Source organism: Micromonospora sp. DT48, assembly GCF_049844495.1.
Taxonomy (GTDB): Bacteria; Actinomycetota; Actinomycetes; order Mycobacteriales; family Micromonosporaceae; genus Micromonospora.
This window is the reverse complement of the sequence record NZ_JBNCLE010000018.1, coordinates 57,672-152,806: the sequence shown is the minus strand read 5'-3', so window position 1 is coordinate 152,806 and position 95,135 is coordinate 57,672. Positions and strand designations below refer to the sequence as shown.

Annotated in this window: 75 protein-coding genes and 1 riboswitch (1 of these 76 only partly in view); of the genes, 44 read left to right on the top strand and 31 right to left on the bottom strand. The window is 71.2% G+C overall.

The window, feature by feature from the left end; genetic code table 11:
• From ACLQ2S_RS21620 to ACLQ2S_RS21590, 7 genes are all read left to right on the top strand, one after another.
• The coding region (locus ACLQ2S_RS21620) for a carbohydrate ABC transporter permease (RefSeq protein ID WP_425702503.1) at positions 1-956 on the top strand (956 nt) is incomplete at its 5' end.
• Complete coding sequence (locus tag ACLQ2S_RS21615) at positions 956-1,783, top strand: carbohydrate ABC transporter permease (RefSeq protein ID WP_155221654.1); 828 nt, start codon at positions 956-958, stop codon at positions 1,781-1,783. The genes ACLQ2S_RS21620 and ACLQ2S_RS21615, both read left to right, overlap by 1 nt.
• Position 1,784: 1 nt before the next feature.
• On the top strand, positions 1,785-3,008 hold the full coding sequence (locus tag ACLQ2S_RS21610; protein ID WP_155221653.1) for a mandelate racemase/muconate lactonizing enzyme family protein: 1,224 nt from the start codon (positions 1,785-1,787) through the stop codon (positions 3,006-3,008).
• A 55-nt stretch (positions 3,009-3,063) separates the two neighbouring features.
• Positions 3,064-4,089 (top strand): zinc-dependent alcohol dehydrogenase, encoded by a 1,026-nt coding sequence (locus ACLQ2S_RS21605; RefSeq protein WP_155221652.1) that lies wholly within the window; start codon positions 3,064-3,066, stop codon positions 4,087-4,089.
• Complete coding sequence (gene kduD, locus ACLQ2S_RS21600) at positions 4,086-4,847, top strand: 2-dehydro-3-deoxy-D-gluconate 5-dehydrogenase KduD (protein ID WP_309223809.1); 762 nt, start codon at positions 4,086-4,088, stop codon at positions 4,845-4,847. Before ACLQ2S_RS21605 ends, kduD begins: the two co-directional genes overlap by 4 nt.
• Positions 4,844-5,710, top strand: a complete 867-nt coding sequence (locus ACLQ2S_RS21595; RefSeq protein WP_155221650.1) for an amidohydrolase family protein — start codon at positions 4,844-4,846, stop codon at positions 5,708-5,710. The genes kduD and ACLQ2S_RS21595 overlap by 4 nt, the downstream gene beginning before the upstream one ends.
• On the top strand, positions 5,707-6,687 hold the full coding sequence (locus ACLQ2S_RS21590; RefSeq protein WP_309223808.1) for an aldo/keto reductase: 981 nt from the start codon (positions 5,707-5,709) through the stop codon (positions 6,685-6,687). The genes ACLQ2S_RS21595 and ACLQ2S_RS21590 overlap by 4 nt, the downstream gene beginning before the upstream one ends.
• Positions 6,688-6,831: 144 nt before the next feature.
• Here the strand turns inward: ACLQ2S_RS21590 and ACLQ2S_RS21585 are convergent, their stop codons facing one another.
• On the bottom strand, positions 6,832-10,380 hold the full coding sequence (locus ACLQ2S_RS21585; RefSeq protein ID WP_155221649.1) for a ThuA domain-containing protein: 3,549 nt from the start codon (positions 10,378-10,380) through the stop codon (positions 6,832-6,834).
• Between the two features lie 525 nt (positions 10,381-10,905).
• On the opposite strand from ACLQ2S_RS21585, the gene ACLQ2S_RS21580 reads away from it, so the two are divergent.
• The 8 genes from ACLQ2S_RS21580 to ACLQ2S_RS21545 all read left to right on the top strand — a co-directional run bounded on the left by ACLQ2S_RS21580 (position 10,906) and on the right by ACLQ2S_RS21545 (position 21,704).
• A complete protein-coding gene (locus ACLQ2S_RS21580) occupies positions 10,906-12,417 on the top strand; it encodes a sugar ABC transporter ATP-binding protein (RefSeq protein ID WP_155221648.1) in 1,512 nt (503 codons plus the stop codon).
• Positions 12,414-13,427, top strand: a complete 1,014-nt coding sequence (locus tag ACLQ2S_RS21575; protein ID WP_309223807.1) for an ABC transporter permease — start codon at positions 12,414-12,416, stop codon at positions 13,425-13,427. The genes ACLQ2S_RS21580 and ACLQ2S_RS21575 overlap by 4 nt, the downstream gene beginning before the upstream one ends.
• 1 nt (position 13,428) lies before the next feature.
• Positions 13,429-14,412 (top strand): ABC transporter permease, encoded by a 984-nt coding sequence (locus ACLQ2S_RS21570; protein WP_425702497.1) that lies wholly within the window; start codon positions 13,429-13,431, stop codon positions 14,410-14,412.
• Positions 14,413-14,425: 13 nt separating this feature from the next.
• Positions 14,426-15,607: a substrate-binding domain-containing protein gene (locus tag ACLQ2S_RS21565; protein WP_309223806.1), complete on the top strand. Its 1,182-nt coding sequence runs from the start codon at positions 14,426-14,428 to the stop codon at positions 15,605-15,607.
• Positions 15,608-15,641: 34 nt separating this feature from the next.
• The gene (locus ACLQ2S_RS21560) at positions 15,642-16,466 is read left to right on the top strand and encodes a sugar phosphate isomerase/epimerase family protein (protein ID WP_309223805.1); all 825 of its coding nucleotides are present in this window, start codon (positions 15,642-15,644) and stop codon (positions 16,464-16,466) included.
• Between the two features lie 169 nt (positions 16,467-16,635).
• Positions 16,636-19,029: an RICIN domain-containing protein gene (locus tag ACLQ2S_RS21555; RefSeq protein WP_309223804.1), complete on the top strand. Its 2,394-nt coding sequence runs from the start codon at positions 16,636-16,638 to the stop codon at positions 19,027-19,029.
• Between the two features lie 322 nt (positions 19,030-19,351).
• A complete protein-coding gene (locus ACLQ2S_RS21550; protein ID WP_425702494.1) occupies positions 19,352-20,944 on the top strand; it encodes a diguanylate cyclase in 1,593 nt (530 codons plus the stop codon).
• A gap of 13 nt (positions 20,945-20,957) precedes the next feature.
• Entirely contained in the window at positions 20,958-21,704 is a 747-nt protein-coding gene (locus tag ACLQ2S_RS21545) for a YqjF family protein (protein ID WP_155221644.1), read from the top strand.
• On the opposite strand, the gene ACLQ2S_RS21540 is transcribed toward ACLQ2S_RS21545, so the two are convergent.
• From ACLQ2S_RS21540 to ACLQ2S_RS21525, 4 genes are all read right to left on the bottom strand, one after another.
• Complete coding sequence (locus ACLQ2S_RS21540; protein WP_425702492.1) at positions 21,691-23,142, bottom strand: permease prefix domain 1-containing protein; 1,452 nt, start codon at positions 23,140-23,142, stop codon at positions 21,691-21,693. The two genes, ACLQ2S_RS21545 and ACLQ2S_RS21540, sit on opposite strands and share 14 nt — an antisense overlap.
• Positions 23,139-23,513: a PadR family transcriptional regulator gene (locus tag ACLQ2S_RS21535; RefSeq protein ID WP_155221643.1), complete on the bottom strand. Its 375-nt coding sequence runs from the start codon at positions 23,511-23,513 to the stop codon at positions 23,139-23,141. The genes ACLQ2S_RS21540 and ACLQ2S_RS21535 overlap by 4 nt, the downstream gene beginning before the upstream one ends.
• Positions 23,514-23,642: 129 nt before the next feature.
• Entirely contained in the window at positions 23,643-25,103 is a 1,461-nt protein-coding gene (locus ACLQ2S_RS21530) for a DEAD/DEAH box helicase (protein ID WP_425702489.1), read from the bottom strand.
• Between the two features lie 162 nt (positions 25,104-25,265).
• Positions 25,266-25,487: a hypothetical protein gene (locus ACLQ2S_RS21525; RefSeq protein ID WP_309223803.1), complete on the bottom strand. Its 222-nt coding sequence runs from the start codon at positions 25,485-25,487 to the stop codon at positions 25,266-25,268.
• A gap of 337 nt (positions 25,488-25,824) precedes the next feature.
• Between ACLQ2S_RS21525 and ACLQ2S_RS21520 the strand changes: the two genes are divergently transcribed.
• Together ACLQ2S_RS21520 and ACLQ2S_RS21515 are read left to right on the top strand one after the other, a co-directional pair.
• Complete coding sequence (locus ACLQ2S_RS21520; RefSeq protein ID WP_425702487.1) at positions 25,825-31,263, top strand: carboxyl transferase domain-containing protein; 5,439 nt, start codon at positions 25,825-25,827, stop codon at positions 31,261-31,263.
• Between the two features lie 3 nt (positions 31,264-31,266).
• Positions 31,267-31,794 (top strand): SRPBCC family protein, encoded by a 528-nt coding sequence (locus ACLQ2S_RS21515; protein WP_425702485.1) that lies wholly within the window; start codon positions 31,267-31,269, stop codon positions 31,792-31,794.
• Positions 31,795-31,853: 59 nt separating this feature from the next.
• On the opposite strand, the gene ACLQ2S_RS21510 is transcribed toward ACLQ2S_RS21515, so the two are convergent.
• Positions 31,854-33,218 (bottom strand): hypothetical protein, encoded by a 1,365-nt coding sequence (locus tag ACLQ2S_RS21510; protein ID WP_155221640.1) that lies wholly within the window; start codon positions 33,216-33,218, stop codon positions 31,854-31,856.
• Entirely contained in the window at positions 33,215-33,787 is a 573-nt protein-coding gene (locus ACLQ2S_RS21505; protein ID WP_309223802.1) for a SigE family RNA polymerase sigma factor, read from the bottom strand. Before ACLQ2S_RS21505 ends, ACLQ2S_RS21510 begins: the two co-directional genes overlap by 4 nt.
• Before the next feature lie 147 nt (positions 33,788-33,934).
• Between ACLQ2S_RS21505 and ACLQ2S_RS21500 the strand changes: the two genes are divergently transcribed.
• The 4 genes from ACLQ2S_RS21500 (at position 33,935) to ACLQ2S_RS21485 (ending at position 38,621) form a co-directional block, all read left to right on the top strand.
• Positions 33,935-35,002, top strand: a complete 1,068-nt coding sequence (locus tag ACLQ2S_RS21500; protein WP_155221638.1) for a DUF2855 family protein — start codon at positions 33,935-33,937, stop codon at positions 35,000-35,002.
• A gap of 71 nt (positions 35,003-35,073) precedes the next feature.
• Positions 35,074-35,970: a bile acid:sodium symporter family protein gene (locus ACLQ2S_RS21495; protein ID WP_425702482.1), complete on the top strand. Its 897-nt coding sequence runs from the start codon at positions 35,074-35,076 to the stop codon at positions 35,968-35,970.
• Positions 35,971-36,152: 182 nt separating this feature from the next.
• On the top strand, positions 36,153-37,529 hold the full coding sequence (locus ACLQ2S_RS21490) for an FAD-dependent oxidoreductase (protein ID WP_155221636.1): 1,377 nt from the start codon (positions 36,153-36,155) through the stop codon (positions 37,527-37,529).
• A 177-nt stretch (positions 37,530-37,706) separates the two neighbouring features.
• Positions 37,707-38,621, top strand: a complete 915-nt coding sequence (locus ACLQ2S_RS21485; protein ID WP_309223801.1) for a cation diffusion facilitator family transporter — start codon at positions 37,707-37,709, stop codon at positions 38,619-38,621.
• A 5-nt stretch (positions 38,622-38,626) separates the two neighbouring features.
• Here ACLQ2S_RS21485 and ACLQ2S_RS21480 read toward each other — a convergent pair whose 3' ends face one another.
• From ACLQ2S_RS21480 to ACLQ2S_RS21470, 3 genes are all read right to left on the bottom strand, one after another.
• Positions 38,627-39,454 carry an SDR family NAD(P)-dependent oxidoreductase gene (locus ACLQ2S_RS21480; RefSeq protein ID WP_309223800.1) on the bottom strand — a complete coding sequence of 276 codons (828 nt, stop codon included), beginning with the start codon at positions 39,452-39,454 and terminating at the stop codon, positions 38,627-38,629.
• A 105-nt stretch (positions 39,455-39,559) separates the two neighbouring features.
• Positions 39,560-39,940 carry a YccF domain-containing protein gene (locus ACLQ2S_RS21475; RefSeq protein WP_155221634.1) on the bottom strand — a complete coding sequence of 127 codons (381 nt, stop codon included), beginning with the start codon at positions 39,938-39,940 and terminating at the stop codon, positions 39,560-39,562.
• Positions 39,941-40,002: 62 nt separating this feature from the next.
• Positions 40,003-42,087: a cellulase family glycosylhydrolase gene (locus ACLQ2S_RS21470; protein ID WP_425702478.1), complete on the bottom strand. Its 2,085-nt coding sequence runs from the start codon at positions 42,085-42,087 to the stop codon at positions 40,003-40,005.
• A 348-nt stretch (positions 42,088-42,435) separates the two neighbouring features.
• On the opposite strand from ACLQ2S_RS21470, the gene ACLQ2S_RS21465 reads away from it, so the two are divergent.
• Positions 42,436-43,584 (top strand): FUSC family protein, encoded by a 1,149-nt coding sequence (locus ACLQ2S_RS21465; protein ID WP_309223799.1) that lies wholly within the window; start codon positions 42,436-42,438, stop codon positions 43,582-43,584.
• Between the two features lie 13 nt (positions 43,585-43,597).
• Here ACLQ2S_RS21465 and ACLQ2S_RS21460 read toward each other — a convergent pair whose 3' ends face one another.
• From ACLQ2S_RS21460 to ACLQ2S_RS21445, 4 genes are all read right to left on the bottom strand, one after another.
• The gene (locus ACLQ2S_RS21460; RefSeq protein ID WP_309223798.1) at positions 43,598-44,125 is read right to left on the bottom strand and encodes a hypothetical protein; all 528 of its coding nucleotides are present in this window, start codon (positions 44,123-44,125) and stop codon (positions 43,598-43,600) included.
• Positions 44,126-44,151: 26 nt separating this feature from the next.
• A complete protein-coding gene (locus ACLQ2S_RS21455) occupies positions 44,152-44,667 on the bottom strand; it encodes a hypothetical protein (RefSeq protein WP_425702476.1) in 516 nt (171 codons plus the stop codon).
• Between the two features lie 159 nt (positions 44,668-44,826).
• Positions 44,827-47,655 (bottom strand): AAA family ATPase, encoded by a 2,829-nt coding sequence (locus ACLQ2S_RS21450; protein WP_425702474.1) that lies wholly within the window; start codon positions 47,653-47,655, stop codon positions 44,827-44,829.
• Positions 47,656-47,735: 80 nt separating this feature from the next.
• The gene (locus ACLQ2S_RS21445) at positions 47,736-48,704 is read right to left on the bottom strand and encodes an AraC family transcriptional regulator (RefSeq protein ID WP_425702472.1); all 969 of its coding nucleotides are present in this window, start codon (positions 48,702-48,704) and stop codon (positions 47,736-47,738) included.
• Positions 48,705-49,017: 313 nt separating this feature from the next.
• Between ACLQ2S_RS21445 and ACLQ2S_RS21440 the strand changes: the two genes are divergently transcribed.
• Positions 49,018-49,677, top strand: coding sequence for a hypothetical protein (locus ACLQ2S_RS21440; protein ID WP_425702470.1), 660 nt, complete (start codon positions 49,018-49,020; stop codon positions 49,675-49,677).
• A 171-nt stretch (positions 49,678-49,848) separates the two neighbouring features.
• On the opposite strand, the gene ACLQ2S_RS21435 is transcribed toward ACLQ2S_RS21440, so the two are convergent.
• Positions 49,849-51,489, bottom strand: a complete 1,641-nt coding sequence (locus ACLQ2S_RS21435; protein WP_155221629.1) for a hypothetical protein — start codon at positions 51,487-51,489, stop codon at positions 49,849-49,851.
• Positions 51,490-51,778: 289 nt separating this feature from the next.
• Between ACLQ2S_RS21435 and ACLQ2S_RS21430 the strand changes: the two genes are divergently transcribed.
• From ACLQ2S_RS21430 to ACLQ2S_RS21415, 4 genes are read left to right on the top strand one after another with little or no spacing between them, the layout of a single operon-like run.
• Positions 51,779-52,612 carry an ABC transporter ATP-binding protein gene (locus ACLQ2S_RS21430; RefSeq protein ID WP_425702467.1) on the top strand — a complete coding sequence of 278 codons (834 nt, stop codon included), beginning with the start codon at positions 51,779-51,781 and terminating at the stop codon, positions 52,610-52,612.
• A 40-nt stretch (positions 52,613-52,652) separates the two neighbouring features.
• Complete coding sequence (locus tag ACLQ2S_RS21425; protein WP_425702465.1) at positions 52,653-53,639, top strand: ABC transporter substrate-binding protein; 987 nt, start codon at positions 52,653-52,655, stop codon at positions 53,637-53,639.
• A 5-nt stretch (positions 53,640-53,644) separates the two neighbouring features.
• Entirely contained in the window at positions 53,645-55,741 is a 2,097-nt protein-coding gene (locus ACLQ2S_RS21420) for an iron ABC transporter permease (protein WP_155221663.1), read from the top strand.
• Positions 55,742-55,770: 29 nt separating this feature from the next.
• Positions 55,771-56,682, top strand: a complete 912-nt coding sequence (locus tag ACLQ2S_RS21415; protein WP_425702463.1) for a siderophore-interacting protein — start codon at positions 55,771-55,773, stop codon at positions 56,680-56,682.
• A 64-nt stretch (positions 56,683-56,746) separates the two neighbouring features.
• Here the strand turns inward: ACLQ2S_RS21415 and ACLQ2S_RS21410 are convergent, their stop codons facing one another.
• Positions 56,747-57,262 carry a 2'-5' RNA ligase family protein gene (locus ACLQ2S_RS21410; protein ID WP_425702461.1) on the bottom strand — a complete coding sequence of 172 codons (516 nt, stop codon included), beginning with the start codon at positions 57,260-57,262 and terminating at the stop codon, positions 56,747-56,749.
• 61 nt (positions 57,263-57,323) lie between these two features.
• The gene (locus tag ACLQ2S_RS21405) at positions 57,324-58,370 is read right to left on the bottom strand and encodes an NAD(P)-dependent alcohol dehydrogenase (RefSeq protein ID WP_155221625.1); all 1,047 of its coding nucleotides are present in this window, start codon (positions 58,368-58,370) and stop codon (positions 57,324-57,326) included.
• Positions 58,371-58,516: 146 nt separating this feature from the next.
• Here ACLQ2S_RS21405 and ACLQ2S_RS21400 point away from each other — a divergent pair, with 146 nt between their 5' ends.
• Positions 58,517-59,410, top strand: a complete 894-nt coding sequence (locus ACLQ2S_RS21400) for a DUF72 domain-containing protein (RefSeq protein ID WP_425702459.1) — start codon at positions 58,517-58,519, stop codon at positions 59,408-59,410.
• A 16-nt stretch (positions 59,411-59,426) separates the two neighbouring features.
• Here the strand turns inward: ACLQ2S_RS21400 and ACLQ2S_RS21395 are convergent, their stop codons facing one another.
• From ACLQ2S_RS21395 to ACLQ2S_RS21370, 6 genes are all read right to left on the bottom strand, one after another.
• Positions 59,427-59,813 carry a hypothetical protein gene (locus ACLQ2S_RS21395; RefSeq protein ID WP_425702457.1) on the bottom strand — a complete coding sequence of 129 codons (387 nt, stop codon included), beginning with the start codon at positions 59,811-59,813 and terminating at the stop codon, positions 59,427-59,429.
• Positions 59,814-59,899: 86 nt separating this feature from the next.
• Positions 59,900-60,538 carry a hypothetical protein gene (locus tag ACLQ2S_RS21390; protein WP_155221622.1) on the bottom strand — a complete coding sequence of 213 codons (639 nt, stop codon included), beginning with the start codon at positions 60,536-60,538 and terminating at the stop codon, positions 59,900-59,902.
• 114 nt (positions 60,539-60,652) lie between these two features.
• Complete coding sequence (locus ACLQ2S_RS21385) at positions 60,653-61,549, bottom strand: RNA polymerase sigma-70 factor (protein WP_309223794.1); 897 nt, start codon at positions 61,547-61,549, stop codon at positions 60,653-60,655.
• 74 nt (positions 61,550-61,623) lie between these two features.
• Complete coding sequence (locus ACLQ2S_RS21380; RefSeq protein ID WP_155221621.1) at positions 61,624-62,820, bottom strand: NAD(P)/FAD-dependent oxidoreductase; 1,197 nt, start codon at positions 62,818-62,820, stop codon at positions 61,624-61,626.
• Positions 62,821-62,979: 159 nt separating this feature from the next.
• Positions 62,980-63,825, bottom strand: coding sequence for an alpha/beta hydrolase family protein (locus ACLQ2S_RS21375; protein WP_309223812.1), 846 nt, complete (start codon positions 63,823-63,825; stop codon positions 62,980-62,982).
• Positions 63,826-63,932: 107 nt separating this feature from the next.
• Entirely contained in the window at positions 63,933-65,153 is a 1,221-nt protein-coding gene (locus tag ACLQ2S_RS21370) for a globin domain-containing protein (protein ID WP_425702454.1), read from the bottom strand.
• A gap of 179 nt (positions 65,154-65,332) precedes the next feature.
• On the opposite strand from ACLQ2S_RS21370, the gene ACLQ2S_RS21365 reads away from it, so the two are divergent.
• A complete protein-coding gene (locus ACLQ2S_RS21365) occupies positions 65,333-65,824 on the top strand; it encodes an RrF2 family transcriptional regulator (RefSeq protein ID WP_309223792.1) in 492 nt (163 codons plus the stop codon).
• Positions 65,825-65,833: 9 nt separating this feature from the next.
• On the opposite strand, the gene ACLQ2S_RS21360 is transcribed toward ACLQ2S_RS21365, so the two are convergent.
• Entirely contained in the window at positions 65,834-67,090 is a 1,257-nt protein-coding gene (locus ACLQ2S_RS21360; RefSeq protein WP_425702509.1) for a hypothetical protein, read from the bottom strand.
• A 358-nt stretch (positions 67,091-67,448) separates the two neighbouring features.
• Here ACLQ2S_RS21360 and ACLQ2S_RS21355 point away from each other — a divergent pair, with 358 nt between their 5' ends.
• From ACLQ2S_RS21355 to ACLQ2S_RS21345, 3 genes are all read left to right on the top strand, one after another.
• Positions 67,449-69,533, top strand: a complete 2,085-nt coding sequence (locus ACLQ2S_RS21355) for a DNA gyrase/topoisomerase IV subunit B (RefSeq protein WP_425702507.1) — start codon at positions 67,449-67,451, stop codon at positions 69,531-69,533.
• A gap of 31 nt (positions 69,534-69,564) precedes the next feature.
• On the top strand, positions 69,565-72,048 hold the full coding sequence (locus ACLQ2S_RS21350; RefSeq protein WP_155221618.1) for a DNA gyrase/topoisomerase IV subunit A: 2,484 nt from the start codon (positions 69,565-69,567) through the stop codon (positions 72,046-72,048).
• A 171-nt stretch (positions 72,049-72,219) separates the two neighbouring features.
• Positions 72,220-73,605 carry an RICIN domain-containing protein gene (locus ACLQ2S_RS21345; RefSeq protein ID WP_425702451.1) on the top strand — a complete coding sequence of 462 codons (1,386 nt, stop codon included), beginning with the start codon at positions 72,220-72,222 and terminating at the stop codon, positions 73,603-73,605.
• 49 nt (positions 73,606-73,654) lie between these two features.
• Here the strand turns inward: ACLQ2S_RS21345 and ACLQ2S_RS21340 are convergent, their stop codons facing one another.
• The gene (locus tag ACLQ2S_RS21340) at positions 73,655-74,290 is read right to left on the bottom strand and encodes an alpha-ketoglutarate-dependent dioxygenase AlkB (RefSeq protein ID WP_155221606.1); all 636 of its coding nucleotides are present in this window, start codon (positions 74,288-74,290) and stop codon (positions 73,655-73,657) included.
• Positions 74,291-74,402: 112 nt separating this feature from the next.
• On the bottom strand, positions 74,403-75,725 hold the full coding sequence (locus tag ACLQ2S_RS21335) for a polysaccharide pyruvyl transferase family protein (RefSeq protein ID WP_425702449.1): 1,323 nt from the start codon (positions 75,723-75,725) through the stop codon (positions 74,403-74,405).
• A gap of 240 nt (positions 75,726-75,965) precedes the next feature.
• Here ACLQ2S_RS21335 and ACLQ2S_RS21330 point away from each other — a divergent pair, with 240 nt between their 5' ends.
• The 6 genes from ACLQ2S_RS21330 (at position 75,966) to ACLQ2S_RS21305 (ending at position 81,337) form a co-directional block, all read left to right on the top strand.
• Positions 75,966-77,210, top strand: a complete 1,245-nt coding sequence (locus tag ACLQ2S_RS21330) for an acyltransferase family protein (protein ID WP_425702447.1) — start codon at positions 75,966-75,968, stop codon at positions 77,208-77,210.
• 93 nt (positions 77,211-77,303) lie between these two features.
• Positions 77,304-77,720, top strand: coding sequence for a hypothetical protein (locus ACLQ2S_RS21325; protein WP_155221603.1), 417 nt, complete (start codon positions 77,304-77,306; stop codon positions 77,718-77,720).
• 182 nt (positions 77,721-77,902) lie between these two features.
• On the top strand, positions 77,903-78,661 hold the full coding sequence (locus ACLQ2S_RS21320; RefSeq protein WP_155221602.1) for a hypothetical protein: 759 nt from the start codon (positions 77,903-77,905) through the stop codon (positions 78,659-78,661).
• Positions 78,662-78,939: 278 nt separating this feature from the next.
• Positions 78,940-79,080, top strand: a riboswitch (cyclic di-AMP (ydaO/yuaA leader).
• Between the two features lie 221 nt (positions 79,081-79,301).
• Complete coding sequence (locus ACLQ2S_RS21315; protein WP_309223789.1) at positions 79,302-80,183, top strand: C39 family peptidase; 882 nt, start codon at positions 79,302-79,304, stop codon at positions 80,181-80,183.
• 423 nt (positions 80,184-80,606) lie between these two features.
• Positions 80,607-80,789 carry a hypothetical protein gene (locus tag ACLQ2S_RS21310; RefSeq protein ID WP_425702444.1) on the top strand — a complete coding sequence of 61 codons (183 nt, stop codon included), beginning with the start codon at positions 80,607-80,609 and terminating at the stop codon, positions 80,787-80,789.
• A 215-nt stretch (positions 80,790-81,004) separates the two neighbouring features.
• Positions 81,005-81,337, top strand: coding sequence for a DUF952 domain-containing protein (locus ACLQ2S_RS21305; RefSeq protein ID WP_425702442.1), 333 nt, complete (start codon positions 81,005-81,007; stop codon positions 81,335-81,337).
• Between the two features lie 60 nt (positions 81,338-81,397).
• Here the strand turns inward: ACLQ2S_RS21305 and ACLQ2S_RS21300 are convergent, their stop codons facing one another.
• The 4 genes from ACLQ2S_RS21300 to ACLQ2S_RS21285 form a co-directional block, all read right to left on the bottom strand.
• Entirely contained in the window at positions 81,398-83,095 is a 1,698-nt protein-coding gene (locus ACLQ2S_RS21300; protein WP_425702440.1) for a CDP-glycerol glycerophosphotransferase family protein, read from the bottom strand.
• A gap of 37 nt (positions 83,096-83,132) precedes the next feature.
• Positions 83,133-84,638, bottom strand: a complete 1,506-nt coding sequence (locus ACLQ2S_RS21295) for a bifunctional cytidylyltransferase/SDR family oxidoreductase (RefSeq protein ID WP_155221600.1) — start codon at positions 84,636-84,638, stop codon at positions 83,133-83,135.
• Positions 84,639-84,786: 148 nt separating this feature from the next.
• Positions 84,787-85,593, bottom strand: coding sequence for an ABC transporter ATP-binding protein (locus ACLQ2S_RS21290; protein ID WP_155221616.1), 807 nt, complete (start codon positions 85,591-85,593; stop codon positions 84,787-84,789).
• Position 85,594: 1 nt separating this feature from the next.
• On the bottom strand, positions 85,595-86,491 hold the full coding sequence (locus ACLQ2S_RS21285) for an ABC transporter permease (RefSeq protein ID WP_155221599.1): 897 nt from the start codon (positions 86,489-86,491) through the stop codon (positions 85,595-85,597).
• A gap of 219 nt (positions 86,492-86,710) precedes the next feature.
• On the opposite strand from ACLQ2S_RS21285, the gene ACLQ2S_RS21280 reads away from it, so the two are divergent.
• The 6 genes from ACLQ2S_RS21280 to ACLQ2S_RS21255 all read left to right on the top strand — a co-directional run bounded on the left by ACLQ2S_RS21280 (position 86,711) and on the right by ACLQ2S_RS21255 (position 94,533).
• Positions 86,711-87,310 carry a TetR/AcrR family transcriptional regulator gene (locus ACLQ2S_RS21280; protein WP_309223791.1) on the top strand — a complete coding sequence of 200 codons (600 nt, stop codon included), beginning with the start codon at positions 86,711-86,713 and terminating at the stop codon, positions 87,308-87,310.
• 226 nt (positions 87,311-87,536) lie between these two features.
• A complete protein-coding gene (locus ACLQ2S_RS21275; RefSeq protein ID WP_155221597.1) occupies positions 87,537-89,897 on the top strand; it encodes a DUF6077 domain-containing protein in 2,361 nt (786 codons plus the stop codon).
• 192 nt (positions 89,898-90,089) lie between these two features.
• The gene (locus tag ACLQ2S_RS21270) at positions 90,090-91,847 is read left to right on the top strand and encodes a CDP-glycerol glycerophosphotransferase family protein (protein WP_155221596.1); all 1,758 of its coding nucleotides are present in this window, start codon (positions 90,090-90,092) and stop codon (positions 91,845-91,847) included.
• A 135-nt stretch (positions 91,848-91,982) separates the two neighbouring features.
• On the top strand, positions 91,983-92,294 hold the full coding sequence (locus tag ACLQ2S_RS21265) for a hypothetical protein (protein WP_155221595.1): 312 nt from the start codon (positions 91,983-91,985) through the stop codon (positions 92,292-92,294).
• Positions 92,295-92,402: 108 nt separating this feature from the next.
• The gene (locus ACLQ2S_RS21260) at positions 92,403-93,059 is read left to right on the top strand and encodes a response regulator transcription factor (RefSeq protein ID WP_155221594.1); all 657 of its coding nucleotides are present in this window, start codon (positions 92,403-92,405) and stop codon (positions 93,057-93,059) included.
• Between the two features lie 10 nt (positions 93,060-93,069).
• On the top strand, positions 93,070-94,533 hold the full coding sequence (locus ACLQ2S_RS21255) for a sensor histidine kinase (RefSeq protein ID WP_309223788.1): 1,464 nt from the start codon (positions 93,070-93,072) through the stop codon (positions 94,531-94,533).
• Between the two features lie 48 nt (positions 94,534-94,581).
• Here the strand turns inward: ACLQ2S_RS21255 and ACLQ2S_RS21250 are convergent, their stop codons facing one another.
• On the bottom strand, positions 94,582-95,135 hold the 3' portion of the coding sequence (locus ACLQ2S_RS21250) for a TAXI family TRAP transporter solute-binding subunit (protein ID WP_309223787.1). 409 nt of this gene lie beyond the right edge of the window; only the last 554 of its 963 coding nucleotides appear in the window; its start codon lies off the right edge, out of view — the gene reads right to left on this strand; it ends in the stop codon at positions 94,582-94,584.

The window sequence follows — 95,135 nt, the reverse complement described above, 5'->3', positions numbered from 1 at the left end:
GCCCGGTGTCATCCGGGCGGACCGACGCCGACCCGGTGGCGGCCGAGGCCACCGGCCGCCACCGCGGCACCCGGCCACGGCGGTCGCGTGGCGGCGCGCGTGCCGAGCGCTTCGCCCCCTACGTCCTGGTCGCGCCCGCCATCCTGATCATCGTGGTGCTGCGGCTCTACCCGCTGCTGCTCGGCGTCAACTTCTCCTTCACCGGAGACGGGGAGCGCAACGGCACCGTCGTGGGCATCGACAACTACCTTGAGCTGCTCGACGACTCGCTGTTCCGCACCGCGCTGGGCAACGTCGGGTTGCTGGTGCTGTTGCTTCCGGTGGCGGTCGCCATCCCCGGGCTGCTCGCCACGTTCATCTACCTCCGGGTGCCCGGACACCGCTTCTACCGCAGCGTCTACTTCTTCCCGGCGGTGCTCTCACCGGTCATCGTCGGCGCGATCTTCAACCTGCTGCTCGCCTTCGACGGCCCGGTCAACGCGGTGCTCGGGGCGGTCGGCATCGGCCCGGTGGACTGGCTCGGGGATCCCGACGTCGCGATGTTCGTGGTGGTCGGCGTCCACATCTGGGCCACCTTCGGCATGGCGCTGGTGGTGTTCCTGGCCGGGTTCGCCACCCTGGACTCCGCCCTGTTGGACGCGGCCCGGGTGGACGGCGCGTCGCTGCTCCAGGTCATCCGGCACGTGATCATTCCGGGCCTGTCCCGCACCATCGCGTTCGTCGCCGTCACCACGATGGTCGGGATGCTGACCTCGATGTTCGGCCTGCTCTACGTGATGACCAGCGGCGGACCGGAGGGCTCCACCTACCTTCCGGAGTACTACATCTGGATCCAGCAGGGGCAGATGAATCGGCCCGCCCTCGCCTCGGCCGCGTCGACGGTGCTCTTCGTGATCATGCTCGTCGTGGGGCTGCTCCAGGTGAAGCTGCTCAGGCGGGCGGGAGGGGAGGACTGATGACCCGCGTACGACTGAGCCGGTGGCTGCTGGCCATCCCGATGACGCTGCTCGCGCTGGCGACGATCTATCCACTGCTGTTCACCGTCAACGTGGCGATGAAGACCCGGCGGGACTACATCCTCGACCGGTTCGCCCTGACCGACGCCCTCCGCTGGGACAACATCAGCACGGCGTGGAACAGCGTCGGCATGGACCGGTACTTCCTCAACTCGCTGATCGTGGTGACGTCGTCGGTCGTGCTGCTGCTGTTGCTCGGGTCGATGGCCGGTTTCGCCCTGAGCCAGCTTCGGTTCCGGGGTTCCTCGGCGCTGTTCCTGGGCTGCCTCGCGGGACTCTTCGTACCCTTCCAGGTGATCATGGTGCCGCTCGCCCGGATCATGGCCGACACCGCCCTCATCGACACGTATCCCGGGCTGGTTCTGGTCTTCGTGGCGCAGTTCCTGCCGTTCACCGTCTTCCTGATGACGAGTTACTACAAGACCATCCCGCGCGAGGTCATCGACGCGGCCCGGATCGACGGCAACAGCGTCTACGGCGTGTACCGCCGGATCATGCTGCCCCTGGGCACCCCGGCGCTGCTGTCGGTGGGCATCCTCAACGCACTGTTCTGCTGGAACGACGTCCTGATGTCGCTGGTGATGATGCCGTCGGCGGAGCACCGCACGCTCATGGTCGGCGTGACCTCGCTACGTGGGCAGTACTCCGACGACATTCCCACCTTCGCCTCAGGGGTGTTGATCGCCGCGATACCGGTCCTGGTGGTCTACCTCTTCCTCCAGCGCCAGATCGCCGACGGCGTCGCCGCCGGCTCCACGAAGGGCTGACATGCGCATCACCGGATATCGGACGCTCACCACGGTCCAGGAATGGGGGCGCCCGGTCGGCGACGCCAACGGCGTCTTCGCCGACGGGAAGGTCACCGTGCCGATCGTCGTCGTGGAGACCGACGAGGGGCTGTCGGGTGTGGGCATCGGTCCGCATGTCGAGATCGAGCGGATCTTCGCGGCCATCGAGGGTGAAGACCCCCGGGCGGTGACCACGCTCTACGACCGGATGCTGCGACACACCTTCAAGGCCGGTCACGCGGGGCCGGTGTTCGGCACCATCGGCGCGCTCGACACCGCGCTCTGGGACATCAAGGCGCAGGCGGTCGGCCAGCCGCTGTGGCGGTTGCTGGGCGGGCGCGACCGGCGGGTGCCGGCGTACGCCTCCGGCCTGGACATCGGCCTGACCGACGACGAGCTCATCTCGGCGTACACCCGCTACGCGGCACACGGGCTGCGCGCGGCCAAGCTCAAGGGCGGCCTCGACATCGAGCGGGACCGACGCCGACTCCACCTGGTCAAGGAGGTCCTGGCCGATGCGGGCCACGGGCTGCGTCCCGGTCTGATGCTCGACGTCAACGAGGCGTGGACCCGCAAGCAGGCCGTCCGGCACGTGTGCGAACTCGAACGCACCCTCGACCTGATCTGGATCGAGGAGCCGGTTCGGCGCTGGGACGCCGAAGGGCTCGCCGCCGTCGGCCGGGGAGTACGCGCCTCCGTCGCCACCGGGGAGAACCTCACCGGGCTTGAGCAGTACCGCCCGCTGATCGCCGCCGGTGCGGTCGACGTCGTCCAGACCTCCGCGGTCGGGGGAGTGACCCACTTCCTGCGGGTGTCCGCCCTGGCGCACGCCTACGACCTGCCGGTCAGCCCGATCGGCAACAGCCCGCTCGGGCTGCTGCACGCCGCCACCTCGGTGCCCAACCACCTGACCAGCGAGTTGCAGGACCTCTGGCCGCCGGTCGGTGTCACCGTCGACCTGCACGTCGAGGACGGGGCGTTCATCCTCGGCGACTCGCCCGGACTCGGCCTGCGGGTGGACGAGCAGCGGATCCAACCCCCACAGGCACCGACGGTCGACGGCCCGAACGTGCGGCCGGAGGAGGCCGGGCGGCGGCTGCTGGCGGCGACGGACGGCGTCGTACCGGCCACCGGCCTGCCGCTGGCTCGGGCCGCCGCACCGACGTGCAACAGCAATCAGGTGTCCCCGACCGGATGTCACTGACGCCACAGACGGTGGGCCGGCACGAGTCGCGTACGGCCGTTGATACGGAGGATCGATGAAGGCAGTGGTCTACCGGGGAGCGCGCAACCTCGGAGTCGAGGAGCGTGAGCCGACGGCACCCGGGCCCGGCGAGGTGCGGATCTCGGTGGCCTACACCGGGATCTGCGGCACCGACCTGCACATCTACCACGGGGACATGGACGCCCGGGTCGGTGCCGCCGCGATCATCGGGCACGAGATGTCAGGGCGGATCGCGGCGCTGGGGGAGGGCGTCACCGGCTGGTCCGTCGGCCAGCCGGTGACCGTGCTGCCCACCAGGTGGTGTGGGCGGTGTGCCGCCTGCCGGCGCGGCAACTCGCACATCTGTCACGCCATGAACTTCCTCGGCATCGACTCGCCCGGTGCCATGCAGTCCTCCTGGACGGTACCGGCGGAACTGGTCCTGCCGCTGCCGGAGGAGTTGCCGCTCGACCAGGGCGCACTCGTCGAACCGGTCGCCGTCGCCGTGCACGACGTGCGACGGGGACAGGTGGCCGCCGGTGACCACGTGGTCGTCGTCGGCGGTGGACCGATCGGGGTGCTGATCGGCACCGTGGCTCAGGGCCGGGGCGCTCGGGTGCTGCTCGTGGAGCCGGACGCCACGCGGCGGGCCGTGGCGGGCGACATCGGGATCGAGGCCGTCGACCCGACCGCGACCGACGTGGCGGCGCTGGTCGACGAGCGTACCGACGGTGCGGGCGCCGACGTGGCCTTCGAGGTCTCCGGCTCTGCGGCCGGTGTCGCCACCGCGGTCGGGGTGCTGACCGCCCGGGGGCGGCTGGTGATGGTGGCGATCCACCCCCGGCCGAGGGAGGTCGACCTGCACCGGTTCTTCTGGCGTGAGCTGGAACTGCTCGGCGCGCGTCTGTACCAGCGCGACGACATGGCGGAGGCGATCCGGTTGGTCGCCTCCGGCGCGATCCCGACCCGACAGCTGATCTCCCGGGTCGCGCCGCCCAGCGCGGCGACCGAGGCGTTCGCCGCGCTGGAGGGTGGCGGTGTCATGAAGGTGCTGCTGGACTGGCAGGAGGGCGACCGGTGACGAATCTGTTCGACCTGTCCGGACGGACCGCGGTGGTGACCGGTGCCCGACGCGGCATCGGGCTGGCCATGGCCGAGGCGTTGGCGCGCGCCGGTGCCGACGTGGTCGGGGTATCGGCGAACCTGGAACCGCAGGAGAGCGAGGTGGGCCGCCGGGTGCGTGCCGCCGGGCGACGGTTCACCGCGCTGCGCGCCGATCTGGCCGACCGGGCGGCCGTGCGTCGGCTGGCCGACGACCTGATCGCGCTCGGGCCGATCGACATCCTGGTCAACAACGGTGGCACGATCGCCCGCGCCCCGGCCGTCGACCACCCCGACGAGATCTGGGACCACGTCATCGAGGTGAACCTGAACAGCCAGTTCGTGCTGAGTCGGGAGATCGGGCGGACGATGGTCGACCGTGGCCACGGAAAGATCATCTTCACCGCGTCCCTGCTCAGCTTCCAGGGAGGCATCACGGTGCCCGGGTACGCCGCGTCGAAGTCGGGCGTGGCCGGGCTCACCAAGGCCCTGGCGAACGAGTGGGCCGCCCACGGGGTGAACGTCAACGCCATCGCCCCCGGCTACATCGCCACCGACAACACCCGAGCCCTGCGCGAGGACCCCGACCGCAACCAGGCGATCCTGGCCCGGATCCCGGCCGGTAGGTGGGGCGCCGCCGACGATCTCGGTGGGGCCACGGTCTTCCTCGCCTCGGCGGCCTCCGACTACGTCAACGGGATCGTGCTGCCCGTCGACGGGGGGTGGCTGGGCCGATGACCGAGCCGACGCCCCAGATCGTCGACGCGCACCACCACCTGTGGGTCCGGGCGCGGCATCCGCAGCCGTGGATCGACCCGGTGACCATGGCGGCCATCGACGCCGACTTCGAGGTCACCGACCTCGCCCCACTCGCCCGGTCGGCAGGGGTCACCAACACCGTCGTCGTGCAGTCCATCGCCTCGACGAGGGAAACCCTGGACCTGTTGCGTACCGCAGCCGACGACGTCCTGGTCGGCGGCGTCGTCGGCTGGGCCGACCTGACGGCCGCCGACGTCGCCGCCCGCCTCGACCGGCTGCGCTCGGCACCCGGCGGGCAGCGCCTGACCGGCATCCGTCATCTCGTCCAGAGCGAGCCGGACCCGGCGTACCTGGACCGACCCGACGTGCGCCGGGGCATCGCCGCGGTCGGCGACGCCGGACTGGTCTTCGACCTGCTGGTCCGGCAACACCAACTGCCCATGGCCGCCCGGTTGGCGCACGACCTGCCCCAGGTGCGGTTCGTCCTCGACCACCTCGGCAAGCCCGCGCTGGGCACCCCGGAGTTCGACCACTGGCGGCGGGACCTGCGGGCCCTCGCCGCAGCGCCCAACACGGTGGCCAAGGTGTCCGGCCTGACGACCGAGGTGCCCCGGTCGCCGTGGACGGTGGACGATCTCCGACCTGCCGTCGACCACGCGCTCGACGTGTTCGGGCCGGACCGGCTGATGTTCGGCTCGGACTGGCCGGTGTCCCTGCTCGCCACCTCGTACCCACGCTGGATCGAGGCGGTCGCGCAGTTGCTGGGTGACCTCGACCCCACCGAGCAGGCGGCGATCTGGGCGGGCACCGCGCGGCGTTGCTATCGACTGGAGGCGTCGTGAACAGGCACGTACTGCCCCGTCGTACGGCGGTGAGCCTGACCGAGTTGGGCTTCGGCGCGGCCCAGGGCGGCAACCTGTACCGGGTGACCACGGACGACGAGTTCGTCGCCGCCGTCGACACCGCCTGGGCGGCGGGCGTGCGGTACTACGACACCGCGCCGCACTACGGCCTCGGGTTGTCCGAGCGTCGCCTGGGCGATGCGCTGCGGAGCAGACCACGCGACGAGTACGTGGTGTCGACGAAGGTGGGCCGGCTGCTGGTGCCGTCACCGGCCGACGCACACCTGCGCGACCCGGAGGGCTTCGACGTGCCCGCGAGCCACCGCCGGGTCTGGGACTTCAGCCGCGACGGGGTACGGCGTTCCATCGAGGCCAGTCTGGCCCGCACCGGCCTGGACCGGATCGACATCGTCTACCTGCACGACCCCGACGACCACTGGGAGCAGGCCGCCGGGGAGGCGGTGCCGGCCCTGGTCGAGTTGCGTGACCAGGGCGTGGTGGGTGCGATCGGCGCCGGCATGAACCAGTCCGCGATGCTCGCGCGGTTCGTCCGGGAGACCGATGTCGACGTGGTGATGTGCGCCGGTCGGTACACCCTGCTCGAACAGGGGGCGGCCGAGGACCTGTTGCCGCTCGCGCAGCGCAGCGGGGTGGGTGTGGTGATCGCGGGCGTCTACAACTCCGGACTGTTGTCGCGGGAGCGCCCCCCGGCCGACGCGCTCTACAACTACCAGCAGGCGCCGCCGGAGCTGATCGAGCGGGCGCGGCGGATCGCCGAGGTCTGCGAACGGTACGGCGTCACCCTGCCGCAGGCGGCGCTCGCCTTCGTCCGCCGGCACCCGGCCGTGGTCTCGACGGTGGTCGGTGTCCGCGACGGCGGACAGGCGGCGCAGACCGTACGGCGTTCGGCCGTGGCGGTCCCCGACGAACTCTGGGAAGCACTCGCCACCGCCGGGCTGCTCGCCGCGCCGGTGTAGGTCGTCTTGCTCGGGCACCGCCCTGGCGGGGCGGGTACGAGTCCGTACCCGCCCCGCCAGGAGCCGGTCAGGTGCCCGGTCGGGACCGGCTCCGGTGTCGAAGGCCGGTCCCGACGGGAGGTGACGGTCGTGGTGCGCGCCCGGTCAGGCCAGGCTGAACCGCCACTGCTGGTTGCTGCCGCTGTGGCAGTTCCACTGCAACAGACGGGCACCGTCGGTGGTGGCACCGCCGTTGACGTCGACGCAGAGCCCGCTCAACGTGCTCTTCATCGTGTAGACCCCGCTGGTCCCGGTGGACGTCACGGTGAACTTCTGTTGGTTGCTGTTGTTGCAGGTGGCCTGCTGGAGGAAGGCACCGGCGCTGGTGGAGCCGCCGGTGATCTCCGCGCACTTGCCGCTGTGGACGGCCCGCAGGTAGACGGCACCGCCCCCGGCGTCGACCGCCTGCCACTTCTGGTTGTTGCCGCCGGTGGCCGCCCACTGGTGGATCTGGGCGCCGTCGGCGGTGGACACCCCGTTGACGTCCATCAGCTTGTTGCTGTGTTGGGCGGTGATCGTCCACGTCCGGCCGGCTATCCCGCCACCGCTGTCACCGACTCCCACGCCCGGACCACCGAAGGTGTGCGAGTCGAGGTCGAACCAGTTGTTGGCACTGCCCTTGAACACCAGGTACAGGGTGTGGGTGCCGGCCAAGGGGGTGACGCTGACCGGCGGTGTCGACTGGTAGTTGTCCCATCCGCCGGTGCTCGGCACCGGGGTGGTGGCCAGCAGCGTTCCGGTCGGCGATCCGGCCCGCAGCTCGATCGAGCCGCCGCCGGAGGGCGACGACAGCCGGTAACTCACGCTGGTGATGCCGGACAGGCTCATCGGCGTGAAGGCGATCCAGTCGTTGTTGGAGATGTCACCGATGCGCTTGCCGCTCTCCGCGCCGGCCTGGTCGATGATCCGGGTGCCCGACTGGCTGCTGTAGTACTCGGCCTGCTTGTGCTTGGGCTGGAGGATCACCTGGGCACGCCCGGTGAGTGGTGCGGCGCCGCCCGCGCCACCGTTGTCGGTGTACCGCGCGTTGAGCACGTAGAACAGGTTCGCGCCGTCCGGGTGTCCGCCGAGCAGGTCGGTGGGGATCGTTCCGGAACAGCCGGCGTAGTCCGTGGTCTCGTGCGCGTGGTCGTCATGCCCCAGGGCGGGGTTGAGGAAGACCTTGGAACAGTCGATCGTCCCGCCGTCCGGGTCGGTGACGCTGATCTGGTAGGAGACCCGGTCGCCGAAGGTGAGCATGCCACCGTTGGCCGGTGTGGTGATGGTGACCACCGGTGCGGTGTTGCCGACGGTGATCTGCACGTTGGCGAAGCCGGACTTGCCCGAGCTGTCGGTCACCTTCAACTGGGCCGTGTAGTTGCCGTTGTTGGTGTAGACCTTCGACGGGTTGGCCGCCGTCGAGGTGGTGCCATCGCCGAACGTCCACAGGTAGCTGATCGTGTCGCCGGGGTCGGGATCCATCGATCCGGCGCTGGAGAACTGCACGGTCAGCGGGGCGCTGCCGTTGGTGGGCGTGCCGCTGGCCTTGGCGATCGGGGTCCGGCCACCCTGCACGTAGTCGATCCGGTAGAGGCCGGAGTCACTGTTGCCGCCACCGAAGTTGGTGCCCCACTCCAGCAGGTAGAGCGAGCCGTCCGGGCCGAATTCGAGGTCCATCGGGCTGTTGAACCTGGTGTTCGGCAGGAACGGGTTGGTGCGGGTGACCGCGGTGGCCGAGTCGAAGTGCACCTCCTTGATGTAGTCGCGCGACCACTCGTAGAAGAAGTGGACACCGTCGTAGTACGGCGGGAACTTCGTCGCGGACGGGTTCGAGGCGTCGTAGCGGTAGACCGGCCCACCCATCGGCGCGGAGCCACCCGAGCCCAGCTCGGGGAAGGTCTGCGAGCTGGGGTAGCCGTACCACAGGTTGGGTGCGACGACCGGCTGAAGGTTGGTCAGCCCGGTGTTGTTGGGCGAGTTGTTGACCGGAGCGGAGCAGTTGAACTTCGCGCCGACCACGCCGGTGTCCGGGTTGTAGGGCGCGTACGGCTGGTTGTTGCCGTGGCAGAACGGCCAGCCGTAGTTGCCCGGTGCCTTGATCACGTTGAGTTCGACGAGGCCCTCGGGGCCCCGGTTGGTGGTCGGTGGGTTCCGGTCGGGCCCGTAGTCGGCCAGGTAGACCCAACCGTTGGCCGGGTCGATCGAGAAGCGGAACGGGTTGCGGAAGCCCATCGCGTAGATCTCCGGCCGGGTCTGCGCCGTCCCCTGCGGGTAGAGGTTGCCCGACGGGATGCTGTAGCCGCCGTTGGCGGAGGGCCGGATGCGCAGCAGCTTCCCGCGCAGGTCGTTGGTGTTGCCCGCGGTACGCGCCGCGTCGAGCATGTGCTTGCCCGGACGCCAGTCCAGCGGGGCGTAGCCCTGCCAGTTGGGGTCGAGGTTCGGCGGAACGTCGTCACCGGTGCCGATGTAGAGGTTGCCGTCCGGCCCGAAGGCGATGTACCCGCCGGTGTGGCCGGGCTCGGGGTAGGTACGGTCCCGGTACGCCGGGATGTCGATGATGGTGACCCCGCTGGACATGTTCAACGTGTCGCCGTTGAGCGTGTAGCGGGACACCCGGTTGACGTCGGTCGAACTGCTGGCCGGCGAGTGGTACAGGTAGACGTACCCGTTGGTGGCGAAGTTCGGGTCGAGCGCCACGCCGGTGAGTCCGTCCTCGCCTCCGGTGTAGACACTGAGCGTGCCGGCGGTGACCGTGCTGTTGGTGCTCGGCTTGAAGATCTTGACCTGACCGCCACGCTGTACGTAGATCACCCGGCCGTCGGGGGCCACCGCGAGCGCCATCGGGTCGACGGTGTTGCTGTCGAGGGTCCGCTTCTCGAAGTTGCCCCAGACGGTGCCGCCGCAGTCACCCGGCTCGTTGCCGGCGGCCCACTTCACGCCGCCGAGGACGTGGTTGCGGAAGTGGGTCTCGCTGTAGGACTCGCTCGCGTGTCCCATGGCCGTGGCCCAGACCCGGCCACCGCCGGTGTTACGGCACCAGGAGATCGGATGGTCGGGGCCCATCGCCCGGGAGCCCGGGTTGTACGTGCGTTCGTCGGCGGTGACCAGGACGTGCACCTCACCGCGCGGGTTCTTGTCGAAGTTGTACCACTCCTCGCTGCGGTTCCATCGGTCCGGCAGGCCGGCCGTCGACGGGTGCTTCTTGTCGGCGACGATGGCGGTGCCGGGCAGGACGCCGGGGGAGTGCTCCGGCATGTGGGCACCCGCGTTGATGGTCTGGTCCCACCACGGGTACTCGCCCTCGATGCCCATGTCGGTGGCGTTGTGGATGGCCACGATGCCCTTGCCGCTGGCGAGGTAGCCCTCCACCGCCTGGCGTTGGCTGGCCGACGTCCACACCATGCCGGACGTCTGGAACATGATCAACACATCGAAGGTGGCGAGATTGGCTGCCGTGAAGACACTGGAGTCCTCACTGTGCACCAGCTCGAAGTTGTTGGCCGCAGCCTGCTGCTGGAACATCGAGACCCCGGCCGGGATCGAGTCGTGCCGGTAGCCGGTGGTCTTGGTGAACAACAGGGCGCGGAAGGCCGGAGCAGCCGATGCCGGCTGGACCAGCGCGATCGCCAGTACCAGACCGGTGATCAGTCCGATGATGGCTGTTTTTCGACGCATGCCGTCTCCTCGTCGGGGCGGAGCAAACAGGGGCGCTACCACGAGTCAGGTCACCCCCCGGGGCGCGTCCGCCGACGCCCGCCGGGATGGCGGGCGGGTGCGGTTGTCGCACGGGCTCGGCGTACCGGAGCGGCGCCGCCGGCCGTTACGCAGAGTCACGTTCGGGTGGAGCCCGGCTCCTGGTGGCAAGGAGCCTAGATAGATAGGGACATGTACATAAATGAATGTTAACGCAAACATGTAGGCGGGAATGATCAATGGCACGTGCGTTCCCCAGTGGACCTGACCCGGCGTCGTTGCCTGCCATCGGCCCGGCCGGGAGTCCGGGAAGATCGGGGATTGCGCACCTATCCCCGAGCATCTATCTTCATACGTGCGATGTTTCGGTTGTGTCAAGCGAAAGTTTGAGCACGACAACAGGAAGCATCGCTTGCGATATCTAAAGCCAGGCGACCGGTCGGTCGGAAGTGGATTCTGAGGTGGCGCATCGATGCCCTTGGCGATTACTACCAGTAAGGAATCCTGATGTCGGATCGGCCGCAGACGCCACTGCTCGCCCTGCGCGGCATCAGCAAGTCCTTCTTCGGGGTGCGCGTCCTCGACGGGGTTGATCTCGACGTCGCCCCCGGTGAGGTGCACGCCGTGGTGGGGGAGAACGGTGCCGGCAAGTCCACCCTGATGAAGATCATCTCAGGTGGGCACGCCCCGGACGGCGGTGTCATCGAGTTCGCGGGACTACCACGCGTGTTCGGTGGCCCACGAGAGGCGCAGCGGGCCGGCATCGGCATCATCCACCAGGAGTTCAACCTCCTGCCGGAACGCACCGTCGCGGAGAACGTGTTCCTGGGGCACGAGCCGAGGCGGCGCGGTCTGGTCGACCGGCGACGGATGCTCAGCCGCACCCGGGAGCTGTTGGCCACCATCGGCGAGACGGCACTGCCTGCCGACGCGGTGGTGGGCCGCCTCGGAGTCGCCCAGCAACAGGTGGTGGAGATCGCCAAGGCGCTCGCCCTCGACGCGCGACTGCTCATCATGGACGAGCCCACCGCCGCCCTGGCCGACCACGAGGTCGAACTGCTCTACGGGCTGGTGCGGCGGCTGCAACAACAGGGCATCGGCCTGCTGTACGTCTCGCACCGGCTGACCGAGGTCTTCGACCTGTCCGACCGGATCACGGTCCTCAAGGACGGACGCCGGGTGCGGACGATGCCCACCGCCGAGGCCACGGCGGAGGATCTGGTACGCCAGATGGTCGGTCGGGAGTTGTCCAGTTACTACCCCGACCGGGCCGCCCCCGAGGACGTCGGAGCGGTCCGGCTCACCGTGCGCGGCGGCGGGAACCGCAAACTACGCGACATCGACCTGGACCTGCGCGCGGGTGAGGTGCTGGGCGTCGGTGGCCTTCAGGGCTCCGGACGGTCGGCACTGGCCCGCGCGTTGTTCGGGGTCGAGCCGTTCACCACCGGTCTGGTCACGATCGACGGTAAGCCGGCCCGGCTGCGCTCACCGCGTGCGGCGACGCGGGCCGGCGTCGCGTACGTCACCGAGGACCGCAAGGGCGAGGGCATCGTGGGCCGACAGTCGGTGCTCGACAACGCGCTGCTCGCCAGCCGGGCGGTCCTCCCGCTCCGCTCGGGCCGCGCCGCGCGCACCGTACGCGTGCGTGAGCTGCTTGCCACCGTCGAGGTCCGGGCCGCCGGTGACCACCAGGAGATCCGGTTTCTGTCCGGCGGCAACCAACAGAAGGTGGTGTTGGCCAGGTGGCTCGCACTGGACCCGTTGATCCTGCTCTTCGACGAGCCCACCCGGGGGATCGACGTGGGCGCGAAGTCGGCGATCCACGATCTCGTCCGTCGGCTCGCCCGGTCGGGCGCGGCGGTACTGATGATCTCGTCCGAGTTGCCGGAACTGCTCGGCATGAGTGACCGGATGCTCGTCATGCGCGACGGCCGGATCGCCGGTGAGCTGTCCGCCGGTGCCACCGAGGAGGACGTGGTGGCCCTGGCCGTCGGCACGGTACGCGGGGCGGCGGCGTGAGTGGGCGCGGCGGACGGGCCATCGGATTCGGCGGCCTGAGTACCGCGTCACTGCGGTCGGCTCGGCCGCCCGTGCCGGGCGTGTTCGTGGCGTTGGCCATCACCTTGGCGGTCGGCTGGCTGATCGTCATGATCGACGGCGGTCAGCTGTTCAACCAGGCGACGACGGTGAGCCTGCTGCACGTCGCCGCCGGGCTGGGCCTCGTCGCGGTCGGCCAGACCCTGGTCATCCTCGGTGGTTCACTCGACCTGTCGGTCGCCTACGTGATCAGTCTGAGCACCCTCGTGGCGGCCGAGACGATGAACGGCAGTGACGGCGCACTGCTACCGGCGGTCGGCCTCGCGCTCACCGTCAGCGCCGCTGTCGGGCTGCTCAACGGGCTGCTCGTCACCCGGCTGCGGATCAACGCCTTCATCGCCACCCTCGGCGTCGGGCTGCTGCTCAAGGGCTACCTCGACAACGGCTACGACGGGCCCGCCGGCAGCACCTCCCCGACGCTCGTGCAGACCCTCGGCTACCAGCGCATCGGTCCCGTCCCGCTGTCCTTCCTGCTGCTGGTCGCGGTGACCGGGGCGTGCTGGTTCGCGCTAACGCGGACCCGGTTCGGCCACCACCTGGTCGCCGTCGGGGGCGACCCGGAAGTCGCCCGGCTCTCCGGCGTGCGCAACGAGCGGGTCCTGGTCGTGGCCCACGTGCTCTGCTCACTCTGCGCCGGCCTGGCCGGGATCTACCTGGCCAGTCGGCTCGGTTCGGGCGCCCCACGGGTGGGCACCGAGGGCCTCTACGACCTGGAGTCGATCGCGGCGGTGGTCATCGGTGGCACCGCTCTCGCCGGTGGCCGGGGCGGGGTCATCGGCACCCTCGGCGGTGTCCTGCTGCTCGCCAGCATCGACGCCATCTTCAACCAGCTCGAAGTGGACGCCTTCTTCAAGCAGGTGATCCGGGGAGCCATCATCATCGCCGCCGTGGCCGTCTACGCCCGCCGGAGCATGCGAAAGGCGGCGATCTGAGATGCGACTCGTCCAGCGTCGCCCGCTGCCGTCCCGGCTCGCCCGGGTACGCTCCGGTGGCCTCCTGCCCCTGATCGCGATACTCGCGGTGCTGTTGGTGCTGATCACCGTCCGGCAGCCCGACTTCATGGCGCCGCCCTCACTGATGTCGTTCCTCGGCCGATCAGCACCGCTCATCCTGCTCGCCGCCGGTCAGTACTTCGTGATCGTCTCCGGCGAGTTCGACCTGTCGGTCGGCTCCCTGGTCACCGCGCAGGTCGTGGTCGCCGCGCGGCTCATCGACAGCGACCCGTCCCGGACCTGGCCGGTGGTGCTGGTGCTGCTCGCCGGTGGGCTGCTCGTCGGGCTGGTCAACGGATTGATCACGACGCGACTGCGGGTGCCCTCGTTCATCACCACCCTCGGCATGTTCCTGATCCTGGTGGGGGCGGTCTACCTCTGGTCCAACGGCGCACCCAAGGGCGGGCTCTCCGAGGAGTTCCGCCGGTTCGGTCGGCGCGCGTTCGAGGACGTGCCAGGGCTCGGGCGCATCCCGTACGCCCTGGTGATCCTGCTGCTCCTCGCGACCCTCGCCGTGCTGTTGATGCGCTCCGACTTCGGTCGGGTCCTGGTCGCCGTGGGGGACAACCCGCGTACCGCGGAGCTGAGCGGCGCCCGGGTGCACCGGACCCGGACGATCGCCTTCATGCTGAGCGGCCTCGCCGCCGCGGTCGCGGCGATCCTGATCGGCGGCTACAGCGGAGTGTCCTTCCAAGCCGGTGCCGGGCTGGAGTTCGGCGCCATCACCGCGGTCGTCCTCGGCGGCGTCGCCCTGGGCGGCGGACGGGGCTCGGTCGTCGGGGCGATGCTCGGCGCGCTGACCCTCGAACTGCTGTTCACGCTCATGAACTTCTACGGCGTCTCCGGCGCGCTCAGACCAACGGTCCAGGGCGCCATCATCCTGTTCGCCGTGGCGGTTTCGACCCGACGTTCCACGTCGAGATAAGGAGATTCTGTCAGTGAAACGAGGCATGGCGGCCACGGCCGCGCTCATCCTGTTGTCCCTTGCCGCCTGCGCCACCGACGAGCCCGCCGCGACCCCGTCGGACTCCTCCTCCGCGCCCGCCGCCGGCACCGGGGAACAGTCGAAGTTCTTCGTCCAGGCCGACTACGACAACGAACTCGCGCTGCTCGACGCCGCGCCGACCGGCCCCGCCGACAAGCCGTGGGAGCAGGTGCTCAACCCGAAGATGGTCGACACCGCCAAGTTCAAGAAGGCGGGCCCGCACAAGATCTGCTTCTCGAACGCGGCGCTGAACAACCCGTGGCGACAGGTCGGCTTCAAGACCATGCAGGCCGAGGTCGAGGCCCAGGGCGACCGGATCAAGGAGTTCGTGCACGTCGACGCCGAGGGCAAGGACCAGAAGCAGATCGCCGACATCAACGACCTGCTCGGGAAGGGCTGCGACGCGCTCATCGTCTCGCCGAACACCACCGCCACGCTCACCCCCGCGGTCGAGGCGGCCTGCAAGGCTGACCTGCCGGTCGTCGTCTTCGACCGTGGCGTCGACACCGACTGCCCGGTGACCTTCATCAACCCGATCGGTGGGTACGGGTTCGGTCACGTCGGCGCGGAGTTCGTCAGCCAGCGGATGAAGCCCGGCGGGAAGGTCCTCGCGCTGCGTATCCTGCCCGGCGTCGACGTGCTGGAGACCCGCTGGTCCGCCGCGAAGGTGGTGTTCGACAAGGCGCAGGTCGACGTCGTCGGGGTGGAGTTCACCGACGGTGACCCGGCCAAGACCAAGAAGATCGTCAACGACTACATCCAGCGGCACGGCACCATCGACGGCGTCTGGATGGACGCGGGTGCGGTCGCCGTCGCGGCGGTGGAGGCGTTCCAGGACGCCGGTCAGCCGGTACCTCCGATCAACGGCGAGGACCAGCTCGACTTCCTGAAGCTGTGGAAGGACGAGGGTCTCACCGCGATCGCGCCCACGTATCCGACCTACCAGTGGCGTACGCCGATCATCGCGGCGCTGCGGATCCTCGACGGCCAGCAGGTGTCGGCCCCGTGGAAGCTGCCGCAGCCGACGATCACCCAGGAGAACCTGGACAGCTACCTCGACCCGGAGATGCCGCCGCTGCACTACGCCATGTGCGGCTGCACCGACCTGCCGGGTTACCCCCAGCGCTGGAAGTAGGTGCTCGTTGCGTGCCGTCGGTGTCAATCCCTGGGTGTGGACCTCACCGGTCGACGACCGGGCGCTGACCACTGTGATCCCACGGATCGCGGCGCTCGGTTTCGACGCGGTCGAGCTGCCGATCGAACAGCCGGGTGACTGGGATCCGTACCGGGTCCGGGACCTGCTCGCCAGGTACGGCCTGGCCGCTGCCGGCGTCTGCGCGGTCACCCCACCCGGGCGGGAACTCGTCAACGCGGAACCCGCCGTGGTGCAGGCCACGGTGGCGTACCTGGACAGTTGCGTGGACAGTGCGGCGATCATCGGTGCGCCGTGCGTCGGTGGGCCGGTCTACGCGTCGGTGGGCCGGACCTGGCGGATGACGCCGGCGGAACGCGCCGCCTGTTACGTGGACTTCCGTCGGGCGCTGGCCCCGGTCGCGGAGCGGGCCGGCGAGCGGGGGGTCTCCATCGGTGTGGAGGCGCTCAACCGCTACGAGACGAGTGTGGTCAACACGCTCGAACAGACCGTGGAGATGATAGACGGTCTGCCGTCGAACGTCGGCATCATGATCGACACGTACCACATGAACATCGAGGAGGCGAACCCGTACGCGGCGCTGGCCGCCGTGGGTCCGTACATCAAGCACGTCCAGGTCAGCGGCACCAACCGGGGAGCGCCCGGGTCGGACCACCTGGACTGGCCCCGGTTCCTCGCCGCCCTGGCCGCGACCGGTTACTGGGGCGCGATCTGTATCGAGTCGTTCACCCCGGAGAACGCGACGATCGCGACCGCCGCCTCGATCTGGCGTCCGCTCGCCCCGTCTCCGGATCGGCTCGCGGGAGACGGGCTGGCCTATCTCCGCAGCATCCTGGGCTGATCCGCGCCGCCGCCCTCGCGGTGATCTCCGGTCGACGGGGTCACCGCGAGGGCGGTTCACGGTTTCGGGGACCAGATGGCGGTCGATCCTTGCGAAGACATCATTCGTATGATGAACTGCCGTCCAATTGGCACCCACCACACCGCACCGCCCAGGTAAGGAGACCCCCGTGTCCGTACCTCCGACCCCCACCGCACCCCGACGGGTGCTGGCCGTGGCCACGGCCGTGGCGTTGACCGCCGTGGCCACCGTGGCCGCTGTCACCACCGCCGCCGCCCCCGCCCTCGCCGCGACCACCACCCTCTACGCCTCCCCCTCCGGTGGCGGCAGCAACTGCACCGCCGCCCAACCGTGTTCCCTGACCACAGCGCAGTCCGTCGTCCGGTCGATGAACGCTTCGATGTCGGGCGACATCGTCGTGCAGCTGGCCGACGGCGTGTACCGGCTCTCGTCGCCGCTACGGTTCACCGCCGCCGACTCCGGCACGAACGGCTACCACGTGATCTGGCAGGCGGCACCGTCGGCCCGTCCGGTGATCAGCGGCGCGCGGGCGGTCACCGGCTGGACGCAGGTGGACGCCGGCCGCAACATCTGGCGGGCCAACGTCGGTGCCGGAACCGACACCCGCCAGCTCTACGTCAACGGTGCGCTCGCCACCCGCGCCCGCACCCAGGTCAACCGCGCGGACTTCACTGCGGACAGCACCGGCATGCGGTTCACCACCAGCGCACTGAGCTACCTCAACAACCTGGCCAACCAGAGCCGGATCCAGATGGAGAGCGTCAACTCGTTCACCGACCGGTACGTCTCGGTGCAGAGCATCAGCGGCAACCTCATCCGGATGCAGCAGCCCGGCTGGAGCAACAACAACTTCGGCTACGACACCTTCACCAGCCCGCACCGGGCCGGACCGCTCTACCTGACCAACGCCTACGAGTTCCTGGACTCGCCGGGGGAGTGGTACCTCGACTCGGGTAGTGGCGCACTGTTCTACATCCCGCTCGCCGGGCAGAACATGAACAGCGTCAGCGTGGAACTGCCGACGCAGCAGTCCCTGGTCAACCTCGGCGGGACCTACGCCGCACCGGCCCACCACATCAGGTTCACCGGGATCACCTTCACCGGCACCACCTGGCTGGGCGCCAGCAGCAACCAGGGCTACGTGGACCAGCAGACCGGCGCGTACATCTACGGCAACTGGAGCTGGCCCGCCTTCAACTCCTGCCACAACGGCTGCCCGCAGTTCGAGGCCACCCGGCCGAACTGGCAGCAGATGCCCGCCGCCGTGCAGATCTCGGCCGCCAACAACATCACCTTCAGCGATTCCCAGTTCGTCAACCTGGGACAGACCGCGATCGGGATCGGCAACGACGCCAACGCCCACGCCAGCGGGGTGGGCCTGGGAGCCAGCGACATCACCATCACCCGCTCCGAGATCGCCCGCAACGCCGCCGGTGGCATCGTCGTCGGTGGCGTACGCGCCGACGCCCACCACCCCAGCGACCAGCGGATGGTGAACCGTGACATCACCATCAGCAACAATCGGCTGCACGACCTCGGGATCGAGTACCGCGGCATCGTCTCGGTGCTCACCACCTACGTCACCAACGCCACCGTCTCGTACAACGAGGTCTACAACATGCCGTACACCGGCATGTCCCTCGGTTACGGCTGGGGTGCCAACGACGCGGGCGGCAGCGACCACTACGCCGGCCGGGGCCTGTACAACTACCAGCCGCGTTACACCACCCCCACCACCGCCAGCAACAACCGGCTGATCGGCAACTACGTGCACGACGTGATGCAGCAGATGAACGACGGCGGCTGCATCTACACTCTGTCGGCGAACCCGGGTGGCCTGATCAGCGACAATTACTGCCTGCGGACCAACGGCCACTTCGGTCTCTACTTCGACGAGGGATCCCGCTACTACACCGCCCGCACCAACGTCTTCTCGTCCACCGGTACCTGGGCGACCGCCAACTACTGGTACGCCGAGAACATGGGCAACTTCACCGTCACCAACAACTGGTCGACCAACGGCAGCACCAACGTGACCAACGGCGACCGGGGCAACGTGGTGTCCGGCAACGTGACGGTGACCAACGGGAACTGGCCCTCGGGTGCCCAGGCCGTGATGGCCGGTGCCGGTCCCCAGGGCGGCGACGGTCAGCAGAACGTGCAGATCGTCGGCGCACAGTCCGGTCGGTGCGTGGACGTCGAGGGCGCGAGCACCGCCAACGGGGCACAGGTCAAGCTCTGGGACTGCCACGGCGGGACGAACCAGCGATGGACCTACACCGCCAGCCGGCAACTGATGGTGTACGGCAACAAGTGCCTCGACGCCTCCGGTCAGGGCACCAGCAACGGCACGCTGGCGATCATCTGGGACTGCAACGGTCAGGTCAACCAGCAGTGGAACGTCAACTCCAACGGCACCATCACCGGCGTACAGTCCGGGCTGTGCCTCGACGCCAGCGGCTACGGCACCACCAACGGCACGGTGATCCATCTGTGGACCTGCCACGGCGGCACCAACCAACAGTGGAACCTGCGTAACTGACCCCATCGGTGGGTGGGGTCGGTACGCCGACTCCACCCACCGCGCTCCGCCGGCTGACGAGTTCCATCAACTGTAAAGGTGATACACGCCTAGACCTGGGCGGGGCTGCGGTCGGCTCGCTCCTCGGCGGCCTGATCGCCGGCGTCTGGGGCCTGACGGCACCGTTCTGGTTCGCCGGAGTGACGATGGCCCTCGTCGCCCTCGTCGCCCTCGTCGCGTGGCGACCGCTGGCGCAGGGTCCAGACTGGTCGAAGGCGCCTGAAGAGGGCTGACTACCGTAACATCGGGCTGTTCTTCCCTGGGCGGGTGCGGAGGAGACCGCATGGACGATGTGACCCTCCGAGCCCTCCGGCTGCTGGAGGAGGCGCAGGCCGGCAGCGCGGCCCAGGTGCTGGCGGAGGCGGTTGCGGCGCTGCGGGAACCGACCGGGGAACTACGCGACGGCCCGGCGGCGATGCATTTCGTCCGCGTGGTGGCCCTGACCCGGCTCGGGGACCTGCGCGCCGCGATCGCCGCCGCCGAACTGATGCTGGTCGCCGCCGAGCGGGAGCACAGCGCCGGGTGGCGTTCCTGCGCGCTGTCGCTGCGGGCCGACCGGCGGTTGCGCCTCGGCGATCAGGACATCGCCGAGTACGACATCGAGGCCGTGCTGCGGGATCTCGTCCGGGCGGAGACGGCGCTGTTGGCCGGGGAACCCGATCCGGTCATCGAGGGCAACGCCCGCACCGGGCTGGCCATCGGTTACGCGAAGCTGCGGCTCTACGAGCTGGCGGCGCCACAGTTCCAGGCGGCGTACGAGACGACCTGCCGGCCCGGGTACCCGGACAACGGCAACCGGGCGATGTGGCTGTGCAACCTGGCGGAACTCAACCTCATGTGGGCGCTGGAGCTGTACCAGGTGGGCCAGGTCGCCGAGGCGGAGAAACACACCACGGCTGCCGAGGAGCACGCGGTGCGGGCGGTCACCGAGTCCTCCGGGCCCAAGGCGGAGGTCTGGCGGCTCTCCGCGTCGCTGTTCGCGGCGTGCGCCCGCGCCGACCGTCAGGACCCGGCCGGTGCGGCCGAGGACATCCCCCGGTACCTCGCGTTGTTGCAGGCGCACGGCGTCGAAGAGCGGCACCAGGAGCAACTGCTGTGTCGGCCGTTCCACGCCGTCGCGCTCAGCCGGTCCGGGCGACCGGGCGAGGCGTTGCGCGTCATCGAGGAGGCGGTGGCCGAACTGTCACCCGACCACGACTGGCTGATCACTGCGGCGCTGCACCGTACGCACGCGGTGCTGCTCGCCAAGGACGGGGTACGCGACGCGCTGCCGGGCCTGACCTACGGTGACGCGCTCGCGGAGCTGCTGTGGCGTCAGCGGCACCGGTGGCTGCACGCGGCGGTGACGATGCAGTCGTACGACACGCTGCGGTGGCAACACGAGCGGGCCGAACGGGCGGCGCGGATCGACCCGCTCACCGGGGTGGCCAACCGGCGTGGCCTGGACACCTTCCTGGAGAACCTGGCCTCTGCCACGGAGACCGCGACCGATCCGGTGGCGGTGCTGATGGTGGACGTGGACCGGTTCAAGGCCGTCAACGACTCGTTGGGGCACGCCACCGGCGACGACGTGCTGCGGGCGGTGGCGCAGGTGATCGAGACCAGCGTCCGGCGGGACGACTTCGTGGCCCGGCTGGGCGGTGACGAGTTCGTCGCGATCCTGCCGGGCGCGGATCTGAGCGCCGCCGAGCAGGTCGCCCACCGGGCGGTCGACGCGGTGGCCGGATTGACGGCGTGGTCGGTGACGGTCAGCGTCGGAGTGGCCAGCGGTTCCGCGTACACCGTCGGGGAGACGCTCGGGACGGCGGACCGCGCGATGTACGCGGCGAAGCGGTCCGGCGGAAACCGGGTGAGCAGCCGCCAGACTGGTACCTGACCAGGAGCGACACATGGACATCGAGCCGGTCGACGCCGCGCCGACGCGCGGATTCGGCCGCGTGGTGCTTCGGCAGCGTTGGGACGATCTGGTCTTCCTGCACTGGCCGGTCGAGCCGGAGCGGGTCGCACCGCTGCTGCCCGTCGGCACCCGCCCCGACACGCTCGACGGGCTGACCTATGTCGGGCTGATCGGCTTCCGGATGGTCGGTCTGGGGCTCGGAATCGGTCCCGGCGTGCCGTACTTCGGCAGCTTCTGGGAGACCAACGTCCGGTTGTACTCGGTGGACGGCGCCGGCCGTCGGGCTGTGGTGTTCCGTTCGCTCGACGCGTCCCGGCTGGTGCCGGTGCTGGTCGCCCGGGCGACCCTGCGGCTGCCGTACATGTGGTCGTCGATGGGGTTGGCCCGCGACGGCGACCGGCTCAGCTATCGCTGCCGGCGCCGCTGGCCCGGCCCGACCGGCGCGACGAGCCGGATCGAGGTCCGGGTCGACGACCCGATCGCCGAGCCGACGCCGCTGGAGCATTTCGTCACCGCGCGGTGGGCCCTGCACACCCGGGCGTACGGGCGTACCCTGCACCTGCCGAACTGGCACCCTCGCTGGCCGCTGCACCGCGCGGAGCTGCTCGCCCTGGACGACGAACTGGTGACCGCCGCCGGGCTGCCGCCGCCGGACGGACCACCGACCAGCGTGCTCTACTCGCCGGGGGTGCCGGTCGTCTTCGGCCCGCCCCGGGCGACGGCCGTCAGAGGTGACTGAACAGCGGGGGAAAGAGCAGCACCACGACCCAGGCCCATCCGGCGTATACCGGTAGGTAGCCGGTCTGCCAGCGTTCCAGGGCCGCGAACGGGGCGCGACGGCGGACGAATCCCAGCATCAGCCACGCCGACCAGGCGAGATTGGCCAGCAGGATGACGTTCTCGCCGAGCGCCGCCGCCTTGTTCGGGGTGGTGCCGTACTCGGTGATCCGTTCGGTGATCGCCCACAGCACCAGCACGTCGATGACGAGCGCGCTGACCACGAGGGCGAGTTGCAGCCGGTCGAACAGACCGGGCGGGGCGAGCGGGTCGCGGGCCGAGATCGAGTAGAGCAGCAGGCCCAGCACGACGACCAGCAGCAGGTCGAACAGGATCAGCGCCTCCCGTTCGACGTCGATGCCGGTGGTGGTCCAGACGACGGCGACCAGGAAGGCCAGCAACGCGGCGGTGAACAGCGGCGTGAACAGCCGGGTGAGTACCGGGGCGATGTTCTCCACGACGCTCTGTTTGGCCTCGACGAGCCAGCCCGCCACCACCACCGCGGCCACCACGCCGCAGGGCAGCAACCACTGGGAGACGAAGCCTTCCGGGTCGATCCCGATGGCTTCGAAGGTGCCGACCGTGAAGGCGGTCAACACGCCGCCGCCGAGGGCGATGAGGACGAAGTAGACGAAGCATTCGCCGGTGAAGCGGATGAAGTCCATGCGTCGTCGCGACGAGTGCGGGTCGTCGGCCACGTACGCCAGGCCGACCACGAACCACAGGGCGATGGGCAGGTGGATGGTGGTCAGCACCAGCGACTGGGAGTCGTCGGCGAGCGGGTAGGCGTTGGCGGCCACCGCGCCGAGCACGAACAGCGCCACCAGCACCGCGATCAGCGCCGTACCGGCCCGCCGCCGCCAGGCCAGGTACGCGGCCAGCCAGGGCAGTGCGAACAACGAGAAGTTGGGTGCGTAGAAGGCGGCATCCTGCTGGAAACCGAAGCCGAACAGCTCGGGCACCTTGATCGACACGGCCGCGCCGACGGCGCAGATGATCATCGCGATCAGGTCGCGTCGGGACTGGTCGGCCGTTGCCGGGTCATCGCCGCCGCCGGTCAGCACCAGTTGCTTCCACAACCGCTCCGAGTGTTCCCGGGCGAACTCGCGGGACAGCTCGTCCAGGCCGCCCAGCCGCTTGACGGCCACCAGGAACGCCTCGTCGGGACGCAGCCCGGCGGCGACGAGTTCGTCGACCGAGCCGCGCAGATGGTCCTCCAGCTCCTCGGTGTCGGAGCGCTGCAACTCGGGGCGACGTCGTACGTAGTGGCGCCACTGGTCGAACTGGGCCTCCAAGGCGTCCGGTTCGGCGGACCCCGGGCCGGACGGGCCGTGCCGGGTGGTCGTGTCCTGCTGGTCGGGCGACGCCGTCGTGCCGTCCGGGCCGCCGGGCGTGGTCATGCCAGACCTCCGAGCGGAGTCGCCGAGGAACGCCGGACGTCGCCGGGGTCGACCCAGATCGCCTTGAGGGCGCTCACCACGGTGTCCCACTGGCGCTGCTGCTCGGCGAGTTCCGCGAGGCCGCTGCTGGTGATCCGGTAGTACTTGCGTCGCCGCTCGCCGGGGACCGACTGCCAGCTCGACTCCACATGGCCGAGCCGTTCGAGCCGGTGCAACAGGGGATAGAGCAGGCCCTCGGTCCAGTCCAACTCGCCGCCGGACAGTTCGTTGATCCGTCTGAGGATCGCGTAACCGTAGCTCTCACCGTCGGCCAGGATGCCCAGCACCATCGGCGTCGCCGAGGCGGCGACGAGATCCTTGGTGACCTTCATCGGACCGTCCACAAATACCTAGAACTGTGAGGCATAGTAGTTCTAGGTATTCGGTGGGCGCAAGGAAATGCCCGCCGGCGCCTGCCGGCGGGCATTCGGATGATGGTCGTCTCCGGGCGGCCCCGTCGCTCAGCGGCCGTTGCCGCGTCGGCCCGGCCGGGCTCGTGAGGAGAAGGCCGCCGCGCCGGACCGGCCCGCACCGGAGCGCACCGAGGCGGCCGGAGCGGACCGCCCCGAGGTGCTCTGCGCCGATCGCGCCGAGGCGGCCGGGGCGGAGCGCGCCGAAGCGGTCTGGGTCGGCTTACCGCCGCGTCGACCCCGGCCGGTGGAGGCGGGGGGCGCCTCCAGTCGGCCGGTCGTCTGCCGGACGGCCGGCACGACCTCCAGCGTCCGCTCTCCCGGGGCGAGTTCACGCAACAGCGCATCCCCGGGGCGCAAACGGGTGGTGGTCGCCGCGATGCCTGCCTTGCGGGTCAACTCCCGCACCTCGGGCGCCTGTGTGTCGGTCATCAGGGTGACCACGGTCCCGGCCGCACCGGCTCGGGCGGTACGCCCCGAACGGTGCAGGTACGCCTTGTGCTCGACAGGTGGGTCGGCGTGCACGACGAGGGCCACGTCGTCGACGTGGATGCCCCGAGCCGCGATGTCGGTGGCGACCAGTGTCCGCACCGAACCGTCGGAGAACGCCTTGAGGTTTCTGGTGCGCGCGCCCTGGGCCAGGTTGCCGTGCAACTCCACGGCGGCCACCCCGGCCGCGATCAGCCGACGGGTGAGGGTCTTGGCGCCCCGCTTGGTGCGGGTGAACACCACCGTCCTACCCGGCGCGGCGGCCAGGTCCACCAGCACCGCGAAGCGGTCCTCGGCCTGCACGTGCAGGACGTGGTGGGCCATCGCGGTGACCGGGGACAGGGTCGAGTCGACGCTGTGCACCACCGGATCGGTGAGGAACCGCCGGACCAGCACGTCGACGCCGGAGTCGAGGGTGGCGGAGAAGAGCAGCCGCTGCCCGCCGCGCGGGGTCAGCTCCAGCAGTCGGCGTACGGTCGGCAGGAACCCGAGGTCGGCCATGTGGTCGGCCTCGTCGAGCACGCTGATCTCGACGGCGTCCAGGTGGGCGTGCCCGGCCTGCACGTGGTCGGCGAGCCGACCCGGGCAGGCCACCAGGATGTCGACCCCGGCGCGCAGGCCGGTGATCTGCGGCCGGGCGGCGACGCCGCCGAAGACGGTCATGGTGCGCAGCGAGAGGGCTTGGGCCAGCGGCGCCATCGCGGCGTCGATCTGGGAGGCCAACTCGCGGGTGGGCGCGAGGATGAGCGCCCGGGGGCGGCCGGGTCGGCGCGGCCTGCCGGTCGCGGCCAGGCGGGTGAGCACTGCCAGCACGAAGGCGTACGTCTTACCCGAACCGGTGCGGCCCCGGCCGAGCACGTCTCGACCGGCCAGCGCGTCGGGCAGGGTGGCGGCCTGGATGGGGAACGGCCGCTCCACCCCGGCGGCGGCCAACGGGCGGGTCAGCGCCTCGGGCACGCCCAGCTCGGCGAAGGTCGGCAGGGTGGTCGAATTGGTCTGTTGCTGCGGGCGGCGTGCCGCCATGAAGGCTCCGAACGTCGAAGGGGACGCCCCACCGGCGCGGCGGTGCCGGCCGTGGCCCGGCTCGTGGAAGGCGCGGGCGTGGAACATCGAATCGGACCCGCGGTCAGGCGGGTCACGCACCGCCAGCCTACCCGACCGCGGTGAAAGGATGCGTGGCGAGCGTCAGGAGGGCACCACGACGCGCCAGCGGCTCTGGCCGCCCATCCACGCTCCGGCCAGGATCTCGGCCGACTTACGGCCGGGGCAGGGGTAGATCTTCGAGCGGCCGGTGCCGCCGCCGGCCCGGGCCTCGACCTCCCACGATTCGCCGTCGGTACGGATGTAGACGTCGCGCCGTCCGCGCGGGGTGTGGTCGCCGTTCCACCAGTGACGCTCAACTCTCACCTGCTGACCGTATAGCACCAGGTCCGCCAGGGAAATGTTTGATGATCTTGCAGGGGTGGCTGCCACGCAGGGTGTTCGTCACCTTAGCCGAGCGTGGTCGAATTTGGTCACCCGGGAGGGCGGGTGGTTCGCCGGCCGAGAGTGGGATTGGTGGGTTCCCACAAAATCCGTTGTCCGGAGGTGGCAGTTCCCACGTTTCATTACTAGCCGGTAGCCGCGAAGGTTGGGTGAGCGGGACCCCCTTGTCCAAGGGAGGTCCCTCCTGTCAGGGACGAATCTTCCGGAGGCCTGCTCGGTGTTCAGCCGCATCGCCATCGTCAACCGAGGAGAAGCCGCCATGCGGCTGATCCACGCTGTTCGCGAGCTCAACGCCGAGATCGACGCCCCGCCGATCGAGACCGTCGCGCTCTACACCGAGGCGGAGCGCTCCGCCACCTTCGTGCGGGAGGCCGACCACAGCTACTGTCTCGGGCCCGCGTCGGCGCGGCCGTACCTGGATCACCGGGTCCTCGAACGCGCGTTGCAGGAGACCGGCGCGGACGCCGCCTGGGTGGGCTGGGGCTTCGTGGCCGAGGATCCGGCCTTCGCCGAGCTGTGCGAGAAGAACGGTGTCACCTTCATCGGCCCCAGTGCGGAGGCGATGCGCAGGCTCGGCGACAAGATCGGCGCGAAGCTGATCGCCGAGGAGGTCGGCGTCCCGGTGGCGCCGTGGAGCCGGGGCGCGGTGGAGAGCCTCGACGCGGCCCGGCGGGCGGCGGCCGAGATCGGTTACCCGCTGATGCTGAAGGCGACGGCGGGCGGTGGCGGCCGGGGCATCCGGGTGGTGCGCAGCGACGCCGACCTGACCGAGGCGTACGAGCGCACGACCATGGAAGCCCAGCGGGCGTTCGGCAGTGGCGTGGTCTTCCTGGAGCGGCTGGTCACCGGCGCGCGGCACGTCGAGGTGCAGGTGATCGCCGACGGTCAGGGCACCGCCTGGGCGCTGGGCGTACGCGACTGCTCGGTGCAGCGGCGCAACCAGAAGGTGATCGAGGAGTCCGCCTCGCCGGTGCTCTCCGCCGAGCAGACCCGTGAGCTGAAGGAGGCGGCCGAGCGGCTCGCCCTGGCCGTGGACTACCGGGGTGCGGGCACCGTCGAATTCCTCTACCACCCGGGTGACCAGCTGTTCGCCTTCCTGGAGGTCAACACCCGGTTGCAGGTGGAGCACCCGATCACCGAGGCCACCACCGACTTCGACCTGGTCAAGGCACAGATCCAGGTGGCCGCCGGTAACCGGCTCGGCGACCGGATCCCGGTCGAGGCGGGGCACGCCGTCGAGGCCCGGCTCAACGCCGAGGACGCTGATCGCGACTTCGCGCCGTCCCCCGGGCGGATCGTCCGGCTGGTGCTGCCCAGTGGGCCGGGCGTGCGGGTGGACACCGGCGTCAGCGAGGGCGACGTCATCCCGGCCGACTTCGACTCGATGATCGCGAAGATCATCGCGTACGGCCGCAGCCGCGACGAGGCGCTGAGCCGGTTGCGCCGCGCGGTCGCCGAGACCACGGTGATCATCGAAGGCGGCGCGAGCAACAAGAGCTTCCTGCTCGACCTGCTGGACCAGCCCGAGGTGATCGACGCCAGCGCCGACACGGGCTGGATCGACCGGGTCCGCGCCCAGGGCCGCCTGGTCTCCACCCGGCACTCCGGCGTCGCGTTGGCCGCCGCCGCCATCGAGGCGTACGAGGACGAGGCGCACGTGGAGCGCCAGCGCCTGCTCTCCACCGCACACGGCGGCCGTCCGCAGGTCCAGCACGTCAGTGGTCGGCCGATCGACCTGAAGCTGCGCGGCGCGACCTACCGGGTCACCGTCGCGCAGACCGGACCGCACCGGTTCCGGGTCGGCGTCGGCGAGGCGTCCACGGTGGACGTGGAGTTGGAGCGTTTCGACGAGCACAGCGGGCGGATCCTGGTCAACGGCAAGCGGTTCCGGCTGGTCACCGACACCCACGGGCCGACCCACCTGGTGGAGGTCGACGGCGTCACGCACCGGGTCAGCCGGGACGAGGGCGGGGTGCTGCGCTCCCAGTCACCCGCGCTGGTCGTCGCGACCCCGATCGCGGTGGGCGACGAGGTCGAGGCCGGCGCACCCGTGCTGGTGCTGGAGAGCATGAAGATGGAGACCGTGCTGCGGGCTCCGTTCGCGGCGAAGGTGCGCGAGTGCCTGGTCACCGTCGGCAGCCAGGTGGAGACCGGCGCGCCGCTGCTGCGCCTGGAACCGCTCGGTGACGGGGCCGCGAACGAGACCGCCGTGTCCGAGGCGGTCGACCTGGAGCTGCCGCCGGAGCCGACCGGCCTCTCCGCCGGGGACCGCGTCGCCCGGGGCATCGCCGAACTGCGCAGCCTGCTGCTCGGCTACGACCTGGACCCCCGTGACGAACGCCGGGCGCTGGTCAGCTACCTGGCCGCACGGGACGAGCTGCCCCACCGGCCGTTGGAGGAGGAGGTCGAGCTGCTCCAGGTCTTCGCCGACCTCTCCGAACTCAGCCGCAACCGTCCGGCCGGCGAGGAGACCAGGGCCAACAACCGGGTGCACAGCCCGCGCGAGTACTTCCACAGCTACCTCCAGTGCCTCGACGTCGACCGGGCCGCGCTGCCGGAGACGTTCCGCCAGCGCCTCGCCCGGGTGCTCGCCCACTACGGCGTGGACGGCTTCGAACGCACGCCGGAGCTGGAGGAGGCCGTCTTCCGGATCTTCCTCGCCCAGCAGCGGGCGGCGGCCGACGTGAAGGTGATCGTCACCTTCCTGCAACGGTGGTTGACCGAGCCCCCGCCCAGCGAGAGCCTGCGCGAGCTGGTCGGGCAGGCGTTGGAGCATCTGATCTTCGCCACCCAGCGACGGTTCCCGGTCGTCGGTGACCTCGCTCGCAGTGTGGTGTTCCGCTGGGCGGCGCAGCCGATGCTGCGGCGCAAGCGGGCCGAGGTGTACGCCGACGTCCGCCGCAACCTGCGCTACCTCGACCAGCACCCGGACGCGGTCGACCGCGCCGAGCGGATCGCGAGGATGGTCGCCTCGCCCGAGCCGCTGGTGCGACTGCTCGCCCAGCGCATCGGCCGGCCGAGCGCGGATCACGGCCCGATGCTCGAGGTGCTCAGTCGCCGCTACTACGGCTACCGGGGCGCGAGCGACGCCCGGACCGTCGAGGTGGCGGGGCAGCCGTTCTTCACCGCCGGGTACGACCGGGACGGCGAACGCTTCCGGCTGGTCGCCGCGGCGACGGACTTCGCCGGCCTGTCGGCGACCCTGACGAAGGTCGCCGGGTTGGCCGGTGGCGACGGTCGCGCCCCCGAGACGGCTGTCGCCGACGTGTACCTGACCTGGGCCGAACAGCCCGACGTGGAGGCGATGGCCGCCACCCTGCGCGAGGTGCTCGACCAGACCGGCCTGCTGGACGTGCTCCAGCGGGCGACGATCTCGGTGGCCGGGCGTAACGGCGCGGAGATGCACCACCACTTCACCTTCCGGTCCGGCCTCGGCGAGGACCGGGTGATCCGGGGCCTGCACCCGCTGATCGCCCAGCGCCTGCAACTGCCCCGGCTGCGCAACTTCGACCTGACCCGGCTGCCCTCGGCCGACGAGGAGGTGTACCTCTTCCACTGTGTCGCGCCGAACAATCCGGCCGACGAGCGGCTGGCCGCGATGGCCCAGGTGCGCGACCTCACCCCGCTGCGCGACACCGACGGTCGGATTCTCGCGCTGCCCGCGGTCGAGGGCGCGCTGGACGCCTGCCTCGACGCGATCCGTAAGGTCCAGGCGCAGCGTCCGGCGAAGAAGCGGTTCGACACCAACCGCATCACCATCTTCGTCTGGCCCCCCAACGACCTGAGCATCGAGGACCTGAACACGGTCGCCCAGCGGTTGTTGCCGATCACGGCGGACGCCGGGCTGGAGGAGGTGCTCTTCCTCGGCCGTCAGCGGGACGAGGAGACCGGCGAGCTGACCGACATCGCGGTGCAGGTCTCCTACGACGAAGGCATGCGGATCTCGGTCACCGAGCCGACGTCGGAGCTGGTCCAACCGCTCGACGACTACCGGCAGAAGGTGTTGGCGGCGCGGCGGCGCGGCACCACCTACCCGTACGAGCTGACCGAGATGCTGGCCGGTCGCAACGGCAGCTTCGTCGAGTACGACCTGGTCGACTCCGGTGAGCTGGTCCCGGTGCAGCGGCCGAAGGGCCACAACCGGGCCGGCATCGTCGTCGGTGTGGCGAGTACGCCCACCGAGCGCTATCCCGAGGGGGTCACCCGGGTGGTGTTGCTCGGCGACCCGACCAAGGCGCTGGGCGCGCTGGCCGAGCCGGAGTGCGCCCGGGTGATCGCGGCACTCGACCTGGCCGAGCGGATGGGCGTGCCGGTCGACTGGTTCGCGTTGTCGGCCGGGGCCCGGATCTCGATGAGTTCGGGCACCGAGAACATGGACTGGGTGGCCGCCGCGCTCAAGCGGATCGTCGAGTTCACCCAGGCCGGCGGCGAGATCAACATCGTCGTCGCGGGGATCACCGTCGGCGCCCAGCCGTACTGGAACGCCGAGGCCACGATGCTCATGCACACCCGGGGCATCCTGGTGATGACACCGGACTCGGCGATGGTGCTGACCGGCAAGCAGTCGCTGGACTTCTCCGGCGGCGTCTCCGCCGAGGACAACTTCGGCATCGGCGGCTACGACCGGGTGATGGGCCCCAACGGTCAGGCCCAGTACTGGGCACCGGACCTGCGCGGCGCCCACCACGTCCTGATGGCGTACCACGACCACGCCTACGTGGCGCCGGGCGAGCGCCGGCCCCGCCGGGCGGTCACCACCGACCCGGTCGACCGGGACATCTCCGACTACCCGCACGCGGTGCCGGACAGCGACTTCACCACCGTCGGCGAGATCTTCTCCCGGGAGCGCAACCCGGACCGGAAGAAGGCGTTCGACATCCGTACGCTGATGCGCGCCGTGGCCGACCAGGACCACGCGGTCCTGGAACGCTGGGCGGGCATGGCCGACGCCGAGACGGCGGTCGTGCAGGACGTGCACCTCGGCGGCATCCCGGTGTGCCTGCTCGGCATCGAGTCGCGGTCGGTGCCGCGACGGGGCTTCCCGCCCACCGACGGCCCGGACACCTACACCGCCGGCACCTTCTTCCCGCGCTCGTCGAAGAAGGCCGCCCGCGCGATCAACGCGGCCAGCGGTAACCGGCCGCTGGTGGTGCTGGCGAACCTCTCCGGCTTCGACGGCTCGCCGGAGTCGATGCGGCAGTTGCAGCTGGAGTACGGCGCGGAGATCGGCCGGGCGATCGTCAACTTCGACGGTCCGATCGTCTTCTGCGTGATCTCGCGGTACCACGGTGGCGCGTTCGTGGTCTTCTCCAAGGCGCTCAACCCGAACATGACGGTCCTCGCCGTGGAGGGCTCGTTCGCCTCCGTCATCGGCGGCGCACCGGCCGCCGCGGTGGTGTTCGCCGGTGACGTCAACGCGCGTACGGCGAAGGATCCGCGGGTGGCGGACCTGGAGGCGCGCGTCGCGTCGGCGACCGGCGGGGAGCGGGCGGCGTTGGTGACCCAGCTGATGGACGTGCGCGCGTCGGTGCGGGCGGAGAAGCTGGCGGAGGTGGCCGCCGAGTTCGACGCGGTGCACAGCATCCAGCGTGCCGTCGAGGTCGGCTCGGTGGACGCCATCATCCGGCCGGAGGAGCTGCGACCCCAGCTGATCGCGGCGGTCGAGCGCGGCCTGGCGAAGACGGCAACACCGTCCTGAGTGGTGGGTACGCCGGTGGTGGGACACGGTCCCGCCACCGGCGTGTCACCATGGGGCGTGCCCGAGGACCGCAAGCCGCCGATCGCGTTCGAGACGACCTGCACCGTCGCGGCTGCGCCCGATGTGGTGTACGCGCACCTGGCCGATCCGCGTAGCTACATCGGGCTGTCGCCGCTGATCGTGGCGGTCGACGACGTGCGGCACGGTCACGACGTCGAGGGCCGCGCGGTCGCCGAGTACGTCGCCGTCGAGCGGTTCCGGCTGGTCGGGCCGTTGCGGTGGGACAACCGTATCCAGGTACGCATGGTGTCGACACCACCGCACGGCCCGTTGGTCAGCGAGGTGCGCAGCCCCGGCCGGGTGTCCCTGCGCGCGGTGGTCGAGCTGACTGCGGTACCGGAGGGCACCCGGGTCGTCGAACGGGTCACCGCCGACGCACCGGCCCTGCTACGGCGCTTCGTGGCCGGTGAGGCCGGTCGGGTCGCGGCGTACCGGGCAGCCGAGCTGACCCGCCGCATGGCGACCCGGTAGCCGCACCGGCCCCCGGCGGCGCATCCGCGACATCGCCGGGGGGCCGGTACGACCGCTCGTCACCAGGCCCAGAGCGGCGGTTCGGCGAGCTGCCGGTTGTTGGTGGCGAGACGCGGGGTGGCCAGGGTGTGCAACAGGCCGCCCGAGCTGTCGACGACCCGCACCTGGGCGATCCTGCGGGTGTCGGTCTCGAAGACCCCGGTTCCGTCGGTGAGCGGACCGCCCGTCACCGTCGTTCCCTGGGCGTCGACCAACTCGGCACGGGCCGCGGAGGTGGGGCCCGCCACCAGCAGGCCGGCGGTGTCGCCCGGCAACGGCACGGCGACGACGTCGGTGCTGCCGAGGCCCGTCCGCTGGTCCTCCGGCACCGCTGACCCCGCAGGCGCCAGCGCGCGGGCGTCGGCCTTGAGCAGTGCGGCGCAGCCGCCGTCGGTCGAGCAGGACCTCACCAGGACGGCCGCTGGCGCGTCGGGAACCCAGGCGGGTAGCCGGCCGGTCCAGACCACCTGGGGAGTCGAACCGGTGAGTCCCTCGCCGTGAAGCTTGGCCTGTAGCTCGCGGACGGCGTCGACGCCGAGGTCGCCGTGCAGCGCCGAGGAGATCGGCACCTCCCGCCGGACCATGCCGGACTGGAACGGCTGGCCGGAGTAGCGCACGGCCCCGTCGCAGGTGAACTGCCACCGCCCGACCGGCTCACCCGCCCCTCGCACCACGTAACCGTCAGTGTCCACCCGCCGCCACGACCGGACGACGGATCCGTCCGGCTGGAGTCGGCCGTCGTCGGAGATCTCCACCTGGCAACCGGCCGGTGCCAGACCGACCGCGACATCGGCGGGCTGATCTCCGTCGGTGAGTGAGTGCCAACCGAGGAAGACGTACGGAGTCAACGGTTGTGGCTCGTCCGGCGTCCCGGTCTGGTCGAGCACCTCCCGCACGGGCGCACCCGGCGGGCCGCTGCCCTGGCGGATCAGTGCGTGCGAGTCGTCCAGGTAGGCCACCACCACCACGCGGGCACCGGGCGCGTCGTGGGCGAACAGCACCCGTACCTCGTCCAGTGCCGGATCGACAAGAAGTTCGGCGCGGGCGGCCCGGTACTCCCGTTCGATGGTGGCGATCAGCGCTGTGTCGCCCGCCAGGTTGCCCCGGGTGGGCGAGTCGAGCAGGCGCCGCACCATCGGTCCGTCGATCGGGCTCGCCGGTTGGTACGCGATGGTGGTCGGCGTCGGCTCGTCGGGCGTCAGCAGGTTCGCCGCACCGATCGGCGATAGCGTCACCGCCGCCAGCGCCACGACGCCGGCGGCCGCCACCGACATCCGCCGCTGGCGGCGTCGCCGCACCCGACGTAGCAGCCGTTCGTAGGGGTCGGGTTGTGGCACCACCGGTTCGGCGAGCCGGGCCAGTGCCTGCCTGATCTCATCGTTCATCGTTCGGATCTCCTTCTCGACGGGCCCGCCACCACGGCCAGCGAATCCGGCTCACCTGCTCCGGGTACGGACGTCGGCCGGAGCGGCGCTGTCGACAGCACCGTCCGCAGCCGGGTGAGTGCGCGCGACGCCTGACTCTTCACCGTGCCGACCGAGCAGCCGAGCGCGTCGGCGATCTGTGACTCGGTGAGGTCCTCCCAGTACCGCAGCACCAGCACCGCGCGCATCCGGGGCGGCAGGTGGTGCAGCGCGGCGAGCACCTCGTCGCGGGTCACGACATCGTCGGCCAGGTCCCGACCCGGCTCGGTCGGGGTTCGCCAGGACCCGGTGAAACCGGCGAGGAACTCCCGGGAACCGAATCGCCGCCAGAGCCGGGTCCGCTCGTTGACCATGATCCGGCGGACGTACGCCATCGGGTCGTCCACCTGACGCCACCGGCGCATCGCCCGCATCAGCGCTATCTGCACCAGGTCCTCGGCCGCGTGCCGGGAACCGGTCAGCAGGTACGCGGTCCGGACCAGGTCCGCGTACCGGATCTCGACGAACTCGCGGAAGTCGTCATCGTTCACCTGCACCCTCCAGCCCTTTCTGGGCATCGTTCACGGCAGGAAGACCTCCGGCCGCCGGGAAAGGTTGCGTGGGCGTCGGCGAAGAAGTGGGATTTTGCACTAGCAGTGCATCTTGTTTCGGCGGCCTCGGCTGCCTAGCGTCTCAGCATGGCTGCCTGCTGGACCTTCGCCGTCGCCCGTGACGACCTGAGCCGCACCACCCTGGTGAACAGCGCCGTGCCGCAGTTGTCCGACGGCGAGGCGTTGTTGCGCGTGGACCGGGTCGGACTGACCGCCAACAACGTGACCTACGCGGTGCTCGGCGACGCGATGCGGTACTGGGAGTTCTTCCCGCCCGAGCGCCACGGGCTGGACGGGCGGTGGGGCCTGCCGCCGCTGTGGGGCTTCGCCGAGGTGGTCACCTCGACCGTCGCCGAGGTCGAGGTGGGCCAACGGGTGTACGGCTACCTGCCGCCCGCCGGTCACCTGGTGGTGCGCCCGTCGCGGGTGGACGGCACCGGGTTCCGGGACGCGAGCACGCACCGGGCCGAGCTGCCGTCGCCGTACCACACGTACCGCTCGACGGTCGGTGACCCGGCGTACCGGGCCGACCAGGAGGACCTGCTGATCCTGTTCCGACCGCTCTTCTTCACCTCCTTCATGCTGGCCGACCGGATCGTCGACAACGACTGTTACGGCGCGCAGACGCTGGTGTTCTCGTCGGCGTCGAGCAAGACCGCGTACGCCGCCGCCGTCGAGCTGCGTGGGCGCGGCCCGCGTCTGGTCGGGCTCACCTCACCCGGCAACGTCGACTTCACCCGCTCGCTCGGTTGTTACGACGAGGTGGTGCCGTACGACGGCGTCGCCGCCCTCGAACGGGTGCCGACCGTCTACCTCGACCTGTCCGGTGCCCCTGCGACCCGGGCCGCCCTGCGGCGTCATCTGGGCGACCGGCTGGTACGCGACATCGCCGTCGGACTGACCAACCAGGTCCCGAACGCCGACGCCGCCGAGGAGGTCTTCTTCGCTCCGGTGCAGATGCGCAAACGTCGCATCGACTGGGGTCGGGACGGGCTCGACGACAGGTTCGCCGAGGCCTGGCGGCGCTTCACCGACTTGGTGGGCGGATGGCTCGACGTCCAGGTCGGTGCCGGTCCGGCCGCGCTGGAGCACGCCTGGCTCGACGTCCTCGCCGGCCGTACACCACCTCGGGTGGGCCGGGTCGTCCAGTTCTGAGCGCGCGAGCGGGTACCCCCGGCCGCACGGAGGATTGCGAGCGGGTTACCAGGTAGTAACGATGTCGTGTCATGGACTCCGCCCTGACCTTGATCGGACTGCCCGTCGCCCTCGGCATCATCATGCTCGGTCTGGGCCTCGGCCTGACCACCGGTGACTTCCGACGGGTGGCCCGGCACCCGAAGGCCGCCGTCATCGCGCTGGTGTGCCAGGTGCTGCTGCTACCGGCGCTCTGCTTCGCCCTGGTTCTCACCTTCGACCTGCCGCCCGAACTGGGTGTCGGGATGATGCTGTTGGCCGCCTCCCCGGGAGGCACCACGGCCAACCTCTACAGCCACCTCTTCGGCGGGCACGTGGCGCTGAACATCAGCCTGACCGCGATCAACTCGGTGCTGGCCGTGTTCACCCTGCCGATCGTGGTCAACCTGTCGGCGGCGTACTTCCTCGGCGACGCGCGGAGCATCGGACTTCAGTTCGACAAGGTGCTCCAGGTGTTCGCGATCGTGCTGCTCCCGGTCGCCCTCGGGATGCTGATCCGGGCGCGGGCGAGCGAGGTCGCGCGGCGGCTGGATCGACCGGTCCGGGTGCTGTCCGTGGTGGTGCTGGTCGCGGTGATCGCCGGTGCGGTGCTCGGCGAGCGGGACAACCTCGCCGACTACTTCGTCTCCGTCGGTCTGGCCGTGCTGGCGTTCAACCTGCTCAGCCTCGGTATCGGGTACGGGGTGCCCCGGCTGGCCGGGGTCGAGCGCAGCGCCGCCAAGGCGGCCGGTTTCGAGATCGGCATCCACAACAGCACCCTGGCCATCACCATCGCGCTCAGCCCGGCACTGCTCAACAGCACCCAGATGGCGATTCCCGGTGCCGTCTACGGCGTCGTCATGTTCTTCACCGCCGCCGCGTTCGGGTACCTGGTCAACCGGGTGGGTGCGCGACGCGACCCGGAACCGGACGGTGTCGTCCGGACCTGACCCGGCCGAAACGGCACTGTAGGGGTGCCCGAAGGGGTGGGCGGAGCGCCGGAAGCGTTCCCTCGCTGTGCAACGATCGTTGGGCGTCATGCCGACCGCCCGGCTCCAACGGTCTACCGTGCGCCGCTCACGGGCAGGCAGGTGGGAAGGCGCCACACCTCGTACCCCTTTTGGAGAGCACGATGTCCCTCTCTCCGGCTCGGGTCTTCGCCGCGCTGAACGCGGTGCGACCGCCCGACCAGGCATCCCCTGTCATGGACAAGGCGGTGGTGATCGGCGGCAGCATCGCCGGGATGCTCGCCGCCCGGGTGTTGTCCGACCATGCCGAGAGCGTGGTGGTCATCGACCGCGACGACCTGAACGCGAGCGGCGGACGGCCAGGCGTACCGCAGGGCACCCAGCTGCACGCGCTGTTGCCCGGCGGCTTCCTCCAGCTGGAGCAGCTGTTCCCCGGGTTCCGCCAGGAGGCCCTGGCCCAGGGGGCGATCGAGGCCCCGCCCAGGGCGCGACGCAACTACCTGGACGGTCGCCCGAAGGTCGTCGTACCGGACGACGCCGACAGCCTGGCCGGCAGTCGGCCGCTGCTGGAGTCGTTGATCCGTCAGCAGGTCCTCCGTCTGCCCAACGTGAAGACCGTCCGGGCGCGGGCCACCGGGCTGGCGTTCGACGGCCCGGTGACCTCCGGGGTCCGGTGCGAGGTCGGCGGTTCACCCGGGGTCGAGCACGCCGATCTGGTGGTGGACGCCATGGGGCGGTCCAGCCGGGTGTCCGACTGGCTGGCCGAGGCCGGGTGGGAACGACCCGCGCTGCGGCGGATGACGGTGAACCTGAACTACGCGACCGCCCTGTTCCGACGGCACGAGGCGAACCCCGAGCACGCGGTGGTGATGGCGCTGCACAGCCCCACCAGGTCGGTGGACGTCGCCGGTGCCGCGTTCTTCGCCATCGAGGACGGTCGGTGGATGGCGATGATGGCCGGTTACGGGGAGAACCGCCCCGGCCGGACCGTGGAGGACTTCGTCCGCCGGTTGCGGGAGCAGTTCCCGCCGGAGTTCGCCGTGGTCGCCGACAGCGAGGTCCTCGGTGACGTGCAGACCTACCGGCACGCCGACAGTCGGCGGCGGGACTTCCACGCCTTGACCCGGATGCCGGCCCGGCTGGTGAGCGTCGGTGACGCGGTCGCCTCGTTCAACCCGGTGTACGGGCAGGGCATCACGGCGGCCGTCCTGCACGCCTCCTGCCTGGCCAGCTATCTGCGCGCGGCTCCGGATCTGAACGCCCCGGCCCGCCACTTCTTCGCCCTCCAGAAGGTCGTGGTCGACGCCGCCTGGTCGATATCGACCTCGGCCGACCTGGCGTTGCCGCACGTCGACGGCCCCTACCCACGGGGCTACCGGTTCTCCAGCTGGGTGAGTCGGCAGATCGTCGCGGCGACCGTCACCGACGTGGTCACCGCACGTCGGTTCAACGACGTCGTCTCGATGCGGAAGCACCCGAGTTCGCTGGCCTCACCGAAGGTGATCCTCGACGCCCTGCGCGCCAACCGACGCGCCCGCTGACGGGCTGCACCGCGCCGGCACTGCGCGTACGCTGCCGCGTACCGACAGTTCCTTCTGGGCGGTCGGTGTCGGGCGGGCTGGATGGTTCCGCCGAGGCCGCCACTACTGCGGCGCGACTATTGCACTTATGGCAATGTCAGCATATGTTCGTGGCGAGGGCGGACGGAAGGGGCGCGGGTGGGTGCCGGGCACGATCACGGGCAGCAGGTCGCCCGGGCAGGACAGCGTCACCGGGGGCGGCTGTGGGCCGCGTTCGTCCTGCTGGCGGTCTTCATGCTGGCGGAGGCGGTCGGCGCGTGGGTGAGTGGCTCGCTGGCCCTGCTGTCGGACGCCGGGCACATGTTCACCGACGTGCTGGGCATCGGCATGGCGCTCGCCGCGATCACCGCGGCGAGCCGGGCCTCCCGGGACGGTCAGCGCACCTTCGGCCTCTACCGGATGGAGGTCCTGGCGGCGCTGGCCAACGCGGTGCTGCTCTCCGGGGTCGCCCTCTACGTGCTGGTCGAAGCGCTGCGGCGGCTCGACGAGCCACCGGAGGTGCTGGTCGGCCCGATGCTGGTGGTGGCCGTGGGTGGGCTGGTCGCCAACGTGATCGCCTTCCTGTTGCTGCGCGCCGGGTCGACGGAGAGCTTGAACGTGCGTGGCGCCTATCTGGAGGTCCTCGGTGACCTGGTCGCCTCGGTCGGCGTGCTCGTCGCGGCCGGGGTGATCGCGCTGACCGGCTGGTGGTACGCGGACCCGATCGTCGCCGTCGGGGTGGCGCTGTTCATCCTGCCCCGCACCTACCGCCTCGCCCGTGCCGCGCTGCGGGTCCTGGTGCAGGCCGCGCCGCCGCACCTGGACGTCGCCGAGGTGCGCGACGGGTTGCGTGGGCTCGGTGGCGTCGCCGACGTGCACGACCTGCACGTGTGGACCCTGACCTCGGGCATGGAGGTGGCCTCGGCGCACCTGACCCTGGCGGCCGGAGCCGACCTGGCCCAGGTGTTGGCCAGCGCCCGCCGGCTGCTGCACGATCGCTTCAGCATCGAGCACGCCACGTTGCAGGTCGAGCCACGGGACGCCGAGGGCGTCTGCGGCGGCGCCCGCTGGTGAGCGGGTCAGCGCAGCTGGACCACGTTGCCGGTGATCAGTCGCCCGCTCTCCCCGGCGAGGAACGCGATCACCTCGGCGACCTCCTCGGGCTCGGCCACCCCGAGCAGGTTCGGGTCGTTGTCGACGGCGGCGCGTACCTGCTCGCCGACCCAGCCGGTGTCGGTGACCGGCGGGTGCACGGCGTTGGCGGTGATGCCGAACGGCGCGAGTTCACGTGCCGCCGCCATCGTGTAGTTGACCAGGGCCGCCTTGGCGGCACCGTAGGAGACCTCCTCGGGGAACCCGTCGCTGCCACCCGAGGTGAGGCTGATGATCCGCCCCCAGCCGCGCCGCGCGGCGACGTTGCGGCGGGCGAACTCGGCGATCAGCAGGGCACCCGCACGGGCGTCCACGGCGAACTGGGCGTCGAAGGATTCGGCGCTCACCGGCCGCAACGTCCGGCCGTGCTGGTCCACCGTGCTGGGCTTGAAGGTGTCCGCCAGCCAACTGCTGGCGTTGTTCACCAGGATGTCGACCGGGCCCAGCTCACTCTCGGCGATGTCGAACAGCCGGGCCGGGACGGCCGGGTCCGACAGGTCCGCCTCGACCGGCACCACCCGGCCGCCGACAGCGTGGACGCGCTCGATCACCTCGGTCGCGTCGCCGGCCCGGTTGCGCCGGTACGTGTCGGGGATGCCCGGGTCCGGTGGGTCGTCCAGCCGTAGGTAGCTGACCAGTACCGCGGCACCCGAGCGGGCCAGCGCGACGGCGGTGGCCGCGCCGATGCCGTGGTTGGCCCCGGTGACGAGGGCGACCCGACCGGTCAGGTCGGTGGCAGCTGTGCTCGGCAACACGTGGTGGACTCTCCGCTCGAAGACGCCGGGCCGGTATTGGAGGACGCGACCCTACCGGACGAGGCGAGCGTGACGCCCGGCCTTTTCCGGCGGCCGGAACCGGGGTCACGGTGTGGGTACGACCTCCTGCCCCAACGGCCAGATCGCCGCCGGGACGAGCTTGAAGTTCGCCACGCCGAACGGGATGCCGATGACGGTCAGGCAGAGGCTGACACCGGCCACGATGTGCGTGAGCGCCAGCCACCAGCCGGCCAGCAGCACCCAGATGACGTTGGCGATACCCGAGGCCACGCCAGCTCCGGGCTTGGGCACCAGGGTCCGGCCGAACGGCCACAGCGAGTACGACGCCAACCGCAACGACGCGACCCCGAACGGGATGGTGACGACGAGCACGAAACAGATCAGGGCGGCGATGCCGTAGCCGATCGCCAGCACCAGACCACCGCCGAAGATGAGCCAGAGGACGTTCAGCAGGAATCGGATCATGAACCCATGATGACCGCTGCGCGCCACCGGCCACTCAGGCGGTGGCCGGTGGCGCGGGCGGGTCAGCCGGTGACCCCGGTGACGTTGCTGCCGGATCGGGTGACGGTGTAGGTCACCTGCGCCCCGCTCCAGAAGTGGAAGGTGAGCGTGACCGGCGCGCCGTCGCGTACCTCGCCGAAGAAGGTCTCGGTCAGGGTGATCCGATCAGCGGGGTAATCGGGGGCGAAGGCCACGTCGAACTCCTTGAACGACGTCCAGTCGTGCGGCCCGGCGTTGCTGCCGTCGGCGTACCGGGCCTCCATGGTGGCGAGTTGGTCACCACGGAACTGGGTCGGGATGGCGAAGGCGCTGGTCGACCCGGTGGCGTTGGACAGCACCGGAGTGTCGTAGGTGATCACGTCGATCCGCCAGGGCACGCCGGCCGAGAAGCGGGCCTGCAGGCTGGCGTTGACACCGTACGACCGGTCGCCGACCAGTCGGGTCAGTGCGCTCGCGGTGAGGGTGAGCTGATTGCCGGAGATCGTGTAGTCGGTGCCCTGCGTCAGGTCGGTGGTGCCCTGGCGCAATCCGGAGAAGGTGGTGCCGTTCAGGTTGAGGGTCAGCGACTTGGCGGTGATCGAGCCGGTACGCGGCACGTACACCTGGTCGGACGACGCGGTGCCGGAACGGGTCGTCCAGCTCGACCGGATCTGGCCCCACAGCTCCGGGTCCCGCCACTGGAAGGCGACCCGGTCGAAGTGCTGGCCGTTGTCCCACAGCTGGGTGGTGAGCTGCTTGGTGCGCGCGTAGTGGCCGAGGAACTCGAAGAACTTGAGCTTCTCGCCCTGCTGGATGGTGCCGGTGTGCCGATCGAAGCCGAGCAGCCCGTACTCGCCGATGACGACCGGGATGCCCCGGGTCACGAAGGCGTTGTGCGCCCGGTCGAACGCGTCGATCAGATCCTGTTGGGTGGTGGCGTCGAAGCGGGTGCCACCGGCGACGTTCACGCTGAACGGCCAGTAGCCGTAGAAGTGCACGGTGGCGATCAGGTTGCGGTCGTCGAGCTGGTTGATCGTCGTGGTCAGCTCGTTGATGCGGGCCTGCTCGGAGGAGGTGTGCAGGGTCGGCAGCACCAGCATCCGGGTGGCGTTGTTGCCGCCGGAGGCGCGTACGATCCGGTGGAAGTTGACGTTCAGTTCGTGGAGCAGCTGCGCGTTCTGGGCGTCGCCGGAGCTGTTGGCGAACTGGGGCTCGTTGACGCTCTCGAAGTGCAGCTTCGGCGAGTGGTCCCGGAACGCGGCGGCGATCTGGGTCCAGAGCGCGTTGTAGCGGTCGAGCACCGTGGTCCGGTTCGTCGGCATCTCGTTGATCCACTGCCACGAGTCGTGGTGCAGGTTGATCATGACGTAGAAGCCGTCGTCCAGCGCCCAACCGACCACCTCCTTGACGCGGTTGAGCCAGGCCGCGTCGATGGTGTACGACGGCGCGGGCCCGTGGTGGTTGCTCCAGGTCACCGGGATCCGGATGCTGTTGAAGCCCTGGGCGCGGATGGCGTCGAGCTGCGCCTCGGTGACGCGCGGGTTGCCCCACGCGGTCTCGTCCGCGCCGATCGCGTCGAAGGTGTTGCCGAGGTTCCACCCCGGCTGCATGGCGGCCACGTACGCCATCGGGTCGTCGGCTGGCGGCGGGGTGGTCGGTGGCGGCGGGCTGCTCGGCGGCGGGGTGGTGTCGACGCTGCCGGTGCAGGTGACGCCGTTGAGCGCGAACGTGGTCGGCGCGGTGTTGCTGCCGGACCAGGACCCGTTGAAGCCGAACGACACGGACTGGTTGGTGCCCAGTGCGGCGTTGTAGCCGACGTTGCGGGCGGTGACGTCGTCACCGGAGGAGGTGACCGTGGCGTTCCAGGCTTGGGTGACCCGTTGCCCCGAGGGGAACGTCCAGGTCAGTTGCCAGCCGTCGAGCGGGTCGCCGAGGTTGGTCAGGTCGACGTTGGCGGTGAACCCGCCCGGCCACTCGCTGGGGGCGGAGTACACCACCCGGCATCCGGCCGCCGCGTGGGCGGCTCCGGCGTTGATCAGCCCGACGCCGGCGAGTAGTGCGGCGACGCTGCTGGCGACCAGGCCGAATCGCCAACGTGTCCTGCGTAGTGTGCCCTTCAGCCCAGCCATGACGCTCCTCGCATGGTGATGGTGTCGACGGGTGGCTGGCCGGGCGTCGCCGGGCCACCGGAAACATCCGGCCGGCTCGCACAATAAGTTTGGATCCACAACTTTGTCAATCGACGAAACGCGATGCTTGGGGCCTCTGCCCAGGTGGCGGCAAGTGTTCTCGCGGTGAGTCGATCGTGCCTTCGTGCCGATGCCGGGATCCGGGCCGTGGATCGGGACGGTGCCGGCCGGCGGAGGCAATGGTGCCCCGAGTGCGAATGAGCGCAGCCCGGCGGGGTAGTCGGCGGCGTGGCGGCGGTGCGGGACAGCGCGGACCGGGCAGGTCATGCGGCCGGTCGGGTCAGGGCCGTGGTCGCCACGGCGGTCCATCGCCTCAGCCGGCGGATCGGCTGGCGCGAGCGACGCCGGAGCCTGGAGCTGTACGCCATCCTCGCCGTGCAGGCGGGGGTGGCCGCCGCCCTGGCCTGGACGCTGGCACACGAACTGCTCGGTCACCCGTCGCCGGTGTTCGCCCCCAGCGCCGCCGTCGGCACGATCGCCGCCGCGATCGGCCGGCGTACCCGACGGACCGTGGAACTGCTGATCGGTGTGCTGGCCGGGCTCCTGGTGGGTGACGTCCTCATCATGATCATCGGCACCGGTCCGTGGCAGATCGGCACCGTGGTCACGATCGCCATCCTGCTCGCACTGACCATGACCCGGGGTGGGCAGGTGGTCACCCAGGCCGGTGGTACGGCGGTGCTGATCGCCACCCTCGCGCCGATCCAGCGCGGACTGGAACTGCCCCGGATCACCGACGCGATGATCGGGGCGATCTCCGCCGTGGTGGTGGTGGCCGTGCTGCCGGCCAACCCGTTGCGGATCATCCAGCGGGCGGCCCGCCCGCTCTTCGCCGCCCTGATCGAGCAACTGCACAACGCCGCCGACGGCATGTCCAGCGGCGACGGCGCGATGGTGGCCCGAGCCCGGGACGGGCTGTCCCACCTCGGCCCGCAACTCTCACTGCTCAACGACGCGGTCTCCGGTGCGCAGGAGGCGGTGGCGGTGTCACCGGCCCGCTGGCACCGGCGAGCCGAGTTCGAGCACTACCAACGCGGTACCCGCTACATCGACCTGGCGGTCCGGGGCGGCCAGGAGATGCTGCGCCGGGCGGCCACCGCGGTGCACGACAAGGAGCCGGTGCCGGCCGGGTTGGCGGCGGCGGTGCACTACTTCGGCGACGCGCTCGCCCTGTTGCAGGTCGAGGTGGAGAGCAGGCAGCACCCGAGCCGGTCCGAGCAGCTGATCCTCAAGGCGGTCGACCGCGCCGCCGAGGCGTACGACGAGGGGGTCGGCTTCTCCGGCAGCGTGGTGGTGGCCCAGATCCGTACCGTCGCCACCGACCTGCTGCGCAGCCTCGGCTGTCACGACGACGAGGCGGTCGCCGCCGTCCGGCAACGCTTCGAACGGCGGCGTGACGAGGTGGGTCGGCGCACGGACGAACGGCGGGCGGCGTGAGCGGCCCGCCGCCTCACAGCCGACCGGCGACGGTGCGCGCCAGCTCGGTCAGCGGCTTCTGGTACTTCGCCGGGTCGTCCAGCCGGATCAGCCGGATGGCCACCCAGACCCCGGCGGCGTTGACGAAGACCGCGCCCTCCTCCAGGTACGCCTCGTCGCCGATCCCGGACAACGTCTCGAACTCGTGCGCCAGATCGCGGTCGATGTCGAGGATCTTCTTGGCCCCGTCGCCCACGTAGACCTCCACCTGCGCCAGCGGGCCCGACGGCGGCCCGGTGTACGTGCAGGTGTCGCGTACCGCCACCGGCTCCTCCAGCGCGGTGCCGGCCAACTTCTCGGCGTCCGCCCTGGGTACCAGCGCACAGGCGTCGACCTGCGGTGCCGCAGCCGGTGGGTCGACGACCTCGGGGCCCTCGGTGGGCGGTGCCGCCTCCACCACCTCGGTGGTCGGCGGTGGCGCGGCTGCGGGTTCGGCACCGCCACCGCAGCCGGCCAGAACGGCGACGGCGGCGGCCGTCGCGGCGAACCTGAGGTACCTCACGGTCGTCTCCTCGTAGGCGCGGCGTCTCACCGGGGCAGGGCGTCGAGCAGTCGGCGCAGCGCCTGCTCGTACCCGTCGGGCTGGGCGCCGAGGCGCTCGAAGCCGCTCAGCGTCACGGTGAAGCTGCCCGCGCCGGCCACCAGCACGGCCTCCGCACCGATGTCCTTGACGGCCAGGTAGCCCTTCCCGGCGTCGAGGTCCGTCACCGTCTGGTAGATCTGCGCGGCCTGCTCGCGCTGGTAGTCGTAGGTCATCTCACCGGCCACCTGGGAGGCGGTCGTCACGGACAGCACCGCCACCCCCGCGCCGTCGCCGAAGCCGCAGTTGCCGGTGTCGACCATCGACTGGCCGACCAGTTCCGAGATCTGGGCCGCGGTGAACGGGCAGGCCGGGGTCTCGGTGCCGCCGTCGTCGGCGGGCAGGTCCAGGTCCGCCTCGGCGTCCACGCCGGGGCCGGCTTCCGGTGGCGTGGGATCGGTGCTGTCGCAGCCGGTCAGCGTGAGCACGGCCGCGAGCACCGTGGGCAGGATCAGTCGACGCACGGTTCGGTCCCTTCTGACTCCCGGCTTCAACCGGGCCGGGCTGCTCGACCAGGTCCGGCCCGGCGTCGGTGGGCGGTCACCGTGACGGGGCTCGGCTGCCTGCCGCGAGCCGGTGCCGGTGCACCCCCGCAGCCGGTACGCCGGGGTGACGACTCGACGCTACGACCGCGGGGCCGTGGAGGAATCCGGCGTTTCCCTAGCCTTTGGCCGCGCACCCGCCGTCGACGTGGCGGGACGGACCCGATCATCGGATCCACCGACCCGCGCCAGCGCGGCTCCCAGTTCAGCCCGCCGGGAGATGCCCAGTTTCCGGTAGACCCGGGACAGGTTCGTCTCGACGGTCTTCGGACTGACGAACAACTCGTCGGCGATGGCCCGGCTGGTCCGTCCCTGCGCGGCGAGCCGGGCCACCCGCTCCTCCGTGGCGGTGAGGTCCGAGGGCGCGGGCGGACGCCCGCCGAGCCGGGCGGCCTCGGCCCGGGCCCGGGTGGCGAACATCGCCGCGCCCAGGGCGTCGAACTCGGCCGCTGCGGTGGTCAACGCCTCCCGGGCCGGGCGCTTACGGCGCGACCGGCGGTGCACCATGCCCTCGACGAGCAGGCATCTGGCCCGGTCCAACGGCAGCACCTCCGGCGGTACGGCGGCTCGGGCGGCGGCGAGGTCGGCCAGGGCGGCCGACGGGTCGACACCGCCGGCACTGTCGAGCAGGGCGCGGCTACGCGCCAGGCCCAGCAGCGTCCACGGGCGGGGAAACCGCCGGTGGCGCTCCGCCAGCCGACCCAGGGCGTCGCGGGCCGTCGCCAGGTCACCGGCGCCCACGCAGGCCTCGATCCAGTCGGGCTCGAACCGCTGCGCCAGCGGCTCGGCCAGGCCCACCCGGTCGACCGCCGCGGCGAGCCGGCCGTACCCGGTCGCGGCGTCGGCCAGGCGACCCGCGCAGAGCGCCACGAACGCGTCCAGTTGCAGGTGGATGCGCCGACACCAGTCGTCGTCGAGCTGCTCGCCGAGCCGCAGCCCGGTCTCGGCCACCTGCTGTGCCGCGTCGAGCCGGCCCCGCAGCGCGTCGAGCAGCCCGGCCAGCCAGATCTCTGCGGTCGCCTCGGTGCCCAGCAGCTCGCCGAGCTCCCGGGCCGCCGCGATGTGTCGCTCGGCGGTCGACCACCGCCCCGCGAGCAGCTCGGTCTCGCCGAGATGTTTGAGCAGCTCGTACTGGGAGGGTTCGTCTCCCCGAGTCGTCGCCAGGTTCAGCAGCCTGCCCAGCCGCTGCCGGGCCCGCGCCGGGTCGTCGATCGACCTCCACCAGATCGCCGGGATCGTGCCGGCCAACCACGAGGGCTCCGGCCCCTCCATCCCCAGCGCCCGGTCGAGCAGCTCGACTCGGGGCGGTTCACCGGCGCGTACCTCGTTGAAGAACAGGTGCAGCAGCGCCGCGGCGAGCAGCGCGCGGTCCCCACCGGGACCGGTGAGCAGGGCGATGGCCGCTTCGGCGTGGGCCCGCGCCGGATCCGGCAGGTCGACGAAGAGGGCCAGGTGCGCGTGGATCCGGCCGGCCAGCGGGGAGTCGGGGCGGGTCGCCGCCAACGCCCGACCGGCCGCCTCGACCGCGGTGCCGCCGGACTCGTCGGCGCTCCACGCCACCACGGCGCGTAGCAGCAGCGCCTCCGCGCGGATGTCACCGTCGAAGTCGGCGGCCACCGCCTCGGCGGCGACGCGTGCTCCCGGGTGGTCGCCGCAACCGAACCGACACCGCGCCGCCGCCAGCAGCCGGTGGCCCCGGCTCGCCTCGTCGTCGGCCGGGGTGAGCCGCGCCGCCGACTCGTACAGGTTCGCGGCGGCGCCCGGCGCACCCCGCGCGTGCTGCCGGGCGGCGGCCGCGGCGAGCGCGTCGGCCACCACCGCATCCGTCGTGGTGGTGCACAGCGCCAGGTGCCGGACCCGTTCGTCCGGGTCGGCGACCACACCGGCCAGCCGGCGGTGCAGACCACGCCGTACCCCGGGCGGGATGCCGGCGCGGACCGCGGTCGCGTAGACCGGGTGGGCGAAGTCCACGCGTAGCGCACCGACCGTGAGCAGCCCGGCCTCCTCGGCGGCGTCGAACGCGTCGGGGGAGATCCCCGCCGCGACCAGGTCACGCAACAGCGGTACGCCGAGCAGGGCGGCCAGTCGCACGGCCTCCCGGCAGCGGGCCGGCAACCCGGCGAGCACCTCGCCGAGGAGTTGGTGCATGGACGAGGCCACCGGCAGGTCCTGGGTCGGCTCCGGTGGCTGTGGCAGCCGCTGCACCGCGCGGGCCACCTCGATGGCGACCAGCGGGTTGCCGTCGGCCTCCCGGGCGATCCGGGCCAGCAGTGAGCGGCCCAGGGCGGTGCCGACCCGTTCCCTCAGCAGATGGAGCAGGGCACCCACGCCCAGCGGGGCCAACGGCAGCCGGGTCAGCTGGTGTGGGCCGGTGTCGAGCCCGAGCGGCGCGATCGGCGGCGTCGACGTGGTGTCGGTCCGGCAGCTGACCAACACGGACAGCCCGGGGCCGACCCGGCGCAGGGCGAATCGCAGCGCCCGTTCGCTCGGCCGGTCCAGCCAGGGCGAGTCGTCCACGGCGATCAGCACCGGTCGGCCGGCGGTGCGTGCCATCTCCAACAGCGACCGGGTGGCGGCGCCGACCACCCTTTCGTCGACGGTCTCGTCGCTGTCCCGGGTGAGCAGCACCACCTCGGCCGCGACGCGTTGCGGGCGCGGCAGGTCCACCACCAGATCCGCCAGCGGGCTGAGCAGGTCGGCGAGGGCGGCGAAGGGCAGCTCGGCCTCGCCTTCGGTCGGTGCGCAGGTCAGCACCGACCAGTCGGCGTTCGTCGCCTCGGTGACCAGTTCTCGTAGCAGCGTCGTCTTGCCGATGCCGGCGGGGCCCTCCAACAGCACCGGCCCCGGCGCGCGCAGTGCGCGCCAGGCCTGGTCGAGCACCCCGTCCCGGCCGACGAGCGTACGCCGCATGGGGCGATTCTGGCACCGGTGTCAGCGGGCGGCCATCGGGCGGACGGTGGTGCGCCACCGGCGGTCGGTCAGGATGATCGTCAGGCGTGCAGGGTGCGGCTGGGCGGATATCCGTAGGTGGCGTGGTAGTGCGCGGTGAACCGGCTGTGGCTGAGGAACCCCCACCGTGAGGCGATCGCCGAGACGGTCTCCTCACGCGGGTCGGCCTGCATCAGCTCGCGGTGGGCCCGATCGAGGCGGACCCGACGCAGGTGCGCCATCGGGGTGGTGTCGAGGTGCCGGCGGAAGGCCAGTTGCAGGGTGCGCAGCGAGACCTGGGCCGCTGCGGCGATGTCGGCGGCACCGATGTCGCGGTCGGCGTACTCCTCGATGAAGGCGGTCGCCCGGCGCAGCGTCGCGGTGGTCGTGGCGCGGGCGTCGGTGATGCTCGGCCAGCCCGAGGTGGTGTTGGGGAAGACCGCGAGGGCCGAGGCCGCCAGCATCCGGGCGGCGTTGGCGATGACCAGCGGCTCGCGGTACGCGTACGGGTTGCTCAGCACGACGTGGTTCAGATAGCCGGTGGTGTGCCGCCACAGTCGGGCCAGCGCCGGTGAGACCGGTGCCAGGCCGGTGAACTGGATGCCCTTCGCCCGGTCGGCGGAGGCACCGCCGGTGACCCGGTCCAGGATGGACAGGTTGAGCAGGCAGGTGGTGACCTTGCCCGGCAGCCAGCGCAGCGCGCAGGGCACGCCGGGAAGGGTGACCAGGAAGACCTCCCCGGGCCCGAACCGGCCGTCCCCGTCGGCGCTGAAGCGGCCGATGCGTCCGTGGACGACCTCGCAGATCACCAGGGCGGTCGGCGGTCCGACATCGATGTCGAGCCGGGTGGACTGGTCCATCGTGTCCAGCCAGAACGAGCCGGCGTCGACCCGGTGGTGCCGGAACCGGTACGGCGTGTCGGCGGCTGCGCGGACGGTGAAACCGGTGCGGTAGGCGGTCGCCAGGAAGTCGTGGACCGTCTCCGGATCGCAGCTGTCGAACCGGTTGACGTTCGGAACCTTCGTCTTCACTACGTCTCCATCGACCTGGACGGAGTGCGCTTCGCTGCGCCGGGACGAGGCCCGGACGTGGTGGATCCGGAGAGCGGTAGTCAGGATTCCCATCGATGGTATCCACAAAGGAAGGACTCCCATGAAGGTTTCGTGACAAAGCGTCCCGTCGATGGGATCTCGCTCGTTCCCCTGTCAGGGGAGTTTCGTTTTCGGGCTAGCGTGCGCGCTCCGGCGTGCGCGCGCCGCGCTAGCGGTCGACCGTCCGTGGCCGTGATCATGCGAAGGGTGTCGAACGAGAGGTAGCTGATCGACTAACGGATGAAGGGATGGGGTGTTGGAGACCAAGGATCCGACTGACATCGTCCGACTGGCGACGGCTGAGGCGCTCCGGCGGATCGCCGGAGAGACACTCCTGACCGGCATCGTGGGATCCCGCATGTCCGCCCTGGGCGGCAGCCTGCGGGACGTGCTGCGCTGTGCGTTGGTGGCACAGCGAGTGGCCGCGCCGACACGGCTGATCACGTTCTGTCGCGACCTGGCCCTGGGGCCCGACGCCTTCGACCTGTTGGGGCACCACGTGCTGGGTGCGCTGGTCGGTTACCGTCCCGGACCGGACGCCCTGGTCCGGGTGGGCGGGGCGCTCGGGTTGGCCCGCCGGGAGCTGTTCGCCCACCGGTCCGCCGCGCCGGGCGACCCGCCTCGGGCCGCCCCTCGGGTCGGCAGGCGCAACAGTGCCGCCATTCGTTACCGCTCCACCAAGCCACCGGAGCACCTACCCGCACCGCCGAGTTGGACGTGTACCGGCTGCGGGCAGGAATGGCCCTGCGCGGTCAAGCAGAGCCAACTGCTCGCGGAGTTCGGCGGAGCCCGCGCCGCGCTCGCGGTCTACCTGGGCTCGTGTCTGCTCGCCGCAGCCCGGGACCTACCCGGCCTGCCGCTGGCCCGCGCGCGCAACCGCTTCCTCGGATGGCTGCCACGGCGGCCCTTCTGAGCGGGCCCGCCCGCCGGTGTTGAACCGGCGGCGGGCCCGGCACGTGCGGTCGGACCGGGTGCCTCGGCTCGCTCCGGCGGGCTGGTGCACCCGCCCGGGTGGGCCGGTGCACCAGCCCGCGCGGGTGGGCCGGTGCACCGGCCCGGGTGGGCCTGGTCAGACAGGGCCCGATCAGTTGGCCGCCGGCTCGGGTGCCCGGTCGGTGTCGTTCCCGGCTGCTGCCGCCGCGTCGTCCTGGTCGGACTGCTGGTCGGCCGGCTGGCCGGCGAACCAGTTGATACCGCCCGGCCCCCCGGCCGCCACCGCCGCCGCCGCGCGGGCCACCGGATCCATCAGCGGGCGTGAACCGTGCTCCAGACCGGCACCGAGTTCGCTCGAGCCGGGCCGAGGCTGACCCGACTGGCCAACTGCACCGTTGCGGTCCGACCCGCCCCGGTCGGCGTCCGCGTTCTCGGCCTGCCCATCGACGGTCGAGGCCGGGTCGTCACCGCCGTGGCCGGCGCGGCCAGACACCATCGGGTACTCCGCGGTCTCGCCACCACCGGCTGCGGCGGCCATGACGGCCGCGGCGGCCAGGTCGGCGACCCGCTTCGCCTCGCGCTGCACCCGGGCCCGGGTCTCCTTGGCGTGCCGCTCGGCGGCCTCGGCCGCCCGGCGCACCTCGTCCAGTCGCTGGCTCTCCGCCACCAGTTCCCGGCTGGTCTCCTCCAGCAACTGCCGCAGCCGGGTCAGGTCGGCCTCGGTGGCGTCCTTGGTCTGGCGGGCCTCGTCGAGCTGCTGCTCGGCCTCGTCCAGCTGCTCGTGCAACTGGGCCAGTGCCTGACGTTGCTCACCGACCTCCAACTGGACGGCGTGCAGCTGCTCCTCGGCTGCCGCGGCCTGCTCGTCGCTGAGCCTGCGGACCTCGGCCGCCTGCTCGTCGGCGCGCTTGCGGATCTCCGCTGAGTACTGCTGGGCGTCGGCGATCATCGAGCTGACCCGCTGTTCGGCGGCGGCCCGCTGGGCGGCCAGCTCCCGCTCGACGGCGGCGCGCTGCTCGGCCAGGTCCTCCTCGGCGGCGGCCCGTCGCTCGGCCATCTCCTCCTCGGCCGTGGCCCGCCACTGCGCCAGCTCCTGCTGGCTCTTCGACCGGGTGGCCTGGATCTCCTGGTGGATCTGGGTACGCGCCGAACTGGTCAACGCCTCGGCCGCCGAGCGGGCCTGTTCGATCTGCTGTCGGCACTGTTCGCCGATCCGCTGCGCCTCCTGTTGGGCGCGCTCGTGTGCGGCCTCCCCGTCGGCGCGCAGCTTGTCGGCCCGTTCCCGGGCCTCGGCCAGCTCCGCGTCGGCCGCCGCGCGCAGCTCCTCGTACTTCTTCTCGTGCTCGGCCCGCCGGGCGGCCAGTTCCTCTTCGAGGTCGGCCAGCGCCTTGACGGTGCGCTCCCGCGCGTTGGCGAGCGTCTTCTCCGCCTCCGCCTGGAGTTTCGTGGCCCGCTGCGTGTGTGTGTCGATGATCGCCGCAGCCTGCTTCTCGGCCAGGTCAAGAATCTGGCCGACCATCGGGCCCACATCCTGGAAGCTGGCCTTGTCCACTTGCGCCGGTCGCTGTCGCAGCTCGGCGATCTCGCTCTGGACCGCCTGGAGTTTCCCGGTCAGCTCCCGTACGTGTGCCGCCGCCCGGTCCCGTTCCGCCGACAGCGCGGCGATCCGGCCTTCGACCTGTTCGACGTAACGCTCGACCTGTCGTTTCTCGAACCCACGTAGGGTGACCTCGAAGTTCGGCCGCGAGGCCAGGTCGTCGCGGACTGCGAACGGCTCCTCGCCGATGGACATGCCCCATCCTCCGGTGGATCGGTAAATGCCACGCCGGTAGGCCGGCGGCGGATGACGCGCAACGTTACCGCTGCTCCGGCTGCCCTGTCCTCCCACCCTGGTACGGATTTCACGTCGCCGGGCCGGTGGGCCCGTCTCGTCCCGTGTCCGATCGGGCAAGGGGATCCGCGCCGTGAGTGGGGAAGTACGTAGCGCGACGGATCGATCCTGTTCACCGGGCCACGCCGTGTGGGCGAAGTGAAGCCGACCCGCGTCTTGACAGGTACTTAGGTTAGGTTAACCTAACCGCATGTCGAGCGTACTGACGTTGAACGACGCTGAGCAGAGCCTACGCGGTGTTGACCTGTGCCTGGGCTACCACGGCACGACTGTGGTGCACGGCGCAGCGATCACCCTGCGCCCCGGCGCGGTTACCGCTCTCGTCGGTCCCAACGGCAGCGGCAAGTCGACCCTGCTGCGGGCGTTGGCCCGGCTGCACCCGCTCGCCAGCGGCAGCGTCCTCTTCGCCGACGGCATCGCCGCCTCGGGGCTGCCCGCCAAGGAGTACGCCCGCCGGGTCACCCTGCTCGCCCAGAGTCGGCCCATCCCCAACGGCGTCACCGTGCGCGACGTCGTCGGCTACGGCCGCCACCCCTACCGGGGCCGGTGGCGCGCGGACGACCCGGACGGCCCGGCCGCCATCGCCCGCGCGATGGAGGTCACCGGTGTCAGCGCGATGGCCGACCGGCCGGTGGACGAACTCTCCGGTGGCGAACTCCAACGGGTCTGGTTGGCCACCTGCCTGGCCCAGGACACCCCGGTGCTGCTGCTCGACGAGCCCACCACCTTCCTCGACCTGCGGTATCAGATCGGCATCCTCGACCTGATGCGTGACCTCGCCGACGACCACGGCGTCGCGGTCGGCGTCGTGCTGCACGACCTCAACCAGGCCGCCGCGGTGGCCGACGAGGTGGTCCTGCTGCACGGCGGACAGGTCCGCGCCACCGGCACTCCCGCCGAGGTCTTCACCGAACACGACCTGACCGAGACCTACGGCATCCGCATCGAGGTCAGCACCGACCCGCTCAGCGGGCTGGTGACGACCCGCCCCGTGGGCCGCCACCTGGCCCGAATCCCGGTCTGAGCCCAGACCGGTCACGACTCACCACCCGAGAAAGAACATCATGTCCCGTACCCGTGTTACCGCCCTGCTGGCTGCCGCCACCATCGTGCTGGCCGCCTGCGGCACCACCGAAAACACCAACGAGCCCGAGGCCACCGGTTCCGCTCCCGCCGCCGGCGGCCCGGTCACCGTCGTCGACAGCCGGGGCAAGGAGATCAAGCTCGACGCCCCCGCGACCAAGGTCGTCGGCCTTGAGTGGGGCGAGGTCGAGATGCTGGTCAGCCTCGGCGTCATGCCGGTCGGGGTGGCCGACCCTAAGGGGTACGCGACGTGGGTGAGCGCCGCCAAGCTCGACGAGGGCGTCAAGGACGTGGGCACGCGCGGTGAGCCGAGCGTCGACTCCATCGTGGCGCTGGAACCCGACCTCGTGGTGATGGAGGACGACCGCGGCGCCAACGTGATCAGCCAGTTGGAGAAGTACGTTCCGGTCGTCGTCACCAAGGGCAGTGACGCCTCGGACAACCTCGGTCGGATGCGGTCGGACCTCAACATGATCGCCGCCGCGGTCGGCAAGACCGCCGAGGCGGAGAAGCTGCTCGCCGACTTCGACGCGGCGATCGCCGACGGCAAGAAGAAGATCGCCGACGCCGGTGCCGCCGGCAAGCCGTTCGCCATCGCCGACGGCTGGAAGGAAGGCAGCACGGTCAGCATCCGGATGTTCGGTGAGGGCGCCCTGGTCTCCCAGATCGGCATCCAGTTGGGGCTCACCAACGCCTGGAAGGGCGAGACCGACCCGGCCTGGGGCCTGGGCCAGACCGACGTCGAGGGTCTGACCGGTCTGACCGACCCCGACCTGCACTTCTTCTACAACGCCTCGGACGGCGCGGACGTCTTCGCCGACGGCCTGAACAGCAACGCCATCTGGAAGTCGCTGCCCTTCGTCAAGCAGGGCAACCTGCACCGGATGCCCGACGGAATCTGGACCTTCGGCGGGCCGCTCTCCGGTAAGCAGTACATCGACCAGTTCGTCAACACCTACGCGGTGTGACCACCCTGTCCGCGCCCTCGCGTCCGGAGCCGGCTGTCCAGCCGGCTCCGGACCCGCGCCCCTCGACTCCCCGCCTGGTCGGGATCTTCGTCGGCGCCACCGCGCTGCTGCTGGTGGTCGTGGCGGTGCACCTCACCCAGGGCACCTCCGCCGTGGGTGCGCTCGACCTGCTCCGCCTGCTCACCGGTGGGGACGAGGAGACCGCCCGGGTGCTCGTCGCCTCCCGGCTGCCTCGGCTGCTCGCCGGGCTGACCATCGGCGTCGCCCTCGGTTTCGCCGGTGCGGCGCTTCAGTCGATCGCCCGCAACCCGCTGGCCTCCCCGGACACCCTCGCCGTCAACGCCGGTGCCCACCTGGCCATCGTCTCGGTCGCCGCGTTCGGCATCGCGTTGCCCGCGTTGCCCGCCGGTGGCCTGGCCTTCTGCGGAGGGCTCGCCGCCGCCGGGCTGGTGATGGCGATGTCGTCCGGCGGTCAGGCCGGCACCACCCGGCTGATCCTCGCCGGCTCGGCCACCGCGTTGGCGCTCAGCTCGGTGACCATGCTGCTGCTCCTGCTGTTCGAGCAGGCCACCATCGGCCTGTTCGCCTGGGGCAACGGCTCCCTGGTACAGAGTGACCTCGACGCGCTCACCCAACTCGCCCCGGTGATCGTCGCCTCCGGCGTGGCGTTGATGCTGCTCGGTCACCGCCTCGACATCCTCGCCCTCGGCGACGACACCGCCACCGTGCTCGGCATCGACGTACGCCGGACCCGGCTGATCGTCACCGTGCTGGCCGTGGTGCTCTCCGCCGCAGCGGTCACCCTCACCGGCCCGGTCGGCTTCGTCGGCCTCTGCGCACCGGTGATCGTCCGGCTGCTCGGTCCGCTGGTGCCCGGCGTCCACCGGCACCGGATCCTGCTGCCGCTGTCCGGTATGGCGGGCGTCGTCATCGTCCTCGGCTCCGACGTGCTGCTGCGGGCGATCATGGGTGGCCAGGCCGGTGTGGACATCCCCACCGGTGTGGTGACCACCCTGCTCGGCGCCGGGATCCTGATCTGGCTGGCCCGCCGACACCGCGACGCCGGCCCCACCCGCCGTCCGCCCGGCGGCCACGCGGCCGTGCGTTCCGCGGCGTTCCACCGCACCGTGGTGATCGTCGCCGCCACGGTGACCGCCGGGGCGGTCCTGCTCGGCATGCTCGCCGGGGACACCTGGCTGCTGCTCGGCGACATCGTCAACTGGGTCAACGGCAGCACCGGGCCGGCGTACACCTTCGTGCTGGACCAGCGGTGGCCGCGCGTCGCCGCCGCGCTGCTGGCCGGCGCGGCCCTGGCGGTCGCCGGCACCACCGTGCAGGCGGTCTGCCGCAACCCGTTGGCCGAGCCGGGGATCCTCGGCATCACCGCCGGTGCCGGGTTGGGCGCGGTCTCGCTGCTCACCTTCGTGCCGCTGGCCGGCGTCTGGGCGGTCTCCGGGGTCGCCGGGCTCGGTGCCATGCTGGCCTTCGCCCTGGTGTACGGGGCGGCTTGGCGTGGCGGCCTCAGCTCCGACCGGCTGGTCCTGATCGGGTTCGGCGCCTGGCAGGGCGGCATGGCCATGATCACTTTCATGATCGTCGCCTTCGATCCGTGGAACACCGGCAAGGCCCTCACCTGGCTCTCCGGCTCCACCTACGGGCGAACCGCGACCCAGGTGTTGCCGGTGGCGATAGCCCTGCTGGTGCTCACTCCGGTGGTCGTCGCCGCCCGCCGGGAACTGGACCTGATGACCCTCGACGACGACACCCCACGCGTGCTCGGCGTCCGGCTGGAACGGACCCGACTGATCGCGCTGGGCGCGGCGGCCCTGCTCACCTCGACGGCGGTCTCCGCCGTCGGCGTGATCGGCTTCGTCGGCCTGGTCGCCCCGCACGCGGCCCGAGCCCTCGTCGGCGGCCGACACACCCGGGTGCTCCCGGTCGCCGCCCTGCTCGGCGCCGCCCTGGTCAGTCTCGCCGACACCCTCGGCCGCAGCGTGATCGCTCCGGCCCAGATCCCCGCCGGGCTGGTCACCGCGATGATCGGCACTCCCTACTTCGTCTGGCTGCTGTGGCGTTCCCGCGCCGCCGCCCCACCCCGCTGACGCATCGACCCGACACGGAGAGAGGCATCATGACCCAAACCCTGCCTGTCGCGCCCTGGCGGTTGTTCGCCGTCGAGGTCCGCGCGGTCCGTCGACTCAGCCCGTCCTTCGTCCGGGTCACCTTCACCGGCCCGGATCTGGACCGTTTCGCCGACAACGGCTACGACCAGCGGATCAAGCTGGCATTGCCGCTGCCCGGCCAGGTCGGTGTGCAGCTGCCGCAGGGACCGGACTGGTACGCGCGGTGGCGGACCCTGCCGGACCACGAACGCAACCCGATCCGCACGTACACGGTGCGCGCGGTCCGGCCGTACCTCGGTGAGGTCGACGTCGACCTGGTGCTGCACGGCGACGGCGGTCCGGCCACCCGGTGGGCCCGGCGGGTCCGCCCCGGCGACGAGATCGCCATCGTCGGCCCGGACTCGGCGTACGGCGGTGACCACGGCGGGGTCGAGTTCCGGCCCCCGTCGACCGGATGCCTGCTGCTGGCCGGTGACGAGACGGCGGTGCCGGCGATCAGCGGCATCTGCGAGCGGCTACCGCTGGACGCGTGCGGCCGGGTGCTGCTGGAGGTACCCGAGGCCGACGACGTGCTGCCGATGGTCACCCCACCCGGTGTCGAGGTGACCTGGCTGCCCCGGGGTGCGGGGGAGCACGGCAGTCGCCTCGTCGCCGCCGTCGCCGAGGCCGCCGACGACCTGCTCGCCGGTGCGCCGACCCACGGAGGTGTGCCGCAGCCGGTCGACGAGGTCGACGTGGACCGCGAGATCCTCTGGGAGGTACCCGACGTGCCGCCCACCGCCCCGCTCTACGCCTGGCTGGCGGGGGAGGCCGGGGTCATCCGTACCCTTCGCCGACACCTGGTCACCGAACGCGGCCTGGACCGGCGCGCGGTGGCCTTCATGGGCTACTGGCGTCAGGGCCGCGCCGACCCCTCCTGAGCCGCCGACCCCTCCTGAGCCGCCGACCCCGCCGTCCGGCACGTCCGTTCCCGACCCGCGCGGGTCAGGGCAGGGGGTGGGAGATGCCGCGGGCATGATCGGTGAGGGCGGCGGCGACCACCGTCGCCTCCAACGGCAACATCTCCAGACATCGGCGTACGGCGGCGGACATCAGCGCGTTCGGCACCCGCATGGACAACGTGCAGTGCGGCACCCAGCGGCCCGGCCGGTAGTGCTCCACCAGGGTCACTCCGCCCGCCACGAGTAGGTCGTGCACCCGCCGATGGTGCTCCAGCAGCTCCGGGGTGGGTACCGGGCCCAACCAGAGCACCCGGCCGACGAACTGCCCGGCGTGCTGGAACGACAACCGCAGCGGTGCCGCCACCGTGGTGCCGGCCAACGCCGCCGTGACCTGCTCCGGGTCGAACCGGGGCGCGACCGCGAGCGAGAGGTGCGGCCGGTGCCGTTGCTCCAGTAGGGAGCGCATGCTCTGCACCCCCTCGGCCTCCAGGGCGTCCCACAGCACCCGGATCCGACGAGTGGCGACGGTGTCCAGATACAACTCCAGTGCGGCGACCACATGATCACTCTAGGGTGGTGTCGGACCGTCGACGCAGTGGCGGTGCGGTCCGGAGGGCGGCTCACGGCACGATGACGGCCCGACCCTCCAGACTGCCGTCCTGCATCATCCGGTACGCGCTCATCGCGTCGTCCAGGCTGAACCTGGTGGTCTTGGCCCGCACCAGACCACGCGCACCCAGGTCGAGCACCTCCTGTAGTTCGGGACGGCTGCCCCAGTAGGTGGTCTGGATGCTCACCTCGTAGGGCACGGTGAAGAAGCCGACCGGCAGGGAGCCGTTGCCGAGCCCGACGATGGTCAGATCGCCCAACGTCCGGGCGGCGGCGATGCCCAACTTCAGCGTGGGGTCCGCGCCGACGAAGTCGAGCACGACGTCGGCGCCCCGTCCGGCGGTGGCCGCCCGGATCTCCGCGGCGGTGTTCTCGCCGGAGCGCAGCGTCAGGTCCGCGCCGCACTCCTCGGCGAGCCGCAACGCGTCGTCGCGGGTGTCCACCGCGATGACCCGGGCGGCGGTGGTGGCCTTGATGATCTGTACGCCGATATGCCCGAGCCCGCCGACACCGATCACCACCGCGGTGCTGCCCGGTGGCAGCTTCCGCCAGGAGCGCCGGATCGCGTGGTACGGGGTGAGACCCGCGTCGGTCAGTGGCGCGGCGTCGACCGGGTCGAGCCCTTCGGGCAGGGGCAGCACGTGCCGGGCATCGGGCACCAACTCGTACTCGGCCATGCCGCCGTCCAAGCCGAGGCCACCGCCGCCGGACGGTACCGGCGCGGCGGCCGGGTTCTCACAGTAGTTGTCGACGCCGACGCGGCAGCGGACGCAGGAACCGCAGCCCCAGGGGCCGTAGACCACCACCGGCTGGCCGACCTCCAGCCCGGTCACCCCGGAGCCGAGCCGGTGCACCCAACCCGCGTTCTCGTGGCCGAGCGTGAACGGCGGGTTCCAGGGCAGCTCACCGGCCTCGAAGTCGTGCATCAGGTGCAGGTCGGAGTGGCAGGCGCCGGCCGCACCGATCCGCACCACCACCTGTCCCGGACCGGGCTCCGGCTCGTCGACCTCGACCAGCTCCGGCGTTGACTTCCAGGCGGGCAGCCGTAGTGCGCGCATCCCTGTCTCCCGTCGTCGGTGACCCCTGCCCGGAGGGCTCCCCGTCGGGAAGCGTCCCAAACCACCGTCGCCGCCCGACCTGGCCGCCTGCGGGCCCACCGCCCCAGCGGTTGCCGACCGGCCCGTTCGGCGGTCCACTGAATGACATGGGTGTCATCAAGGTGGGCACGTCCTCGTGGGCGGACCGGACGCTGGTGCGTTCCGGCTGGTACCCGCGCCAGGTGAACAACCCGGCCGACCGACTGGGCTACTACGCCGACCGCTTCGACCTGGTCGAGGTGGACACGTCGTACTACGCGGTGCCCGCGCCGGAGACCGCGCAGGGCTGGGTCGACGCCACCCCCGACGGGTTCACCTTCAACGTCAAGGCGTTCAGCCTCTTCACCGGCCATCCGACCCCGGTGGCCACCCTGCCCGCCGACCTGCGTCCGACCGGCGGACCGGCCCGCATCCGGCGGCGTGACCTGCCGACGGCCGCGTACGACGAGCTGTGGAGTCGGTTCCGGGCGGCGCTGGGCCCGATCGCGGCGGCGGACCGGCTCGGTGCCGTGCTGTTGCAGTTTCCGCCTTGGCTGGCCCGGGGTGAGGCGGCCCGCCGTCGGATCGCGGAGCTGGCGACCCGGTGCCGACCGTGGCGGGTCGCCGTCGAGCTGCGGCACGCCTCCTGGTTCGCGGATACGGCGGCGTTGGAGACCCTGGCCTTCCTCCGCGACCAGGGGCTGACCTTCTGCTGCGTGGATATGCCGCAGGGGCATCCGGACTCGGTCCCGCCGATCCCGGTGGCCACCGCCGACCTGGCGATGATCCGGTTCCATGGTCACAGCAGCGCCTGGGCCGACGGCGACAAGGAGGACCGGTTCCGGTACGCCTACGGCGACGAGGAACTACGCCGCTGGTCCGACCTGCTGGTCGACCTCGCCGGGCAGGCCGACGAGCTGCACGTGCTGTTCAACAACTGCTGCGCCGGTCAGGCGCAACGCGACGCGCAGCGGCTGGCCGGTCTCGTCGAGGTCGTCGGCCGGCGGACCGTACCGTCCTGATCGGACGGTGCCGCGGTCAGCCGCGCCCGGTGCCCTCCGGGCGCATGCCGGTCGCCTCCTCCAGCGCGTTGTCCGGCAGATCCCCACCGGCCTCGTCGTCGGGGAAGCTGCGCCGCGACGGTGCCGGGTCCGGCGGTGCGCCGGGTCCGGCCACCGGCGTACGGGTCGGCTCGACCGAGCCGAACCCGTGCCGCCCGGCGGGCCGGTCAGTCCGGTCACCAGTGAGCGGGGCGGCCGCGCGCCGTTCCCCGCGCCGCCCCTCGGGCACCGCGGCCTCCTCGCTGCCCTCGTCCATCGGCGAATCCCCGCCGGCACCCCACGGAGGGTCCGTGTCGAAGCCACCCGTGGTACCCCAGGGCGCGACACCCTCGGGGCCCCGGTCCTGCCTGTCCCGGTCGCTCATGGCCACCTCGCTGGTCGGTGCCCGGGCGTCGGTCCACCCCGAGACCGATGCCGGCACATGGGCATGTCGGCGGGTGTACGCCGCCGTCAGCGATCGGACATCGCCATCTGCCGGATCGCCTTGGCCGCCGCCATCCCACCGGTGCCCTTGCCCATCATCTTCGTGGCGTGCCCCAGACCACCGACCCGGCCGATCACGCCGCGCAGGACCTGCCCGGGCTTCTGCTGCTCACCCATGTAGGCGGTGACCACGATCAGGGCGCCGGTCAGCGCCGGGATCGTCCATTGCAGCATCTTCAGTTGGCGCTGGCAGGAGGCCACGTTCGCCGGGGTCTGCTGGTTGGGTTCGGTGACGCCCTCGACCGACGGCTGACCGGCCCTGGCGAGTCGCTTGCCGAGCATCCGGCTGTACCCGGTCACCGCCAGCGCGCTGAGGGTCAACGCCGTCTTGATCGTGCTGGCTCGGCCGACCCCGGCCTGTGCCGCCATGCGCGGGCTCTCCGTCACCAGTTCGCCGACCGCACCGGCGAGATGGGCACCGATGGCCGCCGCGTTGACCGGCGTCCAGCGGTTCCAGCCGGTCGCCGCCACCGGCAGCCGTTGGGTCGAGTCGCTGATCCGGGCCGCGGCGCCGTTGACGCCGAAGGCACCCATCAGGGAGCCGCCGAACCAGGCCGCTAGGCCCAGGTCGTGCATCGAGCGTAGGGCGGTGTGGCTGTCAGACATCTGGTCCCCTTCCACCGTGTCGGGCGCAGCGGCTTACCCACCTGCGGTCGGGCTAATCGCCGCCTTCGGTGGCAGGCCCGCCACGGTCGGCGGGGCCTGCCACGTTCGGGGGTGTCAGCGTCGGGTGAGCCGGATCTCCGACCTGACCCCGGTCAGCTTCTCCGGGTTGCGGACGTAGTAGATGTTGCCGATGCCCGCCGTGCCGACCTGGACCGCCAACACGCCGTCGAGGTCGCCATCGAGGTACACGGCCAGGGCCGGGCTGCCGTTGAGCAGGGTGGGGGACACGGTCATCCGGCCCGGCACCTTGCGCAGACCACCGAAGAAGACGCGGGCCACCTTGTCGGCGCCGACGATCGGACGCAGCACCGCCTGCCGCTGGCCGCCACCGTCGGCGATCAGGACGACCTCGGGGGCGAGCACGTCGAGCAGGGCCTGAAGGTCGCCGGTCTCGACCGCACGCTGGAACGACTCCAGCGCCGCCCGGGTCTCGTCCGGGGAGACCGCCTCACGAGGGCGACGGGCGCTGACGTGCTGGCGGGCCCGATGCGCGATCTGGCGCACCGCCGCCGGGCTGCGGCCGACCGCGGCAGCGATCTCGTCGTAGCTGATGTCGAAGGCGTCGCGCAGCACGAAGACCGCCCGCTCGGTCGGCGACAGCGTCTCCAGGACGAGCATCAGCGCCATCGACACGCTCTCGGCCAGTTCGACGTCCTCGGCCACGTCCGGCGCGGTGAGCAGCGGCTCGGGTAGCCACGACCCCACGTACGCCTCCTTGCGGCGGCGCAACGTGCGCAGCCGGTTGAGCGCCTGCCGGGTGGTGATCCGTACCAGGTAGGCGCGTTGGTCGCGGATCTGCGCCAGGTCGACGTCGACCCAGCGCAGCCAGGTCTCCTGGAGGACGTCCTCGGCGTCGGCAGCCGACCCGAGCATCTCGTACGCCACGGTGAACAGCAGGTTGCGGTGGGCGACGAAGGCGGTGGTCGCCGTGTCGGTGGCGGGCTCACTCACTGTCTCGACCTCTCCTCGTGCGGGCTCCGATCCGGTCACGGCACGGTCCGTCGGACCGTGCCGTCGACCGTCGGTCAGGCCGTCCGCTCCGCGTTGACCGGTGATTCGCCGTGCCCGGCCCACAGCAACTGGTGGCGCTTGTCGTCGGTGAACCGCCAGCTGAACGAACCGGGCCGACGCGCCTCGTGCTTCAGTTCCCTGAGCATGGCCCTGATGGCCTGCTCCTTGATGGTGCCGATGACCCGGCCACTGAGGTAGAACCGGTTCGTGGTGTCGTCCCGGTTGGCCAGTTGCACGGTGGCGGTCCGCCGGCCCACCGCGATGCACTGCCCGAAGAACCCGATGTTGATCGGTTCGGGCTGCTCACCGGCGATGCGACGGAGCACCGTGTCGGCGGCGTGCGCGCCGAGCGGACGGGCGGACTGGCAGCTCATCCGCAACGGCCGGCCCGACGGTGCCACCGCGTCTCCGGCCGCGACGATGCGGTCGTCGTCCACGCTGGTCAGCGTCTCGTCGGTGAGCAGGCGCCCCGACTCGTCGGTGCTCAGCCCGCTGCGCGCGGCCAGGTCCGGCACGCCGAATCCGGCGGCCCAGACGGTCACCGTGCTGGCGACTTCGCGGCCGTCGTCGAGGCGCACGGCGTCGGACGTCACCGCTGTCACCCGGGTGCCGGGGCCGTCGAGCACGGTCACCCCGAGTGCGGCCAGTCGCCTGGCGACCGACCGGCGGCCCCGGGCTTGCAGGTACGGCCCGAGTACACCGCCGCAGACCAGGGTCACCGTGCGGCCCGCCTCCGCCAGCTCGGCGGCGACCTCGATGCCGGTCGCGCCCGCGCCGACCACCGTCACCAAGGCCCTCGGCGCGGCGGCGATGACCGTACTCAGCCGCTCCGCATCCTCCAGCGTGGCGACCGAGTACGCGTGTTCCGCAGCGCCGGGCACCCCGGGGTCTGCGCTGCCGCTGCCCACCGCGTAGATCAGATAGTCGTAGTCGACGGTCATGCCGGAGGCGGTCGTGACGCGCCGCCCCTTCGCGTCGATGTGGGTCGCGGCGTCGACGACGAGCCGGACGCGGTCGGCCAGGATGTCCTGGTAGTCGACGGTCCCCGTGCCGGAGCCGGCGGCCACCTGGTGCAGGCGCAGCCGCTCCACGAAGCGTTGACGCGGGTTGACCAACGTCACCCGCACGTCGGCGCGCCGGGTCAGGCGATTGGCGGCCAGGACACCGGCGTACCCGCCGCCGATGACGACCACATTCGTGTGCTGGGTCATGGGTGTCTCCTCCTGTCGGCGTTCGGCATCAAGACACCGTGGAGACCCCGTTTGTGATTCGTCGTGACGCAGGTCACGTTGCGCCGGTCGGCCGCACTGGTGGTGTTGTGCGCTCCGGGCCCGCCGACGCCGTCCGGACCGACCGTCCGCCTCGGCGGGTCAGCGTACGGGCAGGGTGGTGACGAAGTCGGCCACCCGGGCGGCCAGCGGCCCGGCGGCGCGTACCCAGGTGAAGTGGTCCACGTTCGTGCCTGGCGCGGCGTACCGCTCCCGCTCGACGGGTGCCGAGGTCAGCTTCGCGCAGAGACGGTCCAGCGTCGGGTGCGGGGTGTACTGGTCGCCGTCGACGCTGATCGCCAGCACCGGTGTGCGGATGCGTCCTACCGCCGCCTCGGTGTCCACGCCGTCCACCTCGGGGAAGCGGCCGGTGCGGGCGGTGTGCGCCCAGTCGCGGATCACCCCGCGCGCCTGTCGGCCACCGAAGCCCCACCCGGGCCAGACCCCGAGCAGCCGGGTCGTGGCGGCGATGCCCTGGGTGTACGGCAGCACCCCGTAGCGCCGGAGGCCGGTGAAGTCGCGCCAGTAGGGGATGCCGACCGCGATCAGGGCCAACCCGTCCACCTCGTGCTCGCCGTGCAGGGCGAGGTGCAGCACGGCGGCCTGCCCGCCGAGGGAGTGTCCCAGCACCACGGTGCGTCGACCGTCCAGTCGTGGCTTGAGTGCCGTGCGTACCGCCCCGATGTCGGCGGCCAGTTCGGCGTAGCCGTACCGGCAGTTCCGGCTCGGTCGGGGGGTGCTGAGACCGGTGCCCCGCAGGTCCGTCACGACCACGGCGAGCCCGGCGTCGCGCAGCGCGGCGGCGAACGGGCGGTAGTAGCGGGCCGGTACGCCCATCGCGGGCGTGATCAGCACCATCGGGGCGTCGGTGACGCCGTCGGGTTCCGGGTAGACCTGGACGCCGAGACGGGCGTCGTCGACCTGGACGAATTCCTGCTGGTACTGCACCGGCGCGGTCACCCGACCATGTTACCGAGCGGTAGGTAGCGCCGGGGGGCCGCCCCGGCGGGCCGACCCGTGACACGGGCGCGGCTGGCCGCCGGGGCGGTGCGCGATCAGGCCGGCTCGCCGCGCAACATGCCGGGACCGAACACCTCGTAGGCGATCCGCTCCACCGGTACGCCGCGACGCAGCAGGCCACCCCGGACCGCGTTCATGAACGGCAGCGGTCCGCACAGGTGCACGTGAGCGTCGGGGGAGAGCGGGATCAACTCGGGATCGACCAGACCGCCGCTCACCGTGGCGGTCTGCACGGGCGGCGTGGCGTCGGTGGGGTCCTCGTACCACAGCCGGGTGTGCAGGTTCGGCAGCGCGGCGTGCAGGCGCGGCAGGTCACCGCGCAGGGCGTGGGTCGCGCCCGCCCGGTCGGCGTGCACCAGCACCACCGGCCGGCGGGGCGCGGCCACCGCCAGGTGCTCCAACGCGGCCATCGCCGGAGTCAGTCCGATACCGGCGCTCACCAGCACCAGCGGGCCGTCTCCGGCGACCGCGCTGACCTCGCCGAAGGGTGGGCTGAGCCGCAGCGTGTCACCGACGGCCACCCGCTCGTGCAGGAAGGTGGAGACCAGACCGTCGGGGGCCCCGTCGCCGCCGCGTACCCGCTTGACGGCGATCCGCCAGTCGGCCGCGCCGGGACGGCCGGTCAGGCTGTACTGCCGGATCTGCTGGCCGCGACCGCCGTCGAGGTCCACGGCGACCGAGGTGTACTGGCCGGGCACGAAGGTGGGCGCCGGGGTGCCGTCGGCGGGCGCGAGGGTGAACGACACCACCTCGCTGGTCTCCTGCCGACGCTCCGTCACCCGCCACGACCGCCACACCGACTCGCCCTCCGCCAGCCCGGCGGCGGCGTACAGCCGGGCCTCCCGGGCCACCAACTCGCAGGCGAGCAGCCAGTAGACCTCGTCCCAGGCGGCGGCGACCGGTGGCGTCACCGCCTCGCCGAGCACCTCACCGACGGCGGCGAGCAGGTGGCGGCCCACGATGGTGTACTGGGCCGGCGTGATGCCCAGCGACGCGTGCTTGTGGGCGATGCGGTCCAGCACCGGTCCCCAGGGCACCGTGCTGGCGCCGGTCAGGTGCTCGGCGTACGCGACCACGGCGGCGGCCAGCGCCGCCTGCTGTGCGCCGTTGGCCTGGTTGCCCCGGTTGAACAGGTCGAGCAGTTCCGGATGGGCCTCGAACATCCGCTGGTAGAACCGTCGCGTGATGGCCTCGCCGTGCGCCCGCACGGCGGGCAGGGTCGCCGTCACCAGCACTGCTGAGGGCTGCGTGAGCACGATTGTTCTCCTTCTGGTTCGACCGCTCGGGCACCTCCACAAAACAGGAATCACAGATACCGGTTTTAGGGTCGAAGGTCCCGGATGGCCGGTCGTACAGGTCACACCGGACATCGCGGCCAGCCGGGCGCACCGGTCCGTACGGCACCGGACCGGCTGCCCCGCACTAGGGTCGAAACGTGAAGCTCAATCGGTCCACCGACATGGCGCTGCGGATCGCCATGCACGTCGCGGCCACCGGCCGTCGGACGACGGTGGACGAGCTGGCCGACCGCCTGACGCTGCCGCGCAACCACGTGGCGAAGGTGGTGCAGCGGCTCCAGCGCCTCGGCGTACTGGTGACCATCCGGGGCCGCTCCGGCGGGGTGGCCCTCGCCGAGGAGGCCCCGGCGTACACCGTCGGGCAGGTGGTCCGGGCGTTCGAGGGCGAGGGCGAGGTGGTCGACTGCGACGCGTCGGCCTGTTCGCTGCGAGCGGCCTGCCGGCTGCGCGGGGAACTGCGGCGGGCGCAGGAGGCGTTCCTCGCCGTCCTCGACGGGGTGAGCCTCGGCCAGTTGGTCGACGGGCCGGTCGGGCCGGTGCTGCTCGCCCTCGGTCCCGCGTCGACAACGACGGACGCCGCCCGGACCAGTCGAGGTCCGAGCGGCGTCCGAGCCGGTGGGAACAGCTGACCGAGCCGGTCAGGAGACGCTGATCGCGCCGTTCGAGGAACGTACGCAGGCGACCGAACGGGCCGTGGTGCTGGCCGCGCCGGAGAGGCACTGGCCCAGCACCTGGTGCCCGGCGGCGTTCGGGTGCCACGACTCCTGGCAGGTCTGGAAGTAGCTCACGCAGGTGTTCGCGATCCGCTGAATAGCGATCTTGTCCTTGCCGGAGAGGCTGGTCACGAAGTTGCCGTTCGGCGGGTTGTCCATCAGCCGGATCGGGGTGGCCAGCGTGCCGGTCGGGCTGTTCGCGTTCTCGCAGAGTCGCGCGCCGTCGAAGGCCCGCTGCACGTTGAGGTAGACCAGGTCGGCGTTGGGGAACTCGGCAGCCAGGGTGTCCCGGACGGAGCGGACGATGCTGCCGAGGCTCTGCGAGAACCGGTGACCGGGAGCCAGGCTCGCCCGGTGGATCGGGCAACCGGCGGCGTACCGCTCGGCACCCAGCGCGCGGAACTTGTCCCGGGTGTCGTCCCGGCTGTCCTCGGAGTGGTAGGTCGGGGCCAGGTCCAGCGGCAGCGGGTTGGTGTAGTCCTGCAACACCACCCGGTGCTGACCGTCGGCGTCCACCTCCCGCAGGGTGGTCAGGATCTGGCGTACGGCCGCGGTGGTCTCCGCGGTCGCGGCGCTGACCTGGGCCGCCGTGGCCAGGTCGGCGTCGGTGCACGGCTTCTGCTCCACCGGCCCGTTCAGGTACGCCCAGAACTCCCACCAGCCGGTCCAGGCGTCGGCGATGAACCGGTTGGCGCACTTCTCGGCGACCCCGCCGAAGGTGAACGAGCTGTTGTTCGAGCCGAGCCCGACCAGCACCAGGTCGATGTCGTGAGTCTGGGCGACCGTGCGGAGCTGGTCGAGCTGGGAGGCGACCTGGCGGCCGTTCGGTCGGGCCGACGAGGCGGCGGCGACATCGCGCGGCTGACCACCGGAGCAGGCCAGGTTGAACCGGTCCTGGATGCCGGGCAGCGTCGCCTTGTGCAGCGAGGCGTTGGCCGAGCGGTGGCAGAAGAAGGCGTCGCTGTTGGGCGCCGTCCAGCCCGGGAAACCGCGCGCGACGCCGGTCGCGTCGACCACCGGCTGGTAGGCGCCGGCGCCCTCGCCGCTGATGAAGCTGTCGCCGAGGGCCACGGCTGCGGTGGGTGCTGCGGCCGAGGCGGCGGGGGCCGCGACGGCGGTGGTGAGAGTCGTCGCCGCGACGGCCAGGGCCATCGCGGCGGCGGTACGACGCAACGCGGACATGGGCATCCCCATCCGTTCATGGAAATATGAAAGATCCTCTGGTGCGGTGATGACATCACGCACGTGTGACGCACGTCAACAGTGGGAAACATGTGTGAGGTGGGCCTGCAGGGTCAGGAGACGCTCCGCCGTCGGCCCGGCTCCGACCGGCCGGGCATCCCGGCTCCGACCACCAGGGCATAAGGTCGGCGACCGGGACGTTGACCCGCAGCAAGGCCCGCCAGTGGCAGCGCACGGCGTGCCGGCGGGTGTCCTGCACAGGTTGTCGGGACGTACGGCTACGCTCGCTGCGGCCGTGCCTGCGCCGGGTGACCGCCCACGGTGCCGTCGTCGAGCTGGCGGCCGGCGCGGGGAGCACATCGCCAAGACCGGGGAGTACGACCAGTTGACCGCAGAGCCTGACACCCTGTACGGGGCCGACGACCTCACCCACCTTGAGGGGCTGGACGCTGTCCGCAAGCGGCCCGGCATGTACATCGGCTCCACCGACAGCCGTGGCGTGGGCCACCTCGTCAACGAGATCCTCGACAACTCCACCGACGAGGGTGTCGCCGGCCACGCCACCACCATCGAGGTGATCCTGCACGCCGACGGGTCGGTGCAGGTCGACGACGACGGCCGAGGCATCCCCACCGACGTGCACGCGCGTTCCGGCATCTCCGGAGTCGAGCTGGTGCTCACCCGTCTGCACGCCGGAGGCAAGTTCGGCGGCTCCGGCTACAAGACCTCGGGTGGCCTGCACGGCGTCGGCGCCTCCGCGGTCAACGCCCTGTCCCGCCGCTTCGACGTCACCGTGCGCCGGGGCGGCAAGGTGCACGCCATGTCGTTCCAGCACGGCGTGCCCGGCGTCTTCGACGGCGACGGTCCGGACGCGCCGTTCACCCCCGGCCCCGGGCTCCAGGTCGTCCGCGCCATGAAGCGCGGCCAGCGCACCGGCACCTCCATCCGCTACTGGCACGACCCCCGCTACTTCGAGACCGGGGCCGCGCTCGACCACCACGCGGTACGGGCCAAGCTGCGTCACACCGCCTTCCTGGTCCCCGGCGTCAGCTACACGTTGCGCGATCACACCGCGCAGGAGCCCACCGAGGAGCGCTTCCACTACCCCAACGGGCTCACCGACATGGTGGAGTTCCTCGCCCCGGCCGGCGACCGGCCCGTCTCCGGCACTCTCCTGGTCACCGGTGAGGGGACGTACCGCGAGAACGCCGCCGACGCCAACGGTGTCATGCAGTCCAACGTGCAGCGCCGCGCCGAGGTCGAGATCGCCTTCCGCTGGGGCACCGGCTACGAACGCACCGTGGAGTGCTTCACCAACACCATCCGCAACGCCCACGGCGGCACCCACCGCAAGGGGTTCGAGCGGGCCCTCGCGCGGACCCTCGCCGACGCCGTCCGCAACGCCCGTGGCCTGCTCAAGGCCAAGGAGGAGGCGCCCACGCTGGACGACGTCCTGGAGGGCATGACGGCGGTGGTGCACGTCCGGGTGCCCGAGCCGCAGTTCACCTCGCAGACCAAGGACGAACTCTCCACCGCCGGCATCACCAAGGTCGTGCAGGGGCTGGTGGAGCAGCACGTCAAGTCCTGGCTCGACGACCGGAAGACGCGCACCGAGGCCCGCACCGTCCTCCAGAAGATCGTCGACGCGTCCCGCGTACGCCTGACCCAGAAGCAGCAGAAGGACGCGGCCCGCCGCAAGACCGCCCTCGAAGGCGCGGCCATGCCCGCCAAGCTCGTCGACTGCCGCGCCACCGGCATCGATCGCAGTGAGCTGTTCATCGTGGAGGGCGACAGCGCCCTCGGCACCGGCCGACTCGCCCGTTCCGCCGAGTTCCAGGCGCTCCTGCCGATTCGCGGCAAGATCCTCAACGTGCAGAAGGCCAACCTTCAGCAGGTGCTCGACAACGCCGAGTGCGCGGCGATCGTGCAGGTGCTCGGGGCCGGCTCCGGGCGCACCTTCGACCTGTCGGCGCTGCGCTACGGCCGGGTGCTCATCATGGCCGACGCCGACGTCGACGGGGCGCACATCCGTACGCTGCTGATCACGCTCTTCGCCCGCTACATGCGACCGTTGATCGAGGCCGGTCGGCTCTACGCCGCCATGCCGCCCCTGCACAAGATCACGACCAAGGGGCGCAACCCGGAGACCGTCTACACCTACACCCAGGCGGAGATGGAGTCGACGGTGCGCCGGTTGGAGAAGGCCGGCAAGCAGATCGTCACCCCGGTGCCCCGGTTCAAGGGTCTCGGTGAGATGGACGCCGAGGAGCTGTGGGAGACCACCATGAACCCGGCCACCCGTGCGGTACGCCGGATCACCCTGGACGACGTCGACGCCGCCGAGCGGATCCTCGAGCTGTTGATGGGGGAGAAGGTCGAGCCGCGCCGGAAGTGGCTGATCGACTCCGCCGACCGGGTCGACCGTGACGCCATCGACGCCTGACCATCGGGCCTTTCGGAAGGAAAGCTGAGCCATGGCACGCCGCAAGGAGACGAAGGTCGACCATTCCGCGTTCGACCGGGCCGGCGCGCGGATCATCGACAACCCGCTGACCACCGAGGTGTCCGACTCCTACCTGGAGTATGCCTTCTCGGTCATCCATTCCCGGGCGTTGCCCGACGCGCGCGACGGCCTCAAGCCGGTGCATCGGCGCATCCTCTACTCGATGCACGAGGCCGGTTTCCGGCCCGACCGGGCGTACGTCAAGTCGGCCCGGGTCGTCGGCGACGTGATGGGTCGCTACCACCCGCACGGCGACAGCGCGATCTACGACGCGATGGTCCGGATGGCGCAGGACTTCTCGTTGAACGTCCCACTCATCGACGGGCATGGGAATTTTGGAAGTCCAGACGATGGACCGGCAGCGGCGCGATACACCGAGGCTCGGATGTCGCGGGAGGCGATGCTGCTCGTCGGCGAGTTGGGCGAGGAGACCGTCGACGTCGAGCCCAACTACGACGGCTCGCTGACCCAGCCCACCGTGCTGCCGGCGGCCTTCCCGAACCTGCTGGTCAACGGCGCCTCCGGGATCGCGGTCGGGATGGCGACCAACATGATCCCGCACAACCTCGGCGAGGTCGTGTCGGCCGCCCGGTGGCTGATCCGGCACCCGAACGCCACCCTCGACAAGCTGATGGAGTTCGTGCCCGGTCCCGACCTGCCCACCGGCGGCCTGCTGCTCGGCCTCGACGAGGTGCGCCGGGCGTACGAGACCGGCCGTGGCGTGGTGCGGATGCGCGGCAAGGTGGAGATCGGCCCGCTGGAGGGCAGCCGGGGACGGCAGGCCATCACGGTGGTCGAGCTGCCGTACGGCGTCGGCGCGGAGAAGGTCATCTCCGCGATCACGAACGAGGTGACCAAGACCAAGCGGCTCACCGGGATCTCCGACGTCAAGGACCTGACCGACCGCGAGAGCGGCACCCGGCTGGTCATCGAGTGCAAGGTCGGCGTGAACCCGCAGGCCCTGCTCGCCGACCTCTACCGGTTGACCCCGCTGGAGCAGTCCTTCGGCGTCAACAACCTGGTGCTGGTCGACGGGCAGCCGCGCACCCTCGGGCTCAAGGAGCTGCTGGAGGTGTTCCTGGCCCACCGCTACGAGGTGGTGACCCGGCGCAGCGCGTACCGCAGACGTAAGCGGGAGGAGCGGCTGCACCTGGTCGACGGTCTGCTGATCGCCCTGCTCGACATCGACAAGGTGGTGAAGCTGATCCGGGGCAGCGAGGACGCCCAGGCCGCCCGGAGCGGCCTGATGCGCCAGTTCAAGCTCTCCGAGATCCAGGCGAACTACATCCTGGACACTCCGCTGCGCCGGTTGACGAAGTACGACCGGCTGGAGCTGGAGGCCGAGCAGCAGAAGCTCCGTGGGGAGATCGCCGAGCTGTCGACCATCCTGGATGACGAGAACGTGCTGAAGAAGGTCGTCTCGGACGAGTTGGCCGCCGTGGTCAAGCAGTTCGCCGTGCCTCGGCGTACGACGTTGATCGACGGTGATCTGAAGGAGGTGCTGGCCGCGTCCGCGCCGGCCGGTCCGCTTGAGGTGGCCGACGATCCGTGCCAGGTGATCCTGTCGGCCACCGGTCTGGTGGCCCGCACCGCGGCCGAGTCGGAGGAGGCCGCCGAGGGGCGGCGCCGGCACGGCCGGGTCAAGCACGACGCGGTACGCGCCGTGGTGCACTCCACCGCCCGGGGCCGGGTGTTGCTGGTGACCAGTGCCGGTCGGGCGTTCAAGGTGGACGTGCTGCCGCTGCCGGTGCTGCCGGAGCAGGCCGGCACGGTGTCGTTGCGCGGTGGGATGTCGGCCGCCGAGTTGGTGCCGCTGGATCCGGGGGAGACCGTGGTCGGCCTGGCGCCGCTGGGGGCGTCCGCCGAGGGGTCGCCGGGGCTGGCGCTCGGCACCCGGCAGGGTGTGGTGAAGGTGTGTGCCCCGGACTGGCCGGTGCGGTCCGACGAGTTCGAGGTGATCGGGCTGCGCGACGGTGACGAGGTGGTCGGGGCGACCTGGCTGGTCGACGGTGCGGAGACCCTCGCCTTCCTGACCAGTGCGGCCTCGTTGCTGCGGTTCCCCGCCGGGACGATTCGGCCGCAGGGGCTGCGCGGCGGAGGGATGGCCGGGATCTCCCTGCCGTCGGGTGCGCGGGTGGTGTTCTTCGGCGCGGTCCGCACCGACGATCCGGAGCACGGCGAGCCGATGGTGGTCACGTCGACCGGCGCGACGGTCAAGGTGACGCCGCTGTCGGCGTACCCGGCGAAGGGACGGGCGACCGGCGGGGTGCGTGCCCATCGGTTCCTCAAGGGCGAGACCGACGTGGTGGTCGGTTGGGTCGGTCCCCGGCCGGTGGGGTCGACGGCGAACGGCGAGGCGGTGGAGCTACCGGCGGCCGATCCGCGTCGGGACGGTTCCGGCTTCGCCGTCATGCTCGGACCGGCCGTGGTGGGTCACCAGATCGACCGGGAGTAGACAGCAGACACTCCATCGACAACCGTCATTGACGTGTGACGTATTACGACGATACGTTGAGCCTTGCTCGCTGATGGCCCGACGTGTCGACACCACCATCCACGACGTCGGTGCCTGCGACAACGCGTGTCCTCTCCAGCCGCGCGTGGTCCTAGTCGAAGGAGTGGATCAATGATTGGTGAGGTTCGTCCCACCTCCCCATCCAGACGTCGTTGGCGGTCGGGGTTGGCTGCGGCTGCTGCCGTGGTCCTGGTGGCCGGTGGCCTGGTGACGGTGAACGCGGCGCCTGCGGCGGCGGCGACGGTGGACACGAACGCCTGGTATGTGCTGGTGAATCGCAACAGTGGCAAGGCGTTGGACGTGTACGGTCTGGCTACCAACGACGGTGCGCGGATCAGTCAGTGGACGCGTAACGATGGTGGGAACCAGCAGTGGCAGTTCGTGGATTCCGGTGGTGGCTGGTACCGGGTGAAGTCGCGGCACTCGGGCAAGGTGCTGGACGTGTCGAACGTCTCGACGGCTGATGGTGCTGCGATTGTGCAGTGGTCTGACCACAACGGTGCGAATCAGCAGTTCCGGTTGGCCGACTCGGACGGCGGTCATGTGCGGTTGGTCAGCCGGCACAGCGGCAAGGTCGTCGAGGTGCAGGGCGCGGCCACCAATGACGGCGCGAACATCGTGCAGTACGCCGACTGGAACGGTGCCAACCAGCAGTGGCAGCTCGTCCGGGTCGACGGAGGAGGCGGCCCCACGTCGCCGCCACCGACCGGTGAGCCGGGGGCGGGGTGCGGCCGGACGCCGACGTTGGGCAACGGTTCGCACACCATCCAGAGCAGCGGTAAGAGCCGCCAGTTCATCCTGCGGTTGCCGGCCAACTACAACAACAACACCCGCTACCGGTTGATGTTCGCGTTCCACTGGTTGGGTGGCACCGCCGGTGATGTCGCCTACGGCGGCGCCGACGGAGCCGCCTGGTCCTACTACGGCCAGCAGGAGCAGTCGAACAACAGCGCCATCCTGGTCGCACCCCAGGGGCTCGGCAACGGTTGGGCCAATTCCGGTGGTGAGGACGTCACCTTCGTCGACGACATGATCCGTCGGATCGAGAGCGACCTGTGCGTCAACCCGGCCCAGCGCTTCGCCCTCGGGTTCAGCTACGGCGGAGCCATGAGCTATGCGCTCGCCTGTGCCCGCGCGAACGTCTTCCGGGCTGTCGCGGTCTACGGTGCTCCCCGCGAACTCAGCGGGTGCAGTGGCGGTACCGAGCCGGTCGCCTACTTCGGCATCCATGGCATCTCCGACAACATCGCCAGCGGGCGGTCGCTGCGCGACCGGTTCGTCCGCAACAACGGCTGCACGCCGCAGAACCCACCGGAGCCGGGTGCGGGCAGCCGGACGCACATCACCACCGCCTACTCGGGGTGCCGCGCCGGCTATCCGGTGCAGTGGGGCGCGTTCGACGGTGGCCACACCCCTGGTCCGGTTGACGGCGGCGGCGACAGTGGCGCCAGGACCTGGACCAAGGGCGAGGTCTGGCGGTTCTTCGCGCAGTTCTGAGCGGACGCCTGAGTCAAGGTCGGAGTCCCCGGTCGAGGCCGGGGACTCCTCAGGCGACGCCGGCCGGGCGGAACTGGACGCTGACCCTGGGGCCGACGGCGCGGGCGGTCTTGGGTACGGCATGTTCCCAGGTGCGCTGGCAGGAGCCGCCCATCACCACCAGGTCGCCGTGGCCCAGCGGGAAACGCAGGCTGGTCCCGCCGCCGCGTGGGCGCAGCAGCAGCTGACGGGGCGAGCCGAAGGAGACGATCGCGACCATGGTGTCGGTGTGGGCGGAGCGCCCGAGGGTGTCGCCGTGCCAGGCGACGCTGTCGCGGCCGTCGCGGTAGAGGCACATGCCCGCGGTGACGAAGGGTTCGCCCAGCTCGTCGGCGTAGTGGCGGGACAGTGCCGCGCGGGCGGCGGTCAGCACCGGGTGCGGTAGCGGTCGGCCGGCGCCGTACCAGCAGAGCAGACGGGGCACGTCGACCTCGGCGTCGTACATGGTGCGGCGTTCGGCCCGCCACGGCACCTCGCGCAGCAGCACGTCGAGCACCTGGTCGGAGCCGTGCACCCAGCCGGGTAGGTGATCCACCCAGGCGCCTCGGCTCAGTGGATGCCGGCGCGGTTGCCCGGCCAACGGGCCGAGGGCGGGCGCCGCGTCGGTGACCTCCAGCATCGACGGCTGGTACGCGGTCTGCGACATGACCGCAGCCTAACAGGTCATTCGAACACCCGTGCGAGTCGGAGGCGTGGACCGCCGCCGTCGGCCGCGCGGTGCGTCGCCTGCCCGCGCGGCCACGACCACCTGAACCGGGTCAGCGGTTGAGGATGCGGCGTACCGGTGCGGGGACGGCCTTCTTGATCCGGGTGCGGAACCGGTCCGGGCGCTGCTGAAGCTGCTCGCGGAGTTCGGCCTCCCGGTCGTGGAGCCACTGGATCCGTTGCAGCAGTACCTCCGGCGAGGTGGCCAGCGCTGGGCGTACGGCCGGCGGGAACGTCGTCGCGCGGACCTGGGCGTCGAACGCCGCCGGGCTGTCCGCGTCGGCGAAGGCGTTGGGCAGATCGTGCTTGGCGAGGAAGGCGAGCATGGTCTCGAACCGCGCCTTGTGCCCGTTGATCATGCCGGAGTAGTCGGCCTCGTCGTACAACTGGGCGGCGTCGACGTCCTTCGGCACGTCCCGCATGACCCGGTGCGGGATCTCGAAGTACCGGGCCAGTTCCAGGGTGCGGGAGTCGTGGGCGAACAGGTATCCGGGCGTACCGGCCAGCAACGAGACGATGGTGCCGTGGATGCGGGTGCCGAAGTTGAAGTCGAACCCGGTCAGGTAGTCGATCCACGTCCACGGGTCGACGAACATCCGCACCTTGTCCTCGGTGAACAGCGGATGCGAGGTGTGCAGCGGGATCTGGCTGCTCTTGCCCCGGTCCTCCGGCGCGTCGCCGTAGAGCAGGGTGCCCAGGGTCTTCAGGTCCTGCGGGATGTAGCGCAGATTGGGGTAGCGCTGCTGGTGCGACTGGATGATCTTCGCCATCGACTTCACGTACGGCGAGACGGTCAACGCGATCCGGTCGTCGGTGCCGAGCGTGGTCTTGCGCTTCTCCACCGGAAGGGTGTCGCCGTGCAGGAACATCGACGGGCAGCCGATCTCGTCGACTGCGGAGAAACCGAGCGTACGCAGGTAGTTCGCGGTGATCTCACCGCGTACGCCGATGCTGTGCGAACGATCGAGCACGGCCCGGCAGAAGCGGGTCACCGACTCGTCGATCGGCCGCAGGTACTCCCGGTCGGCGTCGACGTTGGTCTGCACCCCGACGCCGAGCACCACCACGGGGATCTTCAACCGCTCGATGAGGTTGGTCATCGCGTCGACCCGGTGGGCGTAGCTGCGTCGGAACGCGTTGGCCAGCGGTACGACGAAGACGTCGTACTCTTCGTTGATCCGATCCGCAGCGCGTGGGTTGACGACGAACCTGTTCGAGGTGATCTCGACGCCGGGCGCGCCCAGCAGCTTGTGCGCGGCGTGGCTGAACACGAGGTTGCCCACGTTGTCACCGATCAGGTTCCGTTCGAACGTCTCCTCCGGGGAGTTGACTTCGAAGGGCTCCTTGCGGGCTCGCATAAGGATCCGCTGGTGCATTGCTGGGTCTGCCCCTCTCATCGGTGTGTCCGCCCACGCCCGTCGACCGGGAACGGGGTGGCGTCCCCTTCGGGTCTGGGAATAGTAGGCCACTCGGCCGGCAGATGACACCTGGTGATGGTTCCGAGAGGTTCGATGCGTTTCGGGGTTTTTGTACTGTCTGGGAGGGTTGGCTGGCTGTCGACGTGGGGACGGGCCACGCGTTCCAGGTGGAAACGGGCCAATGGATAGGGTGCCCGGATGACCAGCGCTACCGCCACCGTCGAAGGGCGTACCCCCGGAATCGGACGTGGGCCGACGAGCCTCCTGCCGTCGCTGACCGGTCTGCGGTGGGTCGCCGCGATGTTGGTCTTCGGGTTCCACGCCGGCACCATGCGCATCATGGCCGACCCCGGCCCGCAGGCGGTGATGGGCAAGGTCTTCACCCTGGGCCTGTCCGGGGTGCAGTTCTTCTTCATCCTCAGCGGCTTCGTGCTGGTCTGGTCCGCACGTCCCGGTGCCTCCCGGCGCCGGTTCTGGCGGCGTCGGTTCGCCAAGATCTACCCGAACCATCTGGTGCTGTGGGTGCTGGCCATGCTGGCGATGCTCTGGTTCGCCGACCCGATCAACCCGGTGGCGGCGCTGGAGAACCTCTTCCTGGTCCAGGCCTGGGATCCCCGCCCCGGCCACTTCTACAGCATCAACAACGTCAGTTGGTCACTGTCCTGCGAGATGTTCTTCTACCTGTGCCTACCCCTGGTGCTGCCGGCGGTGCGGCGAGCCCGACCGTGGATGCTGTGGGCGGTGGTGATTGCGGTACCGCTGCTGATCCTGGCGCTCTGGCCCGGGCAGGTGTTGGTGCCGGAGCCGGACCGCTGGTGGTTCACCCAGGTCTTCCCGCTGGTCCGCTCGCTGGAGTTCTGGATGGGTGTGGCCGCGGCCGAGCTGATGCTGCGGGGTCGCTGGCGGGGTCCACGGTTGCCCGTGGCCAGCCTGATCTTCGTCGTGACCTGGGTGGCGGCCGCCCAGTGGATCCGGGCCGAACTCTGGGCGGCGCTGCTGTCGGCGGCGTACGTCCTGGTCATCACCGCGGCGGCCGACGCGGACGTGCGCGGGCGGTGGTCGCCGCTGCGTTCCCGCGCGATGGTCTGGCTCGGCGAGGTCTCGTTCGCCTTCTACCTGGTCCACGTCTTCGTGATCATGACGATCCTGCGGTTGACCGGTGACTGGGGCACCGGCCTGTCCGGGTGGTGGGGGCCGCTCGCGGTGATCGGCTTCCTGTTGCTCACCCTGGGGTTGGCCGCCCTGCTGCACCGGTACGTGGAACAGCCGATGATGCGTCGCCTGGCCCCGGCCGGACCGTCGCGATCGGACCTGCCCGGCGGTGCGACGCGAGTCGCGGAGACCGGGGGACCGGCCGCCGACGGGCTGCCCCGCCAGCGGACACCAAGCGGCGGTACGGCATCCGTCCGGTCCAGTAAGGACAGTCAGCCAGAGGTACCCTGAACTGCGATTATCCGTCCGGTCGCCGACGCGCCGGGCGGCACGACACGCCCGGTGGCTGATGCGTTCCGCCGGTCGTGGCGGTAGCGTTGCGACGTGCTTCCCGTCGCCGCCTCCCGTCCTCTGTGGTGGTTGGCGCGCTGGGCAGCGCGACTGCTGGCCGGCTTCGTGGTCGCCGCCGCCTTCACCCTCGGCACCTGGGCGCTGCCCGGCGAGGTGACCCCGGTCGACCGACTCGCCGCCGCGCCCCCACCGCTGGTCCAGGCCGCCGCACCGTCGACGTGCACCTGCCCCGACCTGGCTGCCGACCTCGACCTGGTCGGTCTCGAGACGGAGGCCGTGCGCGACTCCGGTGACGTCACCGACCTGACCGGGGCATCCGCAGCCCAACCGGCGACCGCCTCCGGGCGACCCGGGCTGGCGGCGCTCGGTGGCGTCGCCGCCCCCGTCACCCCGGAGCCGATCACCCGCGCCGTTGACGTGCGGGTCGCCCGCGCTCCACCGCACGCCTGACCCGCGCGACCTACCCGTCGCGTCCGCCCGGCGCCGCACCGCGAACCCTCGCCGACAGCAGGGTGCCCGCGCCCGCGCCGAGCCCACCAGCCCGTGCCGCCCACGTCGGCGTCGAGGCTCACCATCACGATCCGCTGCCGGTACGGCCACCGGCGTCGTACCGATCTCCCCGAGGTGCTGACATGGAGAAGACCGTTCTGTACCAGTTCCTGATTGAGGTGCCACGCGCCGCCGCCATCTGGTCGGTCCTGCTGGTGATCGCACTGGGCGTACTCACCGTGCTGGTCGCGCGCCCCGAGCCGACCGGGCCGGTGGAGCAACCCGACGACCAGGACGCGACCCGCGCCGCTATCGAGGAGGCCGACCTGCGCCGGTATGCCGGGGAGGTGGCCGTGGCGGCAGCCGGCGCGGCGCAGAACGCCGACCGGCGACGTGCCGCGTGGCGGATCGCCCAGACGGAACTGGACCGGGCCTGGGCCGCGTACGACGAGGCGGAGGCCGCGGCCCGTCGACTGGCCGCTGTCACCGGACTGCCGACCCCGCGTACCCCCCGAACCCCCGCCGAGTACGCGGCCCGCGAGCGCTGGCTACGCCGTGCCGCGATGGCGGCCCACTGGCGCGGCGACCTGACCGCCCGGCAACTCAGCGACGTGCTGGCCGCCCGCGCCGGTTGGGATCCCCGACGTCACCCCGCCGAGCAGGAGGTGATCCTGGCCCGGGTGGTACGCGACAACCGCCTGGCCGCCTACCGGTCGGCCGCCCAACGGGAGCGTGACCTGTGGCGGGCGGCGGAACTGGCCACCGAGGCGGCCCGGACGTTGTCCGCCGAGGCGTACGCGGCAGCCGAGCGCCTCCGGCCGAACCGGCTGACCGTCCCCGAGCGGGTCGTCGTCCGGCGCCCCGGGCCGATGGTGCGCTGGCGGCCGGCGCGGCTGAGCTGAAATTTCGTGAGCTGACTCACAGATGCCGAAAAATCGGTCACTCTTCGTAGTCGAGTCGATTGCTGCAACAAAACCTGTCGGCATTGTTGACGACCCGTCCGGTTCCCGCCGGAAGGTACCGGAAATGCTGTCGGTCCTATTGAGCGACGCCAGTTCCCCGATACCCGGAAATTGCTCCACTGGATCATGTTTAAGCAGGTCAGGCCCGGTTGGCTGCGAGTCGTGCGACCAGTAGTGTCAGCGCGTCCGGTGCGGTAACCGATCGCAGGTGGCGACGCCGTACCGACCCGCTCAATCGTGAACTCACGAACCGGGGACCCACTGCACCACTGGGGTGAATCCGCGAGCCTCGGCCCGCGGTAGGGCGTCTTCCCGCCCGAATCCGTCAGCTAACCCGGTAGGCGGTGATGGAAGGAGTTCCAACCCTCGTGCGGTTTAATGTGATCCCCCTGTTCTCCCGCCTCCACGGCACCGCGGTGCCCGCGCTCGCCAGCCCGATCACTGCGAGCTGACCTCCGGTCGCCGCCGCCCGGTTTCCGGGCGTACCCCTGAACGGCCTGTCCCGCTCACCCCGGGCGGCCGTCGGCGTGCCCACGCCGACCCGGCCGCCAGAGCCGGTGTGCCGTTCTCCCCTCAGCCCGTGGAGGAATCCGTGAAGCACACCCTTTCCCGTCGGCTCCGCCGGCTGGTCACCGAACGTCCGTACCAGATCGTCGCCGGCTCTGCCGTCGCACTCGTCCTGGCCACCGGCACCGGCGCTGCCCTGGCCGGTACCGGGACCACCCCCGCCCCCACGCAGGCCGCGACCGCCGCCGACCCGCACGATGACGCCACGGTGGCGCCGAGCCGGGAGCAGCGGGCCGAGGCCGCGCCGTCTCCCGCCGCAGCGAGCAGCGCGGCACCCAGCAGTGCCGCACCGGCCAGCGCGGCGCCCTCCCCGTCGCCGTCGCCGAAACCCCGCTCGGCCACCCCGGATCCGGACCTGACCGTCAAGAAGACGGCGCCGAAGCCACCGGCGACCAAAATCCTCGCGTACGACCACCAGGCCCAGATCAACGGCTACTACTGCGGCCCCGCCGCCGTACGCAACGCGCTCAGCGCGGCCGGTATCGCCCGCACCCAGGACGCCCTGGCCAGCCAGCTCGGCACCACGTTCGCGGGCACCAACTCGGCCGAGGACACCACCCGCGTCCTCAACGCCATCGTCAAGGGCAAGCCGTACAAGACCACGATGATCCGTGGCGGTGCGGCCACCCCGGCCCAGATGGACCAGCTCCAGGCGGATGTCGTCGCCGCCGTCACCGACGGTCGGGGCGTCGTGGTGAACGTCGCCGGTACCGCCACCGACACCGACGGCCGCTGGCACTCCTTCCCCGGCGGCCACTACGTCGCCGTGGTCGGCTACAAGGACTCCGGTCGCCTGGTGAAGATCGCCGACTCGGCCGACGCCTCGTACCCGTCGTACTGGCTCAGCACCATCGACCTCGCCAACTGGGCCGCCACCCGTGGTTACTCGGCCTGACCGCGCCTGGCCCTAGCCCCGGAAAGCCCTCGGCCGACAGGTCGGGGGCTTTCCGGTCGGTGCGGCAGGCGCACGGCCGCCGAGTTCGCCGGGTAGCCGGGCCGCCGGGCCACCCGGAGCGCCGGGCCGCCGGTCCGCCGGTCCCGCGTCCGGTCCGCCCGCCGCGCTGCCGGTCCCGCGTCCGGTCCGCCCGCCGCGCTGCCGGTCCCGCGTCCGGTCCGCCCGCCGCGCCCGCAAGCCCCAGATCATGGACAGTTGCCGTTCGTCACGAACGGCAACTGTCCATGATCTCGTTGGGGCGTGGGCGTGGGCGTGGGCGTGGGCGTGGGCGTGGGCGTGGGCGTGGGCGTGGGCGTGGGCGTGGGCGTTGGGTGGGACGATCACCTGTGACATCGACGGTCGGCACGCGTGCGAGGGGTGACCATGGGGGAGCGGGAACCGTACGCGGGGGTGGCGACGACCTTCGACACGGCCGCGGAGTTGTACGAGCGGGCCCGGCCCGGCTATCCGGAGCGGTTGTTCGCCGATCTGGCCGAGACGGCCGGACTGGTGACCGGGGCGGGAACTGGCCAACGTGGCGCGCCGCGTGCTTGCCGGTTGTGGTGAGGTACGCGTCGTGACTACCCGGCCGAGGAGTACCTGAGCCTGCTCTCCACGTACTCCAATCACATCGCCGCCGCGCCCTGGCAGCGGCGGACGCTGTTCGACGGGATCCGGGAGATGATCGCCGCCCGTCCGGGCGGGACCGTACGCAAGCACTACCTGAACACCCTCCAACTCGCCGTACGCCTCGACTGAGGGCCCTCTGGCAGCATGGCGAGATGCTGATCTACAAGATCCTGCTGCCCGATGAGTGGGCCGAGTTCCAGGCCGCCGGCCGGTTCGACGGCTCACCGTTCGACCGGGACAGTGGTTTCATCCACTGCTCGTCGCGAACCCAACTGGCCGCCACGGCGGCGCGGGTCTTCGGCGACCAGCCACATCTCGTCGTCGCCGCGCTCGACGCGTCCCTGCTCGCGGATGTGCTGCGGTGGGAGGACGCCCCGAACGGCGGTCCGTTCCCGCACGTCTATGCGGCGCTACCAGCCGCAGCAGTCGTCGGGGTGTATCCGGTTGCCGGTGTCACCCGGGTGGACGCCGAGGTGCCCCGTTGAGTACCCGCGCGGTCCGCCCATGATCCGACCACCGCACGCTGACGGTGCGACCCGACGACCTCAGGTGGTCCGGGACAGGGGTGCCTCGGCTGCGGCGCGTGGTGTCGGCGCGTTCCAGGCCGGATCCAGTTCGCGTCGGGCGGCGGCCAGGAACACCTCGGCGTACGACTCGGCGGGGAAGTCACCCAGGTAACGGCGGCGGGTGGCCCAGCGGGCCTCGGCGAGCGGATCGGTGTCGAGCAGCCGGGTCAGCACGTCGTCCAGGTTGGTCATGTCCCGGCGTAGCACGTAGCCGGCGGCGGCCAGCGGGAAGCGTTGCTCGAACCGGTCCCCGTCGGCGTCCATGTTCGTCACCGCGTACGGCTTGCCGGAGTAGAGCCAGTCGGAGACCACCCCGGAGACGTCGGAGACCAGCGCGTCCGCGCGGTTGACCGAGTCGGTGAGGGTGAGCCGGCTCGCCGCCGCGCCGTAGAGGTGCTCCCGGCCGGTGCGGGTCCGGTCGGCGGCGAGCAGGTCGTGCAGCCGGGCCAGTTGCCGGGCCGAGGCCGGGTTCTGCGCCGTGTAGGGGTGGGCGCGCAGGATGACCGTGGCTCCCCGGTCCAGCAGGCGCCGCAGCAGCGTCTCCGCCACGGGCAGCGAGCAGTAGTCGGCGTCGGCGTTGTGCCCGGTCCAGGTGGGGGTGTAGAGCACCGTCGGGTTCGCCAGCCCCGACTTCGGCCGGGTGTGCACCTCGATCGCCTCGACCTGGGGACGGCCGACCACCACGAACTTCTCGGCGGGGATGTGGATGCCGGCTCGGGCGTACCGCTCGATGGCCGCCTCACCGGCGACGAAGATCCGGTCGAAGATCGCCGAGACCGGGTTGGCGCTGGGCGCCTTGTCACTGTCGCCGTGATGCAACTGCACGTGGGTGAGCTGCGTGAACCTGATGCAGTGGCTGTTCTTCGCGCCGTGGTTGACGTAGAACGCCACCCGCAGGCTCGGCACCAGCACCTCGTCCATGCTCCGCGTGGTGGCGCAGTACACCACCGGGGCGGAGGTGGCCGCGGCGATGGGAGCCAGGAATCCCGGCTCCCGCACCATCACCACGAACGGCCGGCCGATCCGCTCCAGGTACGGCAGCCACATGGTGACCTGGTACTCGGAGCCGGGTGGGGCGGAGAAGTGCAGGACGAACTCGGGTCGGTGCCGACGCAGCGCCCGGCTCACCGCCGATCCGGTCGGGGAGGGCCGGAACCGTCGCCGGGCCAGCTCCAGCGCCGCCGCCCCGGCGGCCACGCCGACCAGCAGCGTCGCCGCCAGGGCCAGGGCCGCCGGCAGGCCCGCCAGGGCGGCCAGGGCCAGCAGGGCGAGCAGGGCGGCCACGGCGTCCCCGAGAACCGTCGTGATCTGCGGCACCCAGGCGCGTACCGGCAGGTTGGCGGTGCGGATCTCCAGGTCTCCGGCCTGGCGTAGCGGACCGGCGACCAGGACCAGGCCGAGCAGTACCGCAGCGGTCACGGTCAGGGTCGGGTTGAAGCCGGTGTCGAGCTGCCGGGCGTAGCCGACCAGTACCCCGGCCGCGATCAGCGTGGTCTCCGCGATGCTGTCGGCGCCGGGTCGCACCCGGCGCTCCCAGACGGTGGCGGCGAGGGCCGCCAAGGCCAGGCAGAGCCCCCAGGAGGTCGCGCCGGTGAGGGCGACCACCAGGAACGCCAGGACCGCACCTCCGGTGGCCAGGCCCCGTGCGATCAACTTCTGGACCAGCTCACCACGCATCTCGGTGTCGCTTTCGCGGTCGTGTGGGTTGGACAGGTCAGCCGACGGGAGCGGCGCTGGCAGACCTGTCGGTCTGGGTGGGTACGGCGACGGCGACCGGCGCCTCCCCCGGCGGCCGTCGGACGTCGATCACCTGACCGGTGAGATCCGAGATCAGGACGTCCAGCGACGACTGGGCGACGGTCTCGGCGGCGAGCAGCGTGTGCTCGGGCTCCGCGCCGAACGCCTTCGTCCGCATCGGCGTGGCGGTCCGTTCCGGGTTGATGACGTTGACGCGTACGCCGAACTCCGCCCACTCGTCCGCCAGCGCCTGGGTGAGGTTGACCAGGGCGGCCTTGGTGGCCGAGTAGAGCGCGTAGTCGGCGCGTCCGCGGGTGTACGAGCTGGAGGTGTACAGCAGCAGCTGGCCCTTGGTCTGCTGGAGGTAGGGCAGCGCCTGCCGGGCGACGGTCACCGGGCCGACGAAGTTGACCTGGAGCACTCGGTCGATGGTCTCCTGGTCCATCTCGGCCAGCGCGCCCTTCTCCAGGATCCCGGCGGTGACCACGACGTGGTCGATGCGGCCGGTGGCCTCGAAGGCGGTCCGCAACGCGGCCTCGACGTCCTCCGGACGTTCCACGTGGGTGCCGGTGGTGGAGCGGCTGAACGGGAAGACCTGGGCACCGTAGCTGCGGGCCAGTTCCGTCAGGTCGTGGCCGATGCCGTAGCTGCCGCCGAAGACGACGATCGTACGGCCGGAGACCTCCTCGCTGTAGGCGCGGTGGTCGGTCAGCCGGGGCACCTTCGCGGCGGCGAGCTGGAACAGCTTGTCGGCCAGGTGCACGTCGACCGGGTGGGTGACCTTGATGTTCTCGTCGGAACCGTCGATCACCTTGATCGGGGTCTCGGGGAGGTAGCGCAGCACCACACCGCAGTCGTCGGTGGCGGCGAAGTCGGGGTCACCCTCGGCCCGGCGGTACGCCTCGCGGATGGTGCCGGAGCGGAACGCCTGTGGGGTCTGCCCCCGGCGCAGCGTTGACCGTACGGGGATGTCGGTGATGCAGTCGTTCTCGTCGACCTTGATGATCGTGTCGGCGGACGGGATGGCCACGTCGACGGCGGAGTAGGTCCACAGGGCGTTCACGCACTCGCGGACGATGCGCCCGCTGAGCAGCGGGCGTACCGCGTCGTGGAAGAGGATGTTGCAGTCGCCCTCACCGACCGCGTCCAGGGCGATGCGGGTGGTGGCGTTGCGGGTGTCGCCGCCTTCGATCACCTTGGTGACCTTGCGGAAGCCGGCCTTGTCCACGATCTTCTGCGCCTCGGTGACATGCCCGGTCGCCATCAGCACGATGATCTCGTCGATCTCGGGCGCGGCCTCGAAGACGGCCAGCGTGTGCTCGATGATCGGCTTGCCGGCGATCTTGAGTAGCTGCTTGGGGATGCCCAGGCCCAACCGGGTGCCGGTGCCACCGGCCAGCACCACCGCCACCGTCCGTGAGGGTCGCCACGGCGCTCGCTCCTGCGGCGTGGTGCCCGGCTCGGTGGTCTGGTCCTGCGTCATTGCGGGTCCTCGCTCTCGGGGGTGCATGACTGTGCTGGATACGTGAACGGAAGGTTCCGCCGACACGGCGACGCAGTGAACCATAACGCGCGGGCCGCGCCGCCCCAACGGGACAACGCGGCCCACGACGCCGCACGTTCGCCCAACTCTACTTGCCGTTCGTAAATGCCTCGTAAGCCGCCAATACCTCGGGAGTCGGGCCGTCCATCCGGATTTCGCCGGACTCCAACCAGATGGTCCGCTCGCAGGTGTCGCGTACGGAGGAGAGCTGGTGGCTGACCAGGAACACGGTGCCCGCGCTCTCCCGCAACTCCCGTACCCGCCGTTCGCTGCGCTTGCGGAACGCCTTGTCCCCGGTGGCGAGAGCCTCGTCGATCAGCAGCACGTCGTGCTGCTTCGCCGCGGCGATGGAGAAGCGCAACCGGGCGGACATGCCGGAGGAGTAGGTACGCATCGGCAGCGACGCGAAGTCACCCCGCTGGTTGATGCCGGAGAACTCGATGATCTCCGGCAGCTTGCGCCGGACCTCGTCCGGTGACATGCCCATGGCCAGGCAGCCGAGGGTGACGTTGCGTTCCCCCGGCAGGTCGTTGAGCAGGGCGGCGTTCACCCCCAGCAGCGAGGGCTGCCCCTGGGTGTAGACCGCGCCCCGCTCCACCGGCAGCAGGCCGGCGATCGCCCGTAGCAGGGTCGACTTGCCGGAGCCGTTGGTGCCGATCAGCCCGATGGCCTCGCCCCGGTACGCGGTGAAGGTGACCCCCCGGACCGCGTGCACCACGCGTACGTTCGGCGCGGCGGTGCGGGTGACCATCCGCTTGAGGGCGGCCACCGGGCTGTTGTTGCCGGCGGCGCCCTTGTGCACCCGGTAGACGACGTGCGCGTCGTCTACCACCACGGTGGGGATCCGCTCCTGGATCCGGGGGAGGGTCACCGTCACATCATTGGACATTTCCATGTCAACCACGGCCGTACTCCTGTTCGCCGCGCCAGAAGTAGAGATAGCCGCCGAGTCCCGCGACGGCCGCCCAACCGAGCGCGACCAGCCAGGTCAGCGGCATCGAGTCGTTGAGCAGGTGGGGGTCTTCCAGCAGAGAGCTGCGGGCCAGCTCGATGTAGACCAGCATCGGGTTGTACTGCACCACGGCGGTCGCCCAGCCCGGTAGGTTCTCGGCGAACAGGTTGACGCTGTAGAGCACCCCGGAGCCGTACATCCAGGCGCGCAGCACGAACGGCATCACCTGCTTCAGGTCGGTGGCCTTCGCGCCGAGTCGGGCGACCATCATCGTCAACCCGGCGTTGAAGATCGTCTGAAGCAGTACCGCCGGCACCAGCAGCAGCCAGGTCAGGGTGATCGGCTCACCGGTGGCGACGACGATGGCCAGCAGCACCACGAGCGCGCCGAGCAGTTGCTGGAACTGGGTGGCGGTGATGGCCAGCGGCAGGCAGGCCCGGGGGAAGTGCAGCGCGCGGATCAGCCCGAGGTTGCCGCTGATCGCCTGGGTGCCCTGCTGCACGCTGACCTGTGTGAAGTTGAAGATGAACAGCCCGGTGGTCAGGTAGGCGATGAAGTTGTCCATGCCCCGGGTCTGTTCGAGCACCAGACCGAAGATCAGGTAGTAGACCGCCGCGTTGGTCAGCGGGGTGAGTACCTGCCACAGCTGCCCGAGCCGGGCGTTGCTGAACGACGCGGTCAGCTTGGCGTGGGCGTACGCGGAGATGAAGTGCCGGTAGCGCCACAGTTGGCCGCTGTAGCGGCTGATCGAGGGCCGCTCGCCGGCCACCCGCAGCCCGTGACGGGCAGCCAGCTGCGCTGGGGTGAGGCCGGAGTCGGGGTCGGCCAGCAAGTTGGCCATGGGGATGGGCGCTCCGATCTGTCGTGCCGGCGTTATGTGTCGCGACGAGAGAATCTAGCGTGGCCAGTGCGGGAGCGCCGCCCCCGGTCGCTGGCTGGACAGTAGTCCGGATTACGTCGGGACGCAACCGTATCGTCGTTGCGCTACGCTGTCCCCCGTGACAGTCGAGAAGAGTCCCAGGTGACAGCCGAGAAAAGGCGCACACCAGCCGGTGCGGCGGTGCTCCGTGGTGAGATCACCACGGCCATCCGTCGCGCGCTCACGCAGGAACTCGCCGCGGTCGGGTACGGCCGACTCTCCATCGAGGCGGTGGCCCGCCGAGCCGGGGTCAGCAAGACCGCGATCTACCGTCGGTGGAACTCGAAGCTCGACCTCGTGCTGGAGGTGGTGGCCGCCGCCGCCGGTGGTCGACTGCCCGCGCTGGACACCGGCAGCCTGCGGGGTGACCTGTCCCTGCTGTTCCAGGTGGTGACGCACGCGTTGGGACACCCGCTGGCCGCGCAGATCATTCCCGACCTGCTGGCCGAGGCGGCCCGCAACCCGAGCATCGACGAGACCCTCCAGCGGGTGCTGCGGGCCCGGCAGCAGGAGGTCGCCGGTGAGTTGATCACTCGGGCGGTACGCCGTGGTGAGCTTCCCGCCGACACCGACCCGGACGCGGCGGTCGACCTGATCGTCGGGCCGCTGTACTGGCGGATCGCCATCGCCCGGACCGCCGTCACCGACGGCTACCTGGAGCGGCTTGTCGAATCGGTGGCCCTGGGCCTCGGCGCCCAGGACGCGGTGCCCCGACAGCGGCCCGCACCCAGCCCCGGTTGAACGACAGCCACCCTGGGTAGGGCTGATCGGGACGGTCTCGGTCCGCCGCCGCCCCGCGCGTCGGCTCGACTCGGCGACCTCGGGACGACTACTACTCTCGGTGTGGATCGTGCCGCAGGGCGCCGCGCGTGAGCCCTGCGCGGGGCTCGCGGCTGCGCCGGGGCCGGTGCCGCCGTCGCGCAGTCCAGCCGCATCCGCCCGTACGACGACAAGGACGCCCGTGTCGATGACCGACCAGACCGTCGCCGTCGCCGCTGCCGAGCCGGCGACGGCCGACGAGGCCACCGCCCCCACCCCCGCCCGCCCCAGCCGGGCACGAGTGGTGGCGAATCGGTTCCGGACCGGCTTCGCCGCGATTCCCGCCGTGCTGACCGACGGCGCGGTACTCGCGTTCGCGCTCTGGACGCTGCTCTACCACGTCGCGTTGCCGTTGGACCTCGCGCCGTCGCTGACGCTGCGGGTCTGGCTGGTGTCCGGTCCGGCGCTGGCCCTGCTCGCGGTGGCCGTCCGGCTCGCCCTGTGGTGGCGTCGCCGTCGGCGCGCCGCCCGACCGGACGCCGTCAGCGCCTCCGCCCGACCGGACGCCGTCACCACCTCCGACGGCGGTCCGGCTGCCGCCGAGGCGGACCACCGAGTAGACAGCACGGCGGAGGCGGTCGCCACGACGCCGCAGGCCGTCCCGGCGGCGGGCTCCGACAACGACCGGGCGACCGATGCCGACGCGACCCCGGACACCGTGCAGCGCGACCCGGACGCACCGGAGGCGACCGCCGACACCGTCCCGAGGGCCCCCGCCGGCCGGATGCCGGTGGTCCAGCGCTGGTTGACGGCACTGGTCCTGCTGATCGGCACCGGCGCGGCGATCACCGCGGGGGTGGCGGGCACCCCGGCCGGTGCGGGTCTGTCCTGGTGGCTGCCGGCCTCCGCCGGTCTGGTGGCCGCCGTGGGCGCGGTGCTGCTCACCTGGCGGACGTGGCGGGCCACCCCGCCGAGCACCCCGGCGGCGCCGTCGCCCGGGGCGTGGCAGTCGGCGTACGCGCTGCTGATCGCCGGAGGGGCCGCGGTCGCCTCGCTCTATCTGGCCCGCAACACCCCCGATGACATCTACTACGTGGGCCGGTCGGTGTGGGTCGCGGAGCGGGACGTCGTGCCGCTGAACGACTTCCTGTTCAGCGAGAACGTGCTCCCACCGATGGCCTCGCAGCCCCCGGTCGCCAGCATCGAGGTGCTCGCCGGCGCGCTCGCCCGGTTCCTCTCCCTGCCGGCGGCCTCGGCCACCTGGTACGTGTTGCTGCCGATCATGGCGGTGCTCGCCGTGCTGGCGCTGTGGCGGTTGGTGCAGCGCTGGGCCCCCCGCCGTCCGGTGCTCGCCTTCACCGTGGCCGTGGCCTTCCTCGCCCTGGTCTGTGGGCCGGACGCCGCCCTGGGCACCTTCCACCTGCCCCGGCTCTACCAGGGCAAGGGAATGTTCGTCTCCGCGGTCGTCCCGCTGATGTGGCTGTACCTGACCCGCTGGTTCGACGACCGCTCCCGGCGCGCCCTGGTGCTGATCGTCGCGCTGTCGATCACCGCGATCGGGCTGACCACTACCGCCGCGATCATCCTGCCGATGCTCGTCGGCGGGGCGGCCCTGATGATGCTGCTGGTGGGGCGCTGGAAGGCCGCGCTGGTGGCGGGTGTCGCGGCCCTCGCGTACCCGGTCGGGGCGGTCGCCGTCGCCCAACTGTTCGTCGGGTCCGCCAGCGAGGCCGCGGCGGACGTCAACGTCTGGACCGCCCAGCAGACCTTCCGGCGTACGTTCGAGATCGGCATCGTCGGTGTGATCGGCGGCCTGGCGCTGTGGTGCGGTCCGTTGCTGGCCCGCCGCCGCACCCCGGCGCTGCTCGCGGCCGGCGGCGGCCTCACGCTCAGCGTGCTGTTGCTCCCCGGGGTCCTGGAGTGGCTCGGTGCGGTCACCGGTATCTCGGTGGTGCTGTGGCGGGTGCCGTGGCTGCTCGCGCTGCCCGCGCTGATCGGGCTGCTGTGCACCGTCTGGTTGCCGACCCGGCTGCGCTCTGTGCGGGCACTGGTCGGCGTGCTGCTGGCCGGGGCGATGGTGACCTCGTTCGCCGTGTACGCCACCCCGATGTGGTCCGAACGCAGCTGGGTGCAGGTGCACACCCAACCCGCCTGGAAGATCCCGGAGCAGCGGCTCGGCATCGCGCAGTGGATCACCACCCTGGACCGTCCGGACGGCCTGCTGCTCGCCCCGGAGACCACCATGCGCGCGATGCCGATGGTGACCACCCGGGTGCGGGTGGTCCTGCCACGCGACTTCTACCTGGTGGAGTACGACCTGGAATCGCAGTTCGCCCAGGACCGGCTGCTGCTGACCCGGTTCGCCAACAGCGGCGCGGCCGAGGGACGGCCGACCCGTGAGCAGGTGGCCGGCGCGCTGGAGCGGCTGGACGTGGGAACGATCTGTGTCTACAGCGGAAACCGCTTCGCCCGCCGGACGGCCCAGCGGTTGGGCTACACCGAGTTCGCCGAGCGCCCGCCGCCCGTACCCGATCAGCCCGGTGCCGTCACCTGCCTGCGCCGCGCCTGACGGGGGACCCGGCCGGTGGGCGGTTTCCACCCGGTCGGGCTGGTCGTCCCGTATCGGCCGCCGGTGGTTTGGGGGGAAGATGCCGGATACCCGAGCGTTGTCCCGCTGGCGATTCGCGTTAAGGTCGCAGCTACGCTGGCGGCCGTCGAGGCGTATCCAGCCGGTCATCGATCTCTTTAGGGAGCGTTCTCGTTGTTCGGCACGTTGACTGCACGCGTCGGGGTCGCCGCGCGCGGCGCCCTGCTGGTGGCGTCCTACCTCATCCTGTTGGCCGCAGCCGGGTTCGGCTGGGTCGCCCTGTTCGCAGTCGCCGGTCTGACGGCGGTCCTGGGCGAGTTCGCGGTCGAGCGGTGGTCGCCGGCCACCATGACCCTGCTCCAGAAGGTCGGCATCAACCGGGCCTACCGCCAACTGGCTCGGGACCTGTCGGTCGTGCTGCTGCTGGCCGCCGAGGTGCCGCTGGCCGGCAGCGAGCTGACGCTGCTGCTCCTGCTGCCCGCCGCCGTGTGGGTGATCGCGGTCTTCGCCGGCGCGTTCAACCGGATGATCGACCGGCGTAACCCGCTGTCGGCCCTGGTGCGCAACATCGACCTGGGGCCGATGTCCTCGGCGCCCCGTCCGCCGCAGTGGGCCAGCCGGGTCGCCGGCGACCGGTTGCCCTGGGTCAACGCCCTGCTGATCCCGGGCGCTGTCGTCGCGGCCGTGGCCGGCGAGCTGGCGCCGGTCTACCTGACCGGTGCGGTCGCCGTCGGGCTCGCCGCGCTGGTCGGCGGCGTGGTCGCGGTGACCTGGCTGCGTGGCCGGGGCATGGGGCAGAGCCCCCTGCTGCCCGCCGTGCAACGCTGGCTGGATCGCGACCGCCCGGAGGTGGCGCTGTACTTCGCCGGTCCGGCCAAGGACGTCTACCAGGCCAACATGTGGCTGGCGCCGATCGAGGCGCTCGGCCGGCCCGCGGTGGTGCTGATGCGCAGCAAGGAGGCGTTCAGCGAACTGGCCGACACCCGGCTGCCGGTGGTCTGCGTACCGGCCGCGCCGGACTTCATGAACCTCGACAAGAGCAGCATCCGGGCGACCCTGTACGCGGCGAACGTCGGTCCGAACATCCACATGCTGCGCGAGCCCGGCATGAAGCACGTCTTCGTCGGTCACGGCGACAGCGACAAGGCGGCCAGCGTCAACCCGTACAGCAAGGTCTACGACGAGGTGTGGGTCGCCGGGCTGGCCGGTCGGGAGCGGTACGCCCGAGCCGGGGTGGGGGTGCTCGACTCCGACATCGTGGAGATCGGCCGTCCGCAGCTGGCCGGCGTGCACACCTTCGGCTCGGAGTCGGTCGAGCGCCCCTTCACGGTGCTCTACGCCCCCACCTGGGAGGGCTGGCTCGACGACGACCCGTACCACACCTCGCTGGTGTTGATGGGTGAGCGGATCGTGGCCGGGGTGCTGGCGGTCCGGCCGACGGTGCGCCTGGTCTACAAGCCGCACCCGCTGACCGGCACCCGGTCCAAGCAGGCCAAGGCGGTGCACGATCGGATCGTGGCGATGATCCGTTCCGCCGGTGGCGACGTCGACGCGAGCAACCTGGACGGGCCGGCGCACCGGGTCGTCACCGGGCGGGTGCCCGCGCTGTTCGACTGCTTCAACCAGACCGACCTGCTGATCAGCGACGTGTCCAGCGTGGTGTCCGACTTCGTGCAGAGCCAGCGGCCGTACGTGGTGGCCAACCCCGCCGGGCTGCCCGAGGACGAGTTCCGGCGCTCCTACCCGACCTCGCGGGCGGCGTACCTGTTGGCCGCCGACTGCGGGGAGCTGGAGAAGATCGTGGCGCTGACCCGGGCGGGCGACGACCCGATGACCGAGGCCCGCCGGGAGTTGAAGACCTACCTGCTCGGCCCGGCCGACGCCAACCCGATGGACCGGTTCGCCGAGGAGGTCGGCCGGCTCTGCCGCTGACGCCGCCGTGACGCGCGCCCGGGACGACCTGTCGTCCCGGGCGCGTGCCGTCGCACCGGTTTTGCCCCGTACCGGCCCGGTCCGCCGCCCGGGCGGGCATGCTCGGAAATGCAGGCCGCCGGCGAGGGGATGGGCATGGAGAGCTATCACGAGGACTGGACCGACAGCCAGCGCGCGCTCTACGACGAGTGCTATCGCGCCGGTGCCGAATGGGCCGCCGACCCTGACACACCGTCCGAGGACGTGCAGCACGTGATCAACCTGGCGGAGGCCGACGACGACACCCTCGCCGACGCCGAGATCGACTTCGAGCCGTTGATCGACGCGGTCACCGAGGCCACCGGCGAAGTCGTCGCCACCGTGCCGGCCAGCCACGACGACCCTGGATTCAAGGGATTCGTCGACGGGGTACGCGACGGCACCTCGGAGGAGACCTTCGGGCTCTGAGAACCCGAGTCGACCCGGGGCCCCCGGGCCTGTCCACCCGGCCGCTCGTCTGCCACCATCGGGGCAACGCACTGGTGCGGGTTTGCAGACCGAACGGGGGAGGCCGGGTTGCGCATCCTGCTGGTCGAGGACGACCGACGGGTGGCTGCCGCCCTGTCGTCGGCTCTGACCCGACGCGGTTACCAGGTGGAACACGCGGCCACCGTCGCCGCCGCGCTCTCCGCCGCCCCCTGTGACCTGGTGCTGCTCGACCTCACCCTGCCCGACGGGGACGGCACCGACCTGTGCCGACAGCTGCGGCGGCGCAGCAGCCAACTCGGCATCATCGCGGTGACCGCCCGTGGCGAGGAACGTGACCGGGTGCTCGGCCTGCGACTCGGCGCGGACGACTACGTGGTCAAGCCCTTCTCGATGGTGGAACTCCAGGCCCGCATCGAGGCGGTGCTGCGCCGAGCCTCGCAGGCCGCGCCGGAGCGCAACCTGATCGAAGTCGGCCCGGTGTACATCGACGTGGCGGCCCGTACCGTCACCGTGGCCGGTCGGTCCGTGTCGCTGACCCGCAAGGAGTTCGACGTCCTGCTCTCCCTGGCCCGGCAACCCGGCGTCGCGGTGCCCCGCGACCGGATCCTGCTCGACGCCTGGGGCACCACCTTCACCGATCGCCACACCGTCGAGGTGCACGTCGGTTCGCTGCGCGGCAAGCTCGGTGACCCGCGCCTGGTGGAGACCGTCCGAGGCGTCGGCTACCGGCTCCGGGGCGAGTGAGGAGCCCGGGGTGCGACGGCGGCTGGTGATCAGCTATCTGCTGCTGATGGTGCTGGTGGTGGTGGCGCTGGGTACGCCGCTGGCGGTCACCCTGACCACCCGGGAGACCGACCGGGTACGCGCCGACCGGCTCGCCGACGCCACCCGCTTCGCCTCCCTGGCCGGGCCGGCGTTGCGTGACGGCACGCCCGGCCCACTCGACCACGAGCTGGGCAGTTACGACGAGTTGTACGGCATCGGCGCGGCGGTGGTGGACCGGGACCGGCGGGAGGTGGTGGTCTCGGCGAGCTGGCGGGCGGCACCGGGCACCCGGGAGGCGTTGGACGTGGCGCTCTCCGGCCAGCAGACCAGCGGACCCGAGTCGGTCTGGCCGTGGGTGAACCGGCCGATCGTGGTGGCCGTGCCGATCAACGACGGCGGCGAGGTCCTCGGCGCGGTGGTCACCGCCACCCCGACCGACGCGGTCCGGCGTACCGTCGCCACCTGGTGGACCCTGGTCGCCGCGCTCGGCCTGCTCGCCGTGGTGGCCTGCGTGCTCACCGCGTTCGGGCTGGCCGGCTGGGTGCTGCGGCCGGTCACCGAGCTGGACGCGGTGACCCACGAGATCGCCGAGGGTGATCGCGGTGCCCGCGTGCAGCACCGGCAGGGGCCGCCGGAACTGCGTCGGCTGGCGACGAGCTTCAACCACATGGCGGACGTCGTCTCCGACGTGATGGACCGGCAACGTGCGTTCGTCGCCCATGCCAGCCACCAGCTGCGCAATCCGTTGACCGCGCTGCGGCTACGGGTGGAGGAGCTGGGGCCGAGCGTCGTCGACGAGCAGGGCCGCATCGAGCACCGGCTGGCGTTGGAGGAGACCGACCGGCTGGCACTGCTCCTCGACGCCCTGCTCACCCTGGCCCGCGCGGAACGCCAGGAGAACCAGCGGGTCACCGTCGACGCGACGGCGACGGCGGTCTCCCGGGTGGCGGCCTGGGAGCCGCTGGCCCGCCACCGGTCGGTCACGCTGCGGCTGGCGGCCGACCCCGGGCCGGTGTACGCCCGTACCGTGCCGACCGCCATCGACCAGGCGCTGGATGCCCTGATCGACAACGCGGTGAAGTTCAGCGGCGAGGGCGGCGAGGTGACGGTGACCGTCGCGGCCCGCGACGGCGGCACCACCCTGGAGGTACGCGACACCGGCCCGGGGATGACCCGCAGTCAGCTCGGCCGCGCCACCGAACGGTTCTGGCGGGCACCGGAGGTGCAGAACGTCGACGGCGCCGGGCTGGGCCTGACCATCGCCGCAGTGCTGGTCGACGCCTCCGACGGCCGGCTGGCCATGCACCCGAACTCGCCGCGCGGCCTGGTCGCCACGCTGTGGTTCCCGCGACCGGCCGAGCCCGCCGCCCCGGAGCCGACGACCGAACCGGCGACGTCCATCGAGGCGGAACCGCCAACGCCCACCGGCTCGACCGCGTCGGCGACCGGCTGACCGGCGGTTCGTCGTGGCGGCACGCGAGTGGCCGGGCCGTGGGCGGGGTCAGGGCTTGCTGGCGCGGTAGTAGTCGACGGCGCCGGGGTGCAGCGGCAACGGTGAGGTGGCGATGGCCGAGCGGGGACTCATCCGACCGGCCGCCGGGTGCGCGGCGGCCAGTTCGGAGCGGCGTTCCATCAGCAGCCGGGTCACCTCGCGTACCAGCGACTCCGGCAGGTCGGCCCGCACCACCAGGTAGTTCGGGTTGGCCACGGTGGTGACCGGGTCGACGCCGTACACCGAGTGGGGGATGTCCCGTGGCACGTAGACCTCGGGGTTGCCCCGGCGTAGCCGTACGGTCCACTCGCCGAGGTCGACGATGCGGGTGGGAGTGTCCTGGGCGAACTGGGCGACGGCGCGTACCGGCAGCCCGCCGGAGAAGAAGAAGGCGTCGATCCGCCCCTCGCGCAGCGCGGCCACCGAGTCGTCCAACCCGAGTTGCTCCTGTCGCACGGCGGTGCCGCCCAGCCCGGCCACGTCGAGCAGCCGGTCCACCGTGATCTTCGTCCCGGAGCCGGGCGCGCCGACGGATACCCGCTGCCCGCGCAGGTCGGTCAGCG

What these genes read in the sequence shown, in the direction of transcription:
- ACLQ2S_RS21615 (WP_155221654.1), top strand. Translation starts at nt 956, where the DNA reads ATGACCCGCGTACGACTGAGCCGGTGGCTGCTGGCCATCCCGATGACG.
- ACLQ2S_RS21610 (WP_155221653.1), top strand. Translation starts at nt 1,785, where the DNA reads ATGCGCATCACCGGATATCGGACGCTCACCACGGTCCAGGAATGGGGG.
- ACLQ2S_RS21605 (WP_155221652.1), top strand. Translation starts at nt 3,064, where the DNA reads ATGAAGGCAGTGGTCTACCGGGGAGCGCGCAACCTCGGAGTCGAGGAG.
- ACLQ2S_RS21595 (WP_155221650.1), top strand. Translation starts at nt 4,844, where the DNA reads ATGACCGAGCCGACGCCCCAGATCGTCGACGCGCACCACCACCTGTGG.
- ACLQ2S_RS21585 (WP_155221649.1), bottom strand. Translation starts at nt 10,380, where the DNA reads ATGCGTCGAAAAACAGCCATCATCGGACTGATCACCGGTCTGGTACTG.
- ACLQ2S_RS21580 (WP_155221648.1), top strand. Translation starts at nt 10,906, where the DNA reads ATGTCGGATCGGCCGCAGACGCCACTGCTCGCCCTGCGCGGCATCAGC.
- ACLQ2S_RS21570 (WP_425702497.1), top strand. Translation starts at nt 13,429, where the DNA reads ATGCGACTCGTCCAGCGTCGCCCGCTGCCGTCCCGGCTCGCCCGGGTA.
- ACLQ2S_RS21550 (WP_425702494.1), top strand. Translation starts at nt 19,352, where the DNA reads ATGGACGATGTGACCCTCCGAGCCCTCCGGCTGCTGGAGGAGGCGCAG.
- ACLQ2S_RS21545 (WP_155221644.1), top strand. Translation starts at nt 20,958, where the DNA reads ATGGACATCGAGCCGGTCGACGCCGCGCCGACGCGCGGATTCGGCCGC.
- ACLQ2S_RS21540 (WP_425702492.1), bottom strand. Translation starts at nt 23,142, where the DNA reads ATGACCACGCCCGGCGGCCCGGACGGCACGACGGCGTCGCCCGACCAG.
- ACLQ2S_RS21535 (WP_155221643.1), bottom strand. Translation starts at nt 23,513, where the DNA reads ATGAAGGTCACCAAGGATCTCGTCGCCGCCTCGGCGACGCCGATGGTG.
- ACLQ2S_RS21530 (WP_425702489.1), bottom strand. Translation starts at nt 25,103, where the DNA reads ATGGCGGCACGCCGCCCGCAGCAACAGACCAATTCGACCACCCTGCCG.
- ACLQ2S_RS21520 (WP_425702487.1), top strand. Translation starts at nt 25,825, where the DNA reads ATGCGGCTGATCCACGCTGTTCGCGAGCTCAACGCCGAGATCGACGCC.
- ACLQ2S_RS21510 (WP_155221640.1), bottom strand. Translation starts at nt 33,218, where the DNA reads ATGAACGATGAGATCAGGCAGGCACTGGCCCGGCTCGCCGAACCGGTG.
- ACLQ2S_RS21500 (WP_155221638.1), top strand. Translation starts at nt 33,935, where the DNA reads ATGGCTGCCTGCTGGACCTTCGCCGTCGCCCGTGACGACCTGAGCCGC.
- ACLQ2S_RS21495 (WP_425702482.1), top strand. Translation starts at nt 35,074, where the DNA reads ATGGACTCCGCCCTGACCTTGATCGGACTGCCCGTCGCCCTCGGCATC.
- ACLQ2S_RS21490 (WP_155221636.1), top strand. Translation starts at nt 36,153, where the DNA reads ATGTCCCTCTCTCCGGCTCGGGTCTTCGCCGCGCTGAACGCGGTGCGA.
- ACLQ2S_RS21475 (WP_155221634.1), bottom strand. Translation starts at nt 39,940, where the DNA reads ATGATCCGATTCCTGCTGAACGTCCTCTGGCTCATCTTCGGCGGTGGT.
- ACLQ2S_RS21470 (WP_425702478.1), bottom strand. Translation starts at nt 42,087, where the DNA reads ATGGCTGGGCTGAAGGGCACACTACGCAGGACACGTTGGCGATTCGGC.
- ACLQ2S_RS21450 (WP_425702474.1), bottom strand. Translation starts at nt 47,655, where the DNA reads ATGCGGCGTACGCTCGTCGGCCGGGACGGGGTGCTCGACCAGGCCTGG.
- ACLQ2S_RS21435 (WP_155221629.1), bottom strand. Translation starts at nt 51,489, where the DNA reads ATGTCCATCGGCGAGGAGCCGTTCGCAGTCCGCGACGACCTGGCCTCG.
- ACLQ2S_RS21430 (WP_425702467.1), top strand. Translation starts at nt 51,779, where the DNA reads ATGTCGAGCGTACTGACGTTGAACGACGCTGAGCAGAGCCTACGCGGT.
- ACLQ2S_RS21425 (WP_425702465.1), top strand. Translation starts at nt 52,653, where the DNA reads ATGTCCCGTACCCGTGTTACCGCCCTGCTGGCTGCCGCCACCATCGTG.
- ACLQ2S_RS21415 (WP_425702463.1), top strand. Translation starts at nt 55,771, where the DNA reads ATGACCCAAACCCTGCCTGTCGCGCCCTGGCGGTTGTTCGCCGTCGAG.
- ACLQ2S_RS21405 (WP_155221625.1), bottom strand. Translation starts at nt 58,370, where the DNA reads ATGCGCGCACTACGGCTGCCCGCCTGGAAGTCAACGCCGGAGCTGGTC.
- ACLQ2S_RS21400 (WP_425702459.1), top strand. Translation starts at nt 58,517, where the DNA reads ATGGGTGTCATCAAGGTGGGCACGTCCTCGTGGGCGGACCGGACGCTG.
- ACLQ2S_RS21395 (WP_425702457.1), bottom strand. Translation starts at nt 59,813, where the DNA reads ATGAGCGACCGGGACAGGCAGGACCGGGGCCCCGAGGGTGTCGCGCCC.
- ACLQ2S_RS21390 (WP_155221622.1), bottom strand. Translation starts at nt 60,538, where the DNA reads ATGTCTGACAGCCACACCGCCCTACGCTCGATGCACGACCTGGGCCTA.
- ACLQ2S_RS21380 (WP_155221621.1), bottom strand. Translation starts at nt 62,820, where the DNA reads ATGACCCAGCACACGAATGTGGTCGTCATCGGCGGCGGGTACGCCGGT.
- ACLQ2S_RS21360 (WP_425702509.1), bottom strand. Translation starts at nt 67,090, where the DNA reads ATGTCCGCGTTGCGTCGTACCGCCGCCGCGATGGCCCTGGCCGTCGCG.
- ACLQ2S_RS21350 (WP_155221618.1), top strand. Translation starts at nt 69,565, where the DNA reads ATGGCACGCCGCAAGGAGACGAAGGTCGACCATTCCGCGTTCGACCGG.
- ACLQ2S_RS21345 (WP_425702451.1), top strand. Translation starts at nt 72,220, where the DNA reads ATGATTGGTGAGGTTCGTCCCACCTCCCCATCCAGACGTCGTTGGCGG.
- ACLQ2S_RS21340 (WP_155221606.1), bottom strand. Translation starts at nt 74,290, where the DNA reads ATGTCGCAGACCGCGTACCAGCCGTCGATGCTGGAGGTCACCGACGCG.
- ACLQ2S_RS21335 (WP_425702449.1), bottom strand. Translation starts at nt 75,725, where the DNA reads ATGCACCAGCGGATCCTTATGCGAGCCCGCAAGGAGCCCTTCGAAGTC.
- ACLQ2S_RS21330 (WP_425702447.1), top strand. Translation starts at nt 75,966, where the DNA reads ATGACCAGCGCTACCGCCACCGTCGAAGGGCGTACCCCCGGAATCGGA.
- ACLQ2S_RS21320 (WP_155221602.1), top strand. Translation starts at nt 77,903, where the DNA reads ATGGAGAAGACCGTTCTGTACCAGTTCCTGATTGAGGTGCCACGCGCC.
- ACLQ2S_RS21310 (WP_425702444.1), top strand. Translation starts at nt 80,607, where the DNA reads ATGGGGGAGCGGGAACCGTACGCGGGGGTGGCGACGACCTTCGACACG.
- ACLQ2S_RS21305 (WP_425702442.1), top strand. Translation starts at nt 81,005, where the DNA reads ATGCTGATCTACAAGATCCTGCTGCCCGATGAGTGGGCCGAGTTCCAG.
- ACLQ2S_RS21300 (WP_425702440.1), bottom strand. Translation starts at nt 83,095, where the DNA reads ATGCGTGGTGAGCTGGTCCAGAAGTTGATCGCACGGGGCCTGGCCACC.
- ACLQ2S_RS21295 (WP_155221600.1), bottom strand. Translation starts at nt 84,638, where the DNA reads ATGACGCAGGACCAGACCACCGAGCCGGGCACCACGCCGCAGGAGCGA.
- ACLQ2S_RS21290 (WP_155221616.1), bottom strand. Translation starts at nt 85,593, where the DNA reads ATGGAAATGTCCAATGATGTGACGGTGACCCTCCCCCGGATCCAGGAG.
- ACLQ2S_RS21285 (WP_155221599.1), bottom strand. Translation starts at nt 86,491, where the DNA reads ATGGCCAACTTGCTGGCCGACCCCGACTCCGGCCTCACCCCAGCGCAG.
- ACLQ2S_RS21275 (WP_155221597.1), top strand. Translation starts at nt 87,537, where the DNA reads ATGACCGACCAGACCGTCGCCGTCGCCGCTGCCGAGCCGGCGACGGCC.
- ACLQ2S_RS21265 (WP_155221595.1), top strand. Translation starts at nt 91,983, where the DNA reads ATGGAGAGCTATCACGAGGACTGGACCGACAGCCAGCGCGCGCTCTAC.